Origin of the sequence: Sphingopyxis sp. 113P3, from assembly GCF_001278035.1 — a bacterium.
GTDB lineage: Bacteria > Pseudomonadota > Alphaproteobacteria > Sphingomonadales > Sphingomonadaceae > Sphingopyxis.
Window position 1 is genome coordinate 667,779 of the sequence record NZ_CP009452.1, and the last position, 112,914, is coordinate 780,692.

The following is a 112,914-nucleotide window of genomic DNA, read 5'->3' on the forward strand; positions in this document are numbered from 1 at the left end:
TCGCGACGATGGTGTCCAGCCGTCTGCCGCTGGTCGAAGGGCTGCGCTTGACCGTTCCGACGATCCGCAACGCGGCGCTTGCCGGGGCGACGGCTGCGCTCGTCGATCAGGTGCGCGCCGGGGGCAGCCTTTCGGCGGCGCTGCGCGAGACGGGGGTGTTTCCGCCGCTTCTTGTCTACATGACCGCGAGCGGGGAGAGCGCAGGTCGGCTGGAGCCGATGCTCGAGCGCGCGGCGGATTATCTCGAGCGGGAATTCGATCGCTTCACGGCCGCGTCGATGGCCTTACTCGAGCCTGTCATAATTGTCGTGATGGGGTCGTGCGTCGCGCTGATCATCCTCGCGATTCTGTTGCCCATTCTCCAGTTGCAGAACCTTGCAGGACTATGAAAAATGTCGCTGATGAAGCTCATCCTTAGCCTGATGCTCGACACATCGCGTCCCGCCGCTACGCGATTTCGCCGCAGGGGCGAGCGTGGATTTACCCTGACCGAGCTGATGGTCGTCATTTTCATCATCGGGCTGCTTGCGACGGTCGTGATGATCAACGTGCTGCCGAGCCAGGACCGCGCGATGGTCACCAAGGCAAAGGCCGATATCGCGCAGCTTGAAGGTGCGCTGGAGCAGTATCGGCTCGATAATATGGTTTACCCATCCACAAGCGATGGGCTGAATGCGCTCGTCACCGCGCCGCCGTCGCTGGCGCAGCCTGAACGCTATCGCCGCGGCGGCTATATCAGGAAGCTCCCCGCGGATCCCTGGGGTCGCCCCTATATGTATCAGGCCCCGGGCCCGAATGGCGCCGCCTTCGATATCTGGTCGATGGGCGCCGACGGCGCGCCGGGCGGGACAGATGAAAATGCCGACATCCACGGAGAGAGTTGAGCCTTTTTCGGGCGAACGCGGCTTCACGCTCGTCGAACTGATGGTCGTGCTGGCCATTCTCGCGCTCGCCGCGACGGCCGTCGTCATCACTATCCCCGGAGAGGAACGCAGCGTCCGGGGCGAGGCCGACAGGCTCGCTGCACGCCTTGCCGCCGCGCGCGATGTCGCCGTGATCGAGGGGCGCAGCGTCGCCGTCAATCTCGCGCCGTCAGGCTATGGTTTTGCGCGGCGGGTGGATGGCACGTGGCAACCGCTCCCCGGCCGTGCCTTCGAGCAGCGCAGCTGGCCCCACGCGCTTCGTTTCAACGCAGAAAGTGGCACTGGCGTGACGCGGATCCTTTTCGATCGTGTCGGCACCAGCCCGACCCCGCAAACTGTCGTGCTGACGGGGGGCGCCGCGCGCGAGGTCGTGCGCGTGTCTGCGGCAGGGGAGGTGAGCCGTGGCCCGTGAGGTTCTAGCCGGCGAGGGCGGCTTCACCCTTCTGGAAATGCTGGTCGCGCTCAGCATCATCAGCATCGCGGCGCTGACATTGGTGCGGCTCGATGCCTATGCCGTGCGCACCGCGGGTGACCTTGACGAAAGCACCATGGCAGGCATCGTCGCCCAGAACCGAGCGGTCGAGCTGTGGACCGACCCTGCCCCGCCGACGATCGGGGCGAGCACGAGCCGCGTGGCCAATGCGGGGCGCGAATGGTGGGTCGACCAGCGCGTCGCGAAGACCGACGACGACAAGCTGCTGCGTATCGACCTGACCGTCCGGCCCCACCGCGGCCGCGGGCAGGCGGTGCTCACCATCCTCCGGTCGGCGAGATGAAGGTCCTTTGTCTCTGGCGTTGTCCGCATGCCCTCACATGGCTCAGGGCAGCTTCTCCCATTGGAGGGGATCGAAAGACCTCCCGCGTTTCGATCAGGCGGGTGCGAACGGGTTCTGGCCATTCCGCCCTCGGCTTTACGCTGGTCGAGATGCTCGTGGCGCTGTCGATTTTTGCGGCGATCGCGGCCATGGGGGTCGGGCTTTTGCGCAGTAGCGTCGACACGCAGGACGCAGTGCAGGCACGATTAAAGGCAATGGGCGGAATCAACCGGTTGCGCGCGGTGATGGCGAACGATCTCGCGCAGGCCCTGCCGCGGGCGACCCGCGGCCCGTCGGGCGAGCCGGTCCCCGCTTTCATCGGTTCGGCAACCGGCTTTGCCTTCGTGCACGGCGGCGCGGGCATGCGCGATGCGGGGCCGCGCCCGGCTGTCGAGCGCGTCGCCTATGCGCTCGTGGGAAATGAATGGCGCCGTGCGGCGCAACCGATGCTCGACGGCACCCCGCTGGGTGAAGGCGATAGGCTCGCGGGCGAGGTGAGCGCCGCCGCGGTTCGCTATCGCGACGAAGCCGGCAACTGGAGTGAGGCCTGGAATTCGGGGCCCACCGATCGGCTTCCGCGCGCGGTCGAGGTGCGGCTGACGCGCACCGGCCGCGCGCCGCTCGTCCTTCTGTTCCTCACCGCGCCGGTCCCGCCCGTGCCGCCCGGTCGTCAGGCTCCCCTGCCATGATGCGCGGTACAGACGAGCGCGGGGCAGCGCTTCTGAGCGTATTGTTGCTCGTCGCGGTGATGGCCGTGATCGCGGCGACGGCGCTCGACCGGTTGACCCTCGCAGCGCGGATCGCGGGCAGTGCTGCGGCGATTGACCAAGGCCGCGCCTACAGCCTTGCTGCCGAGCAGATCGCGCTGCGCCGGGTCGCTGATCTGGTGACGCGCGACCCGACCAGGCTCACCCTCGCGGGCGACTGGCTGGAACGCGATTTCATTTTGCCCCTGCCGGGTGGAGAGGGGAGGGCGCGGCTCAGCGATGCGAATAATTGCTTCAATCTCAATAGCCTCGTTGCCGAGACCTCGCCTGGCAAGTTCAGTCAGCGGGCCGTGGCGGTTCGCCAGTTTAGCGAACTGATGGCGCTGCTCGGCGTTGATCGCGGCGAGGCGGAGTCGGTCGCGGCGGCGACCGCGGATTGGATTGACAGCGACAGCAACGAAGCGCCGCTGGGCGCGGAGGACGGCGTTTATCGCGCGCTCGAGATAAGTTACCTCCCAGCCAACCGCATGATGGCCCACATCAGTGAGTGGCGCGCGGTGCGCGGCGTAACCTTCAAGATTTATGCCCGGATGACGCCGTGGATCTGCGTTCTTCCCGCCGCCGATCCGGTGAAACTCAATGTCAACACGCTCACTCCAGAACGGGCGCCGCTGGTCGCGATGCTGATGCCGGGCGAGATCAGCCTCGCCGATGCTCGGGCAGCGCTGGCCGCGCGGCCCGCCGGCGGCTATGGCAGCAGCGTAGGATTCTGGCAGACGCGCGCGCTGGAACGGCTCGACCCGCCGGGCGGCGTCGGCGACCAGGCGGGCGTGACGAGCCGATGGCTCGCGCTGACGGCGCAGGTGAGGTTGGGGGACGGGGATTTGACGGCACGCTCGCTCATCGATGCCTGGGGCGGCGCGCCGGCCGCGGGGATGGCGCCGCCGGCGATCGTGCGCCGCGATTGGGGCGAGAGCGATTGAAATGACGTCGACACTCGTTCTCTGGCTGCCGCCCCTCGCCGCGCTCGATGGCGCTTTCATGCCCGCCGATATCGCCTGGCTCAGGGTCGACGACGGCGTTGTGACCGATTCAGGGCAGGACGACGGCTGGGTCGAGAGCTGGGGGCGCCCGCCTCGCGGGACGGGCGGCGAGGACCGGCTGATTGTGCTCGCTCCCGCCGCTGATGTTCCGGTCCGCTGGCACCATTTTCCTGATGCGTCTCCACCGCAGGCGGCGGCTGCGGCGCGGGTGGAGGCGCTCAAGGATTGTCTGGGCGCTCCCGCTGATCTCCACCTGGTGGCCGGTGAGCCTCCAGCGGCAGGACAGGCCGTGCCGGTAGCGGTGACGACCCACGCAGCGATGGCGGCCTGGAATGCATGGCTGGCTACACACGGTCTCGAGCCATCGGCGATCGTGCCGGCGGGTGTCATGGTCCCGCCGCCCGAACCCGACACGCTGTGGACCGCCATCGTTGGGCGCGAGCAGATCGTGCGAACACATGAGCGTGCCTATGTCTCCGACCCCGAACTCGATCCGCTGATCGCTGCGGGGCAAGCGATCGTGCCGCTCGATGCCGAACGGATGCGCGAAGCGCTGCTGTTGTCGCTCGCCGCGCCGCCCCTCGATCTACTGAGCGGGGCGTGGAAGCCGAAGCGGCGCTGGGGCGTCGATCCGGTGGTGATGCTGTGGGGGAAGCGGATGTTGGTAGCGCTCGTCGCGGTCAGCCTTGCGATCCCCATCGTGCGTGCGGTTCGTCTCGGCTCCGACACGCGCCGCGCCGATGCGGCGGTTGTCGCGGCGGCGAAGAAGGCAGGGGTGAGCGCCCCTGACGCCGAGGCCGCGGAGGCCGAGATCGACCGGCGCCTTGCCGCGGCGGGCGGCGGGCCGCTTGCTTTTTCCGTACCCGCCTCGGCACTCTACGGCGCGATGCAGGATACGCCCGGGGTGACGCTGAAGAGTCTCTCGCACCGCACCGATGGCACGCTCACGACCTCGCTCGCAGCACCGCGCGTCGAGGATCTCAACCGCGTGCTGCTCGCGCTCCAGGCGCGAGGCTACCGCGTGACTGCGCAGCCGATGGCGGGCCCTGACGGACAGCAGATCGCGAATATCACGATCCGGGCGGTGCCATGAGGGAAGAGCTGCAAAATTGGTGGACGGGCCTCTCGCAGCGTGAGCGCTGGCTTGTCGGCGTGGCGGGAGCGCTGGCGGCGGGGGTGCTCCTGTGGGCGCTCGGACGTCCAGCCTATGCGGCCTTTGCCGATCTGGAAAACAATCACCGCGCTGCGGTTGAGCGCGAGGGCCGGGTTTCTGCCAAGATCGCGTTGCTCGCGCAGCGACCCGCGAAATCGGTGGCAGCGGCGGTGGAGGCTGTTGCGATCGATCAATTTCTCGCGCAATCGGCGGGCGAGATCGGGCTGACGCTCGACCGCAACGAGGCCCGCGGCGCGGGGCAGGCAAGCATCGCAATTGCGACTGCCAAGGCGCCGGTCCTCACCGAATGGATCGCCTCGCTCGAAACGCAGGGCTTCGTCTTCGATGCGCTTACCATCATACCGGCCCGCGACGGCACGGTGGGCATGACCGCTGACATCCGGAAAAGCGGCCAATGACGCGCGCACCGAAGCGATTGATCGGCGTTGCAGCCTTGCTTGCGCTGCTGCTGATCATGGCAACTTTTCCGATGCGGCTCGCGCTCGGCCTCTCGGGAGCCTCCGACGCCGGCTTCAGCGCGCAGACGGTCAAGGGATCGGTATGGTCCGCCGAGATCGTCGACGCGCGGCTGGGCGCCTTGCCGCTCGGGACGCTTCAGGCCCGCCTGTCACCGCTCGCATTGCTGACTGGGCGTACCGACCTCGTCTTCGAGCGCGACGATGCGCGGCTGGGGGCGCTGACGGGACGGCTGCACGGCAGCGATCCCCGCGGACTGTCAAACGTCAACGGCATGACGAGTTTATCGGGCGGCCTCGGCAATATTCCCGTTGAGGCGCTACGCTTCGAAGAGGCGAGGGTCCGTTTCGGCGCAGCGGGGCGATGCGTCGAGGCCGGGGGACGGCTACAATTAACGGTCGCAGCGCCGATCGCGGGGCTCAACCTGTCCCGCGGACTTTCAGGCCCGCTGTCGTGCTCGAAAGGCTGGGCGCAGGCAGCGCTCGCCAGCCAGTCGGGAATGGAGCGGCTCAAGATAAGCTTCGATGGCAGCGGCGCCTGGCGGGCGGAATTTTCCATCATCGTCGATAAGGATCCTGCAATGGCGGCCGCGCTCGCCGCGCTCGGTTTTCGCGCCCGCGAGGGCAGCTTCCGGCTCACGACCAGCGGTCGCTTCTGATATGGACGCCGCCGCCGGCTGCCTGCCCTGGGGCGCGGAAATTGCTCTTGCGGCATTGATCGGCGGGGTCCTCGGCAGCTTCATAGCGACCCTCGTGCTGCGCTGGCCCGCCGGGCGCTCGCTTGCCGGGCGTTCGCAGTGCGATGGCTGCAACGCGCGGCTCGAAGCGCGAGACCTTGTACCGCTTTTCTCGGCGCTATGGCTGCGCGGCCGTTGCCGCCTGTGCGGCGCACCGATTGACAAGCTCCACGGCCGCGTCGAGCTTGCGTCCGCGTTCCTTGCTACGCTCGCGCTCGCGCTCATGCCGGGCGCGCAAGGCTGGATCTGGGCGCTTTTCGGGTGGTTGCTCCTGCCGCTCGCGCTGCTCGATGCCCGCCATATGTGGCTGCCCGATCCGCTCAACGCGTTGCTGGCCCTCGTGGGGCTCATCTTCGCGGGTCCCTTGATGGGCACGACGTTGTTGGAGCGCTGGCTTGGGGCGCTCGCAGGCGGCTTGACCCTTGCGCTCATTGCCTGGAGCTGGCGCCGCGCGCACGGCCGCGAGGCCATGGGCGGCGGGGATCCGAAGCTGGTTGCGGCCATTGGCACCTGGCTGGGCTGGCAGGCATTGCCGCTCTTGCTGCTTCTTGCCAGCCTCACCGGGATCGGGTGGGCGCTCTTCTCCCGAGGAAAAGGGGACCGGCCGCTGACACTGCGGCGGGTCCCCTTCGGTGTTTTCCTGTGCGCCGCGGCCTTTGTGGTGGTACCGCTCTGGCCTTGGTGGACGGGGCTTATTGCCCGATAACGACCGTCACTGCGCGGCGGTTCTTTGCCCAAGCTGCTTCGTTCGATCCAAGCTCGGCCGGGCGTTCCTTGCCATAGCTGATGACCTGAATGCGGCTCGGGTCGATTCCGAGCGAGGCGAGATAATTTTTCGCAGCATTGGCGCGGCGTTCGCCGAGCGCGAGGTTGTAGTCGCGCGTCCCGCGTTCGTCGGCGTGGCCCTCGAGCGTGACCCGCACATTGGGGTTGCGCTGCAGCCACTCCGCCTGGCTCCGCAGCGTGGCCTGGTCTTCCGCATCGACATTATACTGGTCGAAATCGAAATAGATGCGGTCGGACGAGACGTTGGCGAGGAAATCCTGCTGGGAGCCGGGGATTACGGCATTGCCGATACCGCTATCCGAGCCGGTGTCAGTGCCTTCGGGCGCCGGCGGCAGGGTGTCGGGTGCCTTTTTCGAGCAGGCGCCGACCGCCAGCATGGTGATGGCCGCGATCATGGCGGTGGTTTTGCGTATCGTCATGGCATCGGTCCTTCTGTTGTTTTGCATTTGATCCCAATTATGCGGGCTTAACCTATGTTGGAATGACTAAGGAACCCTTTTTGAACCCCAAGGGCGTGCTTTGGTTCCGCACGCTCAGGGCCGAATCGGCCCCCAGCTCGGGTCGGATCCGTCGCGCGGCGTAGGCAGGCGGCGTAGGTTCACGCCAGTGAGGTCGACCTGCCAGATGCTCGATTTGCCTTCGCGCCCGGGGGTGGTGCGGAAGAACTGGATGACCCGGCCGTTCGGCGCCCAGGTCGGCGCTTCGTCCTGCCAACTGTTCGTGAGCATGCGAACCCCGCCGCCCGATGGTGTCATCACGCCAATGCGAAACTCGCCGCCGCCCATGCGGGTGAAGGCAATGAGATCCCCGCGCGGCGACCATTCGGGAGTGGCGTAGCGGCCGCCGCCAAAGCTGATCCGCTGCTGGTTCGACCCGTCGATGTTCATGGTATAGAGCTGCTGGCTGCCCGAGCGGTCGCTTTCGAACACGATTTTCTTGCCATCGGGCGAGAAGCTGCCGCCGACGTCGATCCCGGGCGCAGTGGTCAGCCGTACCGGCGTCCCTCCCTCGGCCGAGATGCGGTAGATGTCCGTGTTGCCGCCGACCGCCATCGAAAAGAGGATCTGGCGCCCGTCCGGCGACCAGCGCGGGGCGAAGGTTGCGTTGCGGCTTTCGGTCACCAGCTTCTGTGTGCCGCTGTCCACGTCATAGATGAAGACGCGGACTCGGTCGGCGAGATAGCTCACATAGACGATCTTCTTGTAATCGGGGGAGAAGCGCGGGCTGAGCGCCAGCGCCTGGCCGTTGGTGATGAACTTGTGGTTGCCGCCGTCCGAATCCATGATCGCGAGCTGCTTGGTGCGGTTCCCCTTGGGACCGCTCTCGGCGATGTAGGCGATGCGGCTGTCGAAGAAGGGCGATTCGCCCGACAGGCGCGAATAGATGGCGTCGGCGCATTTGTGCGCGGCGCGGCGCCAGTCGCCGGGCTGGATCTCGAAACCCTGGCGCACCAGTTCGCTGCCGAGCGCAGTGTCATAGAGGTAACAGCCGACGATCAGTCCGCCGGTGCCGCTCGTTCGCACAAAGCCGTGGACGACATTCTCGGCATTGCGCGCCTTCCAGTCGGCAAAGCGCGGGGCGGTCACTTCGGGCATGGTGATCGCACGGACACTCCCCGGGCCGAGCGGCGCGTAAAGCCCGCTTCGCTCAAGGTCGGCGGCGATCACCTCGGCAATCTGCCGGCCGAGATTGTCGGTGCGAAGCCCCGCGACGGTCGCGACCGCAGGCGTTGCGAGCGCGGGGATCGCGATGACGGTGCGATCTTGCGAAAGCTGACCCTCGATCGTTTCGCGCGGTTCGGTCTGAGTGACCGCAGGCGGCGTCGGCGCCGTGGGGGTCGGGGTCTGCTGGGCCATAACGGGCGCACCGGTCAGCAGAAACACGAGCGATAGGCTGAATGAGCGGAGGGTCATCTCTCTTACCTCTTGATAAAATCGAGCGTGTAATTCTGCCAGAAATCGTAATTTTCAGCTGGCAGATCGAAGGGCGCGGCGAGTTCGACCGCCCGTTTTGCGCACTCCTGGTGGCGCTGTATCTGGAATCTGTTGCTCTCGTTCTCGCCTGTGGTCGTAACACTGGTGAAACCCGCGAGCGCACCCGACCGCGTGAGGCGGAATTTCACGACGGTCTTGAGCTGATCGACGTCGATACCCGATACGCGGCAGCTGTTCCAGCGCGGCCCGACGGCCGCCTTGATGCTCACGTCAATCGATCGCTTGACCTCGGCGGCCGTCGCTTGCGCCGGCGCGCCCTTGCTCGAGGACTGCTTTGGCTGCGTGCGCGACAGACCTTCCGCGATGCCGTCGAGCCGGCCGGTGGGACGCGTCGGGCGATCCTCGGACTTGGGCGTGGCCTTGGGCGCAGGCTTGGGCGCGGCCTTTTGCGCCGGCTGCTTCTTGGGCGGTGCGGGCTCGGCGCGCTTGACGGGCTTGGGCGCCGGGGCAGGCGTTGGTGCTGCGACCGGGTCGGGAGCCGGTGGGGTGGGCACCGGCTCGGGTTCAGGCGCCGGGATGTCGGTCGCATATTCCTCGCCCAGCCGCGCGGCGGGCGGAAGATCGCTGATCTCCGGCGCGGTCGACGTCGCCGCGGTCTCGGCGATCAGGTCGACCTCCATCGGCGGATTGTCGAACCGCCGGTCGCCTGCAGTCCATTGCACCGAGAGCAGACCGATGACGACGACATGCAGCGCCGCCGCGATGGCGACGCTGGTGCGTTCGGTCCCCCTTGATGCCCGTTGTTCGGCCATTTTCTGAACCTATTGTCCGGATTCTGAACCGGTCGTGACCAGCGCGATGCGCGAAAGGCCGGCCCGGTTAAGCTCACCCATGACCTGCATGACACGGCCATAGTCGAGCCCCTTGTGGGCGCGCAGCATGATCTGGCGCGGCCGATCCTGTCCTGCATCGGCCTGCGCGATTGCGGTGAGCCGCGCGGGCAGTTCGGCCTCGCTGACAGGATCTTCGCCGATATAGATGGTATCATCGCCGCCGATCGAGAGCTGAACGGGCTCGCGCTCCTCGGTATCGAGCGGTTTGGCGCGGCTGTCGGGCAGGTCGATCGGCACCGCGGCGGTCAAAAGCGGCGCGGTGATCATGAAAATGATCAGCAGCACCAGCATCACGTCGACGAGGGGGGTGACGTTGATCTCCGACATCGGCGCGCGGCGCCCGCCGCGTCCGCGCCGCCGTCCGGGGCCGCCGGATGGTCCGCTCATCGCCATCAGGCCTCGACCTCCAGTTCGCGGCTGAAGGTCGCGTGCAGCCCGTCGGCAAAGCGGCCGAGCCGAGATTCGAGCCGGTTCAGCCGCTGCGAAAAGGCATTGTAGGCGATCACTGCCGGAATGGCGGCAAAGAGGCCGATGGCGGTCGCGAAGAGTGCCTCCGAGATCCCCGGCGCCACGACGGCAAGGCTGCTATTGTTTTGCGCCGCAATCTCCGAGAAGGATCGCATGATTCCCCAGACGGTGCCGAACAGGCCGACGAAGGGAGCGACGGCACCGATGGTGGCCAGTGTGCCGATTTTCTCCGCGAGCCGGTCAACCTCGCCCTCAATCGCAGCGTTCATTGCCACGCCCAGCCGCTCGCGGGTGCCCTCGCGATCGACTGTCTTGCCCGCGGTTGATCGACGCCACTCGGAGATGCCCGCTGCAAGCACCTTCGCGCTCGGGAGTTCCTCGCGGCCATTCTCGTCGTAGAATTTGTCGATGTTGCCAGCCCGCCAGAAATCGCGCTCGAACCGCTCCGAGGCGCGTATCATCTTGCCGGTACCGCGACCGTGAGTCAGGATCACGGCCCAGACATAGATGGACGCGAGCAGCAGTCCGATCATCACGAAACGGACGATCCAGTCGGCGTGCAGGAACAGCGCGACGGGGGACAGGGTCGCCGCGTCGGCGGCCAGCGTGATATTGTCTAGCAAGGGATGCTCTCTCCATTCATGATCGCGGTGAAGCGGCTGGCCCAGCCCGCCGGCTGGCGTCGCGGCCGGCCTTCGGGCGACAGAAAGGCGGCCGTGACCCGGCCGTCCGTCAGCATTTCGTCGCTTAACGTTTGATGACTGCGAAGGATGCGCTGAGCGATCACCACGCTCGCGCCGCGCACCGCCTCCACCAGGCTCACGACCAGCAAGTCATCGTCGAGCTTTGCGGGCCGCAGATATTTGATTGCAAGGTCGGTCACGGCCCACGCGCCTTCTCCGGCGTCCATGGCGGCACGCTGGTCGATACCGGCGAGCCGCAGCATGTCCGACCGCGCGCGCTCCATGTAGCGCAGATAATTGGCGTGGTAGACGATCCCGCTGAGATCGGTGTCCTCGAAATAGACGCGCACGCGGTAATGATGCGCCGCTCCCACAAAAGCGCCGGGGACGAAAGGGGGAGGGACGTCGGTCATGGCTGACCGATAGCCGGTGCACGACTCGTCGCAAACCCCCCTTTCACCATTCGTCGCAGGTCCGCGGCATCTGGCGGAGGAAGCCCGAGTTTTCCGCCCTATTTCGCCTGGTCGAAGAGCCCGTCCTGCGTGCCGGCCGGAGGATTGAGCCCGAGATGCTTCCACGCGCTCGCGTTGAGCATCCGTCCGCGCGCGGTACGGGCGATGAGGCCGATCTGAAGCAGATAGGGCTCGATGACGTCCTCGATCGTGTCGCGCGGCTCCGAAAGCCCCGCGGCGAGCGTCTCGACGCCCACGGGACCGCCGCGATAAATGTCCGCGATCATGGTGAGATAGCGCCGATCCATCGCGTCGAGCCCCAGCGCGTCGACTTCGAGACGGTTGAGCGCGGCGTCGGCGGTCTTCGCATCGACGATGGGCGCGCCGGCGACGGTTGCAAAGTCGCGCACACGGCGCAGAAGCCGCCCGGCAATGCGCGGCGTTCCGCGCGATCGCTTGGCTATCTCGAGCGCACCGTCGGGCGCGATGGCGAGGCCCAGCAGGCGCGCCGCGCGGCTGATCACCTGTTCAAGCTCGGCGTGGGTATAGAAATTGAGCCGCACCGGAATACCGAACCGGTCGCGCAGCGGGGTGGTCAGCAGGCCTTGCCGCGTCGTCGCGCCCACGAGGGTGAAATTGGGAAGGTCGATGCGGACGCTGCGCGCCGACGGTCCCTCGCCGATCATGATATCGAGAGCGCGGTCCTCCATCGCCGGATAGAGGATTTCCTCGACCGCAGGGGCGAGGCGATGGATCTCGTCGATAAACAGGACGTCCCCGTCCTCAAGATTGGTGAGCAATGCCGCAAGGTCGCCCGCCTTGGCGATCACGGGTCCCGACGTGGACCGAAAGCCGACCCCGAGTTCACGCGCCACGATCTGCGCGAGCGTCGTCTTTCCAAGACCGGGCGGCCCGAAGAAGAGTACATGGTCAAGCGCATCCGATCGAACCTTCGCCGCCTCGATGAAGATGCGCAGATTCTCGCGCGCTGCCGCCTGCCCGACGAATTCGGCGAGCGATTTGGGCCGAAGTGCGGCGTCGGCATCCTCGGGCGTGCGCAAAGGGGAGGTGAGATCGGTCACGTTGTTGCTCATCCCCCGCTATGTCACTTTGCGCAAGTCGGCATGGCACTGCGAGCATCGTTCTTCGGGGTGAAAGCGCCGATCGCCTGCGCAGTAGCCTTCGGGGTTGGCACGGACGTTCCATTCGTCGAGATCCGGGCTGGTCAGGAGTGTCGGCTTGCCGCACGAGGGGCAGAGGCTGATCCGACGCGTCGCCGGGTGGACCCATGGCATGACCAGCTTGAGGAGCAAGGCTGCAACAAGGGCCGACCCAGCCGCTGACGGGAGGAAGGGAAGCCAATCTGCCATCCGGTCGCCAAATGCCCCCCACATTGCGAAGAGAGCGGCCGAGGCGATCGTCACAAACACCAGCCCTTCGAGTGCCAGCGCGACCCAGCCCAATGCATAGGGAGACAGAAATGCCGCGGGATATCCAGGATGATCCGGGCGCTCAGTCATAATGTTCTATTGCTTCGCCGGTGATCGAGACCCAAGGTTCCTTGCGCTCCTCAAAGACCGAATAATGGGGCACGAAACCGTGGCCGGGCTCGAAATTGCCGAGCGGGATTGCATAGGCGTCATGATAGGGCCGCGCCCGGTACCAGACGCCCGAGCCGCAGGTGCCGCAAAAAAAGAAGTCGGCAGTGTTGCCGCTTTCGCCGGTGAACTGCCACATTTTCGCCCGGTCTTCGCCTTCGATGCGGACCTGCTCCGCGGAAAAGCGCACCTGCGCGGCAAAGGCGCTGCCGCTGCGCGCCTTGCACTCGCGGCAATGGCACACCGAGACCCGGATCGGCTCGCCCGTACAGGTGATACGGATCTGGCCGCAGCGGCAAGCGGCGCGGCGAGCCATGTCCGTCATTTCGCAGCCTTCTTGAGCGCGACCCGCACCAGGGCGTCGAGCGTTGCTCCGGCGCCGAGCTCCTCATTTGCCGCCGCGACCGCTCCGCTGGCTTCAGTGGGTTTGAAACCCAGGCTGGTGAGCGCGGCCACTGCGTCGCCGAGCGGTCCTGAAGCCGGCGTCATCGCGGAACCGGTGCTTCCGGCGAGACCGCCCAAGGCTCCCGCCTTGTCTTTGAGCTCGTGCGTGATGCGCTGGGCAAGCTTTGGCCCGACGCCGTTGGCGCGCGCAATCATCGCGCTGTCACCGCCAGCAAGCGCGCGCTGAAGATCAGCGACCTCGAGCGCCGAAAGGATTGCGAGCGCGACCTTGGCGCCGACGCCCTGGACGCTGGTCAGCAGACGAAACCAGTCGCGCTCCTCGGCCCGTGCGAAGCCAAGGAGGCGAAGAAAATCCTCGCCGACGAGCATCTCGGTGTGAATGGTGACGTCGCCGCCGACGGGACCCAGCGCATCGAGGGTGCGCGCCGAAGCCTCGACCAGATAGCCAACGCCCCCGACGTCGATTACGGCATGGCCTGCGCCGCTGCTGTCGAGCCGTCCGGTGAGTTTCGCGATCATTTCACGGGCCTAACGCGGGGAGAACGAAAAGGGAATAAAATTCCCTTCGGCGCGCAGGGAATTGAACGTCAGGATCGCGGTCGGTGGTTGCCGTGACAGATCGCTACCGCCAGCGCGTCGGCCGCATCGGCGCCTGCGACCGTGGCGCCCGGCAGCAGAACGCGCAGCATCGCCTGCACCTGCTCCTTTGCAGCGCCGCCCGTGCCGACGATCGCTTTCTTGACGAGGCGCGGGGCATATTCGACGACGGGAAGGCCGGCCCGCGCGCAGGCGAGCAGCGCGACGCCGCGGGCGTGCGCGAGCTTCAGAGTCGACTGCGGATTGTCGTTGACGAAGATTTCCTCGACCGCCGCGCACATCGGACCATGGTCGGCGATCACGGCTGCGAGCACCGTGTCGAGATGTGCAAGACGCTCGGGCAGGGCGGCCTTGGCATCGGTTTTGACCTGGCCGTTGGCGACATGGCTGATCCGGCTGCCCTCGATGCGGATCACGCCCCATCCGGTGCACGATAGCGAGGGATCGAGGCCGAGAATGATCATGCAGCCATGGGCGCATGGCGCGGCGCACGGGTAGGCCGAAGGCGTGTGCGGTCAGCGGCCAAGGCAGCGCCGCGCGATGCGACCGAATTTCGGCTGTCAGCCAAGTTTTTCCATCACGGCATCGGGAATGTCGTAATTGCCCCACACGGTCTGCACATCGTCGTCGTCGTCGAGCGTGTCGATAAGCTTGAAGAGCGTCTGTGCGGTTGCCTCGTCGGTGACCTCGCTCTTCAGCGTCGGCCGCCAGGCGAGTTTCACACCCTCGGCCTCGCCCAGCTTCGCTTCGAGCGCCTTGGCGACCTCGTGCAGATTTTCAACGCTCGTCCAGATTTCGTGGCCGTCTTCGGACGATTCAACATCGTCGGCGCCAGCATCGAGCGCGGCTTCAAACACCGTGTCGGGGTCGCCCGCACTCACCGGATAGGTGATCTGGCCGAGCCGGTCGAAGCCATGGCTGACGCTGCCGGTAGTGCCGAGATTACCGCCATTCTTCGCAAAGGCCGTGCGGACGTTCGTCGCGGTCCGATTGCGGTTGTCGGTGAGGGCTTCGACGATCAGCGATACGCCGCCTGGGCCGTAACCTTCGTAGCGGATCTCCTCGTAATTCTCGCCTTCACTCCCCGACGCCTTGTCGATCGCTCGCTGGATATTGTCCTTGGGCATCGACTGCGCCTTGGCGGCGTTTACCGCGGCGCGCAGACGAGCATTGGCGTCAGGGTCGGGCAGACCCATTTTTGCCGCGACCGTGATTTCGCGCGCGAGCTTCGAGAAGAGGGCGCTGCGCTTCTTGTCCTGTGCGCCCTTGCGGTACATGATGTTCTTGAATTTGCTATGGCCGGCCACGGCCTACCTCCATCGATGTGGAAAAATTTGGCGCCGCCCTAGCGTGCGCGGCTTTTCGAGACAACCGCTGCGTTGCGGGGGCGGCGTCTACAGGACAACCGCCGTCCCGCTCGCCGAGACCATCAGCATCGACCCATTCTGGCCGAGAACCTCATAGTCGATGTCGACGCCGATCACGGCGTTGCCGCCGAGCTTCGCCGCCTCGGCCTCCATCTCGCTGAGGGCCTCCTTGCGCGCGCGGGCAAGAACGTCCTCATATTTGCCCGAACGGCCGCCGACGATATCGGTGATGCTTGCAAAAAGGTCGCGAAAGATGTTCGCGCCGACAATCACCTCGCCGGTGACGATGCCCAGATATTCGCGGACCGGACGGCCCTCGACGGTGGGTGTCGTGGTGCTGAACATCATGTCGTCTCCCTGCTTGCGGTTTAGTCTCAGTCGATGCCGAGCGCCGACTTGTACACGTCGAGGATCGCCTCCATCTCCTTGCGGTCGTGAACCGGCATTTTCCGCAGACGGACGATCTGGCGCATGATCTTGGGATCATAACCCTGCGACTTGGCTTCGTTATAGACGTCGCGGATATCGTCGGCGATGCCCTTTTTCTCTTCTTCCAGCCGCTCGATGCGCTCGATGAAAAGGCGCAGTTGTTCGTCGGCAGTGGTGGCTTCGCTCATATTGGACTCCGCTGGGGTTGGATTTCTCGGCGCAAGAGAATCGCGCCGGCGCCCAACTAGCGAGGTCCGGGATTCTTGGCCATGCTTTCTTCCATCCGCGCGAGCTGCTCCGCGGTTGCAGGGACGTGATAGCGCGCTTTCCATTCGGCGGTCGGCATGCCGTGAATGATCGTCCGCCCGGCCTCCTTGTTCATGCCACCCGCCTCGGCGATCCAGTCGCCAAGGCAGTTGCGGCAGAAGCCGGCAAGACTCATGAGCTCGATGTTGGCCGCATCGTGGCGATGACGCAGCAGCCTCACCAGCCGGCGAAAGGCGGTGGCCGCAACCGCGTCATCGAGATCGTCGAGTGCATCGGGAGCAAGGGGTTGGTCTTCGCTGCAGGACATCGGACGTTTCTCTCCTTTACGGGTTGAATAGCTATACGGCGGTTGCCATGACACGATCAACGCGCCATGCCCCGCAGGGACCGTAACGGCAAGAAGACAGGCGGAGCAATCGTGGTCCACAGTTTCACCCCCCGCCAGCGCAAGGTGCGCATCCTGGCGACCCTTGGTCCTGCGAGCGCTAATCCCGACATGATTTCGGCGCTTCACCGGGCAGGCGCCGACGCTTTTCGCGTCAACATGAGCCACGGCGATCATGACGGCCACGCCAAGGTGATCGCCGCGATCCGCGCGCTCGAAAAGGAAACCGGCCGACCGACGACAATCCTGGTCGACCTGCAAGGACCGAAGCTGCGGGTCGGCACCTTTCGGCAGGGCCCCGCCGAACTGACGAAGGGCCAGAGCTTCGTCCTGGATGCGGACAAGGCGCCGGGCGACGCAGCGCGCGTCCACCTGCCGCATCCGGAGCTTTTTGCGGCGCTTGAACCGGGGACGCGGCTCCTCGTCGACGATGGCAAACTGGTGCTGCGCGTGCAAAGCGTGACCCCGGACCGGATCGAGACGCTTGTCGAGGTGGGCGGGCGGATCTCGGACCGAAAGGGGGTCAACGTCCCCGACGTGGTGGTGCCGCTCGCCGCACTGACCGAAAAGGATCGCAGGGACCTCGCCTTCGCGCTCGACCAGCATGTCGACTGGATCGCGCTTTCTTTCGTTCAGCGCCCCGAGGATGTCGCCGAGGCGCGGCGGCTGATCGGCGGCAAGGCGGCGTTGCTTGTGAAGTTCGAGAAGCCTTCGGGCGTGCAACGGCTTGAGGAGATACTGGAGCTTGCCGACGCCGCCATGGTCGCGCGCGGTGACCTTGGCGTTGAACTTCCGCCCGAGGCGGTTCCGCCGCTCCAGAAGCGTATCGTCGCGGCCGCCCGCCGGATGGGCAAGCCGGTCGTCGTCGCCACGCAAATGCTCGAATCGATGATCGTCTCACCGACTCCGACGCGCGCCGAGGTCTCGGACGTCGCGACTGCCGTGTATGACGGCGCCGATGCGATCATGCTCTCGGCCGAGACCGCGGCAGGGGCCTGGCCGGTCGAGGCGGTGACGATGATGGATTCGATTGCCCGGTCGGTGGAAGGCGACCCGGACTATTACCGCCGTCTCCATTTCACCGAGACCTTCCCCGACGCGACCACCGCCGACGCGCTGGCCGAGGCGGCGGGGAGCATCATCGGGACGATCGGTGCCGATGCCATCATCTGCTTCACCGCATCGGGCTCGACCGCCCGGCGCGTCGCGCGCGAGCGGCCAGGAGCGCCGCTGCTGGTGCTCACGCCGAAACGCGAGGCGGCGCGGCGAATGGGGCTGCTCTGGGGTGCACATGCGGTTCCCACCAAGGACATCGGAAGCTTCGAGGAAATGATCGCCAAAGGCAAACGCATGGCTTTGCGACACGGCATCGGGAAATCGGGCTCGAAGCTGGTCATGATGGCCGGTGTTCCCTTCGGGACGCCGGGATCGACCAACGTGCTGCATGTCGCGACGCTGACCGGCGATGAATTGAGAGGCTATGGATGATCGAGTGCCCAGATAGGCAATAGGGCGCGGCGGCTCCATGAGGACATATGCTGCGCGCCGCCCGAAACTCCTGTCTAGGATTCGTAAGGTCGATACGGTAATGCGCTGGTCCCCGCAGCGGTGAGTAAAGGGTACCGGTTTTTAAAATGTTGAAGAACTTGTTTTCGAAGGGTGCGCTCGCCGCGGAGGCTGAACCCCAGCCAAGTTCGGAGGACGCTGCTCGAGGCGAATCGCGCGCCTATACTGTCGGCTGGCTGCTCAATGTCGAAGGCGCGAGCGTCATTTGGGACACCCCGCGGCCGGTACGGGTCGAGTCCCAAAGCAAGGATCCCCGGTCGGTCGGTAAATGTCCCTCGGTGCTGGATTTCGACCGCCGGCACTTCGTCATCAACTGTCCCATCGACGTTCATTTGCGGCTGAACCTGACGGCCGGCGGGATGGAGATAACCAACGTTCTCGCCGACAAAAGTCCGATCCGGGCCGAGGCGCTGCAGCGCTGGATCGTATTTCAGCCGCGACACGAATGGCGCGATCCGCAGCGGCCGGTGCTCCAGATGCTGACGTCTTATGTCTTCGTTTCGGACGATCCGGTTTACGTCAATCAATATCCCCCCATCTTCCACCATACGCCCGACCGCCCCGGCATTCAGATCAACGGCCGCTTTCCGATCGATGTCTGGCCGAGACCGTTGCAATGGGCGTTCGAGTGGCACGACACGACCAGGGATCTGATCCTGCGGCGCGGGGAGCCGCTGTTTTGCGTCCGCTTCGACGGCCCCGATCCCGCGGCACCGACGCGGCTCATTGAGGCCAAGAAGACCCCCGAGCTTGAAAGCTATATGGCGTCGATCACGGGCGTGACCGAAATCGTCGGGCAGACCTATTCGCTGTTCAAGACGGCCCGTGAGCGCCGGCCGGCGCGGCTTCTCTATCCAAAGGACTGAGGCATTGCGCGCGCCGCTGCTTGCTGCATGAAAAGGAATTCGCGTTGAAATTTGTCGAGGTTGTCGAATGGTCTGCGAAGGATGGCGCGCTGCACTTCGCTTTGAAGGGAGACGACGAGGCGCTGCACCGAATTGAGGTCGGTCTTGAATGTGCTCCGGTTCTCGCGAGCGCGCTGGTCGCTGAACTTGAGAAGTTCGACGGGCAGGACCGCGAAGCGCAGTTGATCCGCCCCGTTGGGATGCAGACGGGAAAAACCGAGCAGAATGAGCCCATGCTGTTCATGCGGCTTCAGGGCGGAGCCGAGCTTCCGCTCGTTTTCAAGCGCGAAAGCCTCGACGTCCTCATCTCGGAGCTTCAGAAGCTTAAGTCGCTCATCGAACCGGGCGGTCAGATTCTCTGGCGTTAGGTCGCGATTTCAAAGGTTCGGACAAGGCGCCCAAGCGGGCAACCCACCCGCGCACTTGCCCGCGGATGCCGGGGCGGGGCCGCCGGCTTCCTTTATCCCTCGTTTCGCTGAAGACGGGGATCCAATTGATTCAGATCGGCACAAAGTTACCGCGCGATTCAGAAAAATTCTGCCTCTGATTCAGTTCGGGACGGACAAAAATGGTAAATGATGTTTGCACCATTGACGGCGCGCGGCATATTCGGTGCATGTCACATGTCGGGACCCGCGTGGGAGGGCTCGCATAACCAAGTCCGGAGGCCTGTCTCGCGTGTCTGCGCCGTTTCGTTTTCCGCGCTTCTTCGTCACCAGCCCCGCGCCTTGTCCTTATCTGGCGGGCAAGACGGAGCGCAAGGTGTTCACCGAGCTCGGGGGGCATAATGCGAGCGAGCTCAACGATGCCCTTGGCCGCATCGGCTTTCGCCGCAGCCAGTCGGTCGCCTACCGACCGAGCTGCACCGACTGCGCAGCCTGCGTATCGGTGCGTGTTTGCGCAATGGATTTCACACCGAGCCAGTCGCAGAAGCGGAACCTGCGACGCAACGGCGATCTCGTCGCCACCGCCTGCAAGCCTTGGGCGACCGACGAGCAATATAGCCTTCTTCATGCCTATCTCCAGTCGCGCCACCCGAACGGCGGCATGGCCGACATGGACGAGCAGGATTTCGCCGATATGGTCGAGCAGACGCCTGTCGACACCTATATGATCGAATATCGCGAGCCGACGCCCGACGGCAGCCGCGGACGCCTCGTCGGCTGTTGCCTGACCGACCGCCAGGGCGACGGATTGTCGATGATCTACAGCTTCTTCGACACGGCGCACCCGCTGCGCGAGGGGCTTGGCACCTATGTCATTCTCGACCATGTGCAGCGGGCCGCGGGTGCGGGGCTGCCCTATGTCTATCTCGGCTACTGGATCGAGGGTTCGGCACGCATGGCCTACAAGGCGCGTTTCCGCCCCCTGGAGAAGCTCGGTCCCGACGGCTGGTCGCGCTTCGAACCGGTGGCTTCGGACCGGACCGCTGCGATTTTCGAACTCGCCTGATGGCGGACCGGAGTTTCTTCGTCACCGGTTGACCTCGGCCCGCTTTCAAGGGCATAGCTTCACTCCCAGAACATAAGTTCGGGTCGCATCCGTTAAAGATCGCCGGGGGCTGGCGATGGGGGGTTGGATGCCCATAGGCGCATTGGTCTGTGTCCGCGACAAACGACTGCCTCAGGCGGTCCGCTTGGGCGCAGGCGCCTTATGAGCGACCCGGTCCGGGTAGCGATCATCGGGTCGGGTCCCGCCGGCCTCAGTGCGGCTGCGCGCGCCGCGCAGCTCGGTCTCAGCCATGTGCTGCTCGAAAAGACCGACCATCTTTCCGATACGATCTTCAAATATCAGAAGGGCAAGCACGTCATGGCGACGCCCAATCGCCTCGACCTGCGTTCCGACTGCCGTTTCGACGAAGGCGCGCGCGAGGCGATCCTTTCCATCTGGGACGAGGACGCCGCGGCGAACAAGGTGAATGTCCTCTATCACGCCGAGGTCGTCGAAGTGACGGGCGAGAAGGGGGCGTTCCAGATCAAGACGGCAAAGGGCGACGTGCTCGCCGCCGAAACGATCGTGCTGGCGATCGGCACGCAGGGCAATCCGAACCGTCTGCGCTGTCCGGGCAATGATCTGCCGCATATCATCTACCAGGTCGACGATCCGGAGGATTTCAAGGACCGGCATATCACGGTTGTCGGATCGGGCGACGCGGGCATTGAGAATGCGCTGGGGGTCGCCGAGGAAGCCCTTGAGAATCGCGTGACGATCCTCAACCGCTCGAAGGATTTTGCGCGCGCCAAGGCCAAGAATGTTTCCGATCTGATGGAAGCCGGCGAGAATGGCGCGATCAGCATCCGCACCGAAACCCAGCCCAAGCTGGTCGAGGAGGGCTGGTTGACGCTCGAAACCCCGACCGGCGACGAGAAGATCCAGTGCGACCTCATCGTCGCGCGCCTGGGGTCGGTCGCGCCGCGCGCCTTTGTCGAATCGATGGGGATCGAATTCACCGGCCCCGACCGCGAGGCCTTTCCCAAGCTATCGCCCACTTTCGAAACAACAGTTCCCGGCATCTATGTCATTGGCGCGCTCGCGGGCTATCCGTTGATCAAGCACTGCATGAACCAGGGCTATGACGTCGTCGAGTTCATCAATGGCAACACCGCCCTCACGCCGGCCGACGAAAAAGATCTGGCCGCAATCTTCGCCGACTTGCCCGAGCGGAAATCGGTCAGCGAGTGGCTCGAATTTCTGCGCACGCGGGTGCGCATCTTCGCCGAGGTCTCGCCGCTCCAGATGCGCGAGTTCATGCTCGATTCCAAAGTGGCCTTCTATCCCAAGGACGAGGTCGTATTTGAAAAGGACGAGCCGGGATCCTCGCTGTTCGCCATCGCCGAGGGTCACGCGCTCGTCGAGGTGGCCCCCGGGGTGACCGTGCCGATCGAACAGGGTTCGATTTTTGGCGAGGTGGGCCTGATTTCGGGGCGTAAGCGCGGTGCGACCATCCGCGCCGGTGAGGACAGCATTTTCGTCGAGGTATCGCGCACTGCTGCACTCAAGCTGATGGGCGCGGTGCCCGGGGCCAGGCGCGTGATCGAGCGCATCTCGCTAGAGCGCCAGCTTCTCCAGATCTTCAAGGGCGGTCTGACTGCCGAAGATCTGGCGCCCGTCGTCGACGGCGCCGAAGTGATCCGCGTCCCTGCGGGCAAGGCGATGCTGGAAGAGGGCGACGAGGGGGACGACGTCTTTGTCATCCGCTCAGGGTCGATGGTGGTCGAGAAAAATATCGGCGGCAAACCGATCTTCCTGCGCTACCTGCCCGCCGGCAGCTATTTCGGCGAGATGGCGGTGCTGAGCGGTGCACCCCGCAACGCGACGGTGAAAGCTGCAGTCGGCAGCGAGGTGATCAAGCTGACCGGTGCGGGCTTCAAGGCGATGCTGGCGGCGCGGCCGCAGGTGCGCGAGGCAACAGAGAAGGCCGTCGCCGAACGAGCCGCCATGAACAGCTTCATCGAATCGCGCAAGGCGACCTATTCGAGCGCGGTCGACCTTTACTCGGACACCGCGAGTTTCATCATGAAGGAGGGTCTCGGCGAGGCAACCGACGCGTTGCTGATCGACGAGAATCTCTGTGTCGGCTGCGACAATTGCGAAAAGGCCTGCGCTGACAGCCACGAAGGCTTGTCGCGGCTCGACCGCGAGGCGGGCAAGACCTTCGCCCACCTTCATGTGCCGACGAGTTGCCGCCACTGCGAACACCCGCACTGCATGGCCGACTGTCCTCCCAACGTTATCCACCGCGGCCCCGATGGCGAGGTGTTCATGGAGGAGGGATGCATCGGCTGCGGCAATTGCATGCGCAATTGTCCCTATGGCGTGATCCGCATGGAGGCAGCGCCCCCGCCGAAACCGGGGCTCTTGAGCTGGCTGCTTCTCGGGCGCGGCCCCGGCCCTGGTGAACCGTCGCCCAAATGGACCAAGGCGAACATGCCCGAGGGCAAGAAGCCGAAGAAGATCGCGGTCAAATGCGACATGTGCAAGGGACTCTCCGGGGGCCCCGCGTGCGTGCGGGCGTGCCCAACGGGCGCTGCAATCCGCGTGTCGCCCGAAGAATTTCTCTCGATCGCGCGGCTGGAAGAGGACGCTGGCTGATGGCGACGCTATTTCGCCGGCGCCGCGCAGCGGCGACCCAGACCGAACGCGTACGCGAGCGGCGGCACGAGGGCTTTTTGCGCCATGCCAATTTTCGCTGGGCCAAGATTTCGGGCGGACTGTGTCTGCTCGTCATCATTTCCTATGCGCTGATCGATGTCAGCCCCCGGCCGAATGGCGGCAGCTGGTACGGCTACACCCTCGGCACAATCGGCGCGCTGCTGATTCTCTGGCTCACGGCGCTTGGCTATCGCAAGCGCCGGATGACGAGCGATTTCTGGTCGCTGAAGGCGTGGACTTCCGCGCATGTCTATCTCGGGCTCAGCCTCATTGTCATCGGAACCTGGCACACCGGTTTCCAGCTCGGCTGGAACGTCCACACGCTTGCCTGGGCGTTGATGATGCTCGTCATCCTGTCGGGGCTCTATGGCGTCGCCGTCTATGCGCTGCTGCCGCAGGCGCTCTCCAATAACCGCGAGCAGATGACGCAAATGCAGATGCTGGAGGCGATCCGCGCGTTCGACCGCCAGCTCCACGCTGCCGCGCAGCCCCTCCCGCCCGGCGAGGCTGCGCCCGTCCTCGCCTCGCTCGAACAGGACCCTTTTGCCGGCGGGATCCGGGCCCGGCTGACGGGCCGTTACCCCAACCGCGCGACTGCCGCAGCGCGCGCAGCGCTGGCCGAGGCTGTCGGAGGCGATGCGGAAGCGCGGGCGAAGGTTGTCGCGCTGCTGACGCAGAAGGAGGCAGCGCTGGCGCGGCTTCGCGAGCACCTGCGCCTTCGCGCGCTGCTCGAAATCTGGCTCTACGTCCATGTGCCGCTCACCTTCGCGCTGATCGCGGCGCTGTCGGCGCACATCATCAGCGTATTCTTCTATTGGTGAGGCGCGGACGATGAGCTTCATCCTACGTCGCATCTCGACGACCAAGACGGGCAAGCAGATTATTCGCGATGCGGCGCTGCCCGGCGACACGATCTCGCTCGGACGCGACAGCGGCAATGCGATCCATGTCGCCGATCTTGCCGTCAATCCGCATCATGCAATGATCGCGAGCGCGGACGGGCGGACCGTTCGCGTCACGGCGCTCGAGGGACTTGGCTTCGACCTCAACGGACGGACGCTCGACACCGCGGATATCGACAGCGCTGCCGGGGCCGAACTGCGTTTCGGCGGGCACCGGCTCACCATCACGCGCGAGGGCGAGGATATCATCCTCCTCGTCGAGAGGATCGACGAACTGTCGCATTCCTCAAAGGACGTCGACGAGGCCCGGGCCTTCTCGCTTGCGGGCACGATGCCGGGCAAGCGCGTGGGCGCATGGGCCTTTGCCATATTGGTGCTCCTTGCCTTTCTGGTCGGACCGATTTGGGCGTGGCACAGCTACAGGGGCGTCGACGAGCGGCCTCAGGGCTATCACGCTGACCAGGCCTGGTTGTCGGGACCGCTGTCGAGCGCGCACGCAAATCTGAAGAAAGATTGCCAGGCCTGCCACGTCGAGCCCTTCGTCGCGGTCACCGACAAGGCGTGCATCGGCTGTCACACGGGCGAACACAAGGCGATGAGTGCCAGCCACGCCGGGGCGCCGACCGCGATGCTGCTCGCCGCGCGGGCGCCGCCGGGGCTGGGCGGGAAGCTTCTCGAAGGCTTCGCAAACGCCTTCAACAAGCCGCAAGGGCGCTGCGTCGGCTGTCATACCGAACATGAGGGCGCGGGACCGATGGCTGCGACGCCGCAGGCATTCTGCGCCGATTGCCATACGGGCATGGCGGCGCGGCTCGCACAAAGAGGGTTCAAGGCCGGTGTCGCCGACGCTTCGGATTTCGGCACCGATCACCCTGATTTTCGCCCGGTCGTCCGGGCTACCCCTGGCGCAAGTCCGGTGCGCGCCGCGGCGGGGACGCGGGTGCTCGATCATGACGGCCTCAAGTTTCCCCACGACCTCCATCTTCAGACGGGGGGCGGCGTTGCGCGCATGGCAGCAAGCTTTCGGGGCCAATTCGGGTTCGGGCAGAAGCTCGAATGCGAAAACTGCCACCGCCCCGAAGCCGACGGTGTGCGTATCGCGCCGGTGAAGATGGAGCGCGACTGCGCGATGTGCCACAGCCTGGCGTTCGAGACCGTTGGCGGCGTGACCCGCACCCTCCGCCACGGCGAGCCCGATCAGGTGGTCGCGGATCTTTACGCCTATTACCGCTCGACCCCGCCGACGCGGCCGCTTCAGCTCGGCGGCATGGCGCGGCGACGCCCCGGGCAATATGCCGAGGGACAGATCTACAATATATATTTCCGCGAGACGGCGCTGAGACCCAGCCGGGCGCAGGATGCGGTGCGCGCGGTCTTCTCGAAAGGCGGCGCCTGCTATGACTGCCACACCATTTTCGCGCCGCAGGCGGGGAATAACTGGCGGGTGATGGCGGTGCACCAGACGCCGCGCTTCCTCGAGAAGGGCTGGTTCGATCATGCCGCGCACAAGGAAACCCAATGCGCCGACTGCCACACGAGCGCAACGGGGTCGAAAGAGGCGAGCGACCTTCTCGTGCCCGGGCTTGCGCAGTGCCGTACCTGCCATGTCGGTGGCAGCGGCGCGCGGCTCGCCAGCGCGAAGGTCGAGACCGCGACCAACTCGCCCTGCGCCATGTGTCACGAATATCATGGCGACGGCGACAAGCCGTGGGCACCGGCGCGGCAGCGCCGCAAGAATGTGACCGCCATCACAGATGGGCCGCCGCGCGGCGTATACGCTGTGCGCGAGATCACAGGGTTGGAACGGCGAGACCTTTACGATGCGACATGGCGCGCCCCGGTATCGAGTCCGGGACGAGGGGGTGGATAATCATCGAGTGGCCGGCACGCCGGCACGGAGCAGGGGACGGAGATGCTGATCGCCCAGATCACCGATATCCATATCGGTTTCGATCCGGACAATCCGGCCGAATATAACCGCAAGCGCCTCGACGAGGTGCTCGACGTGTTGATGGAAGGGCCGAACCGTCCCGACCTGCTGCTCGCCACCGGCGATATCACCGACCGCGGAGATCCTGCGAGCTACCGCCGGCTCGCGACCGCCTTTTCGCGCTGCCCCTTTCCGGTGTGGCCGAGCGTCGGCAATCACGATCTACGCGATAATTTTCGCGATCATTTTCCCGGTTTTGACGACGGGAATGGATTTATCCAGTACAGCGTCGAACTTCCCGAATTGCGGCTGGTGACGATCGACACGCTCGAGGAGGGGCGCCACGGCGGCGCCTTCTGCGACACGCGCGCGGCGTGGCTCGATGCGGAGCTTGCAAAAAATGCGGACAAGCCGAGCTACATCGTGATGCATCACCCCCCGGTCGAATGCGGCATCGAATGGATGAATACCCACAGCGACGAACCCTGGGTTCATCGCTTTACCGCGGTGGTGCGGCGGCACCCGCAAGTGCGCGGACTGATCTGCGGCCACCTTCATCGCAGCGTCACCGTTGCGTGGGAAGGTCGCACCGTTGCCATCTGCTCGTCGATTGCGCCGCAAGTATCGCTCGACCTCCGACCGATCGATGAGGACCACCCCGACGAGCGCCCCATGATTGTTGCGGAAGATCCCGCCTACGCGCTTCATCACTGGAACGGCCGCGAGCTCGTCAGCTTCTATGACCATGCCGGCGCGCACACCATGCTCGCCAAATATGACGAGCGGTTGCAGCCGCTGGTGCGCGAACTGAAGGCGGAACGACCCGCCTAATAGCCCAGCGTCAGGTCGACCTGCGGGGTGACGGGTTCGCCGCGTTGCCAGCGATCGAGATTGTCGAGAAAGCGCTGCGCAGAACGGGCGAACATCTTGTCCTGCGCGCGGCCCGACAGGTGCATGGTGATATGCGCATTGTCGAGGCTCCAGAGCGGATCGTCGGGGGGAAGGGGCTCGGGCGTTGTCACGTCGAGGAAGGCGGAGGCAATCTGCTGCTCGTTGAGCGCGGTGACGAGCGCGTCCTGATCGACCACGCTGCCGCGTGCGATATTGATAAGCGTCGCGCTCGGCTTCATCGCCGCGAGCTCGGCTGCGCCGACCATGCCTTCTGTTTCCGCCGTCGCGGGCACTGCGAGGATCACCCAGTCGAATTCGCCGAGCCGCGCACGCCACTGGTCGGGCGAAAGGCTGTTCGCGCCCGGTGATCGGCGCACGACCGTGACATCGACGGCAAAGCCTTTCAGCCGCTCCTCCACGAGCCTGCCGATCGCGCCATAGCCGAGGAGCAGGGCTTTCGAGCCGTATAGCTCGACCTTGCCGGGCGAATCCGTGAGCCACTCGCGCCGGTCCTGGGCGCGCACGACGTCGCGATAGCCCTTGGCGACTGTCAGCATTCCCATCACGACATATTCGGCAATGGTGATCGCGTTGATGCCGGCGCCGTTGGTAACGACGACTCCGCGCTCTTTGAGCAGAGCGAGCGGCATGCCGTCGACCCCCGCATAGATCGAATTGAGCCATTTGAGCCGCGTCGCGGCGGTAATGGCAGCCGCCATATCCTTCTTGTCGTACATGTCGAACCAGCCGATTTCGGCTCCGGGAGCCAGCTCCATCGCCTCTTGCTTGCTCATGAAGAAGCGGGGCTCGATCCAGTCGGGGAGCTGGTTCTCGACTAGTGGGCGGATCATCCCTGAAAGGACGGTGACGGTTTTGCTCATAAATTCTCCCTCCCGCGCACAGCAAGGCCGAACGAGCCTATCCCTGCGTCGCGGGCGAGTCCTTCATGCCGACCCCGGATTCGTCCTGCAAGCGCGGGGGGTTAATTTTCCAGCCGCCAGTCCCAGCCCAGGGGGTCGCCGTCCATCACCTCGACTCCGGCGGCGACAAGCTCATCGCGCAGGGCGTCGGAGGCTTCGAAATCCTTCGCGGCGCGTGCCTCCTTGCGTCGCATGAGGGCAGCCTCGATTTCGGTCTCGGTGATCGCCGCGACCTTGGGGCGGATGCGCAGATCAGCGCGCGAGAGCGCCAGGATGTCGAGGCCAAGCACGCTATCCATCGCCTCAAGCACCGCGCGCTTCTGCCCGGCGTCGATTTTCTTCAATGCCGCCGCCTCCTCGATCAAAGTCAGCGCGACCGGCGTATTGAGATCGTCTGACATCGCCGCATCAAAGCGCGCGAGCAGGTCGGCGAGACGGCGGTCGGTCACCGGCGCTGTTTCGGCCTCGCGCGCATTTGCCGCCGCCATCACCAGACGCCTCAGCCGCGTCAGTGCCGCGCTGAGCCCCTCCCATGAGAATTCCAGTTCGCTGCGATAATGCGCCTGCAGGCACATCAGGCGGTAAGCGAGGGGGTGGTAGCCCTTGTCGATCAGCAGCTGAACGCGGAGAAATTCGCCGCTCGACTTCGACATCTTGCCGCTTCGGTCAACGAGGAAATTATTGTGCATCCACAGGCGCGCGCCGCTGTCGTTCGAGCAGCTGTGTGCCTGGTTCTGCGCTATCTCGTTGGGGTGATGGATCTCGCGGTGGTCAATGCCGCCGGTATGGATGTCGAAGGGAAAGCCGAGCAGTGCCTCCGACATGACCGAGCATTCGAGGTGCCAGCCTGGTGCGCCGCGGCCCCAGGGCGAATCCCACTCCATCTGACGCTTTTCGCCTGGTGGGGTCTTGCGCCAGATCGCAAAGTCCGCGGGGTGGCGTTTGCCATCGACAGGATCGATGCGGCTTTCGCCCTCATCGGTGCTGTGGCGCGCGAGGCGGCCATAGCCCGCGACGGTCGTCGTATCGAAATAAAGTCCGCTCTCAAGCTCGTAGCAATGCTTGTCCGCGATCGCCTTGGCGAACTCGATCATTGCGGGGACATAGTCGGTTGCGATCGACCAATGGGCAGGCTGGCGGATATTGAGCGCCTTCACGTCAGCCCAATAGGCTTCGGTATAGTGACGCGCGATGTCCCAGATCGACTGGGCCCGCTCGGCTGCCGCCTTTTCAAGCTTGTCCTCGCCTGCGTCGGCATCGTCGGTGAGATGGCCGACGTCGGTTATGTTGATGACGTGGGTGAGCTTGTAGCCCTTGAATGAAAGCGTGCGCCCCAGCGTATCCGCAAAGACATAGGCCCGCATGTTTCCAATGTGCGGATAATTGTAGACCGTCGGCCCGCATGAATAGACCCGCGCCTCGCCTGCATGGACGGGCTCAAAGTCTTCCAGTTGGCGCGTGAGGCTGTTGTACAGCCGCAGCGGCGCGGGGGGAGGGGTCTTGGTCATCGCGGCGCCCATGCCTTGCGGCGGGGGCGTCCGTCAACCGAAACCCCTATTCGCCGGGTGGCGTCCACAGATCATCGTTCCCCGCGCCGGTCACGGGATCGTCGAGCAACGGTTCGCCCGTCAGCGGGTCGATCGCGCGCATCGTAATCAGTGCCGTCGGGAGGCTGATGCTGTCGCTGCCGTCGTCATTGCTTTCCTCTTCGATGACGTCCTGCACCGGGAAGCCGCCATTGTCCGGAATGTCGATCGCAAGGCACGCGCTGGGGTTGGCGATTACGCAGCCATTGAAGGTCGAGCGCGGGTCGAAATCGCCGGGGGAGGGCGTCCCGCCCCTGACGCTGAGCAGCGGGATGGTGTCGAGCCCGGTCACCTGGCCTTGCGGACCGAGATGGACGCCGTTGATCACGAGCCGGGTCTCCGCGGTCACGGGGTTCACATTGAGCCCGCCCGCCCCGAACGTCAGACCGCGGCGCTCGCCATAATCGGTGCCGGTGCCGCTGTTCTGAACATAAAAGCCGCCCAGGACGCGGGCGGTGATGCCGCCAGCGTACAGCGCGCCATCGTCGCTCGTCACGCCGTCATTTTGCGCAAGTCGTTCCTCGATCGCGTCAATGGTGGAAACGCCCGCGACATCTCCGATTGCGGCGAGGGTCGCAACGATCACATCGTCTGACTGGATACGCAGCAAGCCCGCCGGTGTATCAATGCTTGCGCCCGACAAGCGGATCGAGCCTTCGCCCAGGATCACTTCGAGCGCGTCGTCGGCGAACATATTGAGCGCATTGTCATCGCCCATACCGGTCAAGGAAACATCGCCGACCACCCGCGCCTTGCCCGGCGTGCTGATCGTGAGCGACCCGGTGGCGCCGAGGTTCGAAGCCGACCCGCCGGCGGTCATTGTAAAGTCATCGATGACGACGTCGGGCGGCGCGCTGGAGCCCACCGATGCGATCGGGACAAACAGGGTGCCCGGAGCGGAGGCGACAAAGGCGCTGTCGCTGCCGTCGAGGACGGGCGCGAAGATGGTGATGCGATCGCTGAACAGGCGGGTCATTTCGCTGCTGTCGATATGATAGCCAGCGCGCGTGCCCGTGCCGCCAATGAAGGTGGTCGCACCCGGATCGGTATTGCGCACATCGAGGAGCAGGGTGGTGCCGAGGGCTCCGATACGGCCGTTGGCGCCGATCGTTATGTCACCTGATCCGAGCGAAATCTGCTCTGCGACAATGGCATTGTTGACCGCGAGCAGGCCGCCGGCTTCGGCGACGAGCGTATTCGCAGCGGTAACGGGACCGAGGATCATGTCGCCCTGGGCCTCGAGGTTCGCGCGGCCCGCGGTGAGGTCTGCAATGGCAAGGCTCCCGCCGCGCGCGCGCATATCGGCCATCCCCGCGACCGAGGCCGTCGCGACCGAAAGATTGCCGTCCGCATTGACGAAGGCATCGCCGACGTCGGTCTCGAGCAGAGCAAAGTCGAGCGATCCGGGCGCTGAAATCCGGATGCTGTCGGCGCTCGCCGTGACGGGGCCCGCCGATTCGAGGCTCGCAATGTTGATGGCTCCCCCGGTGCTTGCAAGATCGGTCGCGCCCCCGCCGACGACGCGCTCGCCTGTCACGCCGTCGTTGCCGCTGAGTGAAAGCGTGCCTCCCGCGCCCGAGACGGCCTGAAGCGTCTGGATCGTCGTGCCTGCATCCATCGTGACGTCGCGCGCAGCGGCGAGTGCGCCGGTCTCGATTGCGCCCGCGGTCGTGATGGCGAGGTCGCGGCCGGCAGCGAGCGAGTTGACGAGATTGTCCGAAGGACCGGTCAGGATGGTGGTCGTGACCGAGCCCGCATCGATCGCAATGTCCCGCCCGGCAACAACGGGCGCGGTGATGTCGACGGCCCCGGACGCGTCCACCACGACATCATCGGCGGCGCCAAGACTGCCGAGCGTCGCGGCCGCGCTCTGCGCAAAGATACTGCTGTCGCCTCCGGTCACGCCGAGCCCCAGCGTTCCGGCGCCGTTGAGGTTGATCGCCGCAGCGGCGGTGAGGAAGATATCGTCACCGGCCGAGAGGCCGGTACCCGTTATCGAGCCTCCCGACGAATTGAGGTCGATATCCGCGCCATCGAGCGTCGAGACGCCTTCGCCCATGCCGATGGCAAAGCCCGATCCCGATACATAGAAAAGCCCGAAACCGTCAGGCCCGTCGCCCGTCGCGCTCACATTGTTCGCGATGATGTTTCCGCCGGCGCGAACATCGATATCATCGCCAGCGCTGAGGTCGGCGAGATTCGCGGTCGTGCCCGCGATCACCAGGGCATCCTCGCCCGCCGCCGCTCCCGTCACAGTGACCGAACCGCCCGCATTTATCCCGAGCATGCCAGCCGCGCTGCTGTTTGCGAGAGTGACGTTCCCGCCGGCGTCGAGGTACGCGTTCCCCGCCGCTATGGCGTCGGTGCCGGGATCCTCATAGCCGCCGAGCGCATTGACGCTGGCGTTGATCGCGCCGGGGGTGGTGAGGGCGATATCCCCGCCCGCTGTATAGGCGCCGCTGATTGCCCCGGTGGCCGCCACATCGACAAAGCCGGCGACATTTGCCTCGGCGATGGCGATGGCTCCCGCTGTGGCCTGCGCATTGAGCGATGCGTCGCCCTCCACGCTCGTCACCGTGATGCTGGCACCGGTCAACTGGACCTCATCACCGGCGGTAATCGTCCCGCCGGTGATTGCTCCGCCGACGGCGGTGAGGCTGACCGCGCCTGCGTCGATGCTGGTGAAGGAAACCGACTGGCCGGTGGCTCCGAAATAGCCGCCTGCGGCGGCGTCGGAGACAGCGATGGCACCGCCGCCGCCTCCTGTCGCCGTGAGGAGAATGCCGCCGCCGGCATCGATCGCTTGCGCCGCGATCGATGCGCCGGTCAGTGTGGTGTCGTTCGCGGAGCTGATATCACCGTCAAACAGGATCGCGCCGCTGGCGGTCGCGACGACATTGCTGCCATTGCCTTCGTCGTCGGCGCCGCTCCCATAGGCGAAGGCCGCCCCGGCGCTGATCGCGCCGCCTGCCGAAAGCAGGACATCGTCGCCTGCATCGACCTCCGCGGCCGCGATATCGCCAGGAGCAGTGACGGTCACGTCATGACCCGCCGCGATCGCTCCGGTGGCGGTGACGCCTCCCAAGGTTGCGGTGAGTACAGCATCGGTTCCCGCGGTAACGGCTTCGAGCGACAGCGCGCTGCCGATGATGGTGGCCGCAAGGCCAGCCTCGAGCAGGCCTCCACCGGTCACCGTCCCGCTTGCCGTGGCGGTCAGGTTGGAAAAGGCGCTCACATCGGCCGCGTTGATCGTCGCGCTCGGTGCCGACAGCGTCACGTTCGAAAGATCAGGAGCGCTCGACTGGATCTGGAGCATCGTGACCGGCGGGCTCGACCCCGACGCGGGGGTGGTTTCGTAGACGATGCTGCGATCATCGGCGCCGCTACCCGTCGTCGCGGCGTTGCTGATCGTCATCGCGCCGGCCGAGGTCACGTTAAGATCGTCGCCCGCCGTGAGGTTGGCAAGGGTCGCGGTTGTGCCGGCAAGGATGAAAATATCCTCGCCCGCCGTTCCGCCGGTGACGCTCGTTGCGCCGCCCGAGCGGACACCCAGCATGGTCGCCGCGCTGCTGTCGGTCAGCGTCGCATCACCCTCCGCATCGACGAAGACATAGCCTTCGGAAGGAATGCCTGCACTGCTGACGTAGGTGCCGGCAGCGTCCGCCTCCACAACCGCGTCACCGCTCGTCCGGATATTGACATTGCCGCCCGCGCGATAGGTGCCGCTTACATTGCCATTGGCGAACAGGCTGATATTGCCGGCAATATTACTGGAGGCGATCGCGAGATCGCCGGCGATCGTGGTGGCCGACAGCGATGCCGGGGTTTGAACGGTGCCCGTCAGGTTGATCGCCTGTCCAAAGAGGCTGACATCGCCCCCGGCCGTGATGTCGCCGCCGGTAATGCCGCTTCCTGCGGCGCCATTGGCGAAAAGCGAGACCGTCGATCCCGCGTCGATCGCATTGAAGGTGACGACCTGGCCGAGGGCCGAGACGTAGCCGCCCGCACTCGAATTGCCGAGGTCGACCGTATCGGCCGCGACAATGTCGATGTTGCCGCCGGTGATGATGGAATTGAGGCCCGTCGCGAAATTCTGGGCGTTAGCGAAGAAATCATTGTCGGCTTCGGCATGCACGACGGTGGTGTCACCGAGGCTCGCCAGGACAATGTCGGCGCCGTGCAGGCGGCCGACCGCGATATCCCCCGCCGTCGCGTTCAGGCTGAGCGTACCGCCGGCATCCATGAGGCTGCCCGGCGCCGCGCTGATGCCGTCCCCAGCGGTCGCGGTCAGGTTGCCAAAGGCGCTCACATCGGCCGCGTTGATCGTCGCGCTCGGCGCCGACAGCGTCATGTTCGAAAGATCAGGAGTGCTCGACTGGATCTGGAGCACCGTGACCGGCGGGCTCGATCCCGACGCGGGGGTGGTTTCGTAGACGATGCTGCGATCATCGGCGCCGCTACCCGTCGTCGCGGCGTTGCTGATCGTCATCGCGCCGCCCGAGGTCACGTTAAGATCGTCGCCCGCCGTGAGATTGGCGAGGGTCGCGCTTGTCCCGGCAAGGACGAAAATATCCTCGCCCGCGGTTCCGCCGGTGATGCTCGTTGCGCCGCCCGAGCGGACACCCAGCATGGTCGCCGCGCTGCTGTCGGTCAGCGTCGCATCGCCGTCCGCATCGACGAAGACATAGCCTTCGGAAGGAATGCCTGCACTGCTGACGTAGGTGCCGGCAGCGTCCGCTTCCAGCACGGCGTCACCGGTCGCCAGGATATTGACATTGCCGCCCGCGCGATAGGTGCCGCTCACATCGCCATTGACGAACAGCTCGATGTTTCCAGCAATATTGCTGGAGGCGATCGCAAGATCGCCGTCGATCGTGAAAGCCGTGAGCGACCCCGGCGTTTGAGCGGTGCCCGTGAGGTTGATCGCCTGTCCAATGAGGCTGATATCGCCCCCGGCCGTGATGTCGCCGCCGGTAATGCCGCTTCCTGTGGCGCCATCGGCAAAAAGCGAGACCGTCGATCCCGCTTCGATCGCATTGAAGGTGATGGCCTGGGCGAGGGCCGAGACGTAGCCGCCCGCACTCGAATTGCCGAGGTCGACCGTATCGGCCACGAAAATGTTGATATTGCCGCCGGTGATGATGGAGTTGAGGCCCGTCGCGAAATTCTGGGCGTTAGCGAAGAAATCATTGTCGGCTTCGGCATGCCCGACGGTGGTGTCATTGAGGCTCTGCAGGTAAATGTCGGCGCCGTGCAGGCGGTCGACAGCGATATCCCCTGCCGAAGCGTTCAGCCTGAGCGCGCCGCCTGCGTCAATGAGGCTGCCTGGCGCCCCGCTGATGCCGTTCGTCGCGATGGCCGTGATGGGGCCGGCGGCACCGATCGTCGCCGCCGTACCCGTGCGATTGTCATGGCGAATGTCGATCTGGTCGACCGCGATGATCGTCAGGTCGCCGCCGACCGCCAACTGCCCATTGCCGCTGGCATAGACGCCAACCGAACTGAAGGTGGTGAACGTCGCTGCTCCTGCGCTTGAAACGCTCCCCCCATCCAGCGCGACGAAAATGCCCGCGGGCGCTGTATCGGTGTTGTAGTTGGTGGGTGCGGCGATCCCCAGCGCTTCGGCCTGAAGCTCCGCAACCCCGATGCTCCCGGCCGAACGCAATTCGATGCGTCCGCCCGCATCCCCGTTCGCTCTAAGCGTCGTGGAACCAAGGTCGATCGTTCCTGCCGGCGCTGCCTCGAGGATGATCCGGCCGCCCGTCGTCCCGAGGACGCTGCCGTCAGCGCCGTTGGCATCGGTGCCGGTGCCGCCGATGCCCCCTGTACCCGAAACCCCGCCGGAGGCGATTGCGACGGACAAGTCGGCCGACGTGATCGTGCCGCCGTCGGCGAGGAGGCGTATCGTTCCGCCATTCCCCGCGCCGCCGGTGCCGCCTTCGCCTCCGGTCGTCCCGGGCCCATAGGCGTTGTAGGCGCCGCTTCCGCCGTTGCCGCCGGTGCCCGCGCTCGCGAAACTCACTGTACTGCTTGAGTCATCACCGAGCTCCACGGTTGCGCCGCCGCTCGCGACGATTTCGAGCGTGCCGCCCGTGCCATCGCCCCCGTCGCCGCCGCGCGGGCCCGTCGCCGCGCCGCTGAAGAAGCCGCTCGCCGTTCCTCCGCTGCCGCCAATTCCGCCGCTCGAAAAATTCTCTTGCGTCACCCGGACTTCGGCCGCTGCGCCTTCGGCTCGAAGGCGCGCTGTGCCGCCCGTGCCGTCGCCGCCGTTTCCGCCCGCGCCGTCGTCGGCGAAGCCTCCGTTTCCGCCCAGTCCCTGGGCATTGATCGAGCCGGCGAAGACGCCTGCGTTGAAGCCGATGCTGGTCTCTGCCGTGCCGCCGATGCCATCGCCGCCATTGCCGCCGACCAGGCCGAAGCCGCCATTGCCGCCAACCCCTTGGGCGGTGCTGACGAGGCTATCGCTGCTGTTGATCTCGGTTGAAAGGTCGATGCTCGCCGTGCCGCCCTGTCCGACGCCGCCTTGACCCCCGACGCCGGTGCCCGTGACGGGGCCCCCGCTGCCCGACGCGAAGACGTTGCCGCCCTGTCCGCCAAGGCCGGCCGCGTCGGCGACCAGCGACCCGGTGTCGAGTGTGCCCGCGGCAACGGTGATCGTGGCGGTGCCGCCCGTGCCGTCGCCCCCCGTTCCGCCGTCCCCCGCGAGACCGGTGAAGGAGAAGAAATCGCCCCCCTGGCCCCCGGTACCGCTGGCATAGACAGTGAAGGATCCTGTATTGACCGCGGCGGCGCCATCGATGATCACCGCCGCGCTGCCGCCGGTGCCAACGCCGCCAGTGCCCGGCGGGGTCACCCCGGACCCGCTCGAGTCGTCGCCTTCGCCGCCGCCTCCGCCTATGCCGGCAGCAGTGATCTCGATATTGGGGGCGTCGAGGGTTCCCCCCAGGATGTTCAGCGCGGCGCTGCCGCCCGTTCCATTGCCAGCCTGGGTCCGCCCATCGGCCCCGGAACCTGTCGCATTGACCGCAAGCGTGTCGTTTGCGGTGAGGCTGCCGCCGTCCGCGACGGTGAGGGTCGCGCTGCCGCCCGTACCATTTCCGCCGGTGAGCGCGGGCACGTCAATATCGGTCCGGTCGCTACCTGATCCCATCGACTCGACCGCGATACTGTCGGCGCCAAGCGAGGCGCCCGCGCCCGAGACCAGGATGGAAGCAGCGCCGCCCGTGCCATTGCCTCCCGGGCCGCCGACCCCGGCGATCCCTGCGCCCTCTGAACGGACGGTGATGTTGCCCGCGGTCGCCGTGCCGCCGATGACAGACAGGCTCGCCGAGCCGCCGGTAACCGAGCCGTCGGCTTGCGGCAGGCCGCTTGCGATGATGTCGAGCGCCCCGAGCGCCGCCAGTACCCCGCCGTTCACCGTGACGCTTGCATTGCCCGGTGCCGTCGTGGTCCCGCCCGACTGGATCGCAAGGTCGCCAGTCGCGCCCACGATCCGTCCAGCGCCGACAGTTAGCGACGCGCTCTGGTCGCCGATGAAGACGCCGCTGCCCTGGACGACGAGGCGCCCAAGATGGGCGGGAGGAACGACGATGCCGCCCGGCGGAGGCGTGACGAGCGGCTCGCCTGCGAACGCGCCGCTGGCGTGCGCTATGGTGTCACTCAGAAAGAGGGTGTCATTGACGGTGATGTTCGCAGCGGCCGCATTGACCGGCGTGTCGTCGATCTCGCCGTTGGTGATATTATAGCCTGCCGACAGGCGCACTGCGCCGTCGGGGTCGGTCTGCGCCACCACAGCGTCCTGATACCCCACCTGGCCCGTCACCAGCATCGTGACGGCATCATTCTTGGGTATCGCGACCATATAGACGCGGCTCTGGTCGACATCACCCTGCTCATGAGCGGGTCCCGTGGTGACGCCGCTGTGGGTGATGACATTGCCGCCTTCCGCGCCAACAAGCACATTGATGTCAAACAGGCCGTTGTTGATGCGGATATCGGCCTGCTCGGCGGCAACAAAGGCGGTCGACCCGTCGGTCGAAACGGTGCCGTTCTGCACGATACGCGGGGCCACAAGCGCAACATAGCTGCCCCCGGGATTTGCCGGGAAAAGAACGCTGCCAGGGTAGGCGGCGCTTATGCTCGCGCCCGAGCCGATATCGATCGACGAGGTGCTGCCGGACGCTCCGCGAAAGCGGATCTCGCCGCCGGCGCCGAATAAGCCGCCGGTCGTATCGATGTCGTTGCTGGTGAGGACCAGACTGCCGACGTCGAGCGTGGCGCCGCTGCCGATCAGGATCCCGCCCGCGTTATAAAACCAGATGCTCCCCCCTTGCGCATTGCCGCCGGTGGCGAAGGGCGAACCGATATAGCTGTTGACCGTGCCGTTGAGCGCGACCTGCCGGCCGATCGACCCGCCGCCAGCGTCGACGAAGCGATTGAGCACGGTATATTGGCCGGTCCCGTAGAATTCGAGCGTATTGCCTTCCGGGAGAAAATCTATGGCGCCCCCGGTGGGGGCGCTGTCGGTCGGGGTCCAGTTGATGATCGTCTCCGGCCCCGTCACCTGTACCTGGGTCGAATTCGGCGGGGCGGTGGGCCCGAGCGGCTGAGGCGGAGCGATGGTGCCGCTCCCGCTCACGATCTGGCCGGTTCCCGCGACCTGCGCCCTTGCGGGGCCCCCCAAAGCAATCGCGGCAAGCCCTGCCGCGATCGCGCAGCTGCCCAGCAGGCGCCGTCGGCCTTGACGGACGGGCGAAAGAGTGGAGGCGGCGCGCATGGCAATTGTCCTCGATAGGAAAGTCATGGGATCAGCGCGCCCGCACGCCGAACTGCGTCGTCAGCGTGACGAGCAGGCGGGGGTCGGGCCGCTTGGCCAGGAGGGCGGGACGGTTGAGCGGAGCTGCGAAGGTGACATCGAGCCGACCAAGGTCGCCATAGGTGACGCGCACCCCGCCGCCTGCCGAATAGAGCTTCTGGGGATTGAAGCCGTTGAAGGCACTGTCCTTGTTCCACACAAAGGCCGCGTCGAAAAAGGCGAAGGGCTGGACCGCGAATTTCCTGGTGTTCGCAGGCACCAGTGAACCGTAGCGCGCCTCGAGCGACACCGCGGCGCCGCTGTCTCCGATAACCGTTCCGGGATCGAAGCCGCGGCCGATGGTGAAATTGCCGCCTGAAAATTCTTCATAGGAAAGAAGCGGATCGCTCGCCCATTGCGCCCGGGGGGCCGCGGACAGGGTGAACTCCTTGACGGGCCGCCATTCGGCCGAAGCACTCGCGCGCACCAGAAAGGCATCGGGCTTGCCCTCGATGCGCGAGAGCGGAATCGCGCCGGGCAGGAAGCAGGCGGCGCCCGCAGGACCGCAATCGTCGCTCGCGCCGAGGAAGTTGACGCCCTGGCGTGCTTCGAGTGATGCTCCGAAGGCCCAGCGGGGTTCGGAGGGATTATATCCGCCGCGCCCGGCGATCGACGCGGGGTCGATCCAGCTTGCATCGGCGCGCAGGTTGAAGACCCGCAGTCGGTCGCGGTTGAGCGGGACGGGGCCAAGGCCGATGTCCTGGTCGATAAAATCGAGCCCGCCGCCAAGCGTCAGCCGGTGCGCCTGCGTCAGCGTGAGGGGATAGGAGGCGAAAAGGCTGACAACCTGCGTCCTGGACTTGATCGCAAGACCCGGAAGATCGGGGCGCGTCCAGGCATAGGTATAGCTGCCTCCGAGCCGCAGTCCTTGCCCGCCGACGCGGAACTCGTGCGCGAGCTGGACCACCTGCTGCTCGTCGAAATCGGCGGTTGAATAAATGCTGGCGGTCGTAAGGTCACCCATGCCCGTCAGACCGGCAAAGCGCACGCGGGCGATGCCGCCCCAGCGCCCGACGTCATGCGATCCGAAATTCTGGATGCTCCCATCGAAGATCACGGGCGTGCGCACGACCGTGACCTCGCCGACGACTTCGCCGGGCTCGCTGCCCGGACGCAGCGTCAGGCGCGCGTCAAAGCCGGGAATGTCGCGCGCGAGCAGCAGATAGCGCTCAGCATCGAGAATGTTGAATACGGGCTGATCGTCGAGTCGGGAGAGATAGCGCTGGAGCAGCGCTTCATTGGCGCCGGCGTTGCCGCGTACCTCGACGCGCGTCATCCGCGCTGCGAGGATGTCGAGCCGGACGACACCGTCATCGATCGTTTGCGGCGGGACGCGGACGGCGGCGAGATAACCCTTCGAGCGCAATATCGTCGCGGCGCGATCGCGAATGTCGCACACAACCGCTATCGGCATATCCTGTCCGACCCGGTCCCTCCAGGCGGCGTCGAGAAGCGCGGGATTGATCCCCTCGATGCTCGAAAACTGCACTTGCCGCACGTTGATGCGAACATTTGCAAACTGGGGGTCGGCGAGGGGGCAGGGCGCGCGCTCGATGCTGTCGTCGGCGGCGACAATCCGTTCGGGCGGGGGCACGGCGGGCGGGAGGGCGGGACCCTGAATTTCCTCGCGCGTCGGAATCTGCGGGGTGGCCTGCGCCCAGGCGGCACCGGGCAGCGCGGCGGCGATCAACCCCGCGTAGCCGATCAGCCGGGCGTGTGTCCCGCGTCGCGCGGCAGGCGCCGAATTTTCGATATCCCAAAGCCCCTCGTCGCCCATGACCACCCCTTGCGTACGGCAAGACTGCCCGGGCAGCCCTGCACTCATTCATCCGATGCCGCGGAACCCCGCCGGCCCGAAGTTTTTCGACCCAAGGAAAGGAAGGGCCGCTCGTACGGCGGCTTCTTTTCCTTGTTATCAGATGGATCGGGCCGATTCAACGGCAACCGATGCCGTCAGCCCCCGGCAGCTTCCGATTCCGACATGGCATCAACGAGCCGATCGAGCTGCGGCTGGCAGCCCTTGGCGACCAGCATTGTTGCCGCCCCGTCGGCGTTCTCGGGCATCGCCTCGAGCGGCGCGAAACGGATCGATACCGGCGCGGGAAGCCCAGCGCCCGACAGCCGGTAATCGACCCCATATTGCACGGGGATCGTCTCGGTGGGCCATTTGCGGAAATTGGCACCTGCCACGAAGGCGACGGTTTCGCTCCGTTCGCCCTGTTCGATCTTGAGCAGCTCGTCGCTGCCCATATGTGGACGCCAGAGCAATAGCGTGGCCGGATCGGCGACGCAGAAGGTGCCATTTTCGCGGTAATCGAGGAGCCACAGATTGGGGGCGCGGACCTCGGCGAGCGGCGGGTTCGCAGCATCGCCGCGGCTAAAGCCCCCACGTGCCCGGCCTTGGGGGCCTGACGCGAGCATGCGCGCAACGGTGGCGCCGGCCGACTGGCTTGCCTGGACCGTGCCGCCCGCGTTGTAGCTTCCAGGACCTGCCAAGGTCCGCGTCTTCCCGCCCTGAATGAGGACGATGCGGTCGCCCGCGACGAGAGTGACCTTGTCGCTCGCCTTGAGTTTGGTGCCGGTTGGATATTTGCTCGCCGAGGGGCCCGTCGAACGGACGACCATCGACTGGGCCGCGGCGGTTCCGGCGACGGCGACCGCCATCACGGCCGCGGCGGCGAATCCGAGGCGGCGCATCCGGGCGTCAGGACAGAACATAGCTTTCTCCTCTTTCGGTCTCGTTCAGACGTTCGATCAGAAACATGATGGCTGCATCGTGCGTATGTTCAGCCTTCACCGCTGTGGCGCAGGTCACATAGACGCTTTTTTTTCCCGCTTCGTGCGCGGCGACCATCGCCGCAATTCGCGCGCGCTGCTCTTCGGTGAGATCGGGACGCGGCGTGAACACATCGACCGCGCGCGCGCGCCCGCGCAATGTGACCCGGCCCATCGGTACCAGATCGGTGCGTCCCGACCGCTCGGCAGCCTCGGCGGAAATCAGCACCCCGGTCTTGAGGCTCTTGTTCGCCGATTCGAGGCGTGAGGCTGTGTTCATGCTGTCGCCAAGCGCGGTGTACTGGATGCGGCCATCGCCACCGAAATTACCGACAATCGCGTCGCCGACGTGCAGCCCGACGCGTGTCATGCCGAGCGGCGGCACCCCTTCGGCCATGTCGATGCGAAAGGCCTCGCCCGCCTCATACATGGCGACCGCGGCCGCTGCGGCGCGTTCGCCATCATCGGGCCGGCTGAGCGGTGCCCCCCAGAATGCGACCACGGCGTCGCCCACGAACTTGTCGATCGTGCCGCCATGATCGAGAACGATGTCCGAGAGGCGGTCAAGATATTCATTGAGAAGCCGTGCGACCGTTTCGGGAGTGACCGCGTGGCTCAATTTGGTGAAGCCTTCAAGGTCGGTGAAGATGCAATAGATATTGCGCCGCTCGCCGTGCAGCGAAAGTTGATCGGGATCGCGCATGATCTGGGCGGCCACGTCAGCGGGAAGATATTTGCCGAGGGCCGACTGGGCAAAGGCGCGCTGGCGCGACCCGATCGTGCGCGCGGCGGTGCCGACCGCGGCATATCCCAGGAGCCAGCCGATCGCCCAGCCGAAGGCGGGAAGCGTCGTGGTGTCGACCCCGCGGCCCTGCATCCAGAACGGGAAGACGGCGAAGAAGATCATCTGGGCGAGAAAGGCGAGGGCGACCCAGCGCGCGCGCACGTCAATCAGGCTGGTAAGCCCGCCCGCGGCGACCACAAGCACCGCGATCACCCACAGCGCCGAACCAGGAATCGGGCTGAGCCATGCCTTGTCGAGCTGCTGCGCCAGCATATGTGCGTGGACCTCGAGCCCGATCATTGTTTCATTGCGTCCGGTCACGGCGTCGGGAAAGCGGCTGAGCGGGGTATTGAACCGATCGACGTCGATGATGTCGCCGCCGATCAGCACGTAGCGTCCCTTGATCATTTCAGCGAAGCCGGCGCGCGTCTCCTCATCCATCGGGACGGCAAAGGCGTCGATCGGCAGGTTGGCGAACACGGGTTCTTCCTGACCGGCCTCCGCGCGCGCGGGGAGGAGGAAGCGGATCGCGCCGCGATAATCGGCGTGGGCAGCGTCGACCGGGGCCAGCGCGTTTGCCATCAGCGGCGGCAGCCCCGCGGGCCGGGCCGGCCAATTGCGGATGACGCCGTCATCATCGGTGTGAAACAGCACGCTCGTCGGCCGGGTCCTAGCGGTCGTCACCTCGGCGATGAAGGACTGCAGGAATTTCTGCTGTTCATAGAAGATCGTGTCGGGGTTGCTTGCCTGTTCGACGTAGGCGAGCCAGGTTGGCGTCCGCATCGCGCGCAGCTGCTGCTGCAGGAGCGCGTCATCGGGCCGCGGCGAATCGAAGCCGATATCGATGCCGATTGCCTTCGCTCCCATCAGGTCGATGTTGGCGAGCGCCCGCGCGAGAAGGGTTCGGTCGAGCGGCGAGCGGATGCCGGTATTGAAGAGGGTCTCGTCATTATAGGTGATCATGACGATGCGCTTGTCCTGACCGACATGCGGCGCCATCACGGTCGCCCGCGCGTCGTAGAGCGCGCGCTCGGCATCGCGCGCGAGCGGAAGCTGCCAGCAGAGCCGGGCCATCAGCACCGCAAGGCAGAGAAAGACGATCGTCGCAGCGAGACGCGAGGGGCCAAGCTGAGTGACCAGCCGCCGAACGCGCTTTGCCAGAGGAACGGCTGACGGGCGATCCGCGGGCGATGCCGGGTCCGACGTGACCGCGATATCCTCCCCCCGCGCCATCGTTCAGCCGGCGTTCCCCGCCGCCTCCCTGCCTTGCCGCGCGGCGGCGGTCGCCCCCGGAGGCTGCAGCAGGGGCTGTCCGCCGTCGCCGATGATGGCAAAACCTGACCAATAATAAGGGTGTGAGGTTTGCTTGTCGTCCATGAGCGTCGTCTGGGTGGCCCACAGCGCGTCAGCCACGCTTTCCCCCTTCGATGCTGCGAACAAGCCGCCGATCAGTCGCTTGGTCGCGTCGAAATCGTCGGGTGCGGGCCAATGGCTTGCGATCACCGAGCGGCCCCCGGCGCCGATGAAGGCGCGCACGAGACCGTCGAGTGCGTTGCCGCCGCCGCTCGACACGCCCGCCTCGCGCGTCGCTGCGACCGAAGCGGCGCCCGCGGTATCGCAAGCCGACAGGATGACGAGGTCGGCATCGAGCTTGAGATCGTAAATCTCCTGAAAGCTGAGCAGCCCATCCGAATCGCCCTCACCGAACGAGGTGACCAGCACAGGACGTGCGGGACACGACGGGCGGGGAGCCGTGACCAATCCATGGGTTGCAAAATGGATGATCCGATATTGGTCGAGATCCGCGCGGGTCTTGACCGCTGTGTCGGTGAAGGCGCTGCCGATCAGAAGCGCTGCCGCGTCGCGTCCCATCGCGTTGCGCGCGGTGACAAGCTCATCGGCCGAGATCGGGCGGCTCCACTGCGAAATGTCCCACTGGCAGTCGCCGTCAATCCCCGAGGCTTCGCCTCCGCGCGTTCCGCTCGAAGGCAGTGCGCCGAGGACGGGCTGGTTCTGCCCAAGGCCGAAATATTCGTTGGAGGCACGCGATGGCGCGGCCTGACGCGCATTGCGGAAGGCGAGCGCAGAGACCGAAGTGCTCGGGCGTGCCGATCGACCCAGCCAGGCGATCTGTCGCATGTCGAACGGGTCGGCGTCGGGATCGGCGAGCCGCTGCTCATAATCGGCAAGCCCCTGGTCCGAGGTGATAAGCAGATTGATCGGAAGCCGCAGCATCGCCCCATCGGGTTCGAAGACCAAATGCGAAACCCCTGGAAGCTGATCGGCAACGGGGCCGAACAATTGCGTGTAGAGTTTGCGCGCGGTCCTTGCATCGAAGGGATAGGTCACGCGGCGGCCATTCTCGACGATCGAGATCGTCGAGCGGATCGCGTCGACCGCATTTTCAAGGCCCGAGGCGCTGATGTCGGAGCGCCACAGCTTTGCACCGTCGTGCTCGATCAGCATGGCGTAGACGGCGTCGCCAACGACGAGCATCTTCAAATAGGCTTCGCCCGCTCTCAGGACTTGCTGAAGCTCGGCAAGGTCGAGCTTGCCGGGTTCGACAACGCGATATTGCGGAAAGGCCGATAGCTGGGCGATTGTCTCCGCCTGCTGAAAGCCCAGATTGTCGAGCCGCGTCTTGAGGTCGGCGCGCAGCGCCGCGATCTCAGGGGTCCCGGGGAGCTGCGCCAGCCGCGCATCCTCGATTCGCGCGCGCTCGATGTCGCGGTTGAGGTTGGTCACTTGCCGGAAGAGCCGTGCGGCTTCGCCATTGCCGCCCGAAAGCTCGCGCGCAAGCACCGCCTGCGTGTCGGCAACGCCCGGCCGGATCTGCAACTGGCTCGCGACGAAGAAGTCGCCGATTGCCGCAGAATCGGTCTTGGCGCGCGCCGCGAGCAGCCGGTAATAGGGCGCCATCATGTTCGCCATGCCGGTGGTTGAACGCCGCGAGTTTGCGAGCGCGTTCACCACCTCCTTGTAAATGCCGAGCGCCTGCTCGTCCTGCCCGCGGCGCGCGAGGAACGCCGCATAGCGCGCGCGCGCCGAGGCGAGCGCGTTGGTTTCGGGATATTCGACCGCCAGCGCAGCCACCGATTCGCGAAAGCGCGCGTCAGCCGCCCCATTGTCGCCGAGCGCCTCTTCGGAAAGGGCAAGTTCGCCGAGCATTTGCGAGCGCAGCCGGACAATCGAGGTCACGCGCCCTTCGCGGACCGAAAGCGCATCGGCGAGCCCCTTCAGCTGGGCCCGTTTCGCAGCCGCGGCATTGCCGCGCAGGCGCTCGACCGTGCCGAGAAGATGTGTTGCCTGCGCGTCGATGATCATCGCCCGCTCAGCGGGGGTCAGGCGCTCGCGGTCCGAGGTTTGCTGAAGCGCGCGCGCCGAGGCGCCGCCGTTGACCCCGGCGACGATTTCGGGGGTCAGCGTCACCGCGTCGCCTTCGATCCTCACGGCACTTTCGAGCGGCGGGATGGGGGTCTGGAGAGCCGCCGCCGCGCCATCATAATCGCGCTGGTTCAGCGCGTGGATCGCCCGGAAATTTCGGCGAAGTCGCTGCTGCACCGGGTCGCTGGTCGGTATCGCCTCGACCTCGGCGAACAACCGCTCCGCCTCGGCAAATTCGCCGAGATTCGATTTCTGGAGCGCGCGGTTGAGCGTGAACTCGGTCGGATCGATCCCGGCGGACTGCTGCTCACCCGGTGCGCGGCGCGACAGCGCCTCGAAGAATTCGGCGGCATCGGCGTAGTCGCCGCTGTGGTTGCGCCGATATCCCTCTGCGAGCGCCTTGTCGACGTCGATCGTGCCGGCGAGCGTGCGGGCAAAACCATCGGCGCCGCCCACTGAGGTGGTGGCAACCTTGATCACGCCCGGCACGACGGCCCGGCGGCGGATCGATTCGAGCGCGAGATCGAGCGCGTCGCCATAGGCGGCAAAGCCTTCGGCGGCATAGCTCGTCGCGCCATCGGCCTCGATCCGCGTGCGCCAGGCGATGCTGCTGCCCCTCACGGTGCAGGCGCCCGCCCCATCACATTCGATCGCTCCCGCGCGCCCGCGCTCGACGCGCGCCATGGCTTCGGCGGGGCTTGCGCGCAGCATGCGGACATAACCGACGGGCTGGCTTGCATCGCGGCAAAGGACGATCCACGCGCGGTCGAACATCCCCTCGACCACGCTGTCGCGCACCGTCGCCTGCACCTCGCACAGCGAGCCTCCCTGATCGCCGATCGCGAAGCTGTCACGCAGCGTCGGATCATCGCCCTGCGCCTGAGCGGCACCCGTGGCGCCGAAGGCAAGGGCGGCGAGGAACACAGGAAAGCCATATCGAGCGGTCATTGTCGCAGTCCCCCAAAGCCATACGCATTTCAACCCTGCGGCTACGAGCGGCAAGGCGCGATTCTATCGTGGTGCGGTACGACCCATCCCGTTGGTGCGAACCCTAAACCCTTTGTTCGTAAAAGGGAAGTGATCTGCCGCACAGTCTCCTTGCGTCGGGGCAGGACGCGACCTATCTGCAACCAGGATCAGATTTCATCAGAAGAGGACGAAATGAGCGCATTCGACGACCGCGGCCGGGCCCAGGAAGCAAAGTTCGCCCGCGACCAGGACGTGCTGTTCCGCATTACCGCGCGGCGCAACCGCCTTCTCGGCGAGTGGGCGGCAGCGCGCATGGGCCTGACGCCCGAGGAGACCGACGCTTATGCAAAGGCAGTCGTGCAGGCCGATTTCGAAGAAGCAGGCGACGAGGATGTGATCCGCAAGCTCGCAGGTGACCTGACCGCCGCCAATGTCGAGATCAGCGATGCTGAAATCCGCGCAGCGCTCAACGAAAAGGCGGCCGAGGCGCGCCGCCAGTTCATCGACAGCGAGAATTGAGGGAGCAGGCCCGGTGGCGATGCGCGAAGAGGATCTGCGGGCCATGATCGCCGCCGCCTTTCCCGATGCGACGGTCACGATTACCGACCTTGCGGGCGACGGCGACCATTATGCCGCGCATGTTGTCAGCGCTGCGTTTCGCGGCATGACCCGCGTCGCCCAGCACAAGGCGGTCTATGCAGCGCTCGGCGGACGCATGGGCGGTGAACTTCATGCCTTGCAATTGACCACCGGCGTTCCTTCATAGGAAGCCCATGCTTTGCGGCGCGCCTGTGGCGCGCCCCACCGGAGACGACAGATGACTGACCCCGCCACCCACGACCGCATCGCCAAGCTGGTTGGCGACCATCCGGTGCTGCTGTTCATGAAGGGCACGCCGCTCTTTCCCCAGTGCGGCTTTTCCTCGCGCGCCATCGCGATGCTCGACCGGCTCGGCGTCGAATATGAGACGGTTGACGTGCTGCAGGACATGGAGATCCGCCAGGGGATCAAGGAATATTCCGACTGGCCGACGATCCCGCAGCTTTACGTCAAGGGCGAGTTTATCGGTGGCAGCGACATCATGATGGAGATGTGGGAGGCCGGCGAACTCCACACGTTGATGGATGGAATTCCCACGCGGGCCCAATAGCTTGGCTGCGCCGATCCGCCCGCGGCGGATTTGCGAAGGAGCAATCCGGCTTCGCAGGAATTGCCCCGCCAGCGCGCGGCCTTGACGAGGCCATCCGGCCGATCCCCACGCGCGCGGCTGAAGCCGCGTCCGATGCGCGAGGGCTCCTCTAGCGTTTGCGGACAAATTCGGCGCGCAGCACCAACCCCTTGATGCCTTCGTGGCGACAGTCGATTTCCTGCTCGTCCCCGGTCAGCCGGATCGATTTGATCACGGTGCCGACCTTCAGCGTCTGCCCCGCGCCCTTCACGTGCAAATCCTTGACCAGCACGACCGAGTCGCCGTCGGCGAGGAGATTGCCCACCGCATCGCGAACCTCGGGGCCCGCTGCCGCTGCTTCGGCGCGGGCGCGAGCTTCGCTTGCGGGCAACCATTCCCCGCTCGCCTCATCATAAACATAGTCCTCGTCGTCGGTCATTGTCTCACTCGGGTTTGCGGAAGCGAAGCGCGAACTGGTCGGTCCTGCCGCGAATGGAAGGGTCGAAGACATTCGCGGTACGCGGATCTTCGGGCTGCGTATAGAGGTCGCTTTCCGCCTCGAGCGTGAAGCCGGCCCTTGTCAGCGCCGCGATCACCGCCGCCTTGTCGATGCGGTGGAGGCTGTCGGAGAGGGTGGTTCCGCTACCGGCGGCGGCGCTGTGGTCGACGACAACCAGCGTCCCTCCGGGCTTCAAGGCCCGGAACAGGGCGGCGCTGGCCTTGTCGCCCGTGTCTTCAGGGAAGGGCTTGAGGTACAGGTCGTGGAAATTCTGCACGGTGATGATCGTTTCGAGCGGTACGGGGAAGGGCGGCGCCGCGAAGGGACCGCTGACCGCGTCGACATTCGCATAGGCCGCGTCAACCGCGGCCTGATCTTCGCCATATTGCTTCTGGAAGGCGATGAACTCTGCCGGCTGAAAAGCAAAGACGCGGCCTTCGGGTCCGACTGCGGCGGCAAGAAGGCGGGTGACATAGCCGCTTCCCATCACGAAATCACCGACCGTCTCACCTGGAGCCACCTCGGCGAAAGCGAGTAGTTCGGCGGGCTTGCGCCGTGTATCGCGCTCGCGGTCGGCAGCGGGGCGGGCGGGGTCGGCGATCGCGGCGCTGTAATCTGGGGCGGCCGCAGACGTGGCCGCGAGCGGGACGGCGGCCTGAAGAAGCAGGGCGAAGGTAAGCGTGCGGAACATGAGGGCGACTCCCAATGGCCTGGCGCGCCATCATAGCGATTTGCCGCGGGACGGGCGCGATTATTTGCACATCCGGAATTTGATGATAGGTTTCTTCCTGAAACCAAAAATCGGGAGAGTCGGGATGTACGATCTGGTAATTCGCGGCGGCACGGTCGTCGATGGCACGGGCGCCGCTCCCTTCGTTGCCGATGTCGCGATCGAGGGTGACCGAATTGCCGCGGTGGGCGCCAATCTGGGCTCCGGTCGCGAAGAGATCGACGCCAGCGGCAAGATTGTCGCGCCGGGCTTTGTCGACGTCCACACCCATTATGACGGGCAGGCGACCTGGGATGCGGAAATGGCGCCGTCGAGCTGGCACGGGGTCACCACCGTCGTGATGGGCAATTGCGGGGTCGGCTTCGCGCCGGCGAAGCCCGACCGCCACGAGTGGCTGATTTCGCTGATGGAGGGGGTCGAGGACATCCCGGGCTCTGCGCTCGCGGAAGGCATGCGCTGGGATTGGGAGACGTTTCCCGAATATATGGACGCGCTCGAACGGCTGCCGCGCACCATCGATGTGGCGTGCCATGTTCCACATGGCGCGGTGCGGGCCTATGTGCTCGGCGACCGCGAAAAGCCTGGCGCGATTCCGACCGAAGAAGACATAGCGGAGATGTCGCGCATCGTCGAGGAAGGCGTGCGCGCGGGCGCCCTGGGATTCTCGACCAGCCGCACCGTGCTTCACAAATCGGTCGATGGCGAACTCGTTCCCGGGACCACCGCGACGGCCGAGGAACTGATCGCGATCGGCCGTGCGATGGGGCGCGTGGGCTATGGCGTATTCGAAATGGCGAGCGATCTGAAGCGCGAGTGGAACGAGTTTCAGTGGATGGGGGACCTTAGCCGCGAGACCGGCCTGCCGGTGACTTTCGCGGCGCTCCAGTCGATCGCCAAGGAGCTGCCGCTCGAGGAGCAGATCGAGGAAATGCGGCGCCAGAACGCGACCGGCGCGAATATTGTCGCGCAGATCGCGCTGCGCGGCAACGGGGTGATCATGGCCTGGCAGGGCACCGTTCACCCCTTCCGCTTCAAGCCCGCGTGGAACGAGATTGAGGGACTGCCCTGGGAAGCGCAGCTTGCACATCTCAAGGATCCCGCCTTCCGCACCCGCATGACGCAGGAGCCCAACGTCTATCCCGAGAGCGATATCCTCGACTTCCTGAAGGTCGTCGCCGAAGGCTGGCCGGTTCATTTCGAGATGGACCCCGACTTCAACTACGAGCCGCGGATGGACGAGAGCATCGCCGCGCGCGCGGCGGCTGCGGGGGTGACGCCCGCCGAATATGCCTATGATCTTCTGATGAAGGACGATGGCAAGGGCTTCATCTATTTCCCCATCCTCAACTATCGCGACGGCAACCTCAATTTCCTCGAGGCCCTGCAGGCGGCGGACGACACGGTGAACAGCCTGTCGGACGGCGGCGCGCATTGCGGCACGATCTGCGACGCGGCCTCGCCAACCTTCATGCTGCAGCACTGGGTGCGCGACCGCAAAGGCCATCGGATTGCGCTTGAACATGCGATCAAGCGCCAGTGCCGGGACACGGCGCTTCTCTATGGGCTCGACGACCGCGGCCTGCTCGCACCGGGCTATCTTGCCGACCTCAACGTGATCGACATGGAGAGGCTGAAACTCGGCAAACCCTGGCTCGCCTTCGACTTGCCCGCGGGCGGCAAACGGCTGCTGCAAAAGGCCGAGGGTTATGTCGCGACCATCAAGTCGGGCGTGGTCACCTTCCGGGATGGCGAGATGCAGGGACCCACGCCGGGCGGCGTGATCCGCGGCCCGCAGCGCGTTGAAATGGCGATGGCGGCGGAGTGATCCGCCGCCGCGCGGCGATTATGGCGCGAGAAGGTCGGCCGGCAGCGTGGGCTCGCTAAGAATCAACGTCATTCGCCGCCAGCTTTCGTCGCGGTCGGGACCGCCGCGCTCGACATAGGCGCGCACCATCTCCTCGCCGATCCCGTAGTTGATCACATAGCTGCGATACTGGTCGGTAAAGGCGACCGACTGTTCGGCGCGCTTGGGCGAGACGAGGAGATATTTCTGTGTCAGCGCGACGGCGGTCGGTCGGTCGATCACGCCGTCGAGATATTGCTGTGCGATGGTGAGGCGCGCGCCCTGCAGCGTTTTCAGCGCATCGTTGAGCTTCCAGTAGCGATCATCACCCGGCGGGGCGATGCCCGCGAGCGGCATCAGCACGTCGCGCTCGGTGTCGGGACGCGTATTGTCGGGGAAGGCGAGGTCGATGCCGTAATTGGCGCTCCCCTCGGCGATCAGGCTTTGCGGGCTGTAAAGCGGGTAGACGCTGAACTCGGTCCAGCCGCGCGCCTTCACCAGCTGCTCCTCCAGCTTCATGTTGAGAAGGTGATGGCCGGGATAGCCCTCGTGGCAACCGAGGTCGAGCGCACGCGACAGGCGGATCGGAAGGTCGGTATTGACCTGGATGATGCTGTGGTAGCCCCCCTGGTAGTAATTATAACCGCTCCAGCTCTTGCCGGTCACGAATTGCAGGTCGAAGCTCTCCTGCTCAGGCATCGTGACATGGGCGGCGGTGCGGCCGCGGCAGCGTGCGATCGCGGCGTCGAACACGGGCTTCAGCTTGTCTTTCGGGATGGTGAAGCGGTCGAGAAAGGTCTCCACCCGCGCCGCGAGCGGGCCATCGCCCGGGACGAGCGCCTCGACCGCGACAAGCTGCGCGTCATAGCTTGCAAGCGGCTTCAGTTCGGGCCGCACGCCAAACAGGCGTTCGGCTTCCTCGATGAAGGGAAAGCGCGTCCCCTCCATCATCATCAATCGCGTCTCGGCGGCCCGAAGCTGCGCGCGAAGGAAGGCGGCGCGGCGCCGTTCGATGGGATCGGAAAGGTCGGGCGTGGCCGCGTCGAGCTTGGCCATCAGCTGCCGAGCGGCCAAAAGCAGTGTCGGCTTGTCGCGCGGCGCCTTCGTCGCGGCCTCGAGGAGGCTCGGCGGGCCATAATAGGCGTCGATGTACCCCCGCTCGTGGGTCCCGATTTCGAGGGTAAGGAGCACATAGGCGGATGCGATCGCATCGACCGCCTGCGCCGCATACATGGCCGCTGTGGGGTCGGCGGGGGCGGTGGGAGCGGGCCATGCGTTCGCATCCGGGGTGCGAGCGGCCGTCGGCGCGGCGGGCGCATTGGGTGCCGGCAAATCGGTCACGCCGGACAGTATCTCCATCCGGCTCACGTCGATGGCGGGCAACTCGGCGCCCACCTTGGCGGGCGAGCCTGGCTCTTCAGGATGAAGGGCAGGAGCAGACGAGCGAGGAGTGGGAGCGTCTTTTTCCTGCGCCTTTCGCTCGGCAACGACGCGCTTCATTTCAGGATCGAGTGCGTAGCAGCCCGACAGGGCCGCGCTGGAGACGAGCAGCATGAGGATGAGGGGGTTGCGCATCAGACCGGCACGGCTCCTTTTGTTTCCGACGTGTCGCGGACATCGCCGTCGGTGTCGATCTCGGCCGCGCTGTCGGCCTCGATCGCGGCATGATCGGGATGCGGCGGCGCGAAGCGGAGGACTGCAAATCCTGCGAGCGCCGCAATGAGCGATCCCATCAGGATGCCGATCTTGGCTTCTTCTATCAGCAAGGCGTTGCCCGGGAAAGCGAGGCTCCCGATGAAAAGGCTCATCGTAAAGCCAATTCCGCATAGCAGCGCAACGCCGTAGACCTGGAGCCAGGTCGCGCCGCGCAGCCGCCCGGCAATGCCGAAGCGAACCGACAGCCAGACACTCCCGAAAATGCCGATCTGCTTGCCCAGAAACAGGCCCGCAGCGATGCCGAGCGGGAGCGGAGCGAAGGCCTGATCTGCGGTGAGCCCGCCGAGGTCGACCCCGGCGTTCGCAAAGCCGAACAGCGGCACGATTGCGAAAGCGACCCAGGGGTGAAGCGCATGTTCGAGCCGGTGCAGCGGTGACGTCGCGCTGTCGGGTGCGCCCGGTGTACTCTCGAACGGGATGGCCATCGCCGCGAGCACCCCGGCGATCGTCGCATGGACCCCGGACAAGAGCATCGCATACCAGAGAAGCACAAACATCAGCAGGTAGAGGCTCAAACGCTTCACGCCTGCACGATTGAGCGCAAACAAGATCCCGAGCAGCACCGCTGCGGCGGCGAGCGCGGCGAGGTCGATCTTTGCGGTGTAGAAAAGGGCGATGATCGCAACCGCCCCCATGTCGTCGACGATCGCGACGGTGACGAGGAAGAGCTTGAGCGATGTGGGCGCGCGCTTGCCGAGCAGGGCGAGAACGCCGATCGCAAAGGCAATGTCCGTCGCTGCCGGGATCGCCCAGCCTTGGGCGAGCCCCGGCTCGCGCCCGGCGAACAGGGTATAGAGGATTGCGGGCACCACCATCCCCGCTGCCGCCGCGATCATCGGCAGCCGCCGCCGGTCCCAGCTGGCGAGCCGGCCATCGACGAACTCGCGTTTGATTTCGAGGCCAACGAGCAGGAAGAAGACCGCCATCAACCCGTCGTTGATCCACAAATGCACCGTCATCGGGCCGAGCTTCTCGGTCAGTGTCGGGCCGGTCACCGCATGGATGGTGTCATGATAGACCGTACCGAGGGAGGAGTTGGCAACGATCATTGCCAGCGCCGCCGCGAGGATCAGCAATATTCCCCCGGCGCTCTCGCTTTCGAGGAAGCCGCGCAGTGCGGAGCGAGGGACGGAGCGGGGAGCCATAAGGTGATATCCTGTCAAAAGCTGTATTTTTTGAAGTCTAGTAGCGAGCGTTTCGCAGTTCGTCACCCTCGAGCGGCTGCGGCTGATGCCGGAACGGCCCCCTTGCAGCGCAGGCCCGCCTTCTGATGGCGCCGCGCGACACAGCCGATTCCCCGGCTCTGAAAAATCGTCTAGGGTTTGCGGAATCGGCGCCGCCCGGGCGCCCGTCTCACGCTTCGGGGCCTGTCCTTGGATCTCTATCTTCCTGTCGCCAACCTGTCGGTCAACGCGCTGGTCATCATCCTCCTGGGAGGCGGGGTCGGCTTTCTGTCGGGCATGTTCGGTGTAGGCGGCGGCTTTCTGACCACGCCGCTGCTGATCTTCTACGGTATACCTCCCACAGTCGCAGCGGCGTCGGCCGCGACGCAGGTGACAGGCGCCAGCGTGTCGGGAACCCTGGCCTATCTCGAGCGGGACGGGGTCGACCTGCGCATGGGGGCAGTGCTCGTTGCAGGCGGCCTCATCGGATCGCTCATCGGCGCGGGGCTCTTCGAGCTGCTGACTGCCTGGGGCCAGATTGATACCGTCATTTCGATACTTTATGTCGTGCTCCTGGGATCGGTCGGCACGATCATGGGGCGCGAGGCGTGGGGGTCACTGCGCGCGATGAAGGCCGGAATGCCCCCGCCTCCGCGCAAGCGCCGCCATCATCCGATGGTCGCGAATCTGCCGCTGCGCTGGCGTTTCTATCGCTCGGGTCTTTATATCTCGCCGCTCGCCCCGCTGCTGCTGGGCATGGGGGTCGGCGTGCTCACGATGCTGCTTGGCGTGGGCGGCGGTTTCATCATGGTTCCCGCGATGGTGTACCTGCTCGGCATGGGGACGCAGGTCGTCGTCGGCACCTCGCTGTTTCAGATCCTGTTCGTGACGATCGCCACGACGATGGTGCACTCGATGACAACAGGTGCTGTCGATATCGTGCTTGCGGGCCTCCTCTTGCTCGGGAGCGTGACCGGAGCGCAGGTGGGCGCGCGCTTTGCCCAGTCGGTGCGACCGGAATATCTGCGGTTGCTGCTCGCGGGGATCGTGCTCCTTGTCGCACTGCGCATGGGGGTGGACCTCTTCATTCGCCCCGATGAAATCTACACCGTACAATGACGCGCGCGTTCGCCTTGCTGCTGGGGCTCGCCGCGGCGCTCCTGCCTCTGAACGCCGCGCAGGCGGCCGACCCCCGGCTGGTCCCCGACGTTTCCAACCGCGCGATCGATATCCAGTACAGCTTCACGGGGGAGGAACTCCTCTTGTTCGGCGCGATCCTCTATCCTGGTCAGCGCCTTCCCGACGACCGCGCCGACATTGTCGTGGTGCTGAAGGGCCCCGTGCGCCCGATCGTGCTGCGTGAAAAGCAGCGCGTGGCAGGCATCTGGGTGAATGCCAGCAGCATTCGCCTGCGCACCTCGCCCGGCTTTTATGCAATCGGTTCGTCACGGCCGATCGACAAGCTGGTCGATGAGCGGACCGCCGCGATCTTCGAGCTCGGGCTCAGCAACCTGTCGATGTCGCCAACGGGCTTTTCGGAAGCGAAAAAGCTTGAACGGTTCGAAAATGGGCTGATCGACCTCTATCGGCGGCTTGGTCTTTTTTATGAGGATCCCAGCGCGGTGGAAATCCGGGAAGGCGTGCTCTACCGCGCGCGGATTCCGGTGCCGGCGCGCGTTCCGGTGGGCAATTACCGCGCTGAAACCTATTTGATCAGCAAGGGCCGGGTCATTGCGGTTGCCTCGCGCGACGTCGAGATCCGCAAGGCTGGATTCGAACGCTTTGTCGCGCTCGCGGCGCAGCGGCACGGCTTCCTCTACGGTCTGACGGCGGTGCTCCTGTCGCTGACGCTCGGCTATGGCGCTTCGGCGATTTTCCGGCGGCGCTGACCCTTGGCAGCATAAGCGCTTTTTTTACCAACAGGTGCGATACCGTTTCTCGAACGGACGACAGGCGGGGCACCAAATGGATATGCAGAGCGGCGCGTTCAGCGCGAGCGACCAGACAGCTGCGCAGACGGTGCGCCTTGCGGGCGGCGGAACCGCCGCGCCGCTCTCGGCGGTAACCGCGCATCACCGCGATGAACTGTTGATCGGCGAAGTGATCGAGATCGCGGGGTCGGCCTCGCGCATCATCCTCGACGCAGCAGCGCTCGAGCGGCTCACCGGTTCGGGCGATCCTGCGGTGGCGATGGCGGGCCAGGTCGGCGCGCAGGTCAAGGTGCGCGTGGGCAATGTGTGGCTTCTGGCCAGCATTCGGGACCAGCACCTCCACGAGGGCGAGCGGGGTGTCATCATCGCGTCGGTCGATTTCCTCGGCGAAGGTGACGAGGAGAAGCTCACCGGTCGCATCCACAATTTCCGCCGCGGCGTCACCCGCTATCCGGTGCCGGGCAGCGAGGTTTATGCGGCGACGAGCGCCGACCTCAAGCAGATCTACGCCGCCGACGAGCGCGCGCATGTCGAGATCGGGACCGTTTATCCGACGCGGGATATCCGGGGATCGCTCTATGTCGATGCCATGCTTGGCAAGCATTTCGCTCTGCTTGGATCGACAGGTACCGGCAAGTCGACGAGCGCGGCGCTGATTCTTCACCGGATCTGCGAACTCGCGCCGCAAGGTCATATCGTGATGATCGACCCGCACGGCGAATATTCGGCGGCCTTCAAGGGCACGGGGGCCCTTTTCGACGTCGACAATCTCGCCATGCCCTATTGGCTGATGAACTTCGAGGAGCACTGCGAAGTCTTCATCACCAGCGAGGGGCGCGAGCGGCAGGGGGATTGCGACGTGCTTGCCAAATGCCTTCTCCAGGCGCGGCAGAAAAACCGCATGGCCGAGGGCATGACCAAGCTCACGGTCGACTCTCCCATTCCCTATCTTCTCTCGGACTTGCTCAACATCCTGCAGAATGAAATGGGCAAGCTCGACAAGGCGACCTCGAGCGCGCCCTTCATGCGGATCAAGGGCAAGATCGAGGAGATGCGGGCCGACCCGCGCTATAATTTCATGTTCTCGGGCATGCTCGTCGCCGACACCATGGCGGCCTTCATCGGCAAGATTTTCCGCCTGCCATCGGACGGCCGGCCCATCTCGATCATCGACGTATCGGGGGTGCCCTCGGACATCACCGGCGTCGTGGTCGCGGTGCTGTCGCGCCTGACTTTCGACTATGCCATCTGGTCGCGTGGCGAGCCGCAGCGCCCGATCCTCCTCGTGTGCGAAGAAGCGCATCGTTACATTCCGGCAAAAGACGTCGGCCAGGGACAGGCGGTGCGCAAGATTCTCGAGCGGATCGCCAAGGAGGGCCGTAAATATGGTGTGTCGCTGGGGCTCATTACCCAGCGCCCGTCCGACCTTGCCGAGGGTGTACTCTCGCAGTGCGGCACGATCATTTCGATGCGCCTCAACAACGAACGCGACCAGCAATTCGTCAAGGCCGCGATGCCCGAGGGCGCGCGCGGCTTCATCGATTCGATCCCGGCGCTGCGCAACCGCGAATGTATTGTCTGCGGCGAGGGCGTCTCGATCCCGATCCGCGTCTATCTCGATACGCTTGAAGAGGACAAGCGTCCGGCATCGAGCGACCCGCTCTTCTCCAAATTGTGGCGCGAGACGGGCGGCGAGGTCGAAATCCTCGACCGCGTGGTGAGGCGCTGGCGCAGCCAGGGGCGCTGATTTTCCGGGCGTGCGGCCTCGCGACCGCCGGACGGAAATATTATCCCTGCGGGGGCTCCCATAGTTCGATCGGATTGCCCTCAGGGTCGTGCACGCGCGCAAAGCGGCCGATTGCGGGGTCGTTCCATTCGTCCTTTGTAATGATCTCCTCGCCCGCAGCGCGGAATGGCTCGAGTACCGCGTCAAGGTCGTCGACCCGGAAATTGACCATGTGCTGACGGTCGGGCGGGAAATAATCGCTGTCCGCCTTGAAGGGTGCGAAGACGAGGGGGCCGGCGGTGACGTTCCAGACCCACTCGTTGGGCGCTATGCTGTTGTCCGCACTGCAGCCACCCCCGACGCCGAGCCGTTCTTGATACCAGGCCTTGAGCGCTGCAGGCTCGCGCGATCGGAAGAAGAGCCCGCCGATACCTTTTACATGACCCATGATGCCTCCTCCTGCCGTCCGGCAGGAAGGCTAGGACGATTGGCTCAGCGAATCCACTCCCCGCTGCCCTTGAACTCCTCGCGGATCTGGCCCGACTGGTTGAGCCGGGGATCGGCGTAGCTCGGGGGCGGCGGCACGGGTTGCCGGGTGCTGGCGACGGGCGTGCCCACATCCCGCCCTTCTTGCGTGAGCGCGCCCGGCATCGGGGCTGCGGGGCCATCGGGAAGCGGCAGTGCGGCCGATTCTGGAGGCAGCGCGGCCGCGGCGGCGCCTTGCGCGCGCGCCGCGAGCTGCTCGGCGACGGGCAGATAAGGACCCGGCGCTGGCTCGCGGCCGAGATAGGGGGCGCGAAACGCGTCGGGCATCCCCCAGCGACCGCGCCAGCGGTGGAAAATATGGGCACCGACAATATTGGTCATGACCAGGCTCTTGCCCCAGCGCGGCCAGATCGCCTGCGTATGATAATGGGTTGCGAGCCCGACGCCGGGAAAGACCGTGCCACCGAGCGCCGCCGATGCGACGCGGCTTGCGCGCAGCCAGCCGGCGCGGCTGGGTGCGCGCGCCATGGCGCCGTCGCAGGCAAAGCTGAACTGGCAGACGCCCGGACGCTGCGATCCCTGGAAGACGACGCCGCAGACGGTGTTGGGAAAGCTCGGGTGACGAACGCGATTGAGAACCACCTGCGCGACCCCGCGCATTCCATCGTCGCTTTCGGACGCCGCCTCATAATAGATGGCAGCGGTCAGGCAGTAATGCGCGCGCTCGCGATCAAGGGCCGTGACGCCCCGAAAGACATAGGTTTTGGCGGTTGGGCCGATAAATGCTTCCTCGCGCAGCGCTGCGGGATCAACGGGCGGTTGGCCGGTCGCGTCGGCATAGCCGATACTTGCTGGATCAGGGAGTGTCGGGTCGATCTTGAGTGCATCGGCGTAGCTGCCTGCATTCATGATCGCCCAGCGCTCGGGGTCATAGGGTTTGAAGCTCAGCGCAACGCTGACGCTGTAAGGGCCAAGGCGCGGGGTATAGGCGCGCAGCTGGCCGCTGCCCAAAGCCATCGCCAATGAGGCGACAATCACGGCGGCGATCAATCCTGCCCAGAAATTGCGCCCTGGACCTGCCGGCGGTTCGGCCAGCGGATCGACCCAGGCTCTGCCCGGTGTAAGATGCAATTCGGGTTTCATGCGTGCGTCGGAAATCCCGTGCCATCCCGTGCGACCGATTCGCGAGGGACTCCACGCTGCCTCTCATATGCTGCGAGATACGAACAAAAGGTTGCGCGGGCGGGCAAAGCGTCTCGCGGCGGGACAGGCGCGCGGCGCGCGATCAGCCCGCAATGTCGGCGCGGTACCAGTCGCCGCGGGGTGACACCGTGACGGGGAGGCCGAAGAGGTCGGTGAGCCTGTCGCTGGTCAGGAGGTTCGCCTTGGGCCCGTCATGGAGGAGGCGGCCGTCGCGCAGCATCACGATACGCTCGATCTCGGGCAATATCTCATCGATATGATGGGTGATAAGCAGCATTGTCGTTCCGCCCCGCGCGATGCTGCGCAGCATCTCGAGAAAATGATGCCGCGCCGCGGGGTCGAGCCCGGCGCAGGGTTCGTCGAGGAGCAGCGCGCGCGGCCGGTGAGCGAGGGCGCGGGCAATCAGCACGCGGCGCGCTTCGCCGGTAGAAAGGCTTGCCATGCTGCGTCCGACGAGGCTGCTTGCGCCGACCTCTTCGAGTGCAGCGCGCGAGGCGTCGATCATCTCCTGCGTATGGTGCTGATGCCTCCAGAGGCCGCGCGAGGCAAAGAAACCCGAGACGACGCAGTCGAGCACCTCGAGCGGCGGCTCGGCGTCAAAATCGAGCTGCTCCGACGAGGAGACGATACCGAGACGTTTGCGCAGCTCGAACACGTTCCAGCTTTGATGCCCGAAGATGCGCACGTCAGCGCCCCAGGCGGGATAAAGCTCGCGCGTCACGAGCTTGACGAGCGTCGACTTGCCCGAGCCGTTGGCACCGAGGATCGCGCAGCTCTCGCCCGCAGCGATCGTCAGCGCGGGCAAATCGAGAATCACCGCTTCATCCGCCATGACGCGGACACCGGCGAGGGCAAGGAGAGGAGGATCGTCGGCCATCGCGGGCGCGTTGAGCATGGCGCGGCTCTGAAGGGCAAGGGGAAAGTGCCGGCCGCGAAGACGGGGGCCGCCCCATTGGGGTAGGACGCCCTTCGATTATGGCCTACCTTCCGGGGGTGACACGAATCATGTTCCTGCTCGCTGCGCTCGCCGCGTCCGCGCCCCTGCACGCCCAGTCCGATCTCGAAGAAGGCTTCGCTGGCGCTCTTCGCGGATGCGAGACGTGGGTCCTCGACCCCGCCAGCTGGTCGCAGGGCCCGGGCCCTTTCGTTGCAGCGGTGCACCTGGGCGACAAGATGGGGCTGGTCGACCGCGTTGACGAAGTGACCCTCCCGCCCAGGGAATTGCGGCAGGCAAATCATTATTGGCGGATAAATGCGACGGAACAGTCCGGCTATGTGCTGGTTGTATCGGATCGGTTGCCGATGTGTCATATTACTGGCGGCGGCGCCGAGGACCTGCAGCCCGCCGTCGAGGCGGTGATCGCCTCGGCCGATTTTCAGAAGCGCTGGGAGGCAGACGGCGAGGCCAGAAACGGCGAGATGGTATCAAGCCGCTACCACAACCTCGATGACCCTGCGCTCTCCATCATCATCAGCCGCGCCCGCTCGCCCGGGCAGCGGCTGGACCGTGTCCAGCTCGTGGCGACCGCTATATACGAGCCGAAACGCTGAAGCCTCGAGGCGGGGCCCCTCGTCGCCGGCCCAGGGCAATCGCTTCAGGTTAACGATTGGGGGTGGCGTTTGAAGTGCTGAGCTGATTCAGGGGTGCTCCACCTAGGAGGGGGCATTTGATGGCCGGCACTGTATCGCTACTGGATCATTTTTCGGCGCTGAAGGATCCGCGCCAGCAATGGCGGGTGATCTATCCACTTCGAGAGATCCTGTTTCTGGTTCTGTCCGCGACGCTGAGCGGAATGGAAGATTTTGTCGAGATCAGGCTGTGGGGGCAGCAACGTCTGGACTTCCTGCGCCGCTTTCTGCCCTTTGAGCGCGGGATACCGGCGCACGATACATTGAACGACGTGATCAATGCGATCGACGAGGAGCTGTTCAAATCCTGCTTTGCAAGCTGGGTAGAGACGCTGCGCGAGCAGGATCCGGACATCATCGCGATCGACGGCAAGACCTCGCGCCGGTCGCATGACCGCGGCCGCGGCCGTGATCCGCTGCACATGGTATCAGCCTGGGCGACGCGCCAGCGTCTGGTTCTGGGACAGGAGGCGATCGAGCATAAATCGAACGAGATCGTCGCCATTCCGCGCCTGCTCGAGCGACTGGAACTCAAGGGCGCGCTGGTGACGATCGACGCCATGGGCACCCAGAGCGAGATCGCCGAGAAGATCGTGGCGAAGGGGGGCGATTATTTGCTGGCGCTCAAAGCCAACCGGCCGGCTACCTATAAGGATGTAGTCCGCTTCTTCGCTGATCCGCCCGCCGATCAAGTCTCCAAGCCCTTCGAAACGGTCGAAAAGGACCATGGCCGCCTCGAGAGCAGGCGTCATGTCGTATGCCACGAGGTGGATTGGCTGTTCTCCGACCGGCGCTATCCCGACGAACCACGATTCCCGCATCTCGCCATGATCGCGATGGTCGAAACCCAAGTCGAACGACAGGGGCGCCTCGAGCAGGAGCGACGTTATTATCTCTCCTCTGCCAAGCTCGATGCCAAAAGCTTCGCCGCTGCCGTACGCGCCCATTGGGGCATCGAAAACCGGCTTCACTGGGTCCTCGATGTCGTCTTCCATGACGACCTCGCCCGCCTCAGAACCGGTTCCGGCCCCCAAAATATGGCCGTCGTCAAACACATGGCCATGAACCTGGTGCGCGCTCAGGACGATAAGCACAGCCTCAAGGTCCGCCGTAAACTCGCCAACCTCAATCCCGACTACCTCCAGAAACTCCTCACTCAAGACCCCGCGTTAACCTGAAGCGATTCCCCTGGTCGCCGGCCCATTCCCCCTTGCCGAGGCCTTGCAACGCGCCTATATGCAGCCCACTTCTTGACATGGCTAGCCAGTTGGGACGTCGGGGCCGCGGGCCGCGGCGGCTATTCCCACATGCTTTCCGGTCATCCAAATGGGAATGATGAATTTGGTCGATTTCGACGCTCTCAATGCGATCATCGCGCCCGAAACCGAGGCGATGGGCCTTGCGCTTGTGCGCGTCGCCTTTTTCGGTGGCGAGAGCGACCCGACGCTGCAGGTGATGGCCGAGCGGCCCGATACGCGCCAGCTGACGATCGACGATTGCGCCGAATTGTCGCGCCGCATCTCGGACCGCCTCGACGCGCTGGAGGAAGCCGGAGAGGATCCGGTCGACGGCGCTTACCGCCTTGAAGTCTCTTCACCGGGCATCGACCGGCCGCTGACACGCCGCGCCGACTTCGCCGACTGGGCGGGACACGAGGCGAAGGTGGCGCTCAAGGAGAAGTTGGAAGGGCGCCAGCGCTTCAACGGCACGCTGATCGGGATCGACGGCGATGTCGTGACGATTTTGGACAAGGAAGAGGTCGAGCACAAGCTGCCGTTCGATGCGATCGATACCGCAAAGCTCGTGCTCACCGACAAATTGATTGCCGCAACCGTCCCGCTCTCGACTGAGGGCGCTGACGAAATGGAAGAAGAAGGACAGGACTGATGGCCACTGCCATTTCCGCCAACAAGGCCGAGCTGCTCGCGATCGCCAATGCGGTCGCCAGCGAGAAGATGATCGACAAGGCGATCGTCATCGAGGCGATCGAGGAAGCGATCCAGCGCGCCGCGCGCGCGCGTTACGGCGCCGAGAACGACATTCGCGCCAAGCTCGACCCCCAGACGGGCGACCTGCGCCTGTGGCGCGTCGTCGAGGTCGTCGAGCAGGTCGACGATTATTTCAAGCAGGTCGACCTTGCTGCGGCGCAGAAGCTTCAGAAGGACGCCAAGATCGGCGACTTCATCGTCGACCCGCTGCCCGCGGTCGACCTTGGACGCATCGACGCGCAGTCGGCGAAGCAGGTCATCTTCCAGAAGGTCCGCGAAGCGGACCGCGAGCGCCAGTATCAGGAATTCAAGGACCGCGCGGGCGAGATCATCACGGGCGTCGTGAAGTCGGTCGAGTTCGGGCACATCGTCGTCAATCTGGGCCGCGCCGAAGGCGTGATCCGCCGCGACCAGCAGATCCCGCGCGAACTGATGCGCGTCGGCGACCGCGTGCGCGCCCTGATCCTGTCGGTGCGAAGCGAAACCCGTGGGCCGCAGATTTTCCTCAGCCGCGCTCATCCCGACTTCATGAAGAAGCTCTTCGCGCAGGAAGTCCCTGAAATCTACGACGGTATCATCGAGATCAAGGCCGCTGCACGCGATCCGGGCTCGCGCGCCAAGATCGGCGTGATCAGCTATGACGGCTCGATCGACCCCGTCGGCGCGTGCGTCGGCATGAAGGGAAGCCGCGTTCAGGCTGTCGTTCAGGAAATGCAGGGCGAAAAGATCGACATCATCCCCTGGTCGGAAGACACCGCGACCTTTGTCGTCAACGCCCTTCAGCCGGCTACGGTGCAGCGCGTCGTGATCGACGAGGATGACGGGCGCATCGAGGTCGTCGTTCCTGACGATCAGCTGAGTCTCGCCATCGGCCGCCGCGGCCAGAATGTGCGTCTTGCAAGCCAGCTCACTGGCAGCCAGATCGACATCATGACCGAGGCTGACGCGAGCGAGAAGCGCCAGCGCGAATTCGTCGAGCGCTCGACGATGTTCCAGGAAGAGCTCGACGTCGACGAGACGCTCGCGCAGCTGCTCGTTGCCGAAGGCTTCGGCGAGCTGGAAGAAGTCGCCTATGTTCCGCTCGATGAGCTCGCGGGCATCGAAGGCTTTGACGAGGAATTGGCGCAGGAGCTGCAGAGCCGTGCGACCGAGGCGCTCGACCGCCGCGAGGAGGCGGCGCGTACGGAACGCCGCGAACTTGGCGTCGAAGACGCGCTTGCCGAAATTCCGCACCTTACCGAGGCGATGCTCGTCACGCTCGGCAAGGCGGGGATCAAGACGCTCGACGATCTTGCCGACCTTGCAACCGACGAACTCATTGCCAAGAAGCGGCAGGACAATCGCCGCGGCCCTTCGCGCGACCGCGGGGATCGCGCAGAGGACAAGGGCGGCGTGCTGGGCGAATATGGCCTGACCGAGGAGCAGGGCAACGAGATCATCATGGCGGCGCGCGCGCACTGGTTCGAGGACGAACCCGAGGCGGCCGCGCCTGGTGAAGCCGCCGCGGCGGAGCCGCAGAACGGGGAGGCCGCCGATGCGGACCCCGCGCAATGATCAGCTGACCGAAACCGACCGCGCAAAGGGGCGCGGCAGCCATGTGCCCGAGCGGCGCTGCGTGGTGACCGGCGAGGTGGCGCCGGCTGAAAGGCTCGTGCGCCTCGCGCTCGGGCCTGACGGCCGCATCGCTCCCGACGTCCACGCCAAGGCACCCGGGCGCGGGGCCTGGATCGGTGTGCCGCGTGCCGAACTCGAAGCTGCACAGGCCAAGGGCAAGCTCAAGGGCGGGCTTGCCCGCGCGCTCCATACTGGCGACATCCTCATTCCCGATGACCTTGGCGAGCGGATTGCCGCGCAGCTGGCACGTGCGACGCTTGACCGGCTGGGCCTCGAATCGCGCGCTGGCACGCTTATCAGCGGCAACGACAAGATCGAGCAGGCGGCGCGGCGCGGACAGGTTCGTCTGCTTCTTCATGCCAGCGATGCTGGCGAGGACGGGCGCAAAAAACTGGCTCAGGCCTGGCGCGTCGGCGAGGAAGACGAAGGCTCGGGACGCGAAGGGATGGTCTTGCCCGTAGACCGAAACACCCTATCTATGGCACTGGGGCGTGAGAATGCGGTGCATCTGGCGATTATCGACGCCCGCGCCGCTGACCGGGTGCTGGCGCATTTGAGCCGCTGGCAGTTTTTTACCGGATGGAGTAGGGACGCGGCCAACCGCGTTTCGCCGGAGGATTCCCGCGCGGCGGGAGACGAGGCTGTGTCCACGGATTCCGGGGCTTCGGACGCGTTTTTGAAGGAATGATGGTTTTCGATGAGTGACGAACAGGACAAGCCGACCCTTACCCGCAAGCCGTTGGGGCTGAAGCGGACGGTCGAGGCTGGACAGGTGCAGCAGCAATTCAGCCACGGGCGCCGCAACACGGTGGTGGTCGAGGTGAAGCGCCGCCGCGTGATCGGCCGTCCGGGCGAAGCCGCCCCCGCGCCCGAGCCCGAAGAGGTCCAGGCCGCGCCCGCGCCGAAGCCCGCGCCTGCTCCCGCACCCAAGCCCGCGCCTCCGCGCGCGAGCGAATCGGACAGCCTGATGACGCGGCAGGAGCGTCAGGCGCAGCTGCTGCGTGAGGCCGAGGAAGCCCGCATGGCGGCGCTTGAGGAAACGCGCCGCCGCGAAGAGGCTGCGCGCGCCCGCGCTGCCGAGGAAGAAAAGCGGCGTGCTGCGGAGCGTGAGCAACAGGCTGCAGCCAAGCCCGCCGAACCAGAACCGGCGCCCGCGCCGGCGCCGGCGTCGGCTGCGAGCGAGCCCGAGGCCGCAGAAGCCCCTGCAGCTGAGGCCCCGCGCCCGGCAGCGGCGCCGCGTGCCGCGGCGACCGCAACGCCTGCGCCGCGCCGCTTCACGCCGGTCGAGGCGCCCAAGCGCCCCGAACCCAAGCGACCCGAGCCCAAGGCGAACCGCGGTGCCGACAATCGCCGCCAGTCGGGCAAGCTGACCGTCGCCCGCGCCCTGAACGAGGATGAAGGCGCTCGCGCTCGCAGCCTTGCGGCACTGAAGCGCGCGCGCGAAAAGGAACGGCGTTCGCATATCACCTCGTCGGGGCCGCGCGAAAAGCAGGTCCGTGAAGTCGTCGTGCCTGACACGATCACCGTTCAGGAACTTGCGAACCGCATGGCCGAAAAGGGCGCGGATCTTGTGAAGGCGCTGTTCAAGATGGGCATGCCGGTCACCGTCAACCAGACGATCGACCAGGATACCGCCGAACTGCTCGTCACCGAGTTCGGGCACGAGATCAAGCGCGTGAGCGAAGCCGATGTCGATATCCGGCATGACGAGGACGTTGACGACCCGGCAGCGCTGAAGCCGCGCGCGCCGGTGGTCACGATCATGGGTCACGTCGACCACGGCAAGACCAGCCTGCTCGACGCGCTGCGCGGCGCGAACGTCCAGGCGGGCGAAGCCGGCGGCATCACCCAACATATCGGGGCCTATCAGGTGAAGACCCCCGACGGGTCGCTCGTCACCTTCCTCGACACGCCGGGTCACGAAGCCTTTACCGAGATGCGCGCGCGCGGTGCCAATGTCACCGACATCGTCATCCTGGTGGTCGCCGCCGACGACGGGCTGAAGCCGCAGTCGATCGAGGCGGTCAACCACGCCAAGGCGGCCGGCGTTCCGATCATCGTCGCGATCAACAAGGTCGACAAAGAGGGCGCGAATCCGCAGCGCGTGCGTGAGCGTCTGCTCGAGCATGAGGTGATCGTCGAGGAAATGGGCGGTGACGTCCAGAATGTCGAAGTGTCGGCGCTGAAGAAAACCGGCCTCGACAAGCTGCTCGACGCGATCGCGCTGCAGGCCGAGATCATGGAACTCAAGGCCAACCCCGATCGCGCTGCTGAAGGCACGGTTGTCGAGGCGAAGCTCGACAAGGGCCGCGGCCCGGTCGCGACGATCCTGATCCGGCGCGGCACGCTGAAAGTCGGTGACATCTTCGTCTGCGGCGCCGAAAGCGGCCGCGTTCGCGCGCTGGTCGACGATCACGGCAAGCAGATCAAGCAGGCTGGCCCCTCCACGCCGGTCGAGGTCCTTGGACTGGGCGGCGTGCCGATGGCGGGCGATACGCTGACCGTCGTCGAGAATGAGGCGCGCGCCCGCGAGGTCGCGGCCTATCGCCAGGAGCAGGCTCTCAAGAAGCGGACGGCGCAAGCGCCGGTCAGCCTCGAGGGCATGTTCTCCGCGCTCGCCGACAAGGCCAATGTCATCGAATATCCGGTGGTCATCAAGGCCGACGTGCAGGGCAGCGTGGAGGCGATCGTCAACGCGCTCAACAAGCTGTCGACCGACGAGATCCGCGTTCGCGTGCTCCATTCGGGCGCAGGCGCGATCACCGAGAGCGACGTGACGCTCGCCGCGTCGACCAAGGCCCCGATCATCGGTTTCAACGTCCGCCCGAACGCCAAGGCACGCGAGATCGCCAACCGCGAGAAAGTGCGTTTCCTCTATTATGATGTCATCTATCATCTGACCGAAGAGGTCGCGAAGGAGATGGCGGGCGAACTCGGCCCCGAACGCGTCGAAACCGTCGTCGGCCGTGCCGAGGTCAAGGAGGTCTTCCCGGCCGGCAAGCGCGACAAGGCGGCTGGTCTTCTCGTGCTCGAAGGCTCGATCCGCAAGGGGCTGCATGCGCGCCTCACGCGCGACGACGTCATCGTCTCGGCAACGACCATCGCGTCGCTTCGCCGCTTCAAGGATGACGTCGCCGAGGTGCGCGCAGGGCTTGAGTGCGGTGTCGTGCTCGCGGATACGAACGACATCAAGCCGGGCGATCACCTCGAGGTCTTCGAGGTCGAGGAACGCGAACGCACGCTGTAATTGAACCATCCCTGCACCTCCGCCGGCGCGGGGGTGCAGGAGGAATTGATCGATGCGTCATAATGAGACCCAGTCCGGCCCCTCGGTCCGCGTGCTGCGCGTGGGCGAGCAGGTGCGTCATGTGCTGAGTGAAATCCTCCAGCGCGGCGACGTTCACGACGATGTGCTCGCATCGCACCCCGTCAGCGTGACCGAGGTTCGCATGTCGCCCGACCTGCGCCATGCGACCGTTTTCGTGAAGCCGCTGCTCGGCCGTGACGAGGATGCGGTGATCAAGGCGCTCAGGACCAATACGGCCTATCTCCAGCGCGAGGTCGCCCACCGCATCCGCATGAAATATGCAGCAAAGCTCAAATTTCTGCCCGATGAGAGCTTCGACGAAGCGAGCCATATCGAGAAACTGCTGCGCGATCCGAAGGTGGCGCGCGACCTGGGGCCCGCGGAGGAAAAGGACGCCTGACGTCTACTTTCACGACATCGGTTGAACTCGGATAGCGATTATTCAGCTCGCTTGATCCCCGCCGCTGACTCCAGTTCGACCAGCGCGTCCTCGAGATAATCGATCATCCGCTGCGCATGTGGGACGCTGCGGCGGCAGGCGGTGATGCCAAAGTCGATATTCTTGTTGTTGGAAACCTGCGTGATGTTCATCGCCATCCCGTCAACGGGGATGCTCGCGGGATACATGCCATCGAGCCGCGCCCCGTTCCAGTACATCTGCTCGCGCGGTCCGGGTACGTTGGAGATGGTGGCCGAATAGGCCGGGAACTTGTCGGCGGTGCGGGTGAGCGCGGTCAGCAGCTGCGGGACGCTGGTGATCGCGGTATAGATCTGGATCTGCTGGGCGGTCATCGCGCGCAGCTGCGCCTTTGCGGCGTTCATCGACGCCTGGATGGCGGCCATCCGCTCGACAGGGTCGTCGATATTGGTCGCGAGATTGGCGGTAACCGAGGCGACCGAATTTCCCGAATCGACATCGTCCTTGGGGCGGATCGACACCGGCGCCATCGCCTTGAGGGGCTTGTCGGGCAGCTCGTTCAACGATTGGAGATATTTGCGCATCGCGCCCGCGCACATGCCAAGCACCGCGTCGTTGATCGTCCCGTCATAGGCTTTGCCGACGGCCCGGACGCGCTCGAGCGACCAGCTTTGCGCAACGAAGCGGCGCGCGCCGGTGATGTTGCGGTTGAAACTGGTCCGCGGCACGCCGGTAAAGGGGGTGGCAAGGCCATCCCCGCCGAGACCGAACAACGCGGCGGCATATTGGTTGAGCGCCTTTGTCACGCCGACGCTGTTGCCCCATTGCTCCTTCAGGAAGTCGCCGATCGCCTTGATGTCGGTCAGGTTCGCAAGCAATGGCTTCGGCTTGGGGGTCGGGAACCTGCGCTTGTAAGCCTCATAGGCTTCGACCGAGAGCGGCGAGCAGGCGCGCCGCTCGGAAGGGTCGGTGGAGAGCATCGAATTGTAGAAATGGATGCTCGCGGCGCCGTCCATCAGCGCATGATGAATCTTCTTGAAGGTTGCGATCTGGCGGTTCGGCAAGCCCGAGATGAGCGTAATCTCCCACAAGGGCCGGGTGCGGTCGAGCAGCCCCGAATGAAGACGCGAGGCGAGCTCGAACATCTCGCGGTAGCGCCCCGGCTTCGGCAGCGCCGCGGCGCGGACATGGTAGTGCATGTCGATATCGCGGTCGGGCTCGAGCCGGATCGGACCATATTGCCCAAGCGGGGTCAATTTCAGGACTTCGCTGAACGGGCGCCGCAGCCCTCCGGGCTGACGGAGCAAGGCGAGCTGTTCGTTCAGCCATTCGGTCTCGTCGACATCGTCGGGAAGGGTGTAGAGATTGATGCCGCCAATGTGCATCGGCATTTCGCGGCTTTCCCCCCACAGGAACATTGCGTCGGTCACCGGCATCAGCCGCATCGGCGGTTCCCCCCCCCTATCGCATCATGCGCGCAGCATGACAGCGCGCGGCGGCGTGTCAAGAAAGGGCAGGAGCCAAAGGAGCTGCGTTCAGGCTGCCTCGGGCGCGCCGGGTGCGCAAAAGGCGATCTCGATCGTTACGGCTCCGTGCCGTTCAAGATGATGCGGGACACAGGGCGGGATCAACATGGTATCGCCGGACTTGAGCAGGCGCGACCCGCCCCCTTCATCATCCCAGTGGAAACGGATCGAGCCGGCAAGGACCGTGAGCAGCCCCCATGCCCCGACTTTCAGATCGTGGCGGCGGAGCAGGCCGGCCGGGATCTCGCCTGCACCAAATGGCCCGATCCTCCGGTAGGCGCGCGCCCCCGAGGGGAGGGCGGGCCCGCGTTCGGCGATTGGCGCCGCCATGGTCAGAAGCCAGCGGCGGCGCGGGTGATGAAGAAGGTCACGCCAAGAAAGGCGAAACCAGCCGGTACTGCGAGAATTTGCGCTGCGACACTGCGCCGGTCCATCGGACCGGTCCAGGTCTCAAGCAGACCATCGGTGCGATCGAGCGGCGAATCATGTTCGGCGCCTTTTTGCGCATGGAGGAGCTTGGCTGTTCCGAAGAACATGAGCATGTAGAGGCCGGAAATGACGAGCATCATCACGGTCGCTGCATCACGTCCGGTTGCCGCAAAGATGCCGAGGAAAAAGATCGCGTAGCAGGCGAACATGGTCTGCCAGGCCGCGCGCGGGAGCTGGAAACCCGCCTGGCTGCCGCTCGTTTCATAAGGATCGTTCGAGCGATAGGCCGGTGGGGGCAGGGGCGGGCGGTCAGACATCGGGCAACTCCACTTTCTTCGCAAGAGGATCGCTGCGGTCGCGGTGAACCCAGATGCCGGTGAGCAGGCTTTCGGCTATCATCCGTGCCTTCGCGCCGACATGGCGGACCGCCTCGGGGGTGGGAGCGATATCGTCGAGCGTCCGGTAGAAGAGCCGCAGCCATTGCTGGAAATGCTCCTGCCCGATCGTCGGGATCGCCAAATGTTTCATCATCGGGTTGCCGGTGAAATTGCCGGCGCTCAAGAGGATCGTCTGCCAGAAGCGGTTCATCTGGCCGAGATGTTTCGGCCAGTCATCGATCCGCTCGTCGAAGATCGGGCCGAGCATCGCGTCCTCGCGCACCGACGCATAGAAGCGGTCGACCATCTCGGCGATGAAAGCTTCGTCGATCCCCATCGCATAGGCTTCGGCCCGCCGCTCCTCGCGGGCAGCGATCGCGTGGGGGTGAGCCTGAACCGTTCGTGTCGTCATCTGTCTACCGACTCTTTATTGGGCATTTGAAATACCTCTTTAAGCGGGTTGCCGATAAAAGCAATATCTAATATACCTATTTTATGAAGCTCAGCCTCCACAGCGATTATGCCCTGCGCATCCTCATGGCCCTCGCCGCAACCGGGCGACAGATGTCGGTCGACGAGATCGCGGGCCAATACGGCATTTCGCGCAATCATCTCGCCAAGGTCGCGCAGCGGCTGCAGGCGCTTGGCTACGTGCGCGCGCAGCGCGGCCGCGGCGGCGGGTTGACGCTCGCGCGTGATCCCGAGACGGTGATTGTCGGTTCGGTGGTGCGCGAGTTCGAAAACCTGGAAGGGCTGGTCGAGTGCATGGCCGCAGCAACCTCGCGCTGCCCGGTTCGGGGCAGCTGCGGGCTGCAGGGGGCCTTGGGCGGGGCTCTCGCGGCGTTTCTGAAGCACCTCGACGGCTACCGGCTAAGCGAACTGGTCCCCCAGCCGGATCGCTTTCGCGCGCTCCTCGGCGCCGCCTGATTTTCAAGTTGCGCGCCCGCCTCAAGTCGGTATCGCATCGCCCATGGCGAAGCTCTATTTCTATTATGCCAGCATGAACGCGGGCAAGTCGACGACGCTGCTCCAGGCAGATTTCAACTATCGCGAGCGCGGGATGGAAACGATGCTCTGGACCGCGGCGCTCGACGACCGCTATGGCGCCGGGCAGATCACCAGCCGCATCGGCCTGCTCGCCGAAGCGCACAGGTTCGACCCCGACAGCAATTTGTGGGCGGGGGTGAAGGCCGAGCACGCCAAACGCCCGCTTGCCTGCGTGCTCGTCGACGAAGCGCAATTTCTCTCGCGCGCGCAGGTTCTTGATCTTGCCCGGCTGGCTGACGAGGCCAATATTCCCGTGCTCTGCTACGGCCTGCGCACCGACTTTGCGGCCAATCTCTTTCCCGGCTCGGCCGCCCTGCTGGGCCTTGCTGACGCGCTCGTCGAACTGAAGGCGGTGTGCGAATGCGGGCGCAAGGCGACGATGAACCTGCGCGTCGATGAAGCTGGCCGCGCGGTGGTCGAGGGCGCGCAGACCGAGATTGGCGGCAACGACCGCTACGTCGCGATGTGCCGGCGCCATTTCATGGAAAAGCGCCGGCAGGCGGCTGAAGTGCTCGCCGATGCTTGACCGCCTGTACGCCGAGCTGGCCGAGGGCGACACCAGGCTCGTCAAGCTTGCCGAAGAGCATCGGGAGGCACTGCGCGCTGCGTGCGCTGCCGACCCCGACATCTGGCACATCTACGCCTCGAGTTTCGATCCTCAGCATTTTGACGCAGCCTTCACCGGGCTGCTCGCGAAGCCTGGCTGGATGCCCTACGCGGTGCTCGCCGGCGCGCGGCTCGTCGGCATGACGGCCTGGTTGAGGGCGGACGTTCCAGCGCAAACGGTCGAGATCGGAGGCAGTTATATTCAACCCGACGTGCGCGGCACCGGGTTGAATGGGCGTGTGAAGCGGCTGATGCTGGGCCATGCCTTTGCGGTCGGGTTCCGCCGCGTCGAGTTTCGTATCGACGAGCGCAACAAGCGTAGCCAGGCGGCGGTCTCAAAGCTCGGCGCGACGAAGGAAGGCGTGCTTCGGGCGGAACGCATCACCTGGACCGGGCATGTTCGCGACACGGGACTTTGGTCCGTGCTCGCCGCGGAGTGGGAAGGCGCCTGAGCTTTCCCAGGTAGACAGGGGCGCGGTCAGCGCCCGTTCAGCCACACCGTGCTAGAAGCCGTCCATGAGACAGAAACTCGCACTCTCCCTGGCCGCCATGCTGCTTCCCCTTTCGGCAGCGGCGGCCGACGAGCCTCAAAAGGCGCCGCGCGAGATCGGTGCCGAGGCCAGCATTGCCTTTCCAGGGGACACGACAATCCGCAACTGGCGCGCCGACCGCGAGCGCGGCATCTGGGTGCAGGATCGCCGCGGCGATTGGTATTATGGGCTGTTTGCAGGAATCTGCCGCGACGTCGATTTCGCGCAGGCGATTGGTTTCGACACCCGCGGACAGGCGCGCCTCGACCGCTTTGCTACTCTCCTCGTGCGCGGCGAACGCTGCCCGCTCGTCTCCTTCGTAAACGCTGAACCGCCGCCCTCGAAGGCGGAGCGCGACAGGACGAAGGACACGGCCGATGCGAAGGTTGCGCCCGCAAATTGACAATCCGCATCGCAACCGCTTAGCGGCGGCGGATGAACGGCTGGATCATTCTCGATAAACCGGTGGGGCTTGGCTCGACGCAGGCGGTGGGCGCCGTCAAGCGCGTGTGCCGCGAGGCCGGGCTCGGCAAGGTCAAGGTCGGCCATGGCGGCACGCTCGATCCCTTGGCATCCGGGGTCTTGCCGATTGCGCTCGGCGAAGCGACCAAGCTCACCGGGCGGATGCTCGATGCGAGCAAGGTTTATGACTTCACCGTGGCTTTTGGCACCGAGACTGCGGGGCTCGACGCCGAGGGCGAAGTGGTCGCGGTGAGCGAGGTGCGACCCACACTTTGCGAGATCGCCGCGGTGCTGCCGCGCTTCACCGGCGACATCGAACAGGTGCCCCCCGCCTTTTCGGCCATCAAGGTCGATGGCGAACGCGCGTACGACCGCGCGCGCAAGGGCGAGCGGTTCGAGATGAAGGCGCGGGGCGTGACGATCTACAGTCTTCATGTCGAGGATAAGGGAGCAGGCGAAGGCGAGAGACTGGAGGCGCTGACCTTCACGGCCCATGTCTCGAAGGGCACCTATATTCGCAGTCTCGCCCGCGATATTGCGCATGCCGTCGGCAGCGTCGGTCATGTCACCATGCTCCGCCGCACCAAAGCGGGACCTTTCACGCTGGATGACGCGATTTCGCTGGACAAATTGAACGCTTTCGGCCAAGGGGCCGCGCAATCAGAGATTATTCTGCCGCTCGAGGCAGGGCTGGTCGACATCCCGGCTCTGGACCTTTCCCCGGAAGCGGCAGGGGCGATCCGACAGGGTCGCGTCTGGACCGGGGTAAGCACGCACGACGGGCTCTACTGGGGGCGGGACGGCGAATGTCGCCCGATTGCCCTGATAGAAGTTTCGGCGGGAACGCTGAAAGTCGTGCGGGGCTTCAATCTTTAAGCCATGATGTTCGAGGAAAGTGATTATGTCGATTACCGCCGAGCGTAAAGCCGAAGTCATCCAGGACAATGCCCGCGCAAAGGGGGACACCGGTTCGCCAGAAGTCCAGGTTGCGATCCTCACGGACCGCATCAACACGCTGACCGAGCATTTCAAGACGCACCACAAGGACAATCACAGCCGCCGCGGGCTGCTGATGATGGTCAACAAGCGTCGCAGCCTGCTCGACTATCTCCGCAAGAAGGATGAGGGTCGCTATCAGGCACTGATCGCAAAGCTCGGTCTTCGCAAATAAGATTTCGAAGGCGGCCCCGGGCTCCGGGGCCGCTTTCATTTTATCCGTTCGCGTGAACGGAGTTGGAGGAACAGTCGCAATCCGGCGACGGTTTCGCAAGCAAGGGGCCAAGAAACGCCCCGTACCGCCCCGGGCCGGACTGCCCGGACACAGAGGCCCCGCCCGGCATAGGGCCCGGCGGGCGAAGGAAAATCCATGTTTGACGTGAAAAAAGTATCGATCGAGTGGGGCGGTGAAACGCTGACCCTCGAAACGGGCAAGGTTGCCCGTCAGGCCGACGGCGCCGTGATGGCGACGCTGGGCGAAACGGTCGTCCTGTGCGCCGTGACCGCCGCGAAGTCGGTCAAGGAAGGGCAGGATTTCTTCCCGCTCACCGTCCATTATCAGGAAAAATATTCGGCCGCAGGGCGTATCCCGGGCGGCTTCTTCAAGCGCGAACGCGGCGCGACCGAAAAGGAAACGCTGGTCAGCCGCCTGATCGACCGCCCGATCCGCCCGCTGTTCCCTGAAGGCTTTTATAACGAGATCAACGCCATCGCTCAGGTCCTGAGCTATGACGGCCATAATGAACCCGACATTCTCGCGATGGTCGCCGCCTCGGCTGCGCTCACCATCTCGGGTGTGCCCTTCATGGGTCCGATCGGCGCTGCCCGCGTCGGTTACCTCAACGGCGAATATATTCTGAACCCCACCGACGAGCAGGTTGCCGAAGGCGATCTCGACCTCGTCGTTGCCGCGACGCACGACGCGGTGATGATGGTCGAATCCGAGGCCAATGAGCTTTCCGAAGAGGTCATGCTCGGCGCGGTAATGTTCGCGCACGACGCCTGCAGGGAGGTTGTGAAGGCGATCATCAATCTTGCGGAACAGGCTGCCAAGGATCCTTGGGAAATCGCCTCGTCGGACGACAATGCCGCACTCAAGGACAAGCTGAAGAAGCTGATCGGCAAGGACATTGCCGCAGCCTACAAGCTCACCGACAAATCGGCTCGCTCCAATGCCTTGAACGAGGCGCGCGCGAAGGCGAAGGAACAGTTCGTCGCCGATGGGCTCGACCCGCAGGCGGTGATGGCCGGCATCAAGCTGGTCAAGAAGCTCGAGGCCGAAATCGTGCGCACCGCCATCCTCAAGGAAGGCAAGCGCATCGACGGCCGCACCACGACCCAGATCCGTCCGATCGTCGCGGAAACGCACTTCCTGCCGCGCGCGCACGGTTCGGCGCTTTTCACCCGCGGCGAGACGCAGACGATCGCGACCTGCACGCTCGGCACCAAGGAAAGCGAGCAGATGGTCGATGGCCTCAACGGGCTCAGCTACCAGAATTTCATGCTCCACTACAACTTCCCGCCCTATTCGGTCGGTGAAGTTGGCCGCTTCGGCGCCCCGGGCCGCCGCGAAGTCGGCCACGGCAAGCTCGCCTGGCGCGCGCTGCATCCGGTGCTGCCGTCGAAGGACGACTTCCCCTACACGATCCGCCTGACCAGCGACATCACCGAGTCGAACGGCTCGTCGTCGATGGCGACGGTGTGCGGCGGCTCGCTGTCGCTGATGGACGCCGGGGTGCCGATCAAGCGGCCGGTCTCGGGCATCGCGATGGGCCTGATCCTTGAAGGCAAGGATTATGCGATTCTCTCGGACATCCTGGGCGACGAGGACCACCTCGGCGACATGGATTTCAAGGTCGCGGGCACGTCCGAGGGCATCACCACGATGCAGATGGACATCAAGATCGCCGGCATCACGAAGGAAATCTTCGAGGCCGCGCTTGCGCAGGCCAAGGAAGGCCGCGCGCACATTCTCGGCGAGATGAACAAGGCGCTCGGCGAGACCCGCAGCGAATTGTCGGCGCATGCGCCGCGGATCGAGACGATGCAGATCGACAAGGCGAAGATTCGCGACGTCATCGGCACCGGCGGCAAGGTGATCCGCGAAATCGTCGCGACGACCGGGGCCAAGGTCGACATCGACGATGAGGGCCTGATCAAGATCTCGTCGAGCGACCTCGACCAGATCGAGGCTGCGCGCAAATGGATCAGCGGCATCGTCGAGGAACCCGAGGTCGGCAAGATCTATGACGGCAAGGTCGTCAATCTCGTCGATTTCGGGGCGTTCGTGAATTTCATGGGCGGCAAGGACGGTCTCGTCCACGTCAGCGAAATCAAGAATGAGCGCGTCGAGAAGGTCGCCGACGTCCTGAGCGAAGGCCAGGAGGTCAAGGTCAAGGTCCTCGAAATCGATCCGCGCGGCAAGGTTCGCCTGTCGATGCGCGTCGTCGACCAGGAAACGGGCGAGGAACTTGAAGACACCCGCCCGCCGCGCGAACCGCGCGAGCGCGGTGATCGGGGCGACCGCGGCCCGCGCCGTGAAGGCGAGCGCGGCCGGGGCGGCCGCGACCGCGGTCCGCGCCGCGATGGCGAAGGCCGCGGCCCGCGCCGCGAGCGCAGCGACAATGTTCCTGAAGATGAGGGTCATGTGCCCGACTTTCTGAAGGACTGATCGCCTGCCAGGCAGAAAATGAAAAAGGGGCTGCGAGAGCGGTCCCTTTTTTTTGAGCCAGACGACGGGCGCGCGGCGGTGATGAGGTCGCCTTTCCCTGACGCGGCATGCCCTGCCTTCCTGCCGCTTGGCCTCTCGCAAGCCGGGGACTCGCCAAGGACACCGGCTTTGGGATATGTCCCGCGCATGCTCACGATCTTCCTGCCGCTTCTCGCACTTGCCGCCCAGCCTGCCGAAACGATGCCCGCCTCGCCGCCCGCGCCCGCGGCAACGTCCGGGCCTTCGGCCGCTGCCGCGGCGGACACGCGGCCTTATGTCGCGCTCACGACCGATCTTGGCACCATCACGCTGCGCCTCGAGGACAAGCGCGCACCCGCCACGGCGGCGAATTTTCTGCGCTATGTCGATACAAAGCGAATGGACGGCTTCAAATTCTATCGTGCGACGCGAAGCTGGGGTCCGGACAATCGCCTCATCCAGGCCGGAAACCGCGGGGATGCGGCGAAGAATTTCCCGCCGGTCAAACATGAGGCGACGACGATGACGGGGCTTACCAACTGTGATGGCGCGCTGTCGATGGCACGGCTCCATCCGGGCGACGCGACGACCGACTTCTTTCTGCTTCTCTCCGATATCAAGGGCTTTGATGCCGACGCGGTGGGCGGCGATGGCGCAGGCTTTGCGGTGTTCGGCGAGATTGTCGGCGGCCGCGACATTGCCGAGAAGATTTTCGCCGCGCCGCTCTCGCCCACCGCGGGCGAGGGCGCGATGAAAGGCCAGATTCTGGACCCGATGGTGACAATCAGGACTGCGCGCCGCGTTTCCGCGCCCGCGGATGCGCCCCAGGGCTGCGTCGTCAAGGCCGCGGCGGCGGAGCCTGCGCCCGGCGCATCGGCCCAATAGCAGGGCAAAGCGGCGCTGCGCGCTATCATTTATTTTGCGTTCATCGGCGCTGTGGCTATACCGCGCGCATGACTCAGCCCGTTTCCTCGCGCGCCGCCGTGCGCCTGCTCGCCGCCGCTCTTGTGATGACGCCCCTGTTGGCGGCCTGCGCCGGGGGAGGCGGGGTCAAAAAGGATACCCGGTACGTCGCGCGCGACGTCAGCACGCTTTATCGGGCGGCGCAGGACCGGCTCGACCGCAACCAGTACAAGCTTGCCGCCGCGCTGTTCGACGAGGTCGAGCGGCAGCACCCCTATTCGCCCTGGGCGCGGCGTGCGCAGCTCATGAGCGCCTTTTCCTATTATATGGACCGCGAATATACGCCCTCGATCGAAGCGGCGCAGCGCTTCCTCGCGATCCATCCGGGCAACAAGGATGCGCCCTACGCTTATTATCTGATCGCGCTGAACTATTATGAGCAGATCAGCGACGTCACCCGCGACCAGAAGATTACCGAGCAGGCGCAGGCGGCGCTGGGAGAGGTGATCCGCCGCTACCCTGACACGCGCTATGCCGCCGATGCGCGGATCAAGATGGATCTTGTGCGCGATCACCTTGCAGGCAAGGAGATGGAGATCGGCCGCTTCTATCAGCGCAGCTCGAACTGGCTTGCCGCCTCGCTGCGCTTTCGCGAAGTAACCGAAAAGTTTCAGACCACGAGCCACGCACCCGAAGCACTGTACCGTCTGACCGAATGCTATCTCGCGCTCGGTATCCCGGGCGAGGCGAAGAAGGCGGCGGCGGTGCTGGGCGCCAACTATCCGGGCAGCAAATGGTACAAGCGCGCCTTCGACCTGATGCAGAGGCACGCCCCGCAGGCCTGACGCATCGCGCGATAGATTCGCATTTTGTTCTGCGATAAGAGCAGGTCATGCTGACCGCGCTCTCCATCGCCAATATCGTGCTGATCGAGCGGCTCGATCTCGATTTCGAGGATGGGCTTGGCGTGCTGACGGGCGAGACCGGGGCGGGCAAGTCGATCCTGCTCGATGCGCTCGGCCTCGCGCTCGGGATGCGCGCCGACACCGCGCTCGTACGGCAGGGCGCCGACAAGGCGCAGGTAACCGCAAGCTTTGCACCGCCCGTGCCGGGCACGCCGCTCGCAAGGCTGCTCGCCGACAATGACATTGCGATCGAGCCGGGCGAGCCGCTGCTGGTCCGCCGAACGCTGAAAGCCGACGGCGGCAGCCGCGCATTTCTCAACGACCAGCCCTGTTCGGCGGCGCTGCTGCGCGAGGTCGGCGTACAGCTGGTGGAGATTCATGGCCAGCATGACGACCGCGGCCTGCTTGCGCCGGCGGGGCACCGCGCGCTGCTCGATGCCTATGCGCGCGCCGACACGGGCGCGGTGGCGCAAAGCCACGCTGCGTGGCGCGCGGCCGAAGCCAGGCTTGCCGCAGCCCGCACGGCGGTGAGCGAGGCTGAGCGCGATCGCGAATGGCTCGGACATTGCGTTGCGGAACTCATAGCACTCGCCCCTCAGCCGGGCGAGGAGGCCGAACTCGCCGAGGCGCGCGCCGCGATGCAGAAGGGCGAAAGGATTGCCGGCGATCTTTCGACGATCCTCGAAGCCTTCGACGGGAGCGCCGGCGGCCCAGCGCTGCTGCGCGGCGCCGCGCGGCGCCTTGACCGGCTCGCGGGCGATCACCCCCTCCTCGCCGAGGCGCTCGCCAGCCTCGATCGCGCGATCATCGACGCCGACGAAGCCGAATCGCGGCTGCACGAGGCTGCGCGCGCGATGGAATATGATCCTGAGCGTCTCGAGGCGGCCGAGACGCGTCTGTTCGAGCTGCGCGCGATGGCGCGCAAGCATGGCGTCCAGCCCGACGAGCTGCCGCAACTCGCAGCTGATCTTGCAGCGCGGCTCGATGCGATCGAAGGGGGGAGCGCCGGGCTGGCGAAGCTCGAGGCGGAGGTCGCTGAAACTGCGGCCGCCTATACTCAGGCCGCGAGCCGGCTTTCCGACCAGCGCGCCAAGGCAGCCGCCAGGCTCGATGCCGCGGTTGCGGGGGAACTTGCGCCATTGAAGCTCGATGCCGCGCGCTTTCGGACGCTCCTCGAACGGCTTCCCGCCGAGCGCTGGGGCGCGGAGGGGATCGACCGCGTTGAATTTCTGATTTCGACCAATCCGGGCGCGCCTTTCGGGCCGCTGGCAAAGATCGCAAGCGGCGGTGAGCTCTCGCGCTTCATCCTCGCGCTCAAGGTTGCGCTCGCCGAAGAGGGCGGGGCCGACACGATCATTTTCGACGAGATCGACCGCGGGGTGGGCGGCGCGGTCGCCAGCGCAATCGGTGAACGGCTTGCACGGCTCGCGGGGGCGGGCAAGCAATTGCTCGCCGTGACCCACAGCCCTCAGGTCGCCGCAAAGGGCGCCGCGCATTTCGTGATCGCGAAATCGAGCGAGGGCACCGTCACGCGCACCGGCGTCCGCGCGCTCGACGCAGACGGTCGCCGCGAGGAAATCGCCCGCATGCTCTCGGGCGCCGAGGTGACCGCCGAGGCGCGGGCGCAGGCCGAGCGCTTGCTGGAGGTCGTCTGATGGCAGCGCCGACAGTCACTCTGTGGTGTCCGGTCGGACCCGAAGAACTCGAGCTGGTCCGCCAAAGCGGGATGCGCGCCTTTCCGCCGCGCCTTCCCGAGCAGCCGATTTTCTATCCGGTGACCACCGAGGAATATGCGATCAAGATTGCCCGCGATTGGAATGTCCGCGCGAGCGGCAGCGGCTTTGTGACCCGCTTTGAGGTGCTGAAATCCTATCTTGACCGGTACCAGGTGGAGATGGCGGGGGGCCGGGCGCACCAGGAATATTGGATTCCTGCTGAGGATCTGGAAAATTTCAACGCCGCGATCGTCGGAGAAATAAAGATCACGCGCGAATATCGCGCTCAGGGTGACGCGTGACCGCCTCGCATCCCCTCGACCGCCCGGTGTGGAGCATGCTTACCGGGCGGCAGGCGCACCTTGCCGAGGGCGATGCGCGCGCGGTGCGGCTTGACCGCAGCTATGGGCCGTTCGGAGCGGGAGCGGACCAGGGCGCCGAGGCGCAGGCGGCGCTTGCCGCGCTGGTCCCAGATGATGGCGAGCTCTGGATCGTCGAGGGCGAACCATGGCCGGTGCCGCCAGGCACCCGCGAGGTCAGGCGCGCTGTGCTGGCGCAGATGGTCGCCGACGGCGCGCCGCCTCTACCGCGCGCGGACGAGCCCCATGTCACACTCCTTTTGGACGCCGATGCAACCGACATGGCAGCCCTGGCGGGGCATGCCCAGCCCGGACCGTGGGGTCCGGCGACGCATCGTTACGGTCCCTTTTTCGGGGTCCGCGATTCAGGCCGCCTGCTCGCCATGGCAGGACAGCGTATGCTCATGCCCGGCATGGCCGAGGTCAGCGGAGTGGCGACGTGGCAGGATTGCCGCGGACGCGGACTGGCCCGGACGCTGATCGGCCATGTCATGCGTGCGATGGTGGAGCGCGGCGAGCAGCCCTTCCTGCACAGCTATGCCGACAATGAAGGCGCAATCGCGCTGTACGAATCGCTCGGCTTTCGCATCCGGCGAAAGGTGCATGTGCTGGTGATCGCGCGATGATCGACCGGCGCACGCATCTCTCGGCGCTGGCGGCCTTTGCCGCTTTATTCCTGCCTGCGCGTTCGGTGCGGGCGCTGGAGACCATCATGGACGAGAAACATCCGAAATATGGGCTGATCGGCCAGATGATCGCACAGCCTGGACAGCGCGCGGCGCTCGCCGCGATTCTGACCGACGGGACCTTCGCAATGCCGGGCAGTTTCGCCTATATCGTCGGCGAAGATGCGGAAAACCCCGATGCGCTGTGGATCGTCGAGCTCTGGGCGGACAAGGCGGCACATGCCGCCTCGCTGCAATTGCCCGCGGTGCAGGCGGCGATCGCGAAGGGGCGGCCCCTCATTGCGGGATTTGGGTCTCGCGCCGAGTTCAAGCCGGTGGCATGAGCGGGCGCATGACCGCTGTTGAATCGCTGACCGAGGCCGATGCCGCCAACGAGCTGATGCGGCTCGCCAAGGCGATCGCCCATCATAACAAGCTCTACCACGCCGAAGATTCGCCCGAGATCAGCGACGCGGAATATGATGCGCTCGTCCGGCGCAACAATGCGATCGAAGAGGCGTTCCCGCATCTCGTCCGCGCCGACAGCCCGAACCGGCTTGTGGGGGCTGCCGTCGAGGCGTCGCCGCTCGCGAAGGTCACCCATGCGGTGCGAATGATGAGCCTCGACAATGCCTTTGCGGCTGAGGACGTCGAGGAGTTCGTCGCCCGCGTGCGGCGCTTCCTGAATTTGGGCGAAGGCGAGACGGTCGCCTTGACCGCCGAGGACAAGATCGACGGCCTGTCCTGCTCGCTGCGTTACGAGAAGGGCGAGCTTGTCCAGGCTGCGACCCGCGGCGATGGGACGGTGGGCGAGGATGTGACGCCGAACGTGCGGACGATCGCGGACATTCCGCAGAGGCTGAAGGGCGCCGCGCCCGACGTCTTCGAGATCCGGGGCGAGGTCTATATGGCGAAAGCGGATTTCGCCGCGCTCAACGAACGGCTCCTTGCCGAAGCGGATGACCCCGAAAAGGCCCGCCAGTTTGCCAATCCCCGTAATGCTGCGGCGGGTTCGCTGCGCCAGAAGGATGCGGGCGTTACCGCGGCGCGCCCGCTTCGCTTCCTTGCCCACGGCTGGGGCGAGACGAGCGAGGTGCCCGAGGCGACGCAGCGCGCGATGATGAAGCGCATCGCGGCTTGGGGCGTGCCTGTGTCGCCGCTGCTTGAGCGGTTCGAGAGTGTCGAGGCGGTGCTTGAGCATTATCGCACAATCGAGGCCGAACGGGCTGACATGCCCTATGACATCGACGGCGTCGTCTACAAGGTCGACCGCCTCGACTGGCAGGCACGTCTCGGCTTTGTCGCCAAGGCGCCAAGATGGGCCATTGCCCATAAATTCCCCGCCGAGCGCGCGCAGACGACGCTCGAGGCCATCGACATCCAGGTCGGCCGCACCGGCAAGCTGACCCCCGTGGGCCGGCTCACACCGGTCACGGTCGGCGGCGTCGTGGTGTCGAATGTCACCCTTCACAACCGCGACGAGATCGGCCGCCTCGGCGTGCGGCCGGGTGACCGTGTCGTCGTGCAGCGCGCAGGCGACGTGATCCCGCAGGTCGTCGAAAATCTGACCCGCGACGAACCGCGCGCGGCCTATATCTTCCCCGACCATTGCCCGGTGTGCGACAGCGAGGCGGTGGCCGAGGAGGGCGAGGTCGACGTGCGCTGCACGGGCGGGCTCATCTGCAACGCTCAGAAATTTGAGCGCCTTCGCCATTTCGTGAGCCGCGGCGCGCTCGATATAGAAGGGCTGGGCGAGAAGAGCATCGCGGAATTTCTGGAGCTTGGATGGCTCGACAAGGGGCCGGCGGACATCTTCCGACTGAAGAATCACCGCGATGAGCTGCTCGAGCGCGAGGGGTGGAAGGAGAAGTCGGTCGACAATCTCCTCGCCGCGATCGAGGCGAAACGCGAGCCCGATGCGGCGCGGCTTCTTTTCGGGCTCGGCATTCGCCATGTTGGCGCGGTGACCGCGCGCGACCTGATGAAGGGGCTGGGCGAGATCGCGCGCCTTCCCGGGAAAGCGGCCGAGATCCGCGACTATCTCGAGGCGAACCCGCAGGCCGAGGGGGAATCCGAGGGCAAATATCTCGCGCGCAAGGTCGAGGCGATCAAGTCGATCCTCGAGGTGCGGGCCGACGGCATCGGCGTCGCGGTGGGAGAGGCTTTGGGCGACTTTTTCCACGAACCGCACAACCGCGCGCTGTGGGACGATCTTCTCCTTGAAGTTTCCCCGCCGCCCTATGTGGTCGAAACGCGCGACAGCGAGGTGTCGGGCAAGACGGTCGTCTTCACCGGCAAGCTCGAGACGATGAGCCGCGACGAGGCGAAGGCGCAGGCTGAAAAGCTCGGCGCCAAGGCCGCGGGATCGGTGAGCGCCAAGACCGACCTCGTGGTCGCCGGTCCGGGCGCGGGATCGAAGCTCAAGCAGGCGGCGGCGCTGGGGATAAGGGTCATCGACGAGGCCGAGTGGGCGGCTATCGTCGAAGCGGCAGGGTGATCCTTCGCGCGCGCGGCGGCGGGAAGGAGAGGCGGGGGCGGTGCGCTCGATCACAGACCGCGCGGTTTCCATGCGGCTAAGGGGGTGACATGGCAAAGCGTGACTTTCTTCAGACTCTGATGCGCGATCTTGAATCGCATACCGAGGTGCGGCGCATCGGCAGCGGTTGGCTGTCGGGATTTTTCGGCCTGCTCTTTGCGATCACCGGCCTGTTCATGGTCATCGCGCTGCGATTTCCCGAGTGGTTTGCGACGCCCGAGCTTGAAGTCGTCAGGAACTGGACCGGCTTTCGCGGTTTCGTCCATCTGACCTTGCTCACAAGCTATGGCCTTGCGCTCCTCAGCCTGTTGTTGCGGCCGCGCAAGGTGCTTGGTCTGACGGCGCTCATGACCGGGCTCGCCGCGGCGCTCCTCGGCGGCGCCAATGTCCAGCCTGCCGAGACGCGCGACTGGGGCATTTTCTTCGGGCTCGACTTTTTCATCGTCAATCTGCTCGTCACCGGGTTCATGTTCGCACCGCTCGAGCGTGCTTTCCCGCATCGCCGCACGCAGCGATTGTTCCGCACCGAATGGCGCGAGGATCTTTTCTATTATCTGGTCAGCACGATGTTCGTGCAGGTGCTGAGTTTTCTCGCGCTCGCGCCGCAGGCGTTTGTCAACGACCATACATCGAGCTGGGACGCGTTCCGGGCGGGCATCGCATCGCTGCCGTGGATCGTGCAGTTCGCGATTGTTCTCGTCGCCTCCGATCTTGCGCAATATTGGTATCACCGCCTCTTTCACAAGATTCCCTTCCTGTGGGGATTCCACGCGATCCACCACAGCGCGAAGTCGATGGACTGGCTCGCGGGGTCGCGGATGCACTTTGTCGAGATCATCCTCTTGCGCTCGATCACATCGTTGCCGCTGTTCACGCTCGGCTTCGCGCCGTCGGTGATGCAGGCCTATATTGGCTTCGTCTATGTCTGGTCGTCGCTGCTCCACGCCAATGTCGGCGGGAATTTCAATCGCCTTGGCCATTGGATTGCGACCCCGCGTTTCCACCATTGGCACCACGGGCTGGAGCGCGAGGCGTTCGACGTCAATTTCGCCATTCATTTCCCATGGCTCGACAAGATCTTCGGGACCTTCCATCTTCCGGAAGACCGTTGGCCCGAAAATTACGGCATCCCCGAGGAGGTGCCGAAGGCCTATTGGGGGCAGTTTCTCTATCCCTGGACGCGCACGGGCAAGAAGACCGACGAGGTAGCCGCCGAATAGGGTCTGGACATTTTGTCCGCTTGCGCCGGGGCGCCCAGCGCCATAAGGCCGCTCGCCGTGGGCCTCCTTGCCGCCTTTCGCCGTCCCGGCTTCCTGCTCCTGCTGCCTGTGCTGCTGGCGCTCGCAGCGCGCGTGCTTGTCGCGCCGGGATGGATGATCGACGCGGACAGCGGCGGGTCGATCACGGTCCGCATCTGTTCGGACCCTGAAAATCCGGGGACGACACTGACGATCCCCATCGAAAAGACGGGTGACCACGAGGCGGCGCAAAGTCAGCATTGCCCGTGGGGGGCGCTCGCGGTCGCGCCGGTCGTACCTGATACACCCGCACTGGCCGAGAGGCCGACCGGGCTTCCGCTACCCCCGAGCGCGGTTCCGACACTCGGCTTTGCGCCCGGCATCGCCTCGCCGCTCCCGCCGAGCACCGGACCGCCCGCCCTCGCCTGAATCCGCCTGACCCGCCCGATGTGCGTTCCCCGCGCACCGGCGCCTGTCCTGCATTCACGCGAAGGATTATCCATGCAAAGCCCTGTTACTCGCGCGGCGCCCTGGTTGGCGCTCGCCATGGCCGCTCTTCCCGCGGTCGCCTCCGCTGCAACGGCGGAGGCCGACCAGACCATCATCGTGACCGCCCGCACCGACACCGACGCTGCTGAAGATCGGGCGGCGAAAACCCCCGGCGGGACCGACGTGGTTCGCCACGAAGATTATGCCGACAAGTCGATTGTCAGCCTGCGCGATACGCTGGCCTATTCGCCCGGCGTCTATCTCCAGCCGCGCTTTGGGCAGGAGGTGCGAATCTCGATCCGCGGCTCGGGTCTGTCACGCGGATATCACATGCGCGGGCTGACGCTGCTCCAGGACGGAGCCCCGATCAACCTTGCCGACGACAATGGTGATTTTCAGGAGCTCGAACCGATCTTCTTCGATCATCTCGAGGTGTACCGCGGAGCCAATGCGCTCCGGTTCGGTTCGAGCACGCTCGGCGGCGCGATCAATGGCGTGACGCCGACGGGGCGCACAGCCGAAGGGATTTATCTGCGCGGGGATATCGGGAGCTTCGACAATCTTCGTGGTCTCGTCTCGGCCGGCGTTGCGGCCGATCGGGTCGATGTCTGGGGCGCAGTGAGCGTGGACAGCTCAGACGGCGACCGCGACCATGCGCGGCGGCGTAGCCTCCGCTTCCACGGCAATGCCGGGCTTGCTCTCACGGACAGCATCACGACGCGCCTCTATGCGAGCTACAACAATATCGACCAGCAATTGCCCGGTGCGCTGACGCGCGAGGAAGCGCTGACCACGCCCCGCAAGGCCAATGCCGCGAGCGTTGCGGGTGATCAGGCGCGCGATATCGAATCGCTGCGCATTCAAAGCCGCACCCGCGTGGATCTCGGGTCGACGAGGCTCGACGTCGGGGTCTTCGTCAATGCAAAGACGCTGCATCATCCCATCTATCAGCTTGTGGACCAGAAGAGCCTCGATCGCGGCGGCTTTTTCCGCCTCGACCATGCCAGCGGAGCCATCGAGGCGACCCTCGGAGGCGAACTTCGCGCAGGGAACGTCCATTCGCGGCGTTTCGTGAACCTCGCGGGCCGTCGGGGCGCGAGGACCTTCGACGCCGAGCAGTTTGCGCGCACCGCAACGCTCTATGGCGAGCTTCGGTTGAAGCCCGCCGCGGGCCTGTCGCTGATTGCGGGCGGCGTTTATGCCGACGGCGTGCGGCGCCAGCGCGAGACGTTCAGCAACGGGCCGGCGGTCAATAGAGCTCGCGCCGACTTTGATGCATTCTCCCCGAAGTTCGGTGTGCTTCTCGACGCCATGCCGGGGGTGCAGATTTATGGCAACTATAGCCGCTCGGTCGAATTTCCCGGCTTTATCGAACTCGCGCAGCTCGCCGCTTTCGTCCCGCTCGCGCCCCAGCGCGCATGGACGGCGGAAATCGGAACGCGGGGAACGCGCGGGCTGCTGAGCTGGGACCTTTCGCTCTATCGCGCTGATATCAAGGGCGAGCTGCTGCAATATACGCCCAGCGCCGACATTCCCGCGTCGACCTTCAATGCGGCCAACACGCGCCACGAGGGGATCGAGGCGGCGCTGGAGATCTCGCCGACCGACTGGCTGCGACTGCGGCAGGTCTATACTTACAGCGATTTTCGCTTTCGCGGCGACGCCGTCTATGGCGATAACCGCCTGCCGGTCGTCCCGCGTCACGTCTATCGTGCCGAGCTGCGCCTCGGCGGCGATGCGTTGCATGTCGCGCCGGCCATCGAATGGGTCGCTGAGGGACCTTTTGTCGATTATCGTAACAGGACCCGCACACCGGGCTATGCGCTGCTTGGTTTCACCGCCGGCATGCGCGTCGCAGATGGGATCGATGCCTTTCTCGACGCGCGCAATCTCACAGCGAGGAAAGCAATCGGCGACATCAGCGCTGCGATCGACGTGACTGCAGCCTCGGCCATCTATTATCCGGTCGAGCGCCGCGCGGTGTCGGCGGGGCTGCGCGCACGCTTTTGAACGACGGGGCGCCGCGTGCGGGGGCGGGCATTTTGATGCACTGCAGCATCTTGCCTTCCCGCGCCGCGGTGCTAGCATCGCTCTTGCTGCTTGACCGGCGGCTGTGGGGTGGAAAGGGCTGGCTTCATTCGCTTCTTCGACGAAATGACGAACCAGGAGGGCGGGATCAGGGCGCCCTATCGTGAATATTGCCAATGGTTCGACGGCGAAGATGCGGCGCGGATCGCGCAGAAGGCAAAGCAGGCCGAGGCTTTTTTCCGCACCATCGGCATCACCTTCAACGTGTATGGCGCCGAAGGCGGCGACGAGCGCCTCATCCCCTTCGACGTGGTGCCCCGGATCATCGCTGCGGGCGAATGGCGCCGCTTGTCGCGCGGCATCGAACAGCGGGTGCGTGCGCTCAACGCCTTCCTTCACGACATTTATCACCGGCAGGAGATCCTGCGCGCCGGGCGCGTGCCCACCGAGCTCATCGCCCGCAACGACGCTTTTCTGCCGATGATGATGGGCATGGATCCGCCCGGCGGCGTCTATACGCACATCAGCGGCATCGATATCGTTCGCACCGGTCCGGACGAGTTTTACGTGCTTGAGGATAATGCCCGCACACCCTCGGGCGTCTCTTACATGCTCGAAAATCGCGAGACGATGCTGCAGATGTTCCCTGAGCTCTTCGCCAAAGTGCCGGTGCGCGAGGTCGGCGACTATCCGATCAACCTGTTGAAGTCGCTATCGGCCTGTGCGCCGCCGATGTGCGGCGGCACGCCGACGGTGGCGGTGCTCACCCCAGGCATTCACAACAGTGCCTATTTCGAGCACAGCTTTCTTGCAGACCAGATGGGCGCCGAACTCGTCGAAGGGCATGACCTGCGCGTCGTCGGGGGACGCATCGCCATGCGGACGACGCGAGGCTACCGGCCGATCGATGTCCTTTATCGCCGCGTCGATGACGATTTCCTCGACCCGCTGAACTTCCGTTCCGACTCGCTGCTTGGGGTGCCCGGCATCTGGGACGTCTATCGCGCAGGAGGCATCACCATCGCCAATGCGCCGGGAACCGGCATTGCGGATGACAAGGCGCTCTACAGCTACATGCCCGACATCATCGAATTTTATACCGGCGAGAAGGCGCTGCTTCCCAATGTGCCGACCTGGCGGTGCAGCGAGCCTGAACATTTGCGCGAGGTTCTCGACCGATTGCCCGAACTGGTGGTCAAGGAGGTGCACGGATCTGGCGGTTACGGCATGCTCGTAGGTCCGGCGGCGAGCAAGAAGGAGATCGCAGCCTTCCGCGCCAAGCTCGAGGCCAATCCTCGAAATTATATCGCGCAGCCAACGCTGTCCCTCTCGACCGTGCCGATTTTCACAAAGAAAGGCCTCGCGCCGCGCCATGTCGACCTTCGCCCCTTTGTCCTGATGTCTCCGCAGGGGATCACGATCACACCCGGCGGCCTGACCCGCGTCGCGATGACCAAGGGATCCCTCGTCGTCAATTCGAGCCAGGGTGGCGGGACCAAGGATACATGGGTTCTGGAGGATTGATGGGCGCGCATTTTCTCTTGCCTGCCTGTCGAGGCGAACCTGGATGCTAGGAAAGACCGCCGGCAGCCTCTTCTGGATGGCGCGTTATCTCGAGCGCAGCGAGAATAATGCGCGCCTCATCGATGCAGGGTTTCGTATCGCGCTCACCCGGTCGGCGACCGCGCCCGCCGAGTGGAAGTCGGTGCTCGAAACCGCCGGGGTTGTGGATGCCTACAAGGCAGCCAATGCCGAGTTCACCTCGGCGCGCGTCGTCGATTTTCTGCTCCGCGATCCCGCCAATCCGTCGAGCATCCTCTCGATCGTCAAGCAGGCGCGCGACAATGCGCGCACCGCTCGCACGCATCTCACGCGCGAGATGTGGGAGGCGGTGAACACCGGCTGGATGACGCTCGTTGCGCTGCTGAAGCGGCCGGTGCGCGAAGATGATCTGCCCGACGTGCTCGCAACGATCCGGCGGCAGAATGGCCAGGTGCGCGGCGCGCTGACGGGGACGATGCTGCGCAACGACGGGTTCGACTTTGCAGAGCTTGGTACCTTTCTGGAGCGCGCCGACAACACGGCGCGCATCCTCGACGTCAAATATTATCTGCTGCTGCCCTCGGTCGCACATATCGGCTCGTCGATCGACAATGTGCAGTGGGAGACAATCCTGCGCTCGGTCTCGGCGCTGCGCGCCTATCGCTGGCTCTACGGGGCAGAGATCAGTGCGCTCAAGATCGCCGAATTCCTGATCCTTTACGCGCAGATGCCGCGAAGCCTCGCCTTTTGCTGCGAGCGGATGGCGGAACATCTCGGGCGAATCCAGCATCTCTATGGCGAGGAAACCGAGGCAGGTCGGATGGCGACGGCGCTGTGCAGCAATCGGCTCGCGGGACCGATCCAGTCGATCTTCGACGGGGGTCTGCACGAATATCTGCGCGGCTTCCTGACCGCCAACGCCGCGCTCGCGCGGCAGGTCGAGCTTGATTACCGGTTCGTGGAGTGAGCAGCCCCATGCGCCTTTCCGTCGAACATGTCACGCGCTACCAATATGACGCGCCGGTCCGCTACGCGCTCCAGCAGGCGCGGCTGACAGCCAAGGACCGGCCAGGTCAGCAGCGCGTCGACCATTGGACGGTAGAGGTCGAGGGCGGCGAAACCCAGCTTCATTACACCGACCATCATGGCAACGGCGTCGATCTGATCGCGGTGGACAGCGGTGCGAGCGAGCTCGTCATCCGCAGCCGCGGCGAGGTGGAACTGCTGACCTTTGACGGGATCATTGGCGAACATCGCGGCGCGATGCCGCTCTGGACCTTCCTGCGTCCCACGTCGCTGACGCGCGCGGGTCGGCAGGTCCGAGCACTAACATCCGCGCTCGGGCGCGATTTCACCGCGGATATCGAACGTGCGCACGCGCTCTCGGTGCTGATCCTCGAGCGGCTTCCTTACAAGATCGGCGTGACCGATGCCGATACAACCGCCGAACAGGCGCTGGCGGGTGAGGGCGGTGTGTGTCAGGATCATGCGCACATCTTCATCGCTGCGATGCGGCATCTCGGGCACCCCGCGCGCTATGTGTCGGGTTATCTGATGATGAACGACCGCACCCAGCAGGATGCGACGCACGCCTGGGCAGAGGCCTATTTCGACCATATCGGCTGGATCGGCTTTGACGTCAGCAACGGCCATTCGCCCGACCAGCGCTATATCCGCGTGGCGACCGGGTTCGACTATCAGGATGCCGCGCCGGTTCGTGGCATGCGCTATGGTGCAGCGCAGGAAAATCTGGTTGTTCAATTACAGGTCCAGCAATAAGCGGGGATCGGGATCGCACAGGGGCCGGGGAAGAAGGATCGATGACCTATTGCGTCGGAATGCGCCTCAACAAGGGGCTGGTGTTCATGTCGGACACCCGCACCAATGCCGGCGTCGACGACATCTCGCAGGTCCGCAAGATGCGCAGCTGGCACGTGCCCGGAGAGCGCGTCATCACGTTGATGTCCGCGGGCAATCTTGCGACGACGCAGGCGGTCGTCGGCCTTCTCGACGAGCGGAACAAGGCACCCGCAGACCGCCACCCCTCGATCCTTTCTGCGCCATCGATGTTTGCGGTGGCGATGACGATCGGCGAAACGCTTCGCTCTATCGTCACGCGCTATCGCACCGAAGGGCCGATGGCCGAATCCATCTTCCGGGCCTCGCTCATCGTCGGCGGCCAGATCAAGGGATCGGAGCCCCGCCTGTTCATGATCTATCCTGAGGGTAATTTCATCGAAGCGGGCGAGGACAATCCTTTTTTTCAGATCGGCGAGACCAAATATGGACGGCCGATCATCGTGCGCTCTTATGATCCTGCGATGTCGTTTGAGGATGCGGTCAAGCTCCTGTGCGTCTCGTTCGATTCGACGATCCGCGCCAATGCCGGCGTTGACCTGCCCATCGATCTGAAAGTGCACGAACGCGACGATTTCACAACCGTTCGCGAACGGCGCTTCGAGCGTCACGACTCCTATTTTCAGAGCGTCGCCGATGGCTGGGCCGAAGCCCTGGGCATCGCGCTAGCGGAGCTGCCCGACTTCCAGTTCTGACGGCGCCAACGCGCGAGCAAAAGCCCGGAAGGTCGGTGACCTTCCGGGCCTGATGCTCAGCCCGTGAGCGAGGGGCAGCGTTCGGAAGCGGGGGGCCTTTGTGGCCGCCGCCTGCGCGCTTTCATCAGACCCATATGAGACGCGCCGTTGCAACGCGTTCCGCGCGCTGGATGTCAGCGGTTCTTGCGTCCCTCGATCAGACCGTCGACGAGGCTTGGATCGGCGAGCGTCGATGTGTCCCCAAGCGAGCCGAAGTCATTTTCGGCGATCTTGCGCAGGATGCGGCGCATGATCTTGCCCGACCGCGTCTTGGGCAGCGCCGGGGTCAGGTGGATATGGTCTGGAGTGGCGATCGGTCCGATCTCGGTGCGGACCTGCTGCTTCAGCGCCGCGGCAACCTCGTCGGTCGGCTCGACCCCGGCATTGAGGGTCACATAGGCATAGATGCCCTGGCCCTTGATGTCGTGGGGGAAGCCCACGACCGCCGCTTCCGCGACGAGATCGTGGAGGACGAGCGCGCTTTCGACCTCGGCGGTCCCCATGCGGTGGCCTGAGACATTGATGACATCATCGACCCGTCCCGTGATCCGCCAATAGCCGTCGGCGTCGCGGCGACAGCCATCACCGGTGAAATATTTGCCCTTGTAGGTCGAAAAATAGGTCTGAACGAAGCGGTCGTGGTCGCCATAGAGGGTGCGCGCCTGCCCCGGCCAGCTGTGCGTGATGCACAGATTGCCTTCGGCCGCGCCGCCCGTCTGTTCGTCGACCAGAACGCCGCCTTCGGCATCGACGAGCTGCGGGCGAATGCCGAAGAAGGGGCGTCCCGCGCTTCCGGGCTGCATCGCGTGCGCGCCTGGAAGGGTTGTGATCATGATCCCGCCGGTCTCGGTCTGCCACCAGGTGTCGATGACAGGAACGCGGCCCTTTCCAACGGTCTCGTGATACCAGCGCCAGGCCTCCGGATTGATCGGCTCGCCGACGCTGCCGAGCAAGCGGATCGAGGAGAGGTCATGGCGCGTCACATATTGATCGCCCTCGCGCATCAGTGCGCGGATCGCGGTGGGCGCGGTATAGAGAATATTGACCTTGTGCTTGTCGACGACGCGCCAGAAACGGTCGTGGTCGGGATAGTTGGGGATACCTTCGAACATCAGCGTCGTCGCGCCATTCTGCAAAGGCCCATAGACGACATAGCTGTGCCCGGTGACCCAGCCGATGTCGGCGGTGCACCAGAAGATCTCCCCCGGCCGGTAATCGAAGCCATAATGAAAGGTTGAGGCAGTCCACACCGAATAGCCGCCAACCGTGTGGAGAACGCCCTTGGGCTTGCCCGTCGAGCCCGAGGTGTAGAGGATGAACAGCGGGTCCTCGGCGCCCATCGGCTCGCAAGGGCAGTCGGGGCCAACATCCGCCGACAGCGCGTCGTACCAATGATCGCGGCCCTCGGTCATCGCGACGTCGCCGCCGGTGTGCGCGATCACGAGCACCGCTTTCACCGACACCTTCTCCAGCGCCTTGTCGACATTGGCCTTCAAGGGGATGGTGCGGCCTCCGCGCAGTCCTTCGTCGGCGCAAATAACCCAGTCGCTCGCGCAATCCTCGATGCGCCCCGCGATCGCGTCGGGCGAAAAGCCTCCGAAGATCACGCTGTGCACCGCGCCGATGCGCGCGCAGGCAAGCATTGCAATCGCACCTTCGGGGATCATCGGCATGTAGATGGTGACGCGGTCGCCCCGCTTGACGCCCATTTTCTTCAGCGTGTTGGCAAAGCGGATCACGTCGGCGAGGAGCGCGGCATAGCTGATATGGCGCGTCTCGCCGTCGGGTGCGTCGGGTTCGAAGATGATCGCTGTCTGCTCGCCGCGCCCTGCTGCGACATGGCGATCAAGAGCATTGTGGCAGAGGTTGAGAACCCCGTCCTCGAACCATTTGATGGTCACCGGGTCGTAGGACCAATTGGCGATCTTCGTAGGCGGGGTCAGCCAGTCGATGCGCTGCGCCTCGGCCGCCCAGAAGGCATCGGGGTCGGCTATGCTCGCCGCGTAGAGCCGGTCATAGTCCTCGGCGCTGCAATGGGTGTTCGCCGCAGCATCGGAGGGCACCGGAACGAAGGGTTCGGAGGGGGGCAGGTCGGACATCGGATTCTCCCGCTTTGGATTTGCTTTGCTCGGTCCCTGCGATACTCCGCGAGCCACAAGTTGCAAGGGCAGGCCGCCCATATGAAAGGGACAAGCGATGAGCGCGATCGGCGAGGAGGTGGGCGGGCTGCTCGACACGCTGGGGGTCGAGCGGGCGCAATGGCGCGAGGGCTCGATGCCCGTCATCACCCCTTTGACGGGCGAGGAGATCGCGAGGGTGCGGGTCTGCAGCGGCGGCGATATCGACGCGGCGCTAGGCGCAGCCAATGCGGCCTTTCGCGCATGGCGCGAGGTTCCACCGCCGCGCCGCGGCGAGCTGGTGCGCCTGTTCGGCGAGGAGTTGCGCGCGGCAAGGGAGCGTCTTTCGCGGCTGGTGACGATCGAGGCGGGCAAGATCGCTTCCGAAGGCGCGGGCGAAGTGCAGGAAATGATCGATATCTGCGACTTCGCGGTCGGCCTCTCACGCCAGCTTTACGGCCTCACCATCGCAACCGAGCGGCCGGGACACCGGATGATGGAGGTCTGGCATCCGCTCGGCGTCGTCGGGGTCATCTCGGCGTTCAACTTTCCCGTTGCGGTCTGGGCCTGGAATGCGGCGCTCGCGCTCGTTTGCGGCAACAGCGTCGTGTGGAAGCCGTCGGAAAAGACGCCGCTGACCGCGCTCGCGGTGCAGGCCATATTCGCGCGCGCGGCCGCGCGCTTCGGCGAAGCGCCCGCGGGTCTGTGCGGCCTCCTGGTGGGTGGGCGCGAGGCGGGTGAGGCGCTCGTCGGCGATGCGCGCGTCGCGCTCGTGTCGGCGACGGGATCGACGCGCATGGGCCGCGCGGTCGCACCGAGGCTTGCCCAGCGTTTCGCGCGCGCGATCCTCGAACTCGGCGGCAATAATGGCGTGATCGTCGCTCCATCGGCCGATCTCGATCTTGCGCTGCGGGGCGTCGCGTTCGGAGCGATGGGGACAGCAGGACAGCGCTGCACGACGACGCGGCGCCTTTTTGTCCACGATAGCATTTATGAGCGCTTCGTCGCGCGGCTGAAGGCTGCCTATGATAGCGTCGCTGTTGGCAATCCGCTCGAGGGCGACGTGCTCGTCGGGCCGCTGATCGACCGCGCGGCCTATGAGGCGATGGCCGGGGCGCTTGCGGCCGCGCGCGCTAAAGGCGGGATCGTCCATGGCGGCGACCGTGTCGGCGAGGGCGCAAGCTATTATGTGCGGCCCGCGCTTGTCGAAATGCCCGGACAGGTGGGACCGGTTTGTGAGGAAACCTTCGCCCCGATCCTTTACGTGATGCGGTACGACGATCTCGATGCGGCGATCCGGCTGCACAATGGGGTCGCAGCGGGCCTCTCATCGGCGATCTTCACCACCGACCTGCGCGAGGCCGAGCGGTTCCTGGCGGCGAGTGATTGCGGCATCGCCAACGTCAATCTGGGGACGAGCGGCGCCGAAATAGGGGGAGCTTTCGGCGGCGAGAAGGAAACCGGCGGCGGGCGCGAAAGCGGCTCGGACAGCTGGAAGGCCTATATGCGGCGCGCGACGAACACGGTCAATTATTCAGACGCGCTGCCGCTTGCCCAGGGGGTGTCATTCGACATCTAGGGTCCTCTCGCGTAGAAAAAAGGCAGCGCCTCAAGCGCGCCAGCCGAACCCGTCCTCGAGGGCAACGATCTGGCCGCTCGTGCCTACCGGCTCCTCACTCCCGTCGGTCAGAAACGCCAGCATTCCGGCGTCGCTGGCATCGACATGCGCAAGCGTACGGGCGCCTTCGGGAGTCCGGGCCACGACGACGCCTGCCCTTGGCGCACCATCGCGCGAATAGAAGACGGTATAGCTTTCGATCGTTGCTGGGCCCGCATAGTCCTCGATCAATTCGGGCACCGGGCCGCGCTTGGCTTCGGCTTCGTCCTGATAGTCGAAGTCCTGGGGAAAGCTTGCCGCGGCGATCGGCTCGTTGCCCAGTATGATGCAATGATTATCGGTGGCAAAGCCGCCATTGGCGAAAAGGAATCCATAGCGGCCTTCCCCGCGCAGCTTCTTGACCATCGAGACGATCGCATGGCTCATGTAATTGGCGATCGGCCCGCCGCCAAAGGTGAGCCCCCCAAATACGCTTGCGGGGCGATCCCATGGCCAGCCGAGGATCCGGCGCGCCATCTTCGGGACGCAGGGAAAGCAGCTATAGAGTTCGACGCAGTCGAGATCCTGGACGGTCATGCCGTTGAGCGCGAGCGTCCGGCTGATCGAGGTTTCCATGCTGACGCTATGGTCATAGCGATCGCGCGCGAGGATGCTCGCGGGCTCCTTTGCCGCGGCGCCCATGCCGACATAGATGAGGCGCTCCTCGGCGATGCCGCGGCGGCGCGCTTCAGCGAGGCTCGCGACGAGAAAGGCGGCGCCCTGGTTCACCGAACTGTTCGCGACCATGAGCTTTGAATAGGGAAAGGCGATGGGGCGATTGCGCTCGTTGACCTCCAGGATGTCGGCGGGAGACGCAGCTTTGCGAATCCATGCGCCCTCGTTTGCAGCTGCCACCTGGGAAAAGCGCGACCAGATTTCGGCGCTCTCGGCCTGTGCCTTGGCGAGGCTTTCGCCCCAGGCCGCGCGGGTCGCATTCTCGTAGAGCGGATAGACGTCGACCGGCGCTGAAAGTCCGTGTTTCTGCGCATAATTGGGCTCGCGGCGGGTCGCGACCTGGCGAACGGCATTGTAGCTCTTGTCTTCGCCGCTCGCGGCCTTTGCGGCGCGGCCCGCGGCGGTGCGCAGCGCTTCGCCGCCCACGATGGCGGCCAATTTGACTTCGCCCCCGCCAATGCGATTTGCCGCTTCGTTGAGCAGACGCACTGGCGTATCGCCGTGCGGCGCAGCGGATTGATAGTTGATCGCGGGATTTGCCCCGACTGCAGCGGCGAGCGGCTCGCAGAGCTTGCCGAGATGGTGGAAGCTGATCTGGTCGACGATGGCGAGGCTGTCGATATCGGGGAGCGGAATCCCGGCATCTTCCGCCGCAAGCTTCAGCGCTGCGACCATCAATCCCAGCGAGTCCAACCCCTGATCGGGGTCCTCGGGCCGGTCGTTGATCTGGCCGACGCCGATGATGACCGGAATGCGCTCGGGATCGCGCATGCTCATGTCAGCGGGCTTTCCACACGGGCTTGCGCTTTTCGGCGAATGCACGCGGTCCCTCGCGCGCGTCCTCGCTTGCCATCAGCTTTTGGCGCTCGCGCCGATTGTCGTTCCAATGCGCGTCATCGCCTGCGATCTCGCCGTCGATGATGCGCAGCGCCACGCGTTTGGAGGCCTGCACCGAAAGCGGCGCGTTGCCCGCGATCTTTTGGGCCATCGCGATCGCCGTCGGCATCAGATCGGCGAGTGGGACGACGCGGTTGGCAAAACCGTAGCGAAGGGCGGTCGCCGCATCGAAGGGGTCGCCGGTCAGCAGATGTTCCATCGCGAGCTTCTGCGGCAATTGCTTGACGATGCGAAACGCTCCGCCCGCGGCGGCGAACAGACCGACCTTGACTTCTGGAAGGCCGAACTGGGCATTTTCAGCTGCGATCACGATGTCACACATCAGCGCGAGTTCGCACCCACCGCCAAAGGCAAACCCATTCACTGCACCGATGATCGGCTTCGAAATCGGGTGGGCTGCAAAGCCGCCAAAGCCCCACGCTTGCTGCGCTTCGTTATCGGGTGCGAGCTGCCCGCCGCGCGAGAGCGCGACAAGGTCGGCGCCAGCGCAGAAGGCCTTGTCCCCCGCGCCCGTGATAATGACGGCGCGAATTTCGGGGTCGCGCTCGGCTTCCTCGAGAGCGGTGCCGATGCCGATATGGACATCGGCGTTGACCGCGTTGCGGGCCTCGGGCCGGTTGATCGTGATGATCAGGATATGACCCTGGCGCTCGGTGAGGACGGCAGGCGCAGCGGCGTCGGTCATCAAATTCTCCCTTTCGGCCGGGAAGCGCACATGCGAATCCCGGCGGTCGGAAAAACTATCGACCGAAGTTGACGTTTACGTCAACTGCAAAGGTCGCCCCAGCGCGCGCCGGCGCGCGTCTTCTCAGATTGACTGTCCGGTCTTGGCCCAGTCGGCAAGAAAGCCTTCGATGCCCTTTTCCGTAAGGACATGCTTGAACAGGCCCTTGATGACCGACGGCGGCGCGGTCATTACATCGGCACCGATCTTGGCGGCTTCGAGCACATGGATCCCGTGACGGACGCTTGCGACAAGAATCTCGGTCGCAAAATCATAATTATCATAGATCAGCCGGATATCCGCGATCAGCTGCATCCCATCGAACCCATTGTCGTCGTGGCGGCCGACGAAGGGCGAAACGAAAGTCGCGCCGGCCTTTGCCGCGAGCAGCGCCTGCGCGGCCGAGAAGCAGAGGGTGACATTGACCATCGTGCCGTCGCCCGTCAGCGCCTTGCAGGTCTTGAGGCCGTCGATCGTGAGCGGCACCTTGATGCAGACATTGTCGGCGATCTTGCGGAGGATCTCGGCCTCCTTCATCATCGTTTCATGGTCGAGCGCGACGACCTCGGCCGAGACGGGGCCGTCGACCATGGCGCAGATTTCCTTCGTCACTTCCTTGAAATCGCGGCCGGACTTCGCAATCAGCGACGGATTGGTGGTGACGCCGTCGAGCAGGCCGGTCGCGGCGAGCTCCTCGATGGCATCGATTTCGGCGGTGTCGGCGAAGAATTTCATGGCGCGCTTGTTCCTGCTCAAGGGGTGATTCGCTGGTTGCGTCCGCCCTAGAGCAACGCGCGCGAAAACTGAACCGCCGCCGTCGTCTGGTCGGCCGCGAGCCCTGGCGCGCGGCAGGCTTGCCGAAAAGAACTGGAGTTCTGTTTTTGTTCCGGTTAAGCGCCGGCAATGGCCAAAGCGAAACGCCAATATGTCTGTCAGAATTGCGGTGCGGTGTCGTACCGCTGGCAGGGGCAATGCGCGGATTGCGGGGAATGGAACACGCTTGTCGAGGAGGCGGCCGAATCCGTCTTTTCAGCAAAGCATGACCTCACCAAAGGCGGGCGCGCGCTAGCGCTCGAAACGTTGAATGCGCACAGCCCCATGCCCGAACGGATGCTCTGCGGAATTGCCGAGTTCGACCGTGCGCTAGGGGGCGGTTTCGTTGCCGGGTCGGCGACCTTGATCGGGGGCGATCCCGGGATCGGCAAGTCGACGCTGCTGCTCCAGGCAGCGGGCAGGCTCGCGCGGGCCGGCCGAACGGTCGTCTATATCAGCGGCGAGGAGGCTGCAGCGCAGGTCCGGCTTCGCGCGCAGCGGCTGGGGCTCGGCGATGCCCCGGTCGCGCTTGCAAGCGCGACCTCGGTGCGCGACATTCTCGCAACGCTCGACCGGCAGACGGCCGATTTCGTCGTCATCGATTCGATCCAGACGATGCACAGCGACCTCATCGACAGCGCGCCGGGGACGGTGAGCCAGGTACGCGCAAGCGCGCAGGAGCTGATCCGTTACGCCAAAGACAGCGGGGCAGCGATCGTGCTCGTCGGGCACGTGACGAAGGATGGCACGATCGCCGGGCCGCGCGTGCTTGAACATATGGTCGACACGGTGCTGTCCTTCGAAGGGGAGCGCAGCCACCTTTATCGCATCCTTCGTGCGGTGAAGAACCGCTTCGGCGGTACGGACGAGATCGGTGTATTCGCAATGGGCGAAGAGGGCCTCGGCGAAGTCGCCAACCCCTCGAGCCTTTTCCTCACCGATCGCAGCCGCGATGTCCCGGGGTCGGTGGTCTTCCCCGCGCTCGAGGGGACACGGCCGGTCCTCGTTGAGGTGCAGGCGCTCACCGTGCGGCTCGCGAGCGGTGCAACGCCCCGCCGCGCGGTCGTCGGATGGGACAGCGGGCGGCTTGCGATGGTGCTCGCGGTGCTCGAGGCGCGCTGCGGGCTTCAGATGGGGAGCGCGGAAGTCTATCTCAACATTGCGGGCGGCTACCGCCTGACCGATCCGGCGGCGGACCTTGCTGTCGCGGCCGCGCTGATCTCGGCCTTCAGCGACCGGCCGGTGCCTGCCGATGCGATCGTCTTCGGCGAGCTATCGCTCTCGGGCGAGGTGCGCCCCGTTGCGCACGACGCCCTCCGGCTGCGTGAGGCGGCAAAGCTCGGTTTTTCGCGCGGCTGGGGGCCTGAGGGGATGAAAGGCGTCGGCGGGATTTCGGTGACGGGTTTTGCGCGTCTCGGCGAACTCGTTGACCTGATGCTCGGGCGCGACTAGCCACCGGCGAATGGGAAGTCTGACCGCGCTCGATATCGTCGTGCTTGTCCTTGTCCTTGGCGGCGCCGTGCTCGGCTTCGCGCGGGGGCTGGTGCAGGAAGTCACGTCACTGCTCGCCTGGGTCCTGGCGATCCTCGCGGTGCGCTTCTTCCATGCGACGCTGACCGGCCTTCTGGCCGATTATGTGGGCACGCCCGGCGGAGCCGCGATGCTCGCATTCGTCCTGCTTTTCGGAGGCGTGTTCGCGGTCGCCAAATGGGGCTCGCGTGCGATGGGGCAGCGCAGCCGCGCATCGATCGTCGGCGGTTTCGATCGCGGCCTCGGGGCCGGATTTGGCGCGGTGAAGGGCTTGGCGCTCGCGACCGTCCTGTTCATGGCCGTGACGCTGCTCTATGATATCGGCTATGGCAACGCACAGCGCCCCGCCTGGATGAGCGACAGCCGTACCTATCCCGCGCTGAGCGCGACGAGCGCGGCGCTGAGCAAGGTCATCGCCGACCGCCGCGCCGAGGCGCGAACGGCAGCCGCGCAAGAGGATGCGCCGGGCAGCGCGCCATGAGCGCTCCTCTCTATAATCGCGATATCCTGGCGCTTGCGGTGGCGACCGCGGATTATCCGCTGCCTGCGAGGCCCCGCCGCCGCGCCTCGCTGCGCGCGCCGCTCTGCGGCAGCCGGATCATCGTCGACCTCGATGCGGACAAGGAGGGGAGGATAACTGCCGTCGGCCTCCATGTCGAGGCGTGCGCCCTCGGGCAGGCCTCCGCGGCGCTACTCGCGCGGCATGCACCGGGGCGGAGCCTTTCCGAGATCCGGGACGCGCGCGACGCGATCACACGATGGTTCGCGGGCGAGGGCGATGCGCCCGGCTGGCCGGGTTTCGACCTTCTCGCGCCTGCTCGCGATTATCCAGCGCGGCACGGCGCCATTCTGCTCCCCTTCGACGCCGCAGTCGCGGCGTTTGAAGGAGCGGAACTCGGCGCATGATGCTCACGGTCCTTGCGGCGGGACCGGCGGTGACCGACCGGGTGGCCGAAACGGCAACCGATACGCTGCTTTTTGAAGGGGCGATTCTGCTGGGTGTCGCCACTCTGTTCGTGATGATCTTTCGCCGTCTCGGCCTCGGCGCCGTGCTCGGTTATCTGATTGCCGGCGCGCTTGTGGGACCCCATGGCCTCGGGTTGGTGGGGGGCGGCGAATCCAAGCTCGCCATCGCCGAGCTCGGCATCGCCTTCCTGCTCTTCCTCGTCGGGCTTGAACTTCATCCGCGGCGCCTGTGGCAGCTTCGCAAGGCGATTTTCGGGCTTGGACTGGCCCAGGTGGTCGTGACGGGGCTCGTCCTCACCGGCCTCATTCTTGCGACCCAGGGCTTCAGCTGGCAGGCCGCGCTTGTTCTGGGTCTGCCGCTTGCGCTTTCCTCGACCGCGCAGGTGCTTCCCAGCCTCAAAAGCTCCGGCCGGATCAACTCGCCCTTCGGCGAAAAGGCCTTTTCGATCCTGCTCTTTCAGGATCTCGCGATCGTTCCGATGATCACCATCGTCGCTGCACTGTCGCGCGCGCCGGCCGATCCATCGGCCCCTCCGGGGGGCGTGCTTGCGCTCTATACCCTTGCGGCAATCGCGGGGCTCGTGCTCTCGGGGCGTTTCCTCGTCAATCCGCTGCTCCGTCTCGTCGGCCGCTATGGCGAGCGCGAGCTGTTCGTGGTTGTGGGGCTGCTCGTGGTGCTCGCCAGCGCGGCGTTGATGCACAGCCTTCACCTCTCGACCGCGCTCGGGGCGTTCATCGCGGGCGTGATGCTCGCCGATTCCCCTTATCGACACGAAATAGAGGCCGACGTTGAACCCTTCCGCCTCATTCTCCTCGGTCTCTTTTTCCTCGCGATCGGGATGATTCTCGACGTGAATGTGGTCCTTGCCGATCCGCTGCGTGTCGTGGGTCTCGCGGCGGGGCTGGTCGCGACCAAAGTGGCAGTTCTTGCACTTTTGGTGCGGGCGTTCGGCAAGCCATGGAAGACGGCTCTTGGCCTTGCGCTGTTGCTCAGCCAGGGCGGCGAGTTCGGCTTTCTCCTCTTCACCCAGGCCCAGCAGGCCTTGCTGATCGCCCCGGCAGCGGCGAGCCTGTTCAGCGCTGTGGTCACGCTGTCGATGGTTTCGACGCCCTTTCTGATGCTCTTTGCCCGTAACCTCGAATTCGAGCCTGACCGCGATGAGGCGGGACTTGCTGGCCCTGAGGACGCCCCGCGCGGTTCGGCGCTCGTGATCGGCTATGGCCGCTTCGGCCAGATTGTCGCCCAGATGCTGCATGCGGTGGATTGTTCGGTGACGCTCATCGACAAGAAGCCCAGCCAGATCGAACTTTCCGGGCGCTACGACACCAAGGTCTATTATGGTGACGGGCTGCGGCTTGACCTCCTTCGCCGCGCAGGCGCCGACGAGGCGCGGCTCATCATCTATTGCATCGACGACCCGTCGGTCGATGCAGAAGCGCTGCGGCCGGTAATCGAGGCTTTCCCGAAGGCGAAAGTGCTGATGCGCGTTTTTGATCGGCGCCAGTTGATGGCGATCGCGGGCGCGGGAGCGAGCGGCGTGGTGCGCGAGCTATTCGAAAGCTCGATCGCGCTGGGGCTGATGGCGCTCGAACAGCTTGCCGTCGACCCGCGCCAGATGGAGGACGTGGAGACGGCGCTTCGCCAGCTCGATGCGACGCGGCTTGCGGCGCAGATGGACGAAGGCGACCTGTCGGCGGGCAGTGAGCACCGCTTCAAACCGGGCGGGGGGCGCGAGTCTGCAAGCGTGCTCGAAACCTTGCGACAGCGCCGGCTGGCGGCAAAATTGGCGCGCGATGAGGAAGCCGCGCACGCGGCCGGTCCGGAAGCGGCGTAGAGCCTTTTTTCGCTTTTCAGGCGAAGCGATCAGACACGATCGAGAAATTCAGCCACGGCATCGAGACCATAGTCTTCGCTCACGAAGCTCTGCCCGATGCCGCGGGTCAGGATGAGCGGCAGCTTGCCGCCGCGCACCTTCTTGTCGTGCGCCATGTGAGCTGCGAGCGCGGCGCCGCCCCTGTCAATTCCCGCGCTGGCGAGGCTGTGGGGCAGACCGAGGCTGGATAGATGGTTGCGCACCCGTGCTGCATCTTCGGGCGCGCAGATGCCCTTGGCGGCCGAAAACTGGTGCGCGAGGACCATGCCGGCGGCGACGGCTTCGCCGTGGAGAAGATGGTCAGAATAGCCGGTTTCTGCCTCGAGCGCATGACCGAAGCTGTGACCAAGGTTCAGGAGCGCGCGCACATCCTTCGTTTCGCGTTCGTCGGCGGCGACAATGCGCGCCTTGGCGGCCACGCTGTGGGCAATCGCCTTATGACGGGCATCGCTGTCACCCTTCAGCAAGGCCTGGCCATGCGTCTCGCACCAGGCAAAAAAATCAGCGTCGTCGATCAGTCCGTATTTGACCACTTCGGCATAGCCTGCGCGCAGTTCGCGCGGCGGCAGGCTCGCGAGCGTCGAGGGGTCGATGACAACGAGAGCGGGCTGGTGGAAGGCGCCGATCAGATTTTTGCCCGCCGCGACATTGATCGCGGTTTTGCCGCCAACGCTGCTGTCGACCTGCGCGAGAAGGGTTGTGGGAACCTGGATGAACGAGCAGCCCCGCTTGACGATGCTGCAGGCGAAACCCACGAGGTCGCCGATGACGCCGCCGCCCAGCGCGATCACATGATCGGAGCGCTCGATACCTTCGCCGATCAGCCATTCGGTAAGCCGCGCAAGACCCTCCCAGCTCTTGCTGCTCTCGCCGGCAGGAAGCACGAAGGAGGAAAAGGAGATGCCCTCGGCACCGAGCGCCATTCCGACGCGCGCCAGGTAGGATTCGGCAACATTCGTGTCGGTGATGATCATCGTGCGCGGCCGCTTGAGAAGCGGTGCGACGTGGCGGCCGATGTCATGGAGCAGCCCATCGCCGATCAGGATCGGGTAGCTGCGCGCGCCAAGATCGACGGTCAGGCTTTCCATGTCGCAAGCGCCTCCAATATCGCGCGCACCGTGTGCTCGTGCGGGTTGCTGGCCGAGCTCACGCGAATGTGCGCCTCGGCGTAGATGGGATTGCGGACCGCTGCGAGTTCGCGCAGCACCTCGCCGGGGTCGCGGTCCTTGAGGAGGGGACGGTGGCTTCGGCGACCGACGCGTTCGACGAGGGTCGGAATGTCGGCGTCGAGCCAGATGCAAAGACTGTCCTTGAGGATGAGCGCGCGCGTCTCGTCGTTGATGAAAGCGCCGCCGCCGGTTGCAAGCACGTGCGGGCGGCCTGCGAGAAGCCGTGCGATCACCCGCCGTTCGCCGTCGCGGAAATGCGCTTCGCCGAAGCGCGCAAAAATGTCGGATATGGTCATGCCCGCCGCGCGCTCAATCTCGTCGTCGGCGTCGGCGAAGGGCATTCCGAGCCGCTGTGCCAAGCGGCGACCGACCGTTGATTTTCCCGAACCCATGAGGCCGACGAGCACGATCGATCGCTCGCGGATCGATGGCCCGATGGCAGGGGCCAGGCTTTTCGGGTTTCGCGTCATCGTGCGCGCGGCTATACCGAAGGGCCTGCGGGGAACAATGATTTTTGGCGCAAACGATGAACCGAGGGTCACGAGGCATATTGCGCACAAGGAGCAGATCGGGAAAAGGCCGGTGGATCGGGCGATTGGTCGTGCTGGTCTTGCTGCTCGTTGCCTTCTGGCTATTGCTGCTGTTCCTGGGCCGGCCGATCGAGCCGAAGATGATTGAGGTGGATGTGACCGACGTGATTGCCGTAGCCACGCCGAGTGAAAGCCTGGGCCGATGAAAAGCCGGCTGCTCGCAGTGACGCTGGGTCTTTCGGGAAGCGCGATCGCCGCAGCGCTGGTCTTGCCCGTCGTTGCCCAGGAGTCGCTTCTGCCCGAGGGCTTTGGGACGCCCCAGCCCGCACCCGCTCCCACGCCGACCCCCGCTCCGTCGCCGACCACCGCGCCGGCGCCGAAGGCCGGAGCGGCACCGGCGCCCAAAGCGGCGCCGCCGCTCGCGCCGCCGGTCACCACGACGCTGCCGGCGAGCGATACGACCGACGCCAGCTCAGAAGACAGCGAACTTGAGGAAGGCACCTCGGGCCAGCTTAAATATGATCTGCCACCGGGAGCACGGCGCCTTCTGACGCGCATCGGCCCGCTCACGCCCGAAACCGGGGGCCTTGCCCCCGACGCATTCGGGGTGCGCGGCCAATATGCCGCCCTGATCATGCGCAATACGAGCGGGCGCCTTGCATCGCGCTGGGGGCAGATATTGCTGCGCCGCGCCCTGGTTTCGGCGATCGACACGCCGCCGACAATCAACGGCGCCGATCTCGCCGCCGACCGCGCGGCGCTTCTCTTGCGGATGGGCGAATCGATCGCGGCGCGCCGGATCGTGCAGTCGGTGGACTATGACCGTGCGAGCCAGCGCCTGGTGCAGGTCGCGCAGCAGGCCTATCTGGCCACGGCCGACCCGGCGGGGATGTGTCCCTATGTCCCTGCAGGACTGGCGCATGGCGATGAGCAGACGTGGCGGCTGTCGGCAGCGATCTGCGCGGGCCTTTCGGGCGAAGCCGGCCCCGCGGGCTGGGCTATCGGGCGTGTCCGCTCGAGCGGCAAGATCGCCAATTTCGACATATTGCTTGCCGAGCGTGTGCTCGGCGCGACCGGCGCCGGCCGCCGCTCGACGACGATCGAGTGGGACAATATCGACCGCCTGACCAACTGGCGCTTTGGCATGGCGACCGCGACGGCCATTCCGGTTCCCGCCGAGCTTCGCGCCTCTCAGCCCGCATATATGCGCGGGTGGACGGTGCTCGCCCCGATGTCCGAAATGGCCGATCGCATCGCAGCTGCGCCTGATGCGGCGGCGCGGGGCATCTTGTCGAGCACAGCCTATGTGTCGCTTCTCAGCGCCGCGGCAAGCGAGGCTGAACCTCCCGCGCCCCTCGCGGCGCAGACGGAGACGCTGCGCAGCGCCTTTCGCGCGGCAGAAGCTGCCGATCGCTACGCCGCAATGGCGAGATTGTGGGAGGGGGCAGGCAGCGCCGTCCAAAGATATGCGGCGCTGATTGCGACCGCGCGCGCGGCCGCTGCGCTGCCGACGGGAACCGACGTTGGCGATGATCCCTGGCAATTGATCGGCTCGATGCTCGCCGGCGGCTATGACCAGAACGCGATGGCGTGGGTGCCCAAGGTGAATGTCGGCACGCGCGCATGGGGCGTTCTCGCTGTCGGATCCCCGCGCCCGCTCAATGGAACCAGTGCGGGCCGCGTCACGCGCTTTGCAGGCAATGACGACAGCGCCGGCCAGCTTCGCTCGAAGCTGCTCCTCGCCGGCCTCGCCGGGCTCGGGCGCATCGACGCCGGCGACGCGGCGTCGGCGGCTAGCGACCTCGGCGTCGACCTCGCGCGTCAGACCCGCTGGACGCGCGCGATCGATGAGGCAGCCCAGCGCCGTGAACCGGGCATGGTCGCGCTCCTTGCCGCGACGGGCATGCAGGGAGACTGGGCAAAGATGCCGCCCTATCATCTGTATCGTATTGTCCGCGCCCTGCGCGACGTGGGCCTCGAGGCAGAGGCGCGAATGATCGCCGCCGAAGCTTTGGTTCGGGTTTGACGCGCGCTCTCGATGGAAACGGCCGACGGCGCGCTGATCGAACGATTTTTGGAGATGATGGCGGCCGAACGCGGTGCTGCGGTCAACACGCTGGCGGCCTATCGCCGCGACCTCGATCAGGCGTCTGTGCTGGCGAAGGGGCGTCTCGCTCAGGCGACGCCCCCGGTGCTAAGGCAGATCATGGCGGATTATCGCGCCCTTGCGGCCAGCACCGCTGCGCGCAAGCTTTCGGCTCTGCGCCAGTTCTTCGCTTTCCTTCTCGACGAAGGCGAGCGGAAAGACAATCCTGCGCTCGACATTGCGCGTCCGGCGACGCGGCGACCCTTGCCGCGCATCCTGACCCATACGGACGTGGAAAGGCTTTTCGCGCAGGCGGGAAGCGAGGCCGAAGGTGAGACGCCGCCTGCCGCGGCGGTCCGCCTGCTGCTCCTGCTTGAATTGCTCTATGGTTCGGGGCTCCGCGCGAGCGAGCTCGTGTCGCTCCCGCGCCGCGCGATTACGGGCGACCGGGCGTTTTTGATCGTGCGCGGCAAGGGCGAGAAGGAGCGGATGGTCCCCTTGTCGGAGCGTGCGCGCGGCGCGCTCGACCGCTGGCTGCCGCTGCTTGCCGAAGGCTCCCAATGGCTCTTTCCATCGGGAAAGGGTCATGTTTCGCGGGTGCGCCTGTTTCAGATGCTGCGCGCGCTTGCAGGCCGCGCCGGGCTCGATCCGCAGAGCGTGAGCCCGCATGTATTGCGTCACGCCTTTGCCACTCATCTTCTCGAAGGGGGCGCCGATCTGCGCGCGCTGCAACTGATGCTGGGCCATGCCGATATCGCCACGACCGAAATCTACACGCATGTCGACAGCCGCCGCCTGGTGGAGCTGGTCAACAATCGGCACCCGCTTGCACAGATGGCGGTCGGAGAGGACGTTGACCTGAAGCCGCCGACCGCTTAGCGCTCTGCCGATGACAGCCTTTCTGGACTTCGAAAAACAGGTCGCCGCGCTCGATCGGCAGATTGCGGAACTGCGCGAAATGGGCGAAGACCCCACGCTCAACATCGAAAATGATATCGCGCGGCTCGAGGCAAAGTCCTCGAAATTGCTGCGGGAAATCTATGCCAAGCTGACGCCGTGGCAAAAGACGCAGGTCGCGCGTCATCCCGACCGGCCGCATTTCAAACATTATGTCGCGGGCCTGTTCGACGACTGGATGCCGCTCGCGGGTGACCGAAATTTCGGCGACGATCAGGCGATCCTCGGTGGTCTTGCGCGTTTCCGCGGTCGCCGTGTGATGGTGATCGGGCACGAAAAGGGCGACGATATTCCCTCACGGATGAAGCATAATTTCGGCATGGCGAAGCCCGAGGGTTACCGCAAGGCGATCCGGCTGATGCAGCTCGCCGACCGCTTTGGCCTGCCGGTGGTGACGCTGGTCGACACGTCCGGGGCGTTCCCCGGTATCCAGGCCGAGGAGCGGGGGCAAGCCGAGGCGATCGCGCGTTCGACCGAACAATGCCTTGCACTCGGCGTGCCAATGGTCGCGGCAATCGTCGGGGAGGGCGGGTCGGGCGGCGCGATCGCGCTCGCAGCTGCCAATCGCGTGCTGATGTTCGAACATGCCGTCTATTCGGTGATTTCACCCGAAGGCTGCGCCTCGATCCTCTGGCGCACCTCGGACAAGGCTCCCGAGGCGGCGGCGGCCATGAAGATGGCGGCGGAAGATCTCCTCGCGCTCGGCGTGATCGACCGTATCGTTCCTGAGCCAGTGGGCGGTGCGCACCGCGCGCCCGAGGTGGCGATCAAGGCGCTCGGCGATGCCATCGCGGAAGAGCTGGACGCGCTTGAAGGCCAGCCGCGCGAGGCGCTGCTCCTGGCGCGCGAGGAAAAATTCCTCGCGATGGGACGTGCGTAGGGCGGGAACCGGTCGCGCTTGCTGGCGTTTTCCGTCACGCCCTATCGCGAAGAGGGTGAGGTTGAACGCAAGAAAAGGGAGATGCGCCAATGGCCCGCACGACAACTTCGATCGCGTTGGCGATGGTGCTCGCGGGATGCGCAGCGGCCGGCGGCGGCGTGAGCGGTCCGGCCGACGCCAGGACGAAGGCGATCAAGACCGCGACCAGTATCACCGCGTCGGAACGCCAGCAGGGCGCCGAGGCGCATCCGCAGCTCCTGCAGGAATTCGGGGGAACCTACTCGGGACCGCAAGCAGCATATGTGACCCGTGTCGGGCAGAATATCGCGGTCCAGTCCGGAATGTCGAATGCAAGGAGCGACTTCACGGTCACGCTGCTCAATTCGCCGGTCAACAATGCTTTTGCGATACCGGGCGGCTATATTTACGTCACGCGTCAGCTCATGGCGTTGATGAACGACGAGGCGGAACTTGCTGGCGTCCTCGGGCACGAGGTCGGGCACGTCGCCGCGCAGCATAGCAAGAAGCGTCAGTCTGCCGCGACGCGCAACACCATTCTTGGCGTCTTGGGCGCGGTCCTCGGCGGCGCGATCGGCGATAATGGCGGTCTCCTCGGATCGCTTGGCGGGCTTCTGCAGAATAATGCGATGCAGGTCGCTCAGCTCGCGACCCTGGGCTTTTCGCGCAGCCAGGAACTCGAGGCCGATCAGCTTGGCGTTCAGTATCTGAAGAGCGCAGGATATGACCCGATGGCGCTCTCGACTGTGCTTGCAAGCCTTGCCAATCAGACCAACCTTGAAGCCCGGCTGGCTGGCGGCAATGCCCGGTCGATTCCCGAATGGGCGAGCACCCACCCCGACCCTGCCTCGCGGGTGCGCAACGCGCAGACGCTCGCGAGCCGCGCAGGCGCCGGCGGGGTTCGGAACGCAGACGCCTTCATGGCGTCGATCGACGGTGTTCTTTACGGCGATGATCCGGCGCAAGGGGTGGTCGAGGGACGCCAGTTCCTCCATCCTGACCTTCGTCTCGCTTTCACCGTACCCAATGGCTACGGGATGCAGAACGGAACGAGCGCAGTGAGCGTGAGCGGCAACGGCGGCCAGGCGCAATTTTCAACCGGTCCTTACAGCGGCGACATGAATGCCTATATCGCCGCGGTCTTCAAGGCCGTGGGCGGCGATGCAAATCTCACGCCATCGAGCATCCAGCGAACGACGGTGAACGGCATTCCCGCTTACTATTCGACCGTAAGGGCGAACAGCCAGTCCGGCCAGGTCGACGTCACGGTTTTCGCTTATGAGTTCGCGAAAAACAGCGCCTTCCACTTTGTCGCTCTGACGAAGGCGGGCGGCGCTTCGACCTTCAATTCGATGTTCACCAGCCTGCGGCGTCTCAATGCGAGCGAAGCGGCAGCGATCAAGCCGCGCCGCGTCGATGTGGTGACAGTGAAGAGCGGGGATACGGTGGCAAGCCTTGCGCGCCGCATGGCCTATAGCGATTATCAGGCCGAGCGATTTCAGGTGCTGAACCGGCTCGCAGCGAACAGCCGGCTGTCGCCAGGTCAGAAGGTCAAGCTGGTCGTCTCCGCGAGCCGCTGAGCTGCCGCCCGCAATATTCCGATCAGCTATAGAAAAGGGAGCGGTGATGGCACCGCCCCCTTCATGAGCTTTGTCTTCCGGAGAAAGCCGGAAGGACGTTTCGCTTAGTCAAGCTCAGCCGAAACGTTGTTGAACGTATTGCCGACGCCCTTACCGACCTGGGTCATCGCGGTGATGCCGGCGACGGCAATCAGAGCGGCGATCAGGCCATATTCGATAGCAGTCGCGGCCTTGGTGTCGCGAACGAACTTCTTGATGAACTTCATGTCTGGTCTCCTGATAAGTCACTTACCCTGTTGACGGTCTGGTCGTGGTCAACATCGGCGTTCTACGGGGAATTGGTTTTGAAACCCTTAATGGGACCGCCCGCTTGCCGCGGCCTTGAGTCCCACTAAAGGACAGCCCCCGTCGTCGTTGCGACATTGTTCCACATCGAGCTGGTCTTGGTTCCGACGTCGGATACAGCGACGCTGGCCGCCAGAAAGATCAGGGCCAGGATCAGCCCATATTCAACGGCTGTCGCGGCCCTGGTCGACCGCATCAGCCCTTTCATCATATTCATTGCTCCACCCCTACCGACATTATAGTTCCCGAGGGTTCCATGTTCGCACAGGAAGGTTAACGATTTGTCCGCGCTTTCGCCTCCGAAATTGCCGCAAAACTGTCTCATTGTGGTCGCGGTCGCACTCGTCGACAAGGATGGGCGCCTGCTTGTCCAGCAGCGGCCTGAGGGCAAGTCGATGGCGGGCTTATGGGAATTTCCCGGCGGCAAGATCGAACCGGGTGAAACGCCCGAGGCGGCGCTGGTGCGGGAACTTCGGGAAGAATTGGCGATCGACGTCGAAGCGGCGTGCCTTGCACCTGCGTGTTTCGCGAGCGACGCATTGGGCGAGAGCCACCTCCTTTTGTTGCTTTACGTCTGCCGCAAATGGCAGGGCGCGCCGGAGCCAATCCACGCGAGCGCGCTGCGCTGGGTACGGCCGGTCGAACTCCACGCACTGGCGATGCCGCCCGCCGACAAGCCCCTTATCGGTCTTTTAGAAGCGCTTCTTTGATCAGGGTTTCGGCTTCAGGGCGTCCGCGAGCGAGGCTGCGCCGCTGCCGCGGCGGGCCGGGCGCGGCTGGTCGGGATGGGGTGCCCAGCCGCTGAAATGAACGAGGCGAAATTGCTCGGCTATCCGGCCGTCGGGGTCGGCCTGCGCGGCGAATGCAGCGGCAATGCGAGCGGCTTCCTCGCGCGAAAGCGGCGGCGGCGCGGGCGTCAGCCGGCTTGCAAGCCCGGCGGCGCGCAGATCGCGCACCAACGCGAACCAGTCTCGATAGCGCACCGTCAGCCCCTCCACGTCGACCACCGGCATCGCAAAGCCGATGCGCTGGAGCAGATTTCCCATCGCTGAAAGGTCAATCTGCGGATGCAGGCGCGCGATCGGACGCACGCCTTCACTCATCACCGCACGTCGCAGCTGCGGGAGGCTGCCGTCGCCAACGAAGGCCCCGAGCAGAAGCCCGTCGGGCGCCAGCAGCGCCCGCAGGCGCACCAGCGCTCCGGGAACATCGTTGACGCTGTCGAGCCCGCCCGGCCAGACGATCAGGTCGAAGCTTGCAAAGGGCAGATCGACGCGGTCGGCCTCGGCCACAATCGCATCGCTGTGCGCCGCGAGGCCTGGAGCTGCCTCGAGGATGCTGAGCCGGGTGCCCATGGCGCGCAATTGATCGGCAAGCGCGGCGTCATGCGCCCCAATCAGCAAAGTACGCGGAAAGTCGCGCGTCACCATCGACAAGCGATCGAGCAGGGTCTCGGCGATGATGGGGGCAAGAAAATTGGCGCCCGCGGGCAAGCGCGCCATCCGGTCTCGCTGGGAGCGATGGCGCTTGGGGGAGAAGAGCAGGGCGGGGGTGTCGGACATCGCGCGCTTGTGCCGCCTCCGCCAAGGGTTCACAAGTCCGGCATCGGCGAAGCGCGCCGATCGCACCTTGTGTCTTGCGGGATTTTGCAAGATCTTTCTCACCAGGCCTGACGTTGCCAAGCACGCTTCTGAGGCAAGTCGGAGGCGCCCAGACTGCATTTCTTGCTGCATACGCGTCATCCGATGCCAAATCCGGCAACCTATTTGACATTGCCGCGCTTGATTCCGATATGCAGGGGGAAAGGATGACAGGATAGCCGCATGGCGACAATCGAAGTCTATACGAAATTTCTCTGCCCCTACTGCACGCGCGCGAAAGCGCTGCTCGAGAAGAAGGGGGCAGAGTATCGCGAGATCGACGTGTCGATGGATCGCGCTGGCCTTGACGCGATGATCGAGCGCGCCGGTGGCCGCCGGACGGTGCCGCAAATCTTCATCGACGGGCGTCACATCGGGGGAAGCGACGATCTCGCTGCGCTCGATGCGCGCGGCGAGCTGGATCCGCTCCTGGGGCTTGGCTGAGATGATTGTCTTCGATCTGCGCTGCAGCGCCGGTGACCACCGGTTCGAGGCCTGGTTTGCGAGCAGTGAGAGCTTTGCCGACCAGCAGGCACGCGGACTGATTGCGTGCCCGGTGTGCGGCGACGCCGGGGTCGAAAAGGCTGTAATGGCGCCGCGGGTCGCCGTGAAATCGAACCGTCAACCCGATGCGGCGACTCCGCCCCCCGCGCATGCGGAACCGGAGGGAGCGCCGCACGAGATGGTTCGCAGACTGATCGCCGACATCGCGGCGAAGCAGGCCGAAATGCTGCCCCGATCGCGTTGGGTAGGCCGTGACTTCGTTGATGCGGCGCGCGCTATGCACGAGGGCCGGGTCCCGGAAGACCTGATCCATGGGCAGGCTTCACCCGAAGAGGCGCAGGCGCTGCGCGACGACGGGATTGCCGCGGTGCCCCTTCTCGTCCCCTTCGTCCCGCCCGACGCGGTTAATTGACGCACGCCAATTGACGCTCGGCGCCCGGTCCCGCTACACGAGCCGCCGGCGCGCCCGTAGCTCAGCAGGATAGAGCATCAGATTCCTAATCTGGGGGCCACAGGTTCGAATCCTGTCGGGCGCACCATTCTCGAACAGGTCCGTACCGGACACATCGGTTACAGTTTATTCCGGAGACATAGGTAACAGTTTTGCTCCGAAGGGGGTAGGTGCTGGCTCAAGCCGGCATGTTTCATTGTCGAAGAAGCCGAGATCGTAATTCATGAAGGTGACGAGCCAGATCTGATCGTCGACCTGTTTGATTCCGATTTTCTGTCCGGCGAAGACGGTGCTGAGGTTGACCTTCCTGCTATCGAAGCAGATTCGCCCGCAGGTTGTGACGATGACGGTCTTGTCATGGAACGGGTATTCGAGGTCGGGCAGCCCCTCATAGCTTCGGTCTGATCGGGTGTAGCACTCGGCTGGATAGCGCATTGCCAGCGCCTGGTGAGGGCGCTCATGATTGTAGATATCGACGAAGCGGTCGAAGCGGCCCTGCTGCTGGAGGAAGTTTGCGCATGCAGGCCTGGTGGCCTCCTGTTTAAGGGTCAGGTGCATGCGCTCGTGTCGCCCGTTCTGTTGGGGGCAACCGGGTTTGATGCGCTCGATCCCGATGCCCAGGCGCAGCCACCAGACGGAGAGACGGCTGAGGCCGAACAAGGCGTGAGCACTGGCAAAGGGCACCCCATTGTCGGTGCGGATTGCCTTGGG

At 65.2% G+C, this 112,914-nt stretch carries 109 protein-coding genes and 1 tRNA gene (2 of these 110 running past the window's edge); 67 read left to right on the top strand and 43 right to left on the bottom strand.

Translation table 11 applies throughout. The features are described 5' to 3' along the window. From gspF to LH20_RS03130, 10 genes are all read left to right on the top strand, one after another. Positions 1-389, top strand: partial view of a type II secretion system inner membrane protein GspF gene (gene gspF / locus LH20_RS03085; RefSeq protein ID WP_053556055.1) — the final stretch only. The gene continues 829 nt to the left of window position 1, outside the view; the window shows 389 of its 1,218 coding nt (coding positions 830-1,218); the start codon falls outside the window, past its left edge; the stop codon is at positions 387-389. Positions 390-401: 12 nt separating this feature from the next. After that, positions 402-884, top strand: a complete 483-nt coding sequence (gene gspG / locus LH20_RS03090) for a type II secretion system major pseudopilin GspG (RefSeq protein WP_321164234.1) — start codon at positions 402-404, stop codon at positions 882-884. Further along, on the top strand, positions 859-1,335 hold the full coding sequence (locus LH20_RS03095; RefSeq protein WP_083455260.1) for a GspH/FimT family pseudopilin: 477 nt from the start codon (positions 859-861) through the stop codon (positions 1,333-1,335). The genes gspG and LH20_RS03095 overlap by 26 nt, the downstream gene beginning before the upstream one ends. Beyond that, positions 1,325-1,699, top strand: coding sequence for a type II secretion system minor pseudopilin GspI (gene gspI / locus LH20_RS03100; RefSeq protein WP_268796091.1), 375 nt, complete (start codon positions 1,325-1,327; stop codon positions 1,697-1,699). The genes LH20_RS03095 and gspI overlap by 11 nt, the downstream gene beginning before the upstream one ends. A gap of 101 nt (positions 1,700-1,800) precedes the next feature. Further along, the gene (gene gspJ / locus LH20_RS03105; protein WP_235527095.1) at positions 1,801-2,427 is read left to right on the top strand and encodes a type II secretion system minor pseudopilin GspJ; all 627 of its coding nucleotides are present in this window, start codon (positions 1,801-1,803) and stop codon (positions 2,425-2,427) included. Further along, positions 2,424-3,428 (top strand): type II secretion system minor pseudopilin GspK, encoded by a 1,005-nt coding sequence (gspK, locus tag LH20_RS03110; protein ID WP_053552957.1) that lies wholly within the window; start codon positions 2,424-2,426, stop codon positions 3,426-3,428. The genes gspJ and gspK overlap by 4 nt, the downstream gene beginning before the upstream one ends. A 1-nt stretch (position 3,429) precedes the next feature. Beyond that, positions 3,430-4,581 (top strand): type II secretion system protein GspL, encoded by a 1,152-nt coding sequence (gene gspL, locus LH20_RS03115; protein ID WP_053552958.1) that lies wholly within the window; start codon positions 3,430-3,432, stop codon positions 4,579-4,581. Beyond that, a complete protein-coding gene (gene gspM / locus LH20_RS03120; RefSeq protein WP_053552959.1) occupies positions 4,578-5,060 on the top strand; it encodes a type II secretion system protein GspM in 483 nt (160 codons plus the stop codon). The genes gspL and gspM overlap by 4 nt, the downstream gene beginning before the upstream one ends. Further along, on the top strand, positions 5,057-5,776 hold the full coding sequence (gspN, locus tag LH20_RS03125; RefSeq protein WP_053552960.1) for a type II secretion system protein N: 720 nt from the start codon (positions 5,057-5,059) through the stop codon (positions 5,774-5,776). The genes gspM and gspN overlap by 4 nt, the downstream gene beginning before the upstream one ends. 1 nt (position 5,777) lies before the next feature. Further along, on the top strand, positions 5,778-6,560 hold the full coding sequence (locus tag LH20_RS03130; protein WP_053552961.1) for a prepilin peptidase: 783 nt from the start codon (positions 5,778-5,780) through the stop codon (positions 6,558-6,560). Here the strand turns inward: LH20_RS03130 and pal are convergent. The 15 genes from pal to LH20_RS03205 all read right to left on the bottom strand — a co-directional run bounded on the left by pal (position 6,547) and on the right by LH20_RS03205 (position 16,040). After that, positions 6,547-7,059, bottom strand: coding sequence for a peptidoglycan-associated lipoprotein Pal (gene pal, locus LH20_RS03135; protein ID WP_200905422.1), 513 nt, complete (start codon positions 7,057-7,059; stop codon positions 6,547-6,549). The genes LH20_RS03130 and pal overlap by 14 nt on opposite strands. A 114-nt stretch (positions 7,060-7,173) precedes the next feature. After that, positions 7,174-8,553: a Tol-Pal system beta propeller repeat protein TolB gene (tolB, locus tag LH20_RS03140; protein WP_053552962.1), complete on the bottom strand. Its 1,380-nt coding sequence runs from the start codon at positions 8,551-8,553 to the stop codon at positions 7,174-7,176. A 5-nt stretch (positions 8,554-8,558) separates the two neighbouring features. Next, a complete protein-coding gene (locus LH20_RS03145; RefSeq protein WP_053552963.1) occupies positions 8,559-9,386 on the bottom strand; it encodes a hypothetical protein in 828 nt (275 codons plus the stop codon). Between the two features lie 9 nt (positions 9,387-9,395). Continuing rightward, positions 9,396-9,860, bottom strand: a complete 465-nt coding sequence (locus tag LH20_RS03150) for an ExbD/TolR family protein (RefSeq protein ID WP_053552964.1) — start codon at positions 9,858-9,860, stop codon at positions 9,396-9,398. After that, positions 9,860-10,558, bottom strand: coding sequence for a protein TolQ (gene tolQ, locus LH20_RS03155; RefSeq protein ID WP_053552965.1), 699 nt, complete (start codon positions 10,556-10,558; stop codon positions 9,860-9,862). Before tolQ ends, LH20_RS03150 begins: the two co-directional genes overlap by 1 nt. Continuing rightward, positions 10,552-11,031: a YbgC/FadM family acyl-CoA thioesterase gene (locus LH20_RS03160; RefSeq protein ID WP_053552966.1), complete on the bottom strand. Its 480-nt coding sequence runs from the start codon at positions 11,029-11,031 to the stop codon at positions 10,552-10,554. The genes tolQ and LH20_RS03160 overlap by 7 nt, the downstream gene beginning before the upstream one ends. A 98-nt stretch (positions 11,032-11,129) precedes the next feature. Continuing rightward, the gene (gene ruvB / locus LH20_RS03165) at positions 11,130-12,164 is read right to left on the bottom strand and encodes a Holliday junction branch migration DNA helicase RuvB (RefSeq protein WP_053552967.1); all 1,035 of its coding nucleotides are present in this window, start codon (positions 12,162-12,164) and stop codon (positions 11,130-11,132) included. A gap of 6 nt (positions 12,165-12,170) precedes the next feature. Beyond that, positions 12,171-12,590, bottom strand: coding sequence for a hypothetical protein (locus tag LH20_RS03170; RefSeq protein WP_053552968.1), 420 nt, complete (start codon positions 12,588-12,590; stop codon positions 12,171-12,173). Then, positions 12,583-12,993 carry a GFA family protein gene (locus tag LH20_RS03175; protein ID WP_053552969.1) on the bottom strand — a complete coding sequence of 137 codons (411 nt, stop codon included), beginning with the start codon at positions 12,991-12,993 and terminating at the stop codon, positions 12,583-12,585. Before LH20_RS03175 ends, LH20_RS03170 begins: the two co-directional genes overlap by 8 nt. After that, positions 12,990-13,592: a Holliday junction branch migration protein RuvA gene (gene ruvA, locus LH20_RS03180; RefSeq protein ID WP_053552970.1), complete on the bottom strand. Its 603-nt coding sequence runs from the start codon at positions 13,590-13,592 to the stop codon at positions 12,990-12,992. The genes LH20_RS03175 and ruvA overlap by 4 nt, the downstream gene beginning before the upstream one ends. 68 nt (positions 13,593-13,660) lie before the next feature. Beyond that, on the bottom strand, positions 13,661-14,134 hold the full coding sequence (ruvC, locus tag LH20_RS03185) for a crossover junction endodeoxyribonuclease RuvC (protein ID WP_053552971.1): 474 nt from the start codon (positions 14,132-14,134) through the stop codon (positions 13,661-13,663). Between the two features lie 96 nt (positions 14,135-14,230). Next, positions 14,231-14,977, bottom strand: a complete 747-nt coding sequence (locus tag LH20_RS03190) for a YebC/PmpR family DNA-binding transcriptional regulator (protein ID WP_053552972.1) — start codon at positions 14,975-14,977, stop codon at positions 14,231-14,233. A gap of 87 nt (positions 14,978-15,064) precedes the next feature. Continuing rightward, positions 15,065-15,382 (bottom strand): heavy metal-binding domain-containing protein, encoded by a 318-nt coding sequence (locus tag LH20_RS03195; RefSeq protein ID WP_053556060.1) that lies wholly within the window; start codon positions 15,380-15,382, stop codon positions 15,065-15,067. A gap of 29 nt (positions 15,383-15,411) precedes the next feature. Next, entirely contained in the window at positions 15,412-15,654 is a 243-nt protein-coding gene (locus tag LH20_RS03200) for a DUF2312 domain-containing protein (protein WP_053552973.1), read from the bottom strand. A 56-nt stretch (positions 15,655-15,710) separates the two neighbouring features. Continuing rightward, entirely contained in the window at positions 15,711-16,040 is a 330-nt protein-coding gene (locus LH20_RS03205) for a DUF1244 domain-containing protein (protein WP_053552974.1), read from the bottom strand. 111 nt (positions 16,041-16,151) lie between these two features. On the opposite strand from LH20_RS03205, the gene pyk reads away from it, so the two are divergent. From pyk to LH20_RS03245, 8 genes are all read left to right on the top strand, one after another. Next, positions 16,152-17,606 carry a pyruvate kinase gene (gene pyk, locus LH20_RS03210; RefSeq protein ID WP_053552975.1) on the top strand — a complete coding sequence of 485 codons (1,455 nt, stop codon included), beginning with the start codon at positions 16,152-16,154 and terminating at the stop codon, positions 17,604-17,606. A 146-nt stretch (positions 17,607-17,752) separates the two neighbouring features. Continuing rightward, on the top strand, positions 17,753-18,550 hold the full coding sequence (locus LH20_RS03215) for a hypothetical protein (RefSeq protein ID WP_200905423.1): 798 nt from the start codon (positions 17,753-17,755) through the stop codon (positions 18,548-18,550). A gap of 44 nt (positions 18,551-18,594) precedes the next feature. Then, positions 18,595-18,957 (top strand): hypothetical protein, encoded by a 363-nt coding sequence (locus LH20_RS03220; protein ID WP_053552976.1) that lies wholly within the window; start codon positions 18,595-18,597, stop codon positions 18,955-18,957. 310 nt (positions 18,958-19,267) lie between these two features. Next, on the top strand, positions 19,268-20,041 hold the full coding sequence (locus LH20_RS03225; protein ID WP_053552977.1) for an arginyltransferase: 774 nt from the start codon (positions 19,268-19,270) through the stop codon (positions 20,039-20,041). A 201-nt stretch (positions 20,042-20,242) separates the two neighbouring features. Beyond that, a complete protein-coding gene (locus LH20_RS03230; RefSeq protein WP_053552978.1) occupies positions 20,243-22,681 on the top strand; it encodes an FAD-dependent oxidoreductase in 2,439 nt (812 codons plus the stop codon). After that, positions 22,681-23,562: a hypothetical protein gene (locus tag LH20_RS03235; RefSeq protein ID WP_053552979.1), complete on the top strand. Its 882-nt coding sequence runs from the start codon at positions 22,681-22,683 to the stop codon at positions 23,560-23,562. The genes LH20_RS03230 and LH20_RS03235 overlap by 1 nt, the downstream gene beginning before the upstream one ends. A 10-nt stretch (positions 23,563-23,572) precedes the next feature. Next, positions 23,573-25,513, top strand: coding sequence for a cytochrome c3 family protein (locus LH20_RS03240; RefSeq protein WP_053552980.1), 1,941 nt, complete (start codon positions 23,573-23,575; stop codon positions 25,511-25,513). A gap of 42 nt (positions 25,514-25,555) precedes the next feature. Then, complete coding sequence (locus LH20_RS03245) at positions 25,556-26,404, top strand: phosphodiesterase (protein WP_053552981.1); 849 nt, start codon at positions 25,556-25,558, stop codon at positions 26,402-26,404. On the opposite strand, the gene LH20_RS03250 is transcribed toward LH20_RS03245, so the two are convergent. From LH20_RS03250 to LH20_RS03280, 7 genes are all read right to left on the bottom strand, one after another. Continuing rightward, positions 26,401-27,345, bottom strand: a complete 945-nt coding sequence (locus LH20_RS03250) for a D-2-hydroxyacid dehydrogenase (protein ID WP_053552982.1) — start codon at positions 27,343-27,345, stop codon at positions 26,401-26,403. The genes LH20_RS03245 and LH20_RS03250 overlap by 4 nt on opposite strands. A 101-nt stretch (positions 27,346-27,446) precedes the next feature. Then, positions 27,447-28,892, bottom strand: a complete 1,446-nt coding sequence (cysS, locus tag LH20_RS03255) for a cysteine--tRNA ligase (RefSeq protein WP_053552983.1) — start codon at positions 28,890-28,892, stop codon at positions 27,447-27,449. A 46-nt stretch (positions 28,893-28,938) separates the two neighbouring features. Further along, complete coding sequence (locus tag LH20_RS03260; protein WP_053552984.1) at positions 28,939-37,746, bottom strand: beta strand repeat-containing protein; 8,808 nt, start codon at positions 37,744-37,746, stop codon at positions 28,939-28,941. 31 nt (positions 37,747-37,777) lie between these two features. Beyond that, positions 37,778-39,601 (bottom strand): ShlB/FhaC/HecB family hemolysin secretion/activation protein, encoded by a 1,824-nt coding sequence (locus LH20_RS03265; RefSeq protein ID WP_144423497.1) that lies wholly within the window; start codon positions 39,599-39,601, stop codon positions 37,778-37,780. Positions 39,602-39,777: 176 nt separating this feature from the next. Then, the gene (locus LH20_RS03270; protein ID WP_053552986.1) at positions 39,778-40,542 is read right to left on the bottom strand and encodes a hypothetical protein; all 765 of its coding nucleotides are present in this window, start codon (positions 40,540-40,542) and stop codon (positions 39,778-39,780) included. Beyond that, positions 40,529-42,616 carry an adenylate/guanylate cyclase domain-containing protein gene (locus LH20_RS03275; RefSeq protein WP_083455262.1) on the bottom strand — a complete coding sequence of 696 codons (2,088 nt, stop codon included), beginning with the start codon at positions 42,614-42,616 and terminating at the stop codon, positions 40,529-40,531. Before LH20_RS03275 ends, LH20_RS03270 begins: the two co-directional genes overlap by 14 nt. A 3-nt stretch (positions 42,617-42,619) precedes the next feature. After that, entirely contained in the window at positions 42,620-45,715 is a 3,096-nt protein-coding gene (locus tag LH20_RS03280; RefSeq protein WP_053552987.1) for a CHAT domain-containing protein, read from the bottom strand. A gap of 213 nt (positions 45,716-45,928) precedes the next feature. On the opposite strand from LH20_RS03280, the gene LH20_RS03285 reads away from it, so the two are divergent. The 3 genes from LH20_RS03285 to grxD are packed head-to-tail and all read left to right on the top strand — an operon-like array spanning position 45,929 to position 46,886. Beyond that, positions 45,929-46,255, top strand: coding sequence for a DUF1476 domain-containing protein (locus LH20_RS03285; protein WP_053552988.1), 327 nt, complete (start codon positions 45,929-45,931; stop codon positions 46,253-46,255). A gap of 19 nt (positions 46,256-46,274) precedes the next feature. Next, positions 46,275-46,502 (top strand): BolA family protein, encoded by a 228-nt coding sequence (locus tag LH20_RS03290; RefSeq protein ID WP_053556063.1) that lies wholly within the window; start codon positions 46,275-46,277, stop codon positions 46,500-46,502. A gap of 51 nt (positions 46,503-46,553) precedes the next feature. Continuing rightward, positions 46,554-46,886, top strand: a complete 333-nt coding sequence (gene grxD / locus LH20_RS03295) for a Grx4 family monothiol glutaredoxin (protein WP_053552989.1) — start codon at positions 46,554-46,556, stop codon at positions 46,884-46,886. Positions 46,887-47,034: 148 nt separating this feature from the next. Here the strand turns inward: grxD and LH20_RS03300 are convergent, their stop codons facing one another. Both LH20_RS03300 and LH20_RS03305 read right to left on the bottom strand, forming a co-directional pair. Next, a complete protein-coding gene (locus LH20_RS03300) occupies positions 47,035-47,343 on the bottom strand; it encodes an alkylphosphonate utilization protein (RefSeq protein ID WP_053552990.1) in 309 nt (102 codons plus the stop codon). A gap of 4 nt (positions 47,344-47,347) precedes the next feature. Next, entirely contained in the window at positions 47,348-48,094 is a 747-nt protein-coding gene (locus LH20_RS03305) for a class I SAM-dependent methyltransferase (RefSeq protein WP_053552991.1), read from the bottom strand. 124 nt (positions 48,095-48,218) lie between these two features. On the opposite strand from LH20_RS03305, the gene LH20_RS03310 reads away from it, so the two are divergent. Then, positions 48,219-49,958, top strand: a complete 1,740-nt coding sequence (locus LH20_RS03310) for an N-acyl-D-amino-acid deacylase family protein (RefSeq protein WP_053556064.1) — start codon at positions 48,219-48,221, stop codon at positions 49,956-49,958. Positions 49,959-49,976: 18 nt separating this feature from the next. Here LH20_RS03310 and LH20_RS03315 read toward each other — a convergent pair whose 3' ends face one another. Both LH20_RS03315 and nhaA read right to left on the bottom strand, forming a co-directional pair. Then, the gene (locus LH20_RS03315; protein WP_053552992.1) at positions 49,977-51,551 is read right to left on the bottom strand and encodes a hypothetical protein; all 1,575 of its coding nucleotides are present in this window, start codon (positions 51,549-51,551) and stop codon (positions 49,977-49,979) included. Then, positions 51,551-52,837, bottom strand: a complete 1,287-nt coding sequence (nhaA, locus tag LH20_RS03320; RefSeq protein ID WP_053552993.1) for a Na+/H+ antiporter NhaA — start codon at positions 52,835-52,837, stop codon at positions 51,551-51,553. Before nhaA ends, LH20_RS03315 begins: the two co-directional genes overlap by 1 nt. Positions 52,838-53,065: 228 nt before the next feature. Here nhaA and LH20_RS03325 point away from each other — a divergent pair, with 228 nt between their 5' ends. From LH20_RS03325 to LH20_RS03335, 3 genes are all read left to right on the top strand, one after another. Further along, complete coding sequence (locus LH20_RS03325; RefSeq protein WP_053556065.1) at positions 53,066-53,974, top strand: sulfite exporter TauE/SafE family protein; 909 nt, start codon at positions 53,066-53,068, stop codon at positions 53,972-53,974. Further along, the gene (locus tag LH20_RS03330) at positions 53,971-54,744 is read left to right on the top strand and encodes a TIGR02186 family protein (RefSeq protein ID WP_053552994.1); all 774 of its coding nucleotides are present in this window, start codon (positions 53,971-53,973) and stop codon (positions 54,742-54,744) included. The genes LH20_RS03325 and LH20_RS03330 overlap by 4 nt, the downstream gene beginning before the upstream one ends. 76 nt (positions 54,745-54,820) lie before the next feature. Then, positions 54,821-56,533, top strand: coding sequence for a helicase HerA domain-containing protein (locus LH20_RS03335; protein ID WP_200905425.1), 1,713 nt, complete (start codon positions 54,821-54,823; stop codon positions 56,531-56,533). Between the two features lie 40 nt (positions 56,534-56,573). Here LH20_RS03335 and LH20_RS03340 read toward each other — a convergent pair whose 3' ends face one another. The 3 genes from LH20_RS03340 to LH20_RS03350 all read right to left on the bottom strand — a co-directional run bounded on the left by LH20_RS03340 (position 56,574) and on the right by LH20_RS03350 (position 59,096). After that, positions 56,574-56,960, bottom strand: a complete 387-nt coding sequence (locus tag LH20_RS03340) for a VOC family protein (protein WP_053552995.1) — start codon at positions 56,958-56,960, stop codon at positions 56,574-56,576. 44 nt (positions 56,961-57,004) lie between these two features. Next, entirely contained in the window at positions 57,005-58,141 is a 1,137-nt protein-coding gene (locus LH20_RS03345) for a cell wall hydrolase (protein WP_053552996.1), read from the bottom strand. A gap of 142 nt (positions 58,142-58,283) precedes the next feature. Next, the gene (locus tag LH20_RS03350) at positions 58,284-59,096 is read right to left on the bottom strand and encodes an ABC transporter ATP-binding protein (protein WP_235527096.1); all 813 of its coding nucleotides are present in this window, start codon (positions 59,094-59,096) and stop codon (positions 58,284-58,286) included. A gap of 80 nt (positions 59,097-59,176) precedes the next feature. On the opposite strand from LH20_RS03350, the gene LH20_RS03355 reads away from it, so the two are divergent. The 7 genes from LH20_RS03355 to rbfA all read left to right on the top strand — a co-directional run bounded on the left by LH20_RS03355 (position 59,177) and on the right by rbfA (position 67,139). Further along, a complete protein-coding gene (locus LH20_RS03355) occupies positions 59,177-59,752 on the top strand; it encodes a hypothetical protein (protein WP_144423498.1) in 576 nt (191 codons plus the stop codon). A 119-nt stretch (positions 59,753-59,871) separates the two neighbouring features. After that, positions 59,872-61,008, top strand: coding sequence for an ISAs1 family transposase (locus LH20_RS03360; protein WP_053552998.1), 1,137 nt, complete (start codon positions 59,872-59,874; stop codon positions 61,006-61,008). 163 nt (positions 61,009-61,171) lie between these two features. Beyond that, a complete protein-coding gene (gene rimP, locus LH20_RS03365) occupies positions 61,172-61,717 on the top strand; it encodes a ribosome maturation protein RimP (RefSeq protein WP_053556068.1) in 546 nt (181 codons plus the stop codon). After that, the gene (gene nusA, locus LH20_RS03370) at positions 61,717-63,372 is read left to right on the top strand and encodes a transcription termination factor NusA (protein WP_053552999.1); all 1,656 of its coding nucleotides are present in this window, start codon (positions 61,717-61,719) and stop codon (positions 63,370-63,372) included. The genes rimP and nusA overlap by 1 nt, the downstream gene beginning before the upstream one ends. Next, positions 63,353-64,120, top strand: a complete 768-nt coding sequence (locus LH20_RS03375) for a DUF448 domain-containing protein (protein WP_053553000.1) — start codon at positions 63,353-63,355, stop codon at positions 64,118-64,120. Before nusA ends, LH20_RS03375 begins: the two co-directional genes overlap by 20 nt. A 9-nt stretch (positions 64,121-64,129) precedes the next feature. Next, positions 64,130-66,679 (top strand): translation initiation factor IF-2, encoded by a 2,550-nt coding sequence (infB, locus tag LH20_RS03380; protein ID WP_053553001.1) that lies wholly within the window; start codon positions 64,130-64,132, stop codon positions 66,677-66,679. A 52-nt stretch (positions 66,680-66,731) separates the two neighbouring features. Next, positions 66,732-67,139 carry a 30S ribosome-binding factor RbfA gene (rbfA, locus tag LH20_RS03385; RefSeq protein ID WP_053553002.1) on the top strand — a complete coding sequence of 136 codons (408 nt, stop codon included), beginning with the start codon at positions 66,732-66,734 and terminating at the stop codon, positions 67,137-67,139. 38 nt (positions 67,140-67,177) lie between these two features. Here rbfA and LH20_RS03390 read toward each other — a convergent pair whose 3' ends face one another. From LH20_RS03390 to LH20_RS03405, 4 genes are all read right to left on the bottom strand, one after another. Then, entirely contained in the window at positions 67,178-68,602 is a 1,425-nt protein-coding gene (locus LH20_RS03390) for a WS/DGAT/MGAT family O-acyltransferase (protein ID WP_053553003.1), read from the bottom strand. A 90-nt stretch (positions 68,603-68,692) separates the two neighbouring features. Beyond that, positions 68,693-69,013, bottom strand: coding sequence for a DUF1971 domain-containing protein (locus LH20_RS03395; RefSeq protein WP_053553004.1), 321 nt, complete (start codon positions 69,011-69,013; stop codon positions 68,693-68,695). A 2-nt stretch (positions 69,014-69,015) separates the two neighbouring features. Next, positions 69,016-69,429, bottom strand: coding sequence for a hypothetical protein (locus LH20_RS03400; RefSeq protein ID WP_053553005.1), 414 nt, complete (start codon positions 69,427-69,429; stop codon positions 69,016-69,018). Next, positions 69,422-69,901 carry a group III truncated hemoglobin gene (locus LH20_RS03405; RefSeq protein WP_053553006.1) on the bottom strand — a complete coding sequence of 160 codons (480 nt, stop codon included), beginning with the start codon at positions 69,899-69,901 and terminating at the stop codon, positions 69,422-69,424. Before LH20_RS03405 ends, LH20_RS03400 begins: the two co-directional genes overlap by 8 nt. 83 nt (positions 69,902-69,984) lie before the next feature. Here LH20_RS03405 and LH20_RS03410 point away from each other — a divergent pair, with 83 nt between their 5' ends. The 21 genes from LH20_RS03410 (at position 69,985) to LH20_RS03510 (ending at position 90,751) form a co-directional block, all read left to right on the top strand. Next, positions 69,985-70,416: an RrF2 family transcriptional regulator gene (locus tag LH20_RS03410; protein ID WP_053553007.1), complete on the top strand. Its 432-nt coding sequence runs from the start codon at positions 69,985-69,987 to the stop codon at positions 70,414-70,416. Positions 70,417-70,459: 43 nt separating this feature from the next. Then, complete coding sequence (locus tag LH20_RS03415) at positions 70,460-71,062, top strand: thymidine kinase (RefSeq protein ID WP_053553008.1); 603 nt, start codon at positions 70,460-70,462, stop codon at positions 71,060-71,062. Further along, entirely contained in the window at positions 71,055-71,594 is a 540-nt protein-coding gene (locus tag LH20_RS03420; protein WP_053553009.1) for a GNAT family N-acetyltransferase, read from the top strand. Before LH20_RS03415 ends, LH20_RS03420 begins: the two co-directional genes overlap by 8 nt. A gap of 64 nt (positions 71,595-71,658) precedes the next feature. After that, positions 71,659-72,075, top strand: a complete 417-nt coding sequence (locus tag LH20_RS03425) for a DUF6491 family protein (RefSeq protein WP_235527098.1) — start codon at positions 71,659-71,661, stop codon at positions 72,073-72,075. A gap of 32 nt (positions 72,076-72,107) precedes the next feature. Further along, a complete protein-coding gene (gene truB, locus LH20_RS03430; RefSeq protein WP_053553011.1) occupies positions 72,108-73,010 on the top strand; it encodes a tRNA pseudouridine(55) synthase TruB in 903 nt (300 codons plus the stop codon). A gap of 25 nt (positions 73,011-73,035) precedes the next feature. Next, positions 73,036-73,305, top strand: a complete 270-nt coding sequence (gene rpsO, locus LH20_RS03435) for a 30S ribosomal protein S15 (RefSeq protein WP_053553012.1) — start codon at positions 73,036-73,038, stop codon at positions 73,303-73,305. 195 nt (positions 73,306-73,500) lie between these two features. Next, positions 73,501-75,801, top strand: coding sequence for a polyribonucleotide nucleotidyltransferase (pnp, locus tag LH20_RS03440; protein ID WP_053553013.1), 2,301 nt, complete (start codon positions 73,501-73,503; stop codon positions 75,799-75,801). Positions 75,802-75,987: 186 nt separating this feature from the next. Beyond that, positions 75,988-76,704: a peptidylprolyl isomerase gene (locus tag LH20_RS03445; protein ID WP_053556069.1), complete on the top strand. Its 717-nt coding sequence runs from the start codon at positions 75,988-75,990 to the stop codon at positions 76,702-76,704. 68 nt (positions 76,705-76,772) lie between these two features. Then, positions 76,773-77,567 carry an outer membrane protein assembly factor BamD gene (locus LH20_RS03450; protein WP_053553014.1) on the top strand — a complete coding sequence of 265 codons (795 nt, stop codon included), beginning with the start codon at positions 76,773-76,775 and terminating at the stop codon, positions 77,565-77,567. 47 nt (positions 77,568-77,614) lie between these two features. Beyond that, positions 77,615-79,282, top strand: coding sequence for a DNA repair protein RecN (recN, locus tag LH20_RS03455; protein ID WP_053553015.1), 1,668 nt, complete (start codon positions 77,615-77,617; stop codon positions 79,280-79,282). Next, on the top strand, positions 79,282-79,644 hold the full coding sequence (locus LH20_RS03460; protein WP_053553016.1) for a hypothetical protein: 363 nt from the start codon (positions 79,282-79,284) through the stop codon (positions 79,642-79,644). The genes recN and LH20_RS03460 overlap by 1 nt, the downstream gene beginning before the upstream one ends. Beyond that, positions 79,641-80,327: a GNAT family N-acetyltransferase gene (locus LH20_RS03465; protein WP_235527099.1), complete on the top strand. Its 687-nt coding sequence runs from the start codon at positions 79,641-79,643 to the stop codon at positions 80,325-80,327. The genes LH20_RS03460 and LH20_RS03465 overlap by 4 nt, the downstream gene beginning before the upstream one ends. Continuing rightward, entirely contained in the window at positions 80,324-80,710 is a 387-nt protein-coding gene (locus tag LH20_RS03470) for a putative quinol monooxygenase (protein ID WP_083455263.1), read from the top strand. The genes LH20_RS03465 and LH20_RS03470 overlap by 4 nt, the downstream gene beginning before the upstream one ends. Before the next feature lie 8 nt (positions 80,711-80,718). Then, the gene (gene ligA / locus LH20_RS03475) at positions 80,719-82,863 is read left to right on the top strand and encodes an NAD-dependent DNA ligase LigA (protein WP_053556072.1); all 2,145 of its coding nucleotides are present in this window, start codon (positions 80,719-80,721) and stop codon (positions 82,861-82,863) included. 89 nt (positions 82,864-82,952) lie between these two features. Then, complete coding sequence (locus LH20_RS03480; RefSeq protein ID WP_053553017.1) at positions 82,953-84,122, top strand: sterol desaturase family protein; 1,170 nt, start codon at positions 82,953-82,955, stop codon at positions 84,120-84,122. A 57-nt stretch (positions 84,123-84,179) separates the two neighbouring features. Beyond that, positions 84,180-84,569 (top strand): hypothetical protein, encoded by a 390-nt coding sequence (locus tag LH20_RS03485; RefSeq protein ID WP_053553018.1) that lies wholly within the window; start codon positions 84,180-84,182, stop codon positions 84,567-84,569. 72 nt (positions 84,570-84,641) lie between these two features. After that, positions 84,642-86,639, top strand: coding sequence for a TonB-dependent receptor family protein (locus tag LH20_RS03490; protein WP_053553019.1), 1,998 nt, complete (start codon positions 84,642-84,644; stop codon positions 86,637-86,639). A 144-nt stretch (positions 86,640-86,783) separates the two neighbouring features. After that, on the top strand, positions 86,784-88,181 hold the full coding sequence (locus LH20_RS03495) for a circularly permuted type 2 ATP-grasp protein (protein ID WP_053556073.1): 1,398 nt from the start codon (positions 86,784-86,786) through the stop codon (positions 88,179-88,181). A 43-nt stretch (positions 88,182-88,224) separates the two neighbouring features. Beyond that, positions 88,225-89,166: an alpha-E domain-containing protein gene (locus LH20_RS03500; protein ID WP_053553020.1), complete on the top strand. Its 942-nt coding sequence runs from the start codon at positions 88,225-88,227 to the stop codon at positions 89,164-89,166. Positions 89,167-89,174: 8 nt separating this feature from the next. Then, the gene (locus tag LH20_RS03505; protein ID WP_053553021.1) at positions 89,175-89,978 is read left to right on the top strand and encodes a transglutaminase family protein; all 804 of its coding nucleotides are present in this window, start codon (positions 89,175-89,177) and stop codon (positions 89,976-89,978) included. A gap of 41 nt (positions 89,979-90,019) precedes the next feature. Beyond that, positions 90,020-90,751 carry a peptidase gene (locus LH20_RS03510; protein ID WP_053553022.1) on the top strand — a complete coding sequence of 244 codons (732 nt, stop codon included), beginning with the start codon at positions 90,020-90,022 and terminating at the stop codon, positions 90,749-90,751. 173 nt (positions 90,752-90,924) lie between these two features. Here the strand turns inward: LH20_RS03510 and acs are convergent, their stop codons facing one another. Beyond that, a complete protein-coding gene (gene acs / locus LH20_RS03515; protein ID WP_053553023.1) occupies positions 90,925-92,889 on the bottom strand; it encodes an acetate--CoA ligase in 1,965 nt (654 codons plus the stop codon). Positions 92,890-92,986: 97 nt separating this feature from the next. Between acs and amaB the strand changes: the two genes are divergently transcribed. Further along, positions 92,987-94,486, top strand: coding sequence for an L-piperidine-6-carboxylate dehydrogenase (amaB, locus tag LH20_RS03520; protein ID WP_053553024.1), 1,500 nt, complete (start codon positions 92,987-92,989; stop codon positions 94,484-94,486). 30 nt (positions 94,487-94,516) lie between these two features. On the opposite strand, the gene LH20_RS03525 is transcribed toward amaB, so the two are convergent. The 3 genes from LH20_RS03525 to fsa all read right to left on the bottom strand — a co-directional run bounded on the left by LH20_RS03525 (position 94,517) and on the right by fsa (position 97,595). Next, positions 94,517-96,016, bottom strand: coding sequence for an acetyl-CoA acetyltransferase (locus LH20_RS03525; protein WP_053553025.1), 1,500 nt, complete (start codon positions 96,014-96,016; stop codon positions 94,517-94,519). A gap of 1 nt (position 96,017) precedes the next feature. Then, positions 96,018-96,821, bottom strand: a complete 804-nt coding sequence (locus LH20_RS03530; RefSeq protein WP_053553026.1) for an enoyl-CoA hydratase-related protein — start codon at positions 96,819-96,821, stop codon at positions 96,018-96,020. A gap of 123 nt (positions 96,822-96,944) precedes the next feature. Then, a complete protein-coding gene (gene fsa / locus LH20_RS03535) occupies positions 96,945-97,595 on the bottom strand; it encodes a fructose-6-phosphate aldolase (RefSeq protein ID WP_053553027.1) in 651 nt (216 codons plus the stop codon). A 168-nt stretch (positions 97,596-97,763) separates the two neighbouring features. Here fsa and radA point away from each other — a divergent pair, with 168 nt between their 5' ends. Genes radA through LH20_RS03555 form a run of 4 tightly spaced genes read left to right on the top strand, consistent with a single transcriptional unit; the run spans position 97,764 to position 102,004 of the window. Further along, positions 97,764-99,125 (top strand): DNA repair protein RadA, encoded by a 1,362-nt coding sequence (radA, locus tag LH20_RS03540; protein WP_053553028.1) that lies wholly within the window; start codon positions 97,764-97,766, stop codon positions 99,123-99,125. 10 nt (positions 99,126-99,135) lie between these two features. After that, complete coding sequence (locus tag LH20_RS03545) at positions 99,136-99,684, top strand: CvpA family protein (RefSeq protein ID WP_200905427.1); 549 nt, start codon at positions 99,136-99,138, stop codon at positions 99,682-99,684. Then, the gene (locus tag LH20_RS03550; protein WP_053553029.1) at positions 99,681-100,109 is read left to right on the top strand and encodes an iron-sulfur cluster assembly scaffold protein; all 429 of its coding nucleotides are present in this window, start codon (positions 99,681-99,683) and stop codon (positions 100,107-100,109) included. Before LH20_RS03545 ends, LH20_RS03550 begins: the two co-directional genes overlap by 4 nt. Then, complete coding sequence (locus LH20_RS03555) at positions 100,106-102,004, top strand: cation:proton antiporter domain-containing protein (RefSeq protein ID WP_053553030.1); 1,899 nt, start codon at positions 100,106-100,108, stop codon at positions 102,002-102,004. Before LH20_RS03550 ends, LH20_RS03555 begins: the two co-directional genes overlap by 4 nt. 29 nt (positions 102,005-102,033) lie before the next feature. Here the strand turns inward: LH20_RS03555 and aroB are convergent, their stop codons facing one another. Together aroB and LH20_RS03565 are read right to left on the bottom strand one after the other, a co-directional pair. Beyond that, complete coding sequence (gene aroB, locus LH20_RS03560; protein ID WP_053553031.1) at positions 102,034-103,131, bottom strand: 3-dehydroquinate synthase; 1,098 nt, start codon at positions 103,129-103,131, stop codon at positions 102,034-102,036. Then, positions 103,119-103,682, bottom strand: a complete 564-nt coding sequence (locus LH20_RS03565) for a shikimate kinase (protein WP_053553032.1) — start codon at positions 103,680-103,682, stop codon at positions 103,119-103,121. Before LH20_RS03565 ends, aroB begins: the two co-directional genes overlap by 13 nt. Before the next feature lie 125 nt (positions 103,683-103,807). On the opposite strand from LH20_RS03565, the gene LH20_RS23435 reads away from it, so the two are divergent. The 5 genes from LH20_RS23435 (at position 103,808) to LH20_RS03585 (ending at position 109,263) form a co-directional block, all read left to right on the top strand. Beyond that, a complete protein-coding gene (locus LH20_RS23435) occupies positions 103,808-103,948 on the top strand; it encodes a hypothetical protein (RefSeq protein WP_158501088.1) in 141 nt (46 codons plus the stop codon). Continuing rightward, complete coding sequence (locus LH20_RS03570) at positions 103,945-105,768, top strand: hypothetical protein (RefSeq protein ID WP_053553033.1); 1,824 nt, start codon at positions 103,945-103,947, stop codon at positions 105,766-105,768. The genes LH20_RS23435 and LH20_RS03570 overlap by 4 nt, the downstream gene beginning before the upstream one ends. Before the next feature lie 12 nt (positions 105,769-105,780). Further along, positions 105,781-106,707 (top strand): tyrosine recombinase, encoded by a 927-nt coding sequence (locus LH20_RS03575; protein ID WP_053553034.1) that lies wholly within the window; start codon positions 105,781-105,783, stop codon positions 106,705-106,707. Positions 106,708-106,717: 10 nt separating this feature from the next. Next, positions 106,718-107,665, top strand: coding sequence for an acetyl-CoA carboxylase carboxyltransferase subunit alpha (locus LH20_RS03580; protein ID WP_053553035.1), 948 nt, complete (start codon positions 106,718-106,720; stop codon positions 107,663-107,665). 89 nt (positions 107,666-107,754) lie between these two features. After that, positions 107,755-109,263, top strand: a complete 1,509-nt coding sequence (locus tag LH20_RS03585; RefSeq protein ID WP_053553036.1) for a M48 family metalloprotease — start codon at positions 107,755-107,757, stop codon at positions 109,261-109,263. Positions 109,264-109,367: 104 nt separating this feature from the next. Here the strand turns inward: LH20_RS03585 and LH20_RS03590 are convergent, their stop codons facing one another. Together LH20_RS03590 and LH20_RS22700 are read right to left on the bottom strand one after the other, a co-directional pair. After that, on the bottom strand, positions 109,368-109,529 hold the full coding sequence (locus LH20_RS03590) for a Flp family type IVb pilin (RefSeq protein WP_053553037.1): 162 nt from the start codon (positions 109,527-109,529) through the stop codon (positions 109,368-109,370). A gap of 125 nt (positions 109,530-109,654) precedes the next feature. After that, positions 109,655-109,825, bottom strand: a complete 171-nt coding sequence (locus tag LH20_RS22700) for a Flp family type IVb pilin (protein WP_144423499.1) — start codon at positions 109,823-109,825, stop codon at positions 109,655-109,657. Positions 109,826-109,934: 109 nt separating this feature from the next. Between LH20_RS22700 and LH20_RS03595 the strand changes: the two genes are divergently transcribed. After that, the gene (locus LH20_RS03595) at positions 109,935-110,318 is read left to right on the top strand and encodes a (deoxy)nucleoside triphosphate pyrophosphohydrolase (protein WP_235527100.1); all 384 of its coding nucleotides are present in this window, start codon (positions 109,935-109,937) and stop codon (positions 110,316-110,318) included. Here LH20_RS03595 and LH20_RS03600 read toward each other — a convergent pair whose 3' ends face one another. Next, a complete protein-coding gene (locus tag LH20_RS03600) occupies positions 110,319-111,170 on the bottom strand; it encodes a methyltransferase type 12 (RefSeq protein ID WP_053556076.1) in 852 nt (283 codons plus the stop codon). Positions 111,171-111,431: 261 nt separating this feature from the next. Between LH20_RS03600 and grxC the strand changes: the two genes are divergently transcribed. From grxC to LH20_RS03615, 3 genes are all read left to right on the top strand, one after another. Continuing rightward, positions 111,432-111,692 carry a glutaredoxin 3 gene (gene grxC, locus LH20_RS03605; RefSeq protein ID WP_053553038.1) on the top strand — a complete coding sequence of 87 codons (261 nt, stop codon included), beginning with the start codon at positions 111,432-111,434 and terminating at the stop codon, positions 111,690-111,692. Position 111,693: 1 nt separating this feature from the next. Then, positions 111,694-112,164, top strand: coding sequence for a DUF1178 family protein (locus tag LH20_RS03610; RefSeq protein WP_053553039.1), 471 nt, complete (start codon positions 111,694-111,696; stop codon positions 112,162-112,164). A gap of 50 nt (positions 112,165-112,214) precedes the next feature. Next, positions 112,215-112,291 (top strand) — tRNA-Arg (locus tag LH20_RS03615). A 38-nt stretch (positions 112,292-112,329) separates the two neighbouring features. Here the strand turns inward: LH20_RS03615 and LH20_RS23890 are convergent. Continuing rightward, positions 112,330-112,914, bottom strand: the 3' portion of a protein-coding gene (locus tag LH20_RS23890) for an integrase core domain-containing protein (RefSeq protein WP_235527191.1). It continues 531 nt past the right edge of the window; only the last 585 of its 1,116 coding nucleotides appear in the window; the start codon falls outside the window, past its right edge; the stop codon is at positions 112,330-112,332.

What these genes read in the sequence shown, in the direction of transcription:
- recN (WP_053553015.1), top strand. Translation starts at nt 77,615, where the DNA reads ATGCTGACCGCGCTCTCCATCGCCAATATCGTGCTGATCGAGCGGCTC.
- LH20_RS03575 (WP_053553034.1), top strand. Translation starts at nt 105,781, where the DNA reads ATGGAAACGGCCGACGGCGCGCTGATCGAACGATTTTTGGAGATGATG.
- LH20_RS03400 (WP_053553005.1), bottom strand. Translation starts at nt 69,429, where the DNA reads ATGTCTGACCGCCCGCCCCTGCCCCCACCGGCCTATCGCTCGAACGAT.
- LH20_RS03130 (WP_053552961.1), top strand. Translation starts at nt 5,778, where the DNA reads ATGGACGCCGCCGCCGGCTGCCTGCCCTGGGGCGCGGAAATTGCTCTT.
- LH20_RS03315 (WP_053552992.1), bottom strand. Translation starts at nt 51,551, where the DNA reads ATGCGCAACCCCCTCATCCTCATGCTGCTCGTCTCCAGCGCGGCCCTG.
- LH20_RS03555 (WP_053553030.1), top strand. Translation starts at nt 100,106, where the DNA reads ATGATGCTCACGGTCCTTGCGGCGGGACCGGCGGTGACCGACCGGGTG.
- LH20_RS03410 (WP_053553007.1), top strand. Translation starts at nt 69,985, where the DNA reads ATGAAGCTCAGCCTCCACAGCGATTATGCCCTGCGCATCCTCATGGCC.
- pal (WP_200905422.1), bottom strand. Translation starts at nt 7,059, where the DNA reads ATGACGATACGCAAAACCACCGCCATGATCGCGGCCATCACCATGCTG.
- LH20_RS03600 (WP_053556076.1), bottom strand. Translation starts at nt 111,170, where the DNA reads ATGTCCGACACCCCCGCCCTGCTCTTCTCCCCCAAGCGCCATCGCTCC.
- truB (WP_053553011.1), top strand. Translation starts at nt 72,108, where the DNA reads ATGAACGGCTGGATCATTCTCGATAAACCGGTGGGGCTTGGCTCGACG.
- LH20_RS03250 (WP_053552982.1), bottom strand. Translation starts at nt 27,345, where the DNA reads ATGAGCAAAACCGTCACCGTCCTTTCAGGGATGATCCGCCCACTAGTC.
- LH20_RS03290 (WP_053556063.1), top strand. Translation starts at nt 46,275, where the DNA reads ATGCGCGAAGAGGATCTGCGGGCCATGATCGCCGCCGCCTTTCCCGAT.
- LH20_RS03445 (WP_053556069.1), top strand. Translation starts at nt 75,988, where the DNA reads ATGCTCACGATCTTCCTGCCGCTTCTCGCACTTGCCGCCCAGCCTGCC.
- fsa (WP_053553027.1), bottom strand. Translation starts at nt 97,595, where the DNA reads ATGAAATTCTTCGCCGACACCGCCGAAATCGATGCCATCGAGGAGCTC.
- LH20_RS03525 (WP_053553025.1), bottom strand. Translation starts at nt 96,016, where the DNA reads ATGAGCATGCGCGATCCCGAGCGCATTCCGGTCATCATCGGCGTCGGC.
- radA (WP_053553028.1), top strand. Translation starts at nt 97,764, where the DNA reads ATGGCCAAAGCGAAACGCCAATATGTCTGTCAGAATTGCGGTGCGGTG.
- gspM (WP_053552959.1), top strand. Translation starts at nt 4,578, where the DNA reads ATGAGGGAAGAGCTGCAAAATTGGTGGACGGGCCTCTCGCAGCGTGAG.
- LH20_RS03545 (WP_200905427.1), top strand. Translation starts at nt 99,136, where the DNA reads ATGGGAAGTCTGACCGCGCTCGATATCGTCGTGCTTGTCCTTGTCCTT.
- LH20_RS03145 (WP_053552963.1), bottom strand. Translation starts at nt 9,386, where the DNA reads ATGGCCGAACAACGGGCATCAAGGGGGACCGAACGCACCAGCGTCGCC.
- LH20_RS03205 (WP_053552974.1), bottom strand. Translation starts at nt 16,040, where the DNA reads ATGTCCTGCAGCGAAGACCAACCCCTTGCTCCCGATGCACTCGACGAT.
- acs (WP_053553023.1), bottom strand. Translation starts at nt 92,889, where the DNA reads ATGTCCGACCTGCCCCCCTCCGAACCCTTCGTTCCGGTGCCCTCCGAT.
- LH20_RS03415 (WP_053553008.1), top strand. Translation starts at nt 70,460, where the DNA reads ATGGCGAAGCTCTATTTCTATTATGCCAGCATGAACGCGGGCAAGTCG.
- LH20_RS03565 (WP_053553032.1), bottom strand. Translation starts at nt 103,682, where the DNA reads ATGACGCGAAACCCGAAAAGCCTGGCCCCTGCCATCGGGCCATCGATC.
- LH20_RS03310 (WP_053556064.1), top strand. Translation starts at nt 48,219, where the DNA reads ATGTACGATCTGGTAATTCGCGGCGGCACGGTCGTCGATGGCACGGGC.
- tolB (WP_053552962.1), bottom strand. Translation starts at nt 8,553, where the DNA reads ATGACCCTCCGCTCATTCAGCCTATCGCTCGTGTTTCTGCTGACCGGT.
- LH20_RS03490 (WP_053553019.1), top strand. Translation starts at nt 84,642, where the DNA reads ATGCAAAGCCCTGTTACTCGCGCGGCGCCCTGGTTGGCGCTCGCCATG.
- LH20_RS22700 (WP_144423499.1), bottom strand. Translation starts at nt 109,825, where the DNA reads ATGAATATGATGAAAGGGCTGATGCGGTCGACCAGGGCCGCGACAGCC.
- LH20_RS03375 (WP_053553000.1), top strand. Translation starts at nt 63,353, where the DNA reads ATGCGGACCCCGCGCAATGATCAGCTGACCGAAACCGACCGCGCAAAG.
- LH20_RS03330 (WP_053552994.1), top strand. Translation starts at nt 53,971, where the DNA reads ATGACGCGCGCGTTCGCCTTGCTGCTGGGGCTCGCCGCGGCGCTCCTG.
- LH20_RS03265 (WP_144423497.1), bottom strand. Translation starts at nt 39,601, where the DNA reads ATGGGCGACGAGGGGCTTTGGGATATCGAAAATTCGGCGCCTGCCGCG.
- LH20_RS03590 (WP_053553037.1), bottom strand. Translation starts at nt 109,529, where the DNA reads ATGAAGTTCATCAAGAAGTTCGTTCGCGACACCAAGGCCGCGACTGCT.
- nhaA (WP_053552993.1), bottom strand. Translation starts at nt 52,837, where the DNA reads ATGGCTCCCCGCTCCGTCCCTCGCTCCGCACTGCGCGGCTTCCTCGAA.
- grxD (WP_053552989.1), top strand. Translation starts at nt 46,554, where the DNA reads ATGACTGACCCCGCCACCCACGACCGCATCGCCAAGCTGGTTGGCGAC.
- LH20_RS03195 (WP_053556060.1), bottom strand. Translation starts at nt 15,382, where the DNA reads ATGTTCAGCACCACGACACCCACCGTCGAGGGCCGTCCGGTCCGCGAA.
- rpsO (WP_053553012.1), top strand. Translation starts at nt 73,036, where the DNA reads ATGTCGATTACCGCCGAGCGTAAAGCCGAAGTCATCCAGGACAATGCC.
- LH20_RS03510 (WP_053553022.1), top strand. Translation starts at nt 90,020, where the DNA reads ATGACCTATTGCGTCGGAATGCGCCTCAACAAGGGGCTGGTGTTCATG.
- LH20_RS03505 (WP_053553021.1), top strand. Translation starts at nt 89,175, where the DNA reads ATGCGCCTTTCCGTCGAACATGTCACGCGCTACCAATATGACGCGCCG.
- LH20_RS03495 (WP_053556073.1), top strand. Translation starts at nt 86,784, where the DNA reads ATGACGAACCAGGAGGGCGGGATCAGGGCGCCCTATCGTGAATATTGC.
- gspK (WP_053552957.1), top strand. Translation starts at nt 2,424, where the DNA reads ATGATGCGCGGTACAGACGAGCGCGGGGCAGCGCTTCTGAGCGTATTG.
- LH20_RS03425 (WP_235527098.1), top strand. Translation starts at nt 71,659, where the DNA reads ATGAGACAGAAACTCGCACTCTCCCTGGCCGCCATGCTGCTTCCCCTT.
- infB (WP_053553001.1), top strand. Translation starts at nt 64,130, where the DNA reads ATGAGTGACGAACAGGACAAGCCGACCCTTACCCGCAAGCCGTTGGGG.
- LH20_RS03530 (WP_053553026.1), bottom strand. Translation starts at nt 96,821, where the DNA reads ATGACCGACGCCGCTGCGCCTGCCGTCCTCACCGAGCGCCAGGGTCAT.
- LH20_RS03340 (WP_053552995.1), bottom strand. Translation starts at nt 56,960, where the DNA reads ATGGGTCATGTAAAAGGTATCGGCGGGCTCTTCTTCCGATCGCGCGAG.
- LH20_RS03240 (WP_053552980.1), top strand. Translation starts at nt 23,573, where the DNA reads ATGAGCTTCATCCTACGTCGCATCTCGACGACCAAGACGGGCAAGCAG.
- LH20_RS03175 (WP_053552969.1), bottom strand. Translation starts at nt 12,993, where the DNA reads ATGACGGACATGGCTCGCCGCGCCGCTTGCCGCTGCGGCCAGATCCGT.
- LH20_RS03610 (WP_053553039.1), top strand. Translation starts at nt 111,694, where the DNA reads ATGATTGTCTTCGATCTGCGCTGCAGCGCCGGTGACCACCGGTTCGAG.
- aroB (WP_053553031.1), bottom strand. Translation starts at nt 103,131, where the DNA reads ATGGAAAGCCTGACCGTCGATCTTGGCGCGCGCAGCTACCCGATCCTG.
- LH20_RS03470 (WP_083455263.1), top strand. Translation starts at nt 80,324, where the DNA reads ATGATCGACCGGCGCACGCATCTCTCGGCGCTGGCGGCCTTTGCCGCT.
- LH20_RS03550 (WP_053553029.1), top strand. Translation starts at nt 99,681, where the DNA reads ATGAGCGCTCCTCTCTATAATCGCGATATCCTGGCGCTTGCGGTGGCG.
- LH20_RS03170 (WP_053552968.1), bottom strand. Translation starts at nt 12,590, where the DNA reads ATGACTGAGCGCCCGGATCATCCTGGATATCCCGCGGCATTTCTGTCT.
- LH20_RS03395 (WP_053553004.1), bottom strand. Translation starts at nt 69,013, where the DNA reads ATGGCGGCGCCAATCGCCGAACGCGGGCCCGCCCTCCCCTCGGGGGCG.
- amaB (WP_053553024.1), top strand. Translation starts at nt 92,987, where the DNA reads ATGAGCGCGATCGGCGAGGAGGTGGGCGGGCTGCTCGACACGCTGGGG.
- rbfA (WP_053553002.1), top strand. Translation starts at nt 66,732, where the DNA reads ATGCGTCATAATGAGACCCAGTCCGGCCCCTCGGTCCGCGTGCTGCGC.
- LH20_RS03160 (WP_053552966.1), bottom strand. Translation starts at nt 11,031, where the DNA reads ATGACCGACGTCCCTCCCCCTTTCGTCCCCGGCGCTTTTGTGGGAGCG.
- LH20_RS03305 (WP_053552991.1), bottom strand. Translation starts at nt 48,094, where the DNA reads ATGTTCCGCACGCTTACCTTCGCCCTGCTTCTTCAGGCCGCCGTCCCG.
- LH20_RS03450 (WP_053553014.1), top strand. Translation starts at nt 76,773, where the DNA reads ATGACTCAGCCCGTTTCCTCGCGCGCCGCCGTGCGCCTGCTCGCCGCC.
- LH20_RS03570 (WP_053553033.1), top strand. Translation starts at nt 103,945, where the DNA reads ATGAAAAGCCGGCTGCTCGCAGTGACGCTGGGTCTTTCGGGAAGCGCG.
- LH20_RS03345 (WP_053552996.1), bottom strand. Translation starts at nt 58,141, where the DNA reads ATGAAACCCGAATTGCATCTTACACCGGGCAGAGCCTGGGTCGATCCG.
- ruvA (WP_053552970.1), bottom strand. Translation starts at nt 13,592, where the DNA reads ATGATCGCGAAACTCACCGGACGGCTCGACAGCAGCGGCGCAGGCCAT.
- ligA (WP_053556072.1), top strand. Translation starts at nt 80,719, where the DNA reads ATGACCGCTGTTGAATCGCTGACCGAGGCCGATGCCGCCAACGAGCTG.
- LH20_RS03285 (WP_053552988.1), top strand. Translation starts at nt 45,929, where the DNA reads ATGAGCGCATTCGACGACCGCGGCCGGGCCCAGGAAGCAAAGTTCGCC.
- LH20_RS03280 (WP_053552987.1), bottom strand. Translation starts at nt 45,715, where the DNA reads ATGACCGCTCGATATGGCTTTCCTGTGTTCCTCGCCGCCCTTGCCTTC.
- LH20_RS03420 (WP_053553009.1), top strand. Translation starts at nt 71,055, where the DNA reads ATGCTTGACCGCCTGTACGCCGAGCTGGCCGAGGGCGACACCAGGCTC.
- LH20_RS03230 (WP_053552978.1), top strand. Translation starts at nt 20,243, where the DNA reads ATGAGCGACCCGGTCCGGGTAGCGATCATCGGGTCGGGTCCCGCCGGC.
- LH20_RS03585 (WP_053553036.1), top strand. Translation starts at nt 107,755, where the DNA reads ATGGCCCGCACGACAACTTCGATCGCGTTGGCGATGGTGCTCGCGGGA.
- LH20_RS03095 (WP_083455260.1), top strand. Translation starts at nt 859, where the DNA reads ATGCCGACATCCACGGAGAGAGTTGAGCCTTTTTCGGGCGAACGCGGC.
- ruvC (WP_053552971.1), bottom strand. Translation starts at nt 14,134, where the DNA reads ATGATCATTCTCGGCCTCGATCCCTCGCTATCGTGCACCGGATGGGGC.
- LH20_RS03215 (WP_200905423.1), top strand. Translation starts at nt 17,753, where the DNA reads ATGTTGAAGAACTTGTTTTCGAAGGGTGCGCTCGCCGCGGAGGCTGAA.
- LH20_RS03260 (WP_053552984.1), bottom strand. Translation starts at nt 37,746, where the DNA reads ATGCGCGCCGCCTCCACTCTTTCGCCCGTCCGTCAAGGCCGACGGCGC.
- cysS (WP_053552983.1), bottom strand. Translation starts at nt 28,892, where the DNA reads ATGACCAAGACCCCTCCCCCCGCGCCGCTGCGGCTGTACAACAGCCTC.
- nusA (WP_053552999.1), top strand. Translation starts at nt 61,717, where the DNA reads ATGGCCACTGCCATTTCCGCCAACAAGGCCGAGCTGCTCGCGATCGCC.
- LH20_RS03335 (WP_200905425.1), top strand. Translation starts at nt 54,821, where the DNA reads ATGGATATGCAGAGCGGCGCGTTCAGCGCGAGCGACCAGACAGCTGCG.
- LH20_RS03480 (WP_053553017.1), top strand. Translation starts at nt 82,953, where the DNA reads ATGGCAAAGCGTGACTTTCTTCAGACTCTGATGCGCGATCTTGAATCG.
- LH20_RS03235 (WP_053552979.1), top strand. Translation starts at nt 22,681, where the DNA reads ATGGCGACGCTATTTCGCCGGCGCCGCGCAGCGGCGACCCAGACCGAA.
- LH20_RS03350 (WP_235527096.1), bottom strand. Translation starts at nt 59,096, where the DNA reads ATGCTCAACGCGCCCGCGATGGCCGACGATCCTCCTCTCCTTGCCCTC.
- LH20_RS03355 (WP_144423498.1), top strand. Translation starts at nt 59,177, where the DNA reads ATGGCCTACCTTCCGGGGGTGACACGAATCATGTTCCTGCTCGCTGCG.
- gspN (WP_053552960.1), top strand. Translation starts at nt 5,057, where the DNA reads ATGACGCGCGCACCGAAGCGATTGATCGGCGTTGCAGCCTTGCTTGCG.
- LH20_RS03150 (WP_053552964.1), bottom strand. Translation starts at nt 9,860, where the DNA reads ATGGCGATGAGCGGACCATCCGGCGGCCCCGGACGGCGGCGCGGACGC.
- gspL (WP_053552958.1), top strand. Translation starts at nt 3,430, where the DNA reads ATGACGTCGACACTCGTTCTCTGGCTGCCGCCCCTCGCCGCGCTCGAT.
- gspG (WP_321164234.1), top strand. Translation starts at nt 402, where the DNA reads ATGAAGCTCATCCTTAGCCTGATGCTCGACACATCGCGTCCCGCCGCT.
- LH20_RS03270 (WP_053552986.1), bottom strand. Translation starts at nt 40,542, where the DNA reads ATGTTCTGTCCTGACGCCCGGATGCGCCGCCTCGGATTCGCCGCCGCG.
- LH20_RS03360 (WP_053552998.1), top strand. Translation starts at nt 59,872, where the DNA reads ATGGCCGGCACTGTATCGCTACTGGATCATTTTTCGGCGCTGAAGGAT.
- ruvB (WP_053552967.1), bottom strand. Translation starts at nt 12,164, where the DNA reads ATGAGCAACAACGTGACCGATCTCACCTCCCCTTTGCGCACGCCCGAG.
- pnp (WP_053553013.1), top strand. Translation starts at nt 73,501, where the DNA reads ATGTTTGACGTGAAAAAAGTATCGATCGAGTGGGGCGGTGAAACGCTG.
- LH20_RS03460 (WP_053553016.1), top strand. Translation starts at nt 79,282, where the DNA reads ATGGCAGCGCCGACAGTCACTCTGTGGTGTCCGGTCGGACCCGAAGAA.
- LH20_RS03300 (WP_053552990.1), bottom strand. Translation starts at nt 47,343, where the DNA reads ATGACCGACGACGAGGACTATGTTTATGATGAGGCGAGCGGGGAATGG.
- LH20_RS03580 (WP_053553035.1), top strand. Translation starts at nt 106,718, where the DNA reads ATGACAGCCTTTCTGGACTTCGAAAAACAGGTCGCCGCGCTCGATCGG.
- grxC (WP_053553038.1), top strand. Translation starts at nt 111,432, where the DNA reads ATGGCGACAATCGAAGTCTATACGAAATTTCTCTGCCCCTACTGCACG.
- LH20_RS03390 (WP_053553003.1), bottom strand. Translation starts at nt 68,602, where the DNA reads ATGCGGCTGATGCCGGTGACCGACGCAATGTTCCTGTGGGGGGAAAGC.
- LH20_RS03200 (WP_053552973.1), bottom strand. Translation starts at nt 15,654, where the DNA reads ATGAGCGAAGCCACCACTGCCGACGAACAACTGCGCCTTTTCATCGAG.
- LH20_RS03405 (WP_053553006.1), bottom strand. Translation starts at nt 69,901, where the DNA reads ATGACGACACGAACGGTTCAGGCTCACCCCCACGCGATCGCTGCCCGC.
- LH20_RS03245 (WP_053552981.1), top strand. Translation starts at nt 25,556, where the DNA reads ATGCTGATCGCCCAGATCACCGATATCCATATCGGTTTCGATCCGGAC.
- LH20_RS03500 (WP_053553020.1), top strand. Translation starts at nt 88,225, where the DNA reads ATGCTAGGAAAGACCGCCGGCAGCCTCTTCTGGATGGCGCGTTATCTC.
- LH20_RS03275 (WP_083455262.1), bottom strand. Translation starts at nt 42,616, where the DNA reads ATGGCGCGGGGGGAGGATATCGCGGTCACGTCGGACCCGGCATCGCCC.